This window comes from Bacteriovorax sp. PP10 (assembly GCF_035013165.1).
GTDB lineage: Bacteria > Bdellovibrionota > Bacteriovoracia > Bacteriovoracales > Bacteriovoracaceae > Bacteriovorax > Bacteriovorax antarcticus.
Map to the genome: position 1 here is coordinate 172,280 of NZ_JAYGJQ010000002.1, position 115,343 is coordinate 287,622.

Sequence of the window (115,343 nt, forward strand, 5' to 3'; positions counted from 1 at the left end):
CCTGCGAAATAAAGTTCATTTTCTTCAGAGGCCGCATGGGTTTCGGTATTCAATTCTTGTTCTGAGAGTGAAAAAAGAACAACTCCACCTTTAGGTGAATCGACACTTTGTTTTAAAGAATCCCAGTCGCGAGTTGAGCTTGAAATAAAAAGATCGTTACCTGTAAAAAGTGGTAGCAGGCCGAATTCCTGTAATGGCCACAGTGCAATAGTAGCTTGGTTGTGTAAGTGGAAAATAAGTCGCGCCGGAATTCCCATGTCTTTCTTTAAAACGCGCAGAGTGCTGGCAATCTGGAAATTAAAACAAGTAATGACAATATTTTGAGCTTGCCAGCATTGCTTAGCAATAGACTTTAGGGGAGTTGTGTCCACGTCGATCACTTCCACCTGGTGAGAACTGTCCTTAGTTTGCTCCCAACATCTTACAATATGGGGAATGATCTCCTGCATACTCGACCAGACATAATTCTGGGTAGATGTTAGTACAATGGTAAGGTTTTGGTTCATAGGGCAATATTAACGTGCTTTGGTGATGTTTGAAAATTTAATATTTCAACCAATGAATATTTAGATATAGTCTTATCCATGTTTAACGCTATAGAAATTGAAATTAATCACGGGTGCAACAAGGCATGTTCTTATTGTCCGGTTTCGACGTTAGAGCGTATTGAAAAAGGGCATATGAGTTTAGAGGTTTATGAAGAACTGATATCTCAATTAAAAGATTTAAATTACGAAGGAAGAATTTCCTACGATTTTTATAATGAACCAACTCTTTCGCCACATCTAGAAAACTATATCGTCTTAGCAAAGGCGGCACTTCCTAAAACAAGTGTTGAGCTTTATTCAAATGGAACACTTTTATCTTTGGAGCGTTTTAAGAAATTAAATGCAGCTGGTGTTGATAAATTCATTATTACAAAACACGAAGGTATCGGAACCTATATTTTTGAAGACACGATGACGAAGTTGTCGGCAGCTGAAATGAGCAAAATTCAATATAGGGATTTTACAGAACTACGCTTAACGAATAGAGGCGGAGTTCTTCCTCATATTCCTCATGAAACAGAGGCCATCAATCTTCCTTGTATGATTCCTTCAATGATGATGACTGTGACAGTAAATGGGAATGTTGTTCCATGCTTTGAAGATTTTTATCAAAAAAATCAGATGGGCAACATTATGGAAAAAAAAATAAAAGATATCTGGTTGTCAGAAAATTATGTTTATTTTCGAAAAAAACTTTTCTTCGGAAAGCGTGCTGAGTTTGAAGCTTGCAAAGATTGCAGCAGACTAGAGGTACTCCCATGGGCCAATTAGAATACATTTATTCATCTGAGAAAAATTTCTTTGCTGCAGAAGTAAAGCTTCCAGAAATCATTGCAGATAATGAAGTTCTAGTGAAAGTTTCAGCAGTGGGGATTTGTGGATCAGATCTCTATCACCATAAAACATACCAGGGCGATCAGTTAAGATTGGGGCATGAATGGATTGGTAGTGTCGTAAAAAAAGGGTCGCATGTAAGTCATCTGGAAGTTGGAGATATGGTGACAAGCTCATCAACTCTTGGCTGCGGTGAATGTTCTTATTGTTTACGAACAGAAGTTAATATGTGTGAAAATCCAGTTCACCTATGTTCTGAAAAATTAGGGGCATTAAGAAATTATCTGCAAATCAGTTCTTTCAATGCCATTAAATTAAATTCAAAAAAACCTTCTGATGTTTTATTGGAAGTCATGGCCGTAGCAGAAGAAGCGATGGCACTTTTAGAAGCTAATAAAATTCATGAACCAAAAAAGGCCCTTGTTTTAGGTGCTGGTACAGTGGGAATTCTTTGTGCTTACCTATTGCAGGAAAAAGGTATTGAAGTCACTATCACTGATGTTCAAACCGGCCGAGTGAAGCGCTCTCTAGATGTTGGCCTTAAAGGCTACCCGTTAAATTTTTTAATGATGGATAAATCAGCGCACAACCAATTTGATGTCATTATTGATGCAACTAGTGATCGCGAGTCTTCGGTAAGTGGCTGGAGCTTGTTGCCAGTTTTTGGAACCAAGAATCTGGTAGCTATTATGGTAGGCAAATATATAAACCCGATAGAGATAAAACCAGATCAGCTATCTAAACTTGCTTCAAGGTTAGTTTTCATGCGAGGGGTTCCCTTAAATACGCTTGAGGCCACAGTCAAAAAATGGTCAGGGCATCTGGATTTTCTTGCATCTAAACTTATCACTCACCATTTTGAGGCCGAAAAGCTCAATGAAGGTTTTGAGGTTGCAGCAAATGCGAAGGTCTCAGGAAAAGTAGTAATCACTCTATAAGATTGACTTAAATAACGCACATAAGTACACTTTCTCTATTGATTATATTTAAGCGCAGCAAGGAAAAATCATGTCTAACGATAACTCAAACAATGAATCGGCAAAAAAGAAATATGTGTTTGGTGAATTAACTGAGTACGACTTAGAAAAAATCGAAACAGAAGTTTTAAGAGAAAGTGTTTACCTTGATGTATTCGCTGGATCTGATATTGCTTTCAAAGAAGATTGCCAGAAACTTGATTCACAAGATGTGCTGGAAAAATTAAACACTCTTCAAGCTTACTCATTCAATTATAAGACAACTGAATTCCCTGAAAATAAATTCCCAACTGGCGAGCAGTTTGGATTTATGGCACAAGACCTGGAAAAAGTTTTTCCTCAGTTAGTGTCTCAAGATGCTTCTGGAAATAAATTTGTGAATTACACTCAGGTGATTCCACTAATGGCAGAAACGATTAAATTACTTTCTGATAAAGTAGACTCTCTAGAAAAGAAATTAGATCAATTAAAAAACTAACTTATAACCTGTATGTTGTTGCAGTCTCGGCATACAGGGTATTTCTCTCTCAAACCACTCTTTAAATCATTCCTGAAATTTACATAGTTCTCACTAAGCCAGATTTCTTTAATGTGTTGGTCGTTGATACTTCCCATCGTATGAGTTTGATCAAAGTCTTCATAACAAGTTAAGACATTACCTTTAACAGTGACTACCGGATTAAAAATAGGGATTAAACACGGACGCTTTTTAAGCGTGTCAGTGAGTGCTCTTCCATAATCAACTTTTCCACCGCGATTAGAATAGAGCAGGGTTGAGTGATCGGCATAATCAATAGTTTTTTTCTCATTGGCAGAGAGTTTTGAATAAACCTCATCAAAGACCAGATTCTTGATGCCTTGGTGTTTGGTGATCGTAAATTTATCTACTCCGGCCAAGCGCAGTCGCTTATATTTGTCTTCGTTGATATACATGCCATTTGAGTAAATTTCAGAGCGGGATTGTGGGAGTAATTTTTTACTTAGTGCAACGAACTCCTCTAATTGTGGATGAAGAAGCGGCTCATTGTAGAAATGGTAACAAATGCGCCCTTTAAATTGAATGTCTTGGAGCTGCAGCAGGATCTTTTCGAAAAGATCCATGCTCATAAAACCTTGTTCTTTACGAGTGGCGACAGAGTTAGGGCAATAGTCACAAGACAGGTTGCACCCGTGATTGATTTCAATATCAATATTGATAAACCAACTTTGGTCTTTCACTGCGAATCCTCAAGGTCTTCCAATAGATATTTCATTGACATAAATTACAACTGATTAGATACTTTTTCTAATGAATTAAGAGAGGCCTTCTGTGATTAATCAAAATTATGAAGTTTGTGAAGACGTTGTCTCAAGAGACAATCAAGATGGAACCGTCATCGTCATGAAAATGGATGAAGGGAATACATTTTTCAAGCTTACTAATATTTCGGCCGACATCTGGAGAGAGCTAACTCTGAAAAAAGATCTTAATCAAATTTTCAGCGATGTTATGGAAAACTATGACGTATCTGAAGAAGTGTTACGTCAAGATGTTGAACACTTGGTGAAGGGACTTATAGAGAGAAGACTCCTTAAAGAAATTTGAGACTCGCAGACATTATAGAATTCATTGATCCGTGGACCATCAGCCAGTCAATCCTGCGACCTAAAATCGATTCCTATTTAAAAGAAAACAATCATCGTACAGACAACGTTTGGTATCCTGACGTGGAAATCGTATTTCCTGAAAGGTTACTTAATGAAGCCAATATTCAAGTTGTGCTGTTTGGCAGTTTTTTCGAAAAGATATTTGAAACAGGCAGCTGGCCGGAAAAAAACTATACCTTTTGGTGCATGTCTAAAAGAGTGAAAAATATCCTGACAGAGATTTGCTCTTTTCCAGAAGCTTCAGTTAAATGCATTCCGAGATATGAACTCTTTTCTTTGGGGTCTTTTAGAACTTTAAGTTTTGATCAACCAATTAACCTGGTTTATTCAGGCAGATTGAGCTCTCAAAAGAATATTGAGTTCTTCCTGGCATTTGCCGCCTCAGTTGCTCACTTGAGTTCAGTTGAGGTTCATACGACTCTATTAGGGAAGTGGGACAATTGGATTCCTAAGCATCGTGGGCGCTATATAATTGAGTCTTATCAAAACAATATCAATAAGTTTTTAAGCAAACTAAAATTTAAAAATTCTCCGGTCTTTATTGAAGACTTAGGTCCAGAGGAGTGGTTGAATTATCTTGAAGGCAATTCACTACTCGTCAGCTTTTCAACTTCGATTGCTGAGGATTATGGAGTTTCTATTGCTCAGGCCCAGGAGCTCGGTGTTCCCTTGATTATTTCCGATTGGGGGGGCCATGGGGATGTGGAAGGCGACAATGTTTATCATGTGCCTTTAGGTCTGATAGGTGAGAGCTTTTCAGCTGATGAAAAAATTCTTCTATATGCTGAGAAGCTGGCCCAGAAATTTATTAAAGATCCAAAGTCTTTTAATAAGAATGTAGCAGGAAAGAAAGATGAAAGTGCAGCAGGAGCAATGCTAACTCTTCGCGACTTTGAAAAAATTCGTTTAGGGTTGATGGGAAAGCATGGTTATGAAATGGGACTCTTTGGACAAAACTTAATGAGTCTGTATGCCTCTTCTGAAAGAGGGAAAGTTTTTTTTAATGTCGTAAAAAATAGTATGACGGGCAATTAGATGGAATATCTTGAAAAAATTAAAGAAGATGTCCTTGGGACCCAAAAGGCCTTTAAAGATTTAGGTCTTCGCCAGGATACTTTTTGTGTCATGCCTTTTGTGAATATTATTCTTGAGCCCAATGGAAACGTTGGTCTTTGCCGCCATAAAGGAATTCATAATTCTAGCCTTGGAAATTTAAAGCAACAGACCATTAAAGAAATTTGGGAGTCTGATAAGGCCGTTCAATGGAGAGAGGATTTTAAATCAGGATCAGGCGAAGCTTGTGAAACAGAGCTGGTTGATCGTAGATGTAATCTCTGTCCTGAACTCAATAAACTTCTTCCTCACGCAGAAATAACGAATACAAAAAATCCTAAAATCTTAAGGCTCACAGCTAATCTTAATGGGAAGTGCAACCTTGAGTGCCAGATGTGTAACGTTTGGAAACTTCCGAATGGTTTCTATACAGAAGACAACTTCTGGATTCCTGCAAGAGAGTTATTCTTTAAAGATATTCTTGAAGTCGATATGCTCTCGGGTGAACCCTTTATTCAAAAAGACACTTATAGGCTTATGGATGAAGTTTCATCTGTTAATCCTGACTGTCAGTGGACGATTACGTCTAATATGCATTGGGTTCTAAGTGACTTCATTAAAGAAAAATTAAATAAGATCGTTGTTAAAAATCTTATTGTCTCAATTGATAGTCTTGAGAGTGTTGCTTACGCCAAAATTAGAAAGCTAGGTAATCTTGATTTTGTTTTATCAAACTTAGACAAGATGCTGGCCTATGAAAAAGAAAGAGTCGCAAGCGGAAGATCAAAATTAAATATCAGAATGCATTTTCTTATTCAGAAAGATAACTGGCGTGAAGTGAAAAACGTCATTAAGTATTGTCGTGAAAAAGAGATCATCCCTTTTATTTCTTATTTATATGAACCCTTTGAGTTTTCGTTGGGAACTTTAAGCTATGAAGAAAGAGTCGAGATTCTTGATTTTTATCTTAATACCTTAAATAGAGAAGAGTTGCTTCTGGCCCAAAGAATTATTAAACCTTTAATGCGCACTTTGAGTAAAATTGATTATACTTACTATATAACTAATTTTAGAGATCAAACGCTGCAATGAAATTAATTTATCTCCTGGCCTTATTTTCTTTTTCAATTCAAGCAAGTGACATTCAATGCGATTTTTTTGCTGTTAATACTGATCAGTCTTGTACTCCATTTGGAGGAATCAAACTCGATGTTCCTATGGCAAAACAAAAAAGGCCTTTAAGTTGTGAAGCGGCCGCGCTGACATCGGCACTGAATTATTTTGGTGCAGATACAACTGAAGAGAAAATTATTGAGCAAATGCCTTTTGATAAAACTTTAAAGACAAAAGACGTATGGGGAGACCCCAACCTTGGATTTGTAGGTGATATTGATGGACGCTCTATTATCTCAGGGTACGGTATCTACTGGAAGCCTATCGCGAGACTTTCTTCTCAATGGAAAAAAGCAGATTGGATTATAAACGGATCAATAAAAGATATAACTGATCAGATCAAACAAAAGAGACCTGTCTTGGTATGGATATCTGCTCTTAAAGATGCCGACATTATTTTTTGGAAAACGACTTCAGGGAAACGCGTTCGGGCCCTACAGGACCAGCATGTGATTGTAGTGAGTGGGTATGAAGGTTCGGCAGAACTGCCTCTTGGATTTCATGTTATGGACCCAGACGAAGGGATGAGATTTATGGATTACAATGACTTCATTGCCAGATGGGATCGATTCGAAAGACCGGCCGTGGTTTTTAAAGACTAAATTTTTGTCAGTTTAATCAAAGTGTATTCACGAGAGATCGCTGGATAGTCGTAATGTTTTACAATATCCATTTTTATTTTATTTTTTAGCAATGTCGCTTCTACGTCGGCTTCACTCACTTTTAAATAGGTCGCAAGATCTGTCGCAATTCCTAATTCTTTAGATGAAAGAATGTAAAACTCTTGGGCCGGGAAGTGTGAGAGAAATCCTATGAAGTTTTCTTTAGAGGGGATTTTACTATATTTCCAATTGACGTGAATGGGTTTGATTTTCTCCTGAGAGAAAAATTCAATTTGTCCGATATCAAGATAGTAAAGTGTGACTAATTGTTTCTCTTTGAGAATTCCGCTTTCATTCCAGTCTTTAACCATACAATCGTAGGCCCAAACACATTTATTAAAGCTATGAGAGTATTTATTAAACTCAGTATTCCAGTTATAGAAACCGATAATTCGTGTAATGAAAAAGAATCCAAAGAGAGTATAAAATAACATCTTTTTTGCGAGAATTTTTTCTTTATCCAGGAATATGAATAAAACCAACATGAGTAATGCAAGCCCTTGCCCCATATAACCGAGTAAGTCTTCATTTAGTCCACTTGCCACTACACATGTACCTAACACGAATAAGAAAATGAAGCCGATGAGACGGGCGATGTCTTGAGGTTTAGTAAAAGCAATAATAAATCCTACTGTCGCTATAGCTTGTAGGGCGCCTTGAATAAGAAGGGTCTTATTAATATTAGTGGGAAAAGTCGGATTTAAAGACATGATATGGGAAAAAGTAAAACCTGGGACAAATTGATTTAGAGCAAAGTATTTAAAAACATCTAAATTGAATTGAGACGGCTTGATAAGCGTTTTTTCATGTCCTAGAAGATAGAAAAAATCTTGAAAGTTAGTCACAAAGATAAAGAGGATTAAGAAAGGGATTGCCCCTTGGATGATGTACTTAATATTTGAGAATACTTTCTTAAAGGAAAGAATAAAAAATATTGGAAGAAGAATGACCGCGGCCAGCTTTATATAAAGAGTTAAACCAAATAAAAATCCTATTCGCCTAAAGTCCGTTTTACTCTCAGCCTTTTGAAAGATAAAGAGAGCAAGAATAATGACAGCAAAAGAAGCGTAATCATCGGGGAAAAAGGGATAAGTAAAATAAAGTAGCTGAGGAGTCGTCAATGCTACTAAGACAAAAGGGATTGTGAGCTCTGAGCTTTTTTTAACTATTACTAAAGCTAAGACGAAAGTCATTATAGATAAAATCCATGGAAGGATGATCAGACCTATCGCGGAAGGAAACAAACGAGAAAATTGGCCAGAAATATAATGTGGTATTCCCGAGGCGCGTGTATGCAATAGGATTGGATAGATTCTTTCACTGCTCTTATAATAGAGACTCGGTTTGCTTTTAACATTCTCTATGATTCCAAGCGCGGCCTTTGAGTCATAGTTCAAGAAAGTATCGTCAGGCACAAGATTTTCCAGCTTAAAGTCACTTCCTACAGGAAAATGCTCCCATTCAATAATAGAAGCTTTTTTTGTTAATTGCCCTGCAGCTTCATTACTACCTAGATTATTGGCCTTAGATAAATAATAAAATGAGACAATACTAAAGAGTACTGTGGCGATGATAAGGAATAGGGAATTTGGACGTGCTAATTTCATGGCCTATAAATCTTTGCGCTCGAGTGACTTAGTGTCAACTTGGATTGTAGCCCCTAAAGAGGGAAGGTAAGTAAGCTTCTTTTGATGCCATTCTTCATTGTTGTAAAAGTCGTTGAGGTCCTGATGGATATTATTATGATAATCAGTTTTTAAAATAAACTGATCTTTATAAAAACCATAAATATCCTCGGGGTTTTGATCAATACTCATTCCAATACAAGGAATTCCTTTCGCAATCAGATCAATATGAGCACTCGTATTACCCGCAATGGCTAAATCCCAATCTGTATGAAAATTTAACCAGTCGGTTGGAGCTAAGACTGAGATCTTACTATTTGCCCTTAAGTTCTGAGTCAAGTCACTCGAGAAAATAAGATTCGGGTGAGGACGTATTTCGATACGAACTTCTGGATGAATGCTTCCAATCTGTTTAATGAGATTGATAATTTTTGATTCAACTGGATTCAAGGAAAGGACAATGCCGACCACTTGAATTTTAGGAACTGGAATCTTAAGCGCCTGTACAGGATAATAAGCTCCAACATTACTTATAAGAGGATGAGAAGAAATAAATGGTTTGATTCTATCAATCAGCGCATCTCCCTGAGCAACGACTTGGTTATGAAAGAATAATCCTAAGTCAGAGTCGAGAAAACCATGGTTGATGTAAATAATTTTATGACCATGCTTTTGAGCGGCCAGTGCAATGCCAATCACATTAGGATTACTTTCGGTTGAAATAATCAGAGGGACTGAAGCTTGTTTTGTTATTTTACCTGTTAAACTATAAAAAAATAAAAACTGACTCTGTCTGGTTCCAATAAGAATCCCATTTTTTTGAATAAGTTTTGCAGCTAACCTGAAAAGCCTAAAAGAGAACCCAATGTGGCCCAAAAATTGTTTTAAGACCCAAAAGTTAATTGTTTTAGAAAATGTAATAAATCCAGAATAAGAAAATTGCTCGTTTGATAGTCGGGCCTTAATACAGCGGATTTCATTATTGTGTTCGTAGATTGTAATAAACTGATGATGACTTTTAAAATCCAATGAGACCTTAAGAGTGTTAAGAAGGGCATAAAAGGAAAATAAGTAAGAAATCAGTTTCTGATAGAGGCGTGTTCGGATAAAAGGATTTTTTAGAATCAATTGATACAGGAAAGAAGTATCAATATAGTTCTGAAAAAGGATAACTCTATGCTTAGAGCTATCTTTCATTTTTATGCTTTTTAATCCTAAAAATAAATGGCCCATCGACAGCGTTTCCCTTCCAGATTATTTAGTAATATAATAGATCAAAAAAATGGATAATTTCAATTTAGTTTCAAAGATGTTGTAGAAAATGAAAAAAGTCGTGAGTGACCTGTTCCACAGTAAAAAGAACGCCTACCTTTCAAAGGTTTTTGCGGCCGTCTTACTTGCTGTCTTCTACCTGCATTATAAACTGGCCTTTATCCTGGAGCCTTCTTCTTTCGACATGATCCTGGAGCTCACGACATTAAAACTAGCTCCATTTTTAAAATCTTCAATTGTATTAAGTAACTACCGGCCACAACTTGGAGATCTTACGTTTCTTATCACTGGAGGAGCGGCAAAGACCTTTGGGATCATTGGTGGGTATGTTATTCGTTATGTTCTTTTTGTTCTTAATATCGTGGTCTTTTTCCATGTTTTTAAAGAGTACTTAGAAGATAAAAAATTAAATTATAAAAACTCAATTTTCTTTCTTATGACATCAGGTCTGACATTTTTTGCCATGATTAAGTATTTTTATGTCGTCGATTTTTTAACGGCACTTCTCTTTTCTTTTATAAGCTTGCTCGTTATCTTGCAAAATAGATCTAAAATGACTGCTTTTGTTTGTGTTGTAATCGCGATTTATTTTAAATTCTCTATTCTCATCTTTTTATTTCCTTTATTGGTGATTGGGCAAAGAAACCATAAAGAATTGTTTAAATATGTCATGCCGATTTCTCTGGCCACCGCTCTAGGGTTGGGTATGTTCTTTATGAAGAGCGTAGATCATGTCTTAGGACAGCGTGGATTGTTTACAATTCTAAGTCACGAAGGGATTTTGAATTTCATTGCGGTAAATATTTTTGCACCATGGGAATTTTTTAAGTTCTTTGATCAGTCTGTCGCAAATTATTCATTACAATGGTCACCTTATATTATTATCAAACTAGTTTTAATTTTAGTTCTAGCTTCAATGATCTTCATTAAGAATAAACTAAACGCCATCGTCGATTTCTTATGTGTATTGGCCTCGCTCATTGGAATAATTGCCATTCAGCCACATGATCCATGGTTTCACGATATTAGTTTTTACGTTGGAATGATTGGATTACTTGCCATGGTGATGGCATGGAAATACAAAACAATTATCTTTGGCCGAAATCTATCAATCGTGGTCATTGCTCTTTTTCTGGGAGATTTTTACTACTGGAATCAATCTATTAAAAGTGTTGGACTAGTTACAACGAAACTTGAGCTACAAGACTCAATTAAGCGTGAAGTGGCGATGAACAATGTCACAGACCTTTATTTGTATTGCATGAATAATATAGGCGAGTTCGAATGGAATTTAAGAGGTAATCAAAATTTAAAGATTCATTACGTTTTAGACGCCCAAGACCTACAAGGAAATTTGAATCGTCCGGTGACTTCAAAATCCCTTTGGCTTTTTCCTAAAAAATGCCTTCATGAAAACCCGCCTCAAAGTATAGGGAATGACCCTTCTATGAGCGCTTCTTTTAAAAGAGAATTCTATTTAAATTCGATGGAGTATTACAGGCTTTATTCTAATTACTAACACTCTGACGGCTTTGTTTTAGCTTTTCTATATATGTGATGTAGTCGATATAAAAACTGCGAGAATCAGTACCTGAAATCTTATTCAAGATGCTTTTAAGATGGTTTATTTCATAGTGATATTGAGGATCGTTAACAACGAGATTATCAAGAGCAGTATTAATCAGGCCCAATCCATAATCGAAATCTTTTTTAGGAAGAACTGAGGGATGCAAGTAAGGCTGATTTTCGATTTCAATGAAAACGGGAAGTATATTTTTGTTCTTTAGCTTAAGAGTGCTATAAAACTTGATAAGTTTATCAATATGATTCCAATTGAAAGCACTAATGACAGAGTGAACTTTTATTGTGGTGTTAGGTAAGTTAAGCGCTGAAAGCTTCTGTAAATTACTAGTAATCAAACTCCATTTAGCTGGATGACGAATAAACTCATAATTTTCTTCAACAGAGTCAATACTTAAAAGCAGCTCAACCGATTCGAATTTACTAAGTAAGTCCTCTAAGTTTTTTGGGACTATGGTTAGGTTCGTAAAAAGGCGCAAGTGAATATTTTTAGCAAAGGCAGAAGCCGCTACAAAATGGATAATTTCCAGGGCCCTTTTACTAAGGAAGGGCTCACCACCAGTAATGGTTAACATTTTTAGATCAGGCAAGAGACTCTTAATGTTTTCATCTGAAAAATTAATTTCCCATTTACCAACTCGAGGAATATTTAATTTTCCTGAGTAAAAGTCATCAAGCTTATAAGAGTAATATGATGAGCACATAGCACATTCAAGGTTACAGTTATTGTCTACGGTTAGATCCAGGTACTCGACCTTAATAGGAGCTTCTTGATTAAATTTAAATTTTGCCAGGTATTCCTGTCTTGGAGAAAAACCACCTGCCTTTTCTGTGTCAAAACATGTCATACAGTCGTGAGGCACAATCCCTTTTTGCATCTTATCTCTAAGATCCTGGTTGTGCTTTAATTGGATAATTTCTTCTGAGCTAAGATTATCATGCAAATTATTTTCCATGCTTCCATTTTGGTGACAGCACGCTCTTAAGGTCGACTTTGGGCCAAAGCAAAGAGACATCCATGGAATAGGGCAGATGAACTTATTTTCCATTAGCTAAAATAATCCTCAAGTACTTCTTCGCGATTCAAATCAAGAGTTACACAGTGGTTTCCTCCACTGAATAATCTTGAATGACGTAAACGAACATGAATGACTTCAAAGTTATGTTTTTCTAATAATTTTTCAAGTGCAAAATTAGGATCTTTATTTTCACTGAAAATAAGAACCTTATTAGGCCCTAAGGGAAGAACATTAGTATAGATGCTAGTGCTCGCGAGGCTTAGACCTTCGGACGGTTTACATTTTTCAGGAACAATAATTCGATCCCATTTCTGAAGAGCAGGTGGAAGCATGTCGATTTTTGAAATCATTTTATCCGGGTCAATAAGTAATTTCCCTGGGGCAAGTGGCATTAACATACTGTCGATATGATGATCAGTAATGTTGATCTGATGCAGGCGAAACTCTGATCCAATAATTGACTTAAGCCAGTTAAAACCAAGTTGATGATTTTTATTGGCCACATTCATCAAAATATCTTTACCAAATTTTAAGCACTGAGCTCCATCAAACATAATCTCATAATCTTTTTCTAGAGAGTCGTAGTGATTCCAGTCGATATTAATGTTGTTTGTTTCTCTGGCATATTCCAGGTCGAAAGAAGTCTCTTTCATCATCGGACGAGGGGCTGAAATCCAAGCAGCACCTTCCATAAACTTCTTGTAGAAGATTGGCTTTAAGAGATCGTTTTCAAAATATCTCTTTCTCCAGATACATGGAGTCTCGATAATTTTATTTCCAATAACGAAAACCTGGTCTCTTGGATTGTCACAAGGTGAAGTATGATCCTTAAAATAAGGAGTTGAAAATTCTTCAACATTCATAAGTTTGTTAGGTCTATGAACAATGATTCCCATTGAACTTAATGTAGAGGCCAGATCATCTAAATCCTGCTGGCGCTCTTCGATGAGTTTTTGCTGAAGGACAATAGAGTTCTTAAGAAAAACGTCTTTAATATTATTATTAAAAAATAATTTAAAAGAGAGATCAATATTGTGAGGAGACATATTAAAAACAGAGCCAACAATGACTTCTTTTAAAGGTCCCCATTCAGTATAGATATTAACAGTCATTAGTAGAGATTCTTCCTTCTAATGGCGAATGGAAATAAAATAACGCCAATATATGTTTTTGTAAGGGCCACTTTTATATTTGGTATCTGCTTATAAGATTGAATCAAATGCTGAATCATTGTCTGAGTAAACAGAATTGGATTCTTTAATGTATATAATAACCAGTTGATCCCGCTGATTAAAATATAAAGAGATTGAAAGCGTTTATATTCTTTATTCAGGTGTTTTAAATCAAATTCCTCATTCTCAATCATCATCTCAAGTGTCACCAATGTTGGGATATTTGAAATTTTATGATTGTGATATTTTAACGTCTGAGTTTCCATCGCCTTATTATATAAAGCAGTCCCTTCATAAGGTCGGGCGATATTTAAATGAGGGCGAGTTTTGTATTTCCAAAATAGTGTTAAAGCGACATTAATAGTTTTTCTGATGTCTTGCTTGGTTTCCCCTGGAAATCCAATGATAAAAAACGCACCAGTATCAAGTTTAGCTTTGTAACATCTTTTTAAATTTTTAATAGACTCTTCAAGATTAAGATCTTTTTTTACAATCTCATCAATAACTTTTTGCACTCCACTTTCAATTCCAAAAAGTAAGTATGTACAGCCGGATTTAATGGCCAGAGCAAGGGATTCATCATCAAGGATATCTCCGCGAACACCATTAGGCGTATCCCAGGTAATCTTTAATTTATTTTCAATAATCAATCGGCAGATCTTTTTAAACCTTGAAAGATTAAGAGTGAGGTTGTCATCGTCAAAGTTAAAATGTTTAACATCATAATTGTCGACCAGATACTTAATCTCTCTGACAACATACTCAGGGGAGTTGTATCTAAAAGGACTTCCCATATGAATCTGAATAGAGCAGAAAACACATTTAAAAGGGCATCCACGACTAGTGATGAAATTGATGCTTTGATTAGACTTAGGATAGCTGTAGCTAATCCTTGGAGAGAAGTTAACCAAGTTTACATTGAAGTATTTTTTTAAATCAATGAACTCATAGTTAGGACGAACTTCATCAAGATGAAGAATTAAAGGCTCAGAGGCGTTTCTTTTAACTTTTCCTTCTGATCTATAAGCGACACCCGGGACACTCGTCATATCCTGATTAGCTTGAATAGAGGTTAAAAGATTTTTAAATATTTTTTCCCCTTCACCCAACGCAATTAAATCAATATGAGGTGAATTGTTTAAGTATCTTTCAAACTTAGCTGTAGGATCGGCCCCACCAACTAGAATTTTAGCATGCGGGTATTTTTTCTTTAAAATTTCAACTGATTCAAGTGTCGATGAATAAAGATGAGAGAACATTACACTTATGCCAATAACATCAGGAATGAAGTCTGCCGGGATGTTATGAATTTCTTCCGACATATGTCTACCCCAGGTAAAATCATTTACCGGGAATGCCAGAGTTTTCACATCGGGGAATACTCCATTGACTAATGGATCTAAGATCATGCATTCAGTATTTTCTATGTTCTTACAAATATCCGCGAGAAATAACAGTCCAATGGGTGCGCTCACTCTGCAAACGCGCATCAGGTCCTGATAATTAAGATTGTGATAGTTTTCGTGAGGACGAGTCAGAAGTACTTTAAGTTTAGAATTTACCATACGTATTGATCGTCTTTGTGGTTCAAGAACTTGGGAATTGATGACTTCAAATAGTGTATTTTTATTTTATGGAAGTTGCAAGGGCGCATTGGGAAAGATGAGAAGCTATGCCCAAGGAAACCTTTGAGCATAGCAAATGGTAATTAAAGTTTTGTTTGAAGCTCTTTTGCCATTTCCAGGTGTTTACTTACATGTTCTCTCGTTGCTTGAAGATGAGTTTTAAATTCAGGGTTTGCCGCTGAAGGGATAAATTTTGAATCCAGGTCATTTAGCAGTTGAGTGTGCATAGAAACTTGTTGTTCCATGTACATTTTGTCAAAAGCGACTCCTTTTTGTTCCTTTAGCATTTTCCTTTTAGCTTTAGCATCTGCTTCTAAAGCTTCTGACATTGCTGAATCTTTTGTATCAATGTCATTTTTCTTAGCGATTTTCTTTGTTTCTTTAAGATTTTTTTCATGTTCAGCGATCATGTGATTAGCGAAGTCTCTTACTTCTTTATTTTTAGTTTCTTTTTTTGCCAATTTTGCTGCATCAATTTCAGCGTCATTAGCTTCTTCCATGACTTCAGCAATTTGATGATCATTGATTGCTTGCGCGTGAGCTGCAAAAGATATGATTGATGTAAGGGTCAGCGTTAATAAAGTGAATCTGATTTTCATAAATACTCCATTGGTTTGAGGAAATATTCCCCGTTAAAAAACTTACTAAGTCTACTAAGCAAGTTACGTACCAGCGAAAGATCATTATTGGTGGGTATGAGAAATGCATATGAAATGAGGGGAGTTCTTACAGGAGAAGTACAATGGCCAGAGGCATTTGGAACGGAGCAATTAGTTTTGGACTACTTAACATTCCTGTCGCGGTGATGAGCTCGAAGGAAGAGGAGAGATTGAGTTTTAAAATGCTCGATAAAAGAAATAATTCTCCCATTGGTTACAAGCAATACAACAAGGCCACCGGGAAAGAAGTGGAACGAAAGAATATCGAAAAGGCCTACGAGTATAAAAAAAATCAATTCGTATTAGTGACTGAAGAAGATTTTTTGAAGGCCAATCCCAAGGCCACTAAAACAATTGATATTGAAGATTTTGTCTCACTTGAAGAAGTGGATATTTTATTATTTGAAAAACCATATTATTTAATCCCCGGTAAAAATGGAGAAAAAGGGTATGTGCTTCTTCGGAAAATTTTAGAAGACACAAAAAAAGTTGCAGTCGCTAAGTTTGTTTTAAGAAGTAAACAGCACTTAGTGGCCGTTATGGCACGTGGGGATTACCTCATTCTTGAAATGTTGAGATTCTCTCATGAAATTCAAGAGGTGCATGAAGCTGATTATTTAGATGATTTTCATTTGGATAAAATAAAAGTTTCTCCAAAAGAAATGAAGGCCGCTAAAACATTAGTTGATGAAATGACCGCCAAGTGGAAGCCTGACCAATACAAAGACACTTATCAAGATGAACTGTTAAAATACATTAAAAAGAAAATTAAAGCAGGTGATGTTGAAGATGTCGCTGAGCCGGAAGAGGATATTAAAGCGACTAACACAAATGTTCTTGACCTGATGCCTTTTTTAGAAAAAAGCTTAAGGGCAGGAAAATCAAAAAAAATAGCTCACAAAAAAATAATTAAGAGAGCAAGGAAGGCAAGAGCATGAGCTTAAAAGAATACAAAGAAAAAAGAGATTTTCATAAAACAAAAGAGCCAGCAGGAAAAGCTATAAAGCATAAAGGCGCTAAAATGTTTGTGGTCCAAAAGCATCATGCCAGTCATTTGCATTATGATTTTCGTTTGGAGCTAGATGGCGTTTTAAAAAGTTGGGCCGTACCTAAAGGGCCCTCCCTTAATCCTAAAGATAAAAGACTTGCTGTAGAAGTTGAAGATCATCCAATTGATTATGCAACTTTCGAAGGAGAAATACCTAAAGGAGAATATGGCGGAGGCCATGTTATTGTGTGGGATAAAGGTGAGTGGATTCCCCCTAAGAATGTCGATGAACAATTAAAAAAAGGTCATCTTGAATTTGAATTACATGGTGAAAAACTTGGAGGTGCATGGCTCTTACTTCGTACGCGTATTCCTGGTGCCAAAAAAAATAATTGGTTACTGATTAAGCGTGATGATGAAAATGCCTCTGCAAAAGATATAACCAAAGAAGATAAAAGTGTTTTATCAGGTGTGAGTATGGAAGAGCTTGAAGCGGAAATGGAAAATCCCAGGCCTGTTAAAAAGACCGCGAAAAAATCAGCATTAAAAATAAAACCACAAAAAAAAACTAAATTTTTAACTTTCAAAGATTTAAAAGGTCCGGAACTTGCGATGCTATCAGAGACACCTCCTGTCGGCGAAGAATGGATTCATGAAATTAAATATGATGGTTATCGCACCTTGTGTTTCAAAAATAAGAAAGAGACTAAACTCCTTACTAGGAGCGGTCTTGATTGGTCCAATAAATATCTCGAGATTCAAAAGGAGTGTGCTGAGATTGCAGCCGAATCCATCATCTTTGATGGTGAGATTGTATGGCTTGATGAAAAAGGCAGAAGTCGCTTTGAAGGATTGCAGAATTCATTGGAAGCACATGATAGCAGTGAGCTGGTTTATTATGTTTTTGACTTATTATATCTCAATGGATTCGATACCCGAAATCTTCCCTTGAAAGATAGAAAAAAACTTCTCAGAGAAGTACTTGAACAATCTGATTCCGAAAAAATTCTTTTTAGTGAGCATTGGGATGAATCGGGAAAAAGCGTTTTTGAAAGTGCTTGTGAAAGTCACCTGGAAGGAATTGTTTCAAAAAACGGAGAAAGTCATTATCACAGTGGTAGAAATAAAAATTGGATAAAAATTAAATGCACTAATATTCAAGAATTTATTATTGGTGGATATACCATGCAGGAAAACAATATTTCCCTGGGGGCGCTTCTTATGGGCGCTTATAATAAGAAAGGAAAATTGCAATATATTGGAAAAGTCGGAACGGGATTTGATGCTAAAACCAGCAAGAGTCTAGTGAGTAAACTTAAAAAAATAAAATCTAAAGAATCACCATTTGATGAAAAATCTCCTGCATCCAAAGCAAGTATTTGGGTAAATCCTATCCTTGTTGGAAATATTGAATTTGGAGCATGGACTGGAGATAAAATTTTGAGGCATGCGGCCTTCAAGGGACTACGAGAAGATAAAAAGGCCAAAGAGGTCTATCTTGAAGAAGTTAAAATTAAGAAGGAAAGCGTGAAAGAAATTACAAAAGAATCAAAAAGCGAAGAAGTGAAATTGTCTCATCCTGATAAAATTATTTATCCCGGTGATAAAATTACAAAACAGGATTTATCAAATTATTACACAAGTATTAATAAATGGATCCTTCCACTTGTTAAAGATAGACCTCTGGCCTTACTGAGATGCCCTAACGGTGAAGGAAAAGAGTGTTTCTTTCAAAAGCATATAGAAACAGATGATATGGGAATACTTGGTAAAAAAGTCGAATCCAAATTAAAGAATAAAAAAGAAGAGATTGTTTATATTGATTCTCAGATGGGACTACAGGAGCTTGTTCAGTTAGGCACACTAGAAATTCATAGTAGAGGTTGTCGTGTGGACGAAATAGATTATCCTAATCAAATTGTTTTTGACTTCGATCCTGACGAAGGTGTTAAATTTGAAAAAGTAAAAGAAGCGGCCTTTGCTCTCAAAGAGATTCTAGAGCGCTTGAAACTTAAATCCTTTATTAAAGTTAGTGGAGGAAAAGGTCTGCATGTCCATGTACCGATTGCTCCTAAGTATGATTGGGAGCAAATTAAAAGTTTTTCAAAAAGTATTTGTGACCAGATGGAAAGGGAGCATCCAGAAAAATTTACGACAAATATGTCCAAGTCCAAAAGAAAAGGGAAAATATTCTTGGATTATTTAAGAAATGGATACGGTGCTTCTGCAATTGTGCCTTACTCGGTTCGCGCGCGGGAGCATGCACCTGTGGCCCTGCCTATTACATGGGCAGAGGCCAAAAAATTAAAGAATGCGAACTCATACACCTTAAAGAGTGTTCCTAAGCTTCTTAACAATAGAAAAGACCCATGGGCCGGTTATAATAAATTATCCCAGAAGATAAAAATCCTGGATCAATATAAGTCCTTGAGCGCCTAATGGATTATTTTTGTGATGTTTTCTTTTTAAAGAAAAATGGGTAGCTGTTTACCAGGCAAAATGAAAGTGCCAAGAAAATTACTGCTGAGAAAATCGCGTGATGAATTCCAAAGGAATCCGTGAGCTTCCCTACCAGGATATGCATCACCGCCAACATCATTGAGTCAGTGGCAATCATATAGGAGACGGCAGTATCGAGGTCATCAGGAAACTCAGAAGAGATGAAAGAAATGGCCAGTGGATAAAAAGGTCCAACAGTAAAACCTGCGGCCACTAAAAAGAGTGGGTGAATAAAAAGTCCTAATAAAACCATCAAGGCCGTTATAACCAGACAACCTGAAAGTTGAAACAGTACAGTCTTGTTAAATTTAAATCCGGTAAAAAGCAAGCGCCCTAGCAACATACAGATAAAGAATCCTGTCACATATAAACTCGACATCTCCAGGTCGTAATGCCATTCACGTCTCATTAAAAGAGCAAGTCTCGACGAGATCATGATTTCAGCGGCCACGCAAAAACTGACCATCAATGCTAAAAAAACCTGCGGCCTAAAATTCTTTGATTTATTCAGGTTCTGTTTTACTTTATCAGCAATAGGTTTTGAATGGTGTGGGGTGTGACTTCCATGAAGTGAATAAATAAACAAAGTAAAAGGAGCAAGAGCAGTCACGGCAAAAGCATAACGCCAGTTTCCTGAGACATAAGAAACAAAAGCAACCACCATCGGAGCAAGAAGACTTGCGACCCCATACATTGCATGAAGTCCTGAAAGAAATTGCTGCTTTTTTTCTGCCGTTGCACCAAGCGGGACAAGTACATTCGGAATCAATCCAAGAATCCCGGAAAAAAGTCCAAATAAGATACTACAGAATAAAAAGATATAAAAATGAGGGGCCGTTGCAAGACCTAACATACTTATGGTCAATCCCAGACATGCCCATTGAAGAATGGATCTACGGTCAAATCTTCTTAAAAGATTGCGGGCAAAAAAACTTGAGACAAAACTCGACAGTGAACTCACTGCAAACATCAATGATCCCAGCGCATCGCTGATCTTAAATTCTTTTAGAATTTCTGGAAATAAAGGACCGCGGATATTATCACTAATACCGAACACAAATAAACTTGCGTATGAAATTAAAATAAGAGGCCAGATGATTTTCATAATTTAAACACTAGGTATGACTCTCAATATGCAGCTTAAAACAAACTTGCCCTTCGTAGACTTCATAACTCAAGTTTCCATGGTTACTATGAGCAAGAGTGGAAGAAATACTTAACCCTAAACCAGTTCCTTTGCCCAATGATTTGGTTGAGAAAAAAGGCTCGAAGATCTTAGCGGAAACGGCATTTTCTAAAATCGGCCCGCTATTGATGACTCTGATATCGACAGAATGAGTAATAGGGTCTTCTGTGATTTTAATTGTCAGATACTTTTCTTCATCAAGTTTTTGTAAAGCATCGATAGCATTGCTCACCAGATTAATCAGAATTTGTGAGATTTGCAATGGATTACACTTAATATCGGGATCATTCGCATTTTCTAGTTTAAAACGAATGGTTTCGTTTTTAAATTTCTCTTCATAGAGATCAATACTTATTTCTAGTACCTTACTTACTTTAACAATCTCGTGCTCGATTTGATCATTCTTGCTTGAGATGATTTTCATCCCTTTGACAATTTTAGCAATTCTCTCGCTGGCAGCATTGATTTTTGTCAGTTTCGTTTTTGTCTGTTCATCAAGCCCAAGTTCATCGTGACTTAGAATAGACTTTGTCATCCCTTGAATAATTGTCAGGGGATTATTAATTTCATGGGCCACACCACCGGCCATTTCTCCCAGTGAGGATAGTCTTGAGGCATGAAATGTCTTAATGCTTTCTTCTTCAAGATTCTTTTTACTTAAAGCAATTTCTTCCAATGATTTTTTTAGGTCATATTCAATAGCAAAGCGTGAGTGCAGCTCTTCCTGAATAACTTTTCCTTGTTTCAAGTTATAAACAAGATTGATAGCTGTATATCCTAATAACCATAATCTTCCGACATCACCAGACTGAATATATTGAAAAATTGAATAAAGGGCCGGGGGAAAAAGAATTAAAAAATTGAGAGCGGCAAAGATGAGAGTTTTGTGGGAAACTGTTACAATGGCCGCGGCACTAAAAGAAATTAAGATAATAAAAATAAGCAGAATCTGAAAATTATTTGCTTCATAAGACAAAATAGAAATAATACCCAGAGTGCACCAAATAGAGCTGTTAATAAGAATAGTCAGTGAATTTAATAAAACAGCATCTTTGATTAATTTTTGACCAGCAAAATATTTTTTATAATTAAAAAATCTCACTAGATTAAAAACAATCACACTTAAACTCAGACATATAATTGGAAATTTGAAGTTATCTTCAAGCTTATCTAAAAAAAGAAAAAGGATAACAACTAAGATAAATGCCATGGAAGAATTTTTCGCCTTCCTGACATAATCTATGTCGATTTGATCCTTTATATATTGTTCTTTTTCAAAATCCATTTATATTGCGGACCCTATATAATCGGTACTAAATTAAGTGTGTAAATAATTTTAGTTATAAAAACCTGCAAGATATTCATAATTTTATTTTTAGGATGTCTTCTTATTTCCTGCCATTCAGTACTTCCCCATAGAGTAGAATTATTTTTTAAATCCTCAATATATTTATTGAGCTTCTGTGCATTTTTAGAATTCTTTGGCAGGTTTTCAATCGTTGTTCCTACTTCAGAATTTAAGTGACGTGAAATAGGGTCGAGGTTAGATGTCGAAACAGTCAGTGTTTTGCCATCTACAACAACAATTTTTGCATGTAAAAAACCATAACGTTTATCTCCACCCAGGACTTCATCATCTAACTTTCCATAAGAGTAAATTTCAATTTGCTTTTCAATCGGAGTACCTTGAATGCGTTTCATGATTGTTTCTTTAAAAGTTGCATCAACCATGGACTGAGCGACAATGTTGTTTGTCGTAGTAAGGGAGTTTGAAAAAATTCGAACTTTTCTATGAGGATATTTTGATGCCCAATTGATAATGAACTCAATTTCTTCATCTGGAATCCAGAAATAAGGAGAAACGATATCAACTGTATCCTCTGCCTTGGCGATGTCAGCGTGGAGTTTAGAAATAAGCGAATTACCATTGGCCTTATAGTGCTCTTGCTTAGGCATCATGAACATTTTTGTTCTGCTCAGGTTTTGAATTTCATTTAAAATAGAAATCAATCCATCTTCAAAATCATTCTCTAAAAATTTTGAATCCACCATTTCTTGTAAGTGAGCATTAAGTTGTCCATTTTCATGCATAAGTCTTTTAGAGCTGTCACGCATTTGCTTAAATTCTTTTCGAACCTGATCGCGATTAGTTTTAAAAAGGAAATTTTCAAAATTTTTATTGGCAAGATAGTAGTAAATTTTATTGTAATGATCTTCAAGAGCATTATTGATACTTCCATCATCATTTTTTGTTACAAAGTTTTTAATGAGAATTTCTGCATCTAAGATTGGATTCTTGATACCTTCATTCACAGCATAGTATTTATCAGCGATATTCCGTCCACCAATGATCGCCATGGCATCTTTCGGAGAATTGGCATCGGCCATAAGGATTTTGTCATGGCTTCTGCGATTAATCGTAAAAGTGGCAAGTGGTAATCTTTCATTTTCGGGAACAAAAAGATTATGAACGGCCTTCATCCAGTTAGCAACGTGAGCACGCACATTGAAAAGTGGATTGAATAAAACAGCTTCAGCATGAGCGAATTCCCCTGTGGGATTTCCAAATTCATCTAAAATTTCCTGACCATTCAGCGAAGCAAGAGCTTTAATATCATCGTAAAAAGGTGCTTTGGAAAATGATCCAGTCGAATCAACCAGGAGGCGTACTTTTACTCCACGTTTAATTGCCAAACGAAGTTCGTGCAGAAGCGTTTTTCCCGTATCATCGCCGGTGAAAATAAAATAGCTCAAATCCAAAGTCTTCTTCGCATTTCTAATTAGAAGAATTTTTGCAAGATAGCCTTCGTGTGGATCAAGCAGCAGTTTAGACTGGCCATTAATTGGCCCATTATTATCTACTTTAAAATCTTTGATTGATTCAATGATGTTGGTGTATTTTGCGTTTAACTCTTTTCTCGAATTTAAAATTTTTGTGAGCGAGAGCTCAGGAATTGCTTCCGGTATTTCAATCGTCGATGCATCTTTGATTTGCGGAGTACTATTTTTTGCGATGATCGACTGAACTAAAGAGGCACAGTTTTCTTCCGCCGCGGGCCCGCGGATAACGATTTCATATTGAGGCGTACTGCACGATACGGCGAGCAGCCAAAATAGGAGGTACTGAATGTAGGCCTTAAACCTTAAACCCATGAGTATTTATCGGCATTTTTCCAGGAATTCTTGACAGGAAAGCTCTGACATTGTTTTATACCTCAAACTATTCCATCCTTTCGGGAAATATAAGCCTATGTCATCGAATTTAAACGATTATGAAGCACGCCCACGCCGCGATTTTATTAAAATGTCACTTATGGCAGGCCTTGCCTTGGCCATCCCTAAGAAGTCAGAAGCTGTGCTGAAGCGCTTTTTACCGAAGAGTTTGATGAGTATTTCTCCCATCCAGATTTTAAGTGACGACCAGTTCGCCAGCTTAGATTTCAATGGCGATAACATCGATCGCCCACACGATGTCCTTTGGAACCTTGATGGTTACCTTGTTAAAAAAGGTGGGATCCCAGCTCCAACTGAAAAAAGAAAAGTTGTTGTTGTCGGTGGTGGTATGGCAGGCCTTATTAGTGCTTATCAACTGCGCGATTTAAATCCAATCATCCTTGAGCAAGATAAACACTTCGGTGGAAATTCAAAAGGTGAGACATACAAAAACGCAACGTTCTCAATCGGTGCGGCCTATATTACGATTCCCGATGATGGCGATGATATCGACACATTCTTAAAAGAAATCGGAATCAAAGAAGAATTAAAATTAGAAGAACCAGACATTACAAAGTTCACATACAAAAAAAGTATGATGACGGAATTCTGGAAAGGGGCGAGTGATCCTGCTCGCGCTTCGGAATTCATTGCAGTTGATGCTGAATTAAGAAGAATTTATAACGACGCTTACCCTGATATCCCATGGACATCTGACAGCGCGATTTCTTACGAAGAGTATTTATATTTAGACACCATTACATTTGAAAAATGGCTTGAATTAAAATTCGGAAAAGTTCATCCACATATCGCAGAGTATTTCCAATTATACTGCTGGTCTTCATTCAACGGTTCAATTGAAGAATTATCTGCACTACAAGTTTTAAACTTTGTGGCGAGTGAAGTGGACGGTGTTCTTGCTCTTCCAGGTGGAAACGCAGCGATCACACAACGTCTTATGGAAAAAGTAGATGCAGCAACAACTCCAGGCTCGGTAAGAGCAGGAGCATTCGTTGTAAGAGTTCAAAGAAAACCAAACGGATTAATCTGGGTTACATACGAAGACGCTCAGGGTGTGATGAAGACGATTGAAACACAATCTTGTGTTGTTGCTTCTCCAAAATTCGTAGCCAAGCTTATCGTTCCAGGTCTTCCAGAAGATCAGGTTAAACTGATGGATGATTTAAGCTACAGAGGTTACATCGTAGGGAACGCCATTTTCAATCACCCGGTTAAATCACCAAGCTTTGATATTTTCTGTTTTGAAGGTGAAAAACCTGAAGTGCCAATGGCGATGTCACAATCAAAACGTCCATTTTCGGATGTATGTTTTGGAACTTGGGCCGCTGATGATCAAACTCAAAATGGTGTCTTAACTGTTTATAGAGCGCTTCCCTATGATGGTGGAAGACAATTCTTATTCAACCCACTTGCTCACGATAAACATAAAAATGTCATCCTTAGCGGAATGAAAGACTTTGCAGCTGCTGTTGGTGTGAACTTCGCTGACTTAAAAGGAATGCGTATGACTCGTTGGGGGCATTCACTTCCAGTTGCTAGTCGTGGTCTTATCCAAAGTGGATACCTAGATAGAATGAGCCGTCCATTTGGTGGAAATATTTTCTTTGCTAACCAGGATAACTGGGCAAACCCAGCTTTCGAGTGTTCATTTGCTGCCGCGAAAGTTGCAACAGATGCAGTTAAGAAACTTTTTTAACTCTAAAAGAATTCACGATTACTGAGAAGCTGGATAATCCCATCGCAAGACTCGCCCACATTGGTGTAAGGGAAACCTTATACCAAGGGTAGAAAACTCCCGCTGCCAGTGGAATACATAATAAATTGTATAAAGACGAAAGAAGTAGATTTTCTTTAATGATTCTCATTGTGCGTTTTGATCTGCCGAAAAAATCACTCACGAGTAAGATCTTCCCATCAAGTAATGACACTTCAGAAGCTTCTAGTGCCACATCTGAGCCGTTACTCATGGCAATTGATAGATCAGCTCTCGCCAATGCCGGAGCATCGTTAATACCGTCACCAATCATCGCAACTTTGAAATTCTTTGATTGAAGTTCTGTAATGAAATCTGCTTTACCAACAGGTTTAACTCCTGCTTTGATAAACTCTGGTGTGATTCCAATTTCAGATCCGATTTTATGAGCAATCCCAACATGATCACCTGTAAGCATCCATACATTGATATTCAAGTCGTGAAGTTTTTTAATTAACTCACGCGCTTCAGATTTAATCGGGTCAGTAATAATAAAAGCAGCAGTTAACTTTTTATCAATTGATAAGAAAACATAACTCCCAACATTCTCAGTATAAAAACTCTTAGGAATAACTTCTAAAACGCCTTCCTGTTTTAATAAATCAGCATTCCCTAAAGCAAGACTCTTACCATTCATTTCGGCCACAACACCAAGACCAGTTAAACTTTTAAATTTATCCGGATCTAAGAGTGAAATTTCCTGCTTTAAAGCATGATTTGCAATTGATTGCGAAAGTGGGTGAGTTGAATACTGAAGTGACGAAGCTGCTAGTTTTAAAACTATCGCTGCATCAGCTGTTTTATCAAACAAATGAATTTGTGTCAGTTCGGGACGTCCTTCAGTTAGTGTTCCTGTTTTATCAAAAACGATCGTATCAATATGAGACCCTTTTTCAATAATGTGCCCACCACTGATCAGAAGTCCATTTTTTGCAGCTTCACTAGTCGAAAGCATGATCGCCATGGGAACAGCGAGTCCTAAAGCACAAGGACAAGCGATAACTAAAACTGCAATCATATGAGTCAACGACATCGACATATCACCAGTGATTAAAAACCAAGTGACAAATGTTACGGCCGCAACCACTAAGATAATTGGTACGAAAAATTTAACGATACGATCAGCATACTTTTCAATCGGAGCTTTCTTTAGTTGAGCTTTCTCAACAAAAGAGACGATTTCAGAAATAAAAGTATCATGAATAGTAGAGTTAACTTTTATCGTAACAGAACCTTCAAGGTTCATACTTCCCGCAAAAACTTTTGAGCCAACAGATTTTGCAATCGCTTGAGACTCACCAGTTAACATTGCTTCATCAGCATGCGTTTCACCTTCAACGATTTCTCCATCGAGAGGAAACTTCTCACCTGGACGCAAACGAATGATATCACCAGCTTTCAAATCAATAACCGGAGTATTTACTTCTTTGCCATCAACAATCAGCGAAGCAAACTTGATTTGCATTTTATAAAGAGAGCTTAAATTACTTCTCGCTTTAGTTTTTGCAATCCCATCGAGGTAGTGCCCAATAAGTGAAAAAGCAATAATGAAAGCTCCACCTTCAAAATAAGGATGGGCGTGAGGGGACATGATAATTAAATATAAACTATAAAAATAAGAGCTGAGTACACCTAAACCAATCAGGGTATTCATGTTCGAGTGAAAACCAAAAACGGCTTTGATATAAGCTCGGCCATAACCAAAAACTAAAATAGTTGTTAGGATGGCCTGAATAAGATTGTTGGGAACAACCATAGCAAAAAACATAGTCACTGAAGCTAAAACTAAAGCGATCATCGCTTTATAAAAGTCAGCATTAAAAACAGTATCAATGGCCTTTGCATCTTTTGCATTAGGATCAATCGCACGGTATCCAAGTTTTTTTAACAGAGCATGAAAAGTCTCAAGATCAAATTCAGATCCTGTTTTAAACTCGGCCGTCTCTGTCGCGAAGTTAACTTGTGCCTCCTCAACTCCTTTTAAAAGTTTCGTCTCCTTCTCGATAATTCCCGAGCAGGCCACACAAGTCATTCCTTCAATTTTAAACTTTAGATTATTCAAGTTCTACTGACTCCACTTGAAATCCAGCTTTAGCGATAGTGTCTTTCAAAACCGCTATCGTACTTTGTTCAGAGTTGAACTTAATATTAACTTTTCCAGTTTCAACGTTAACGTCGACTGCACTTTCAATATTTAATCCTTCAACACCTTTTTTTATTTTGCCAGCGCATCCACCACAGTGCATGCCGTTTACTTTAAAATTTACTGATTTATTCGTTGTCACATTTTCTCCTTATCGTCGTATACTTAGTGAGATTAGACTTTGATCTTAACAAAAGGAATACGCTATGAAAGCCTCATTTGTGACATTATTACTGGCAACACTTCTCTCGCAATCTGCATTCGCCCATGGCATGAATAAAGCAGGCCCGAATGGTGGTTACGTCCGCATGCCTGGCAATTATCACGTAGAGTTAGTCTCAAAAGAGAAGGCCGTAATAGTCTACTTCTTAGATATGATGTTCAAACCTATAGCTATTGACCAAGCAAGCGTTAAGCTCTCTCTAAAAGGCGATAAGAGCTTTAAAACGGATTGTATAAAGGAAGCTGCAAGTTTTAAATGTGACTTAAAGAATGAGTCACTAAAAAATTACAAAGAAGTAACGTTAGAATCAACACGCGACGGTAAGGCCATCGCTACTTCAACGTACAAACTTCCATTAAGCTTTATGTAATTACTTATTGTAAGGATGATTCGCCACAATCGTTTGTGCGCGATAAATCTGTTCGACTAAAAGAAGGCGAGCGAGTTTATGAGGGTAAGTTAACTCCGAAAGAGACAACCTGAAATGAGCTCGCTTAATCACAGCTTCACCATGCCCGGAAGCTCCACCGATAATAAAAATCACCGACTGACGTTCATAAACATTAGAAAGCCACTTAGAAAAATTCACACTAGTGAACTGCTTTCCATTTTCTGCGAGTAAAACAATATAAGGATTTTCGTTTTTTGAGATTTCGTCGATTCTCGCGATCACTTCTTTAGCTTCTTTATTAAGATCTTCAGAGTGAGCGCGAGCTTCATAGATAGTAAGTTTTGGTACAGTTAAACGCTTGAAATAATCTTTTTCCAGTTCTTCAATATTCTTGTCACCAAGACGGCCTACAACAATGAGATGAAGATCTTTCAAAGGTAATCCTTTAACTAGAAGTAGTTTCTTCCAGAATCATCTCCGCCACCTTTTCTCTCAGACTCAGGAGTCGAGAAGTAGTATGACTCAGGGATATCAACGTTAAGTGCATTTTTGTATAGATGCTCAAGATCGTAAACTGTTCTTGATGGCTCATGGAATACGTGAACAATAATGTCGCCGTAGTCTAGAAGGATCCAGTCAGTGTTAGTCTTTAGACCTTCTTTCGAAAGTGCTTCAATGTTGTTAAGTCTCATCTGGTGAGAAATCTCTTCTGCCATTGCACTTGCTTGAGTAGGGTTGCTTGCTGAAGCGATAACGAAGTAGTCAGCGATCCCTGAAACTTGTCTTAGGTCCAAAACTTTAAGGTTTAATCCTTTGAAGTTTCCCATGATCCAGGCAGATGCCATCGCAAGGTTTAATGGAGCTTCAAGAGTCTTGTCATCGATAATTGCAGTTACTTCTTTATTTACATAATCACGATTCATTTTCTATTCCTCATCTTCTTCTACAGGGTAGATTCCTTCATACTTATTAGGATTCGCCTTTGCTTTTTCTTTCTTAGTTGCTTTTTCCATATCGATACATTTAATCATGAGTCCTTTTAGTTCCTGGATTGAGCGTCCTGAAACCGCAGAGATAGTCATAACTTTTTTGTCTAATTGCTCTTCAAAGAAGTTCTGGAATTTTGCAATTTCTTCTTCTGTCATAGCATCAATTTTTGTTAAACACACTAGTTCGCGTTTAGTCGCCAGATCTGCACTGTATTTTTCAAGTTCAGTGCGGATAACAACGTATTGCTCGAATGCTTCGTATTCATCAAGACACCAAGACACGTCCACCAAGTGAACTAATGCTGATGTTCTTTCAATGTGCTTTAAGAATTTAACTCCAAGGCCTTTACCTTCAGAAGCATCTTCAATCAGTCCCGGAATATCAGCTACAACAAAAGATCTCTCTCCTAATGTAACAACACCAAGGTTTGGCTCAAGAGTTGTGAAAGGGTAGTCTGCAATTTTCGGACGTGCTGCCGAGATCGCAGAAATTAAAGTTGATTTACCTGCATTCGGAAGACCGATTAAGGCAAGATCAGCAATAAGTTTTAGTTCAAGATCCAGGTACATCTCAACACCTGGAAGACCAGGTTGAGCGATACGAGGAGCTTGGTTAGTTGAAGATTTGAAATTGATGTTTCCACGACCACCGTTACCACCATCAGCGATAACAATTCTTTCGTCGTGAATTTTCAGGTCTGCAATGACTGCACCTGTTTCAGAATTTTTAATGATTGTTCCAACTGGAACTTCAAGAATATAATCTTGTCCGTCTTTACCGTTAAGCTGTCTTCCAGCTCCGGGTTCACCGTCTTCTGCTTTGAATACTTTCTTCCCGCGGAAGTTAATAAGTGTATTGATGTTTTCGTTTGCTACGAAAATAACCGATCCACCGTTACCACCATCACCACCATCGGGACCACCGAATGGAATTGATTTTTCTCTACGGAAAGTGATGGCACCAGGACCACCGTGACCAGAGATTGCTATAATTTTAACTTCATCTATAAAACGCATTTTTACCTTAGTTGATCCCTAAAAATAAAAAAGGGAATCCATTGGATTCCCTTATAACACATTTAGTAATTTTGAAAGTAAAAACTAAGCTGGAACTACTGAAACTAGTTTTTTAGACTTAGTGTAGTGAGTGAATTTTACTACTCCATCTACAGTTGCGTAGATAGTGAAGTCACGACCCATTCCTACTCCAGTACCTGGAAATAGTTTAGTTCCTTTTTGTCTTACGATGATGTTCCCAGAGATAACTTGTTCTCCACCGTATTTTTTTGTTCCACGCATTTTAGGATTTGAATCTCTACCGTTAGCTGTGGACCCGGCGGCTTTTTTGTGTGCCATTGTATAACTCCTGAATAAACTCTTTTAATTATTTTAAATATTTCTCAGCATTTTTTGATGCTTTATCGATCTTAACAGTATTTCCTGCACCGTCATTGATTTCTGTAATCAATAGAGCAGTAAAGTTTTGTCTGTGACCGTTTCTTCTCTTGTATCCACCTGGTTTTCTCTTGAAAACGATTAGTTTTCTTGAGCGATCGTGCATAATAACTTTTGCGCTGATCTTTGCTCCACCAACAACTGGTGCTCCAACAAGTGGCTTATCTCCACCGATGAATAGAACTTGGTCTAAAGTGATAGTTGCGCCAGCATCGTGTGCTAGTTTCTCAACATCAATTAGATCTCCTGCTTGAACTTTGTACTGGTGTCCACCAATCTCTACAATTCCGTACATTGAAAACTCCTAAGTAAATAGGTAAATCCAGGGGTTTATTTCAGAGCTTTTGACTCGGATATAAAACTTGTTGGCCCTAATTTTAACCACTATTTATGAACCTTGGATTTTTAAGCAAAGTCCCCCTTAATGTCAAGGGAATAGTCTTCCGATACGTTTAGTACCGCTGGGGAAAACCCCATGCTAAATGAGGTTTGTGCTATGAGTAAAAAAGTTTACTACCAATACCAAAAAGAACTCAACCTTCCAGTTTACATCAGTATGGACCCGCAAAGCTTTGAAAGTGGATTCGGAGACTTCCTTGTTGCGATGAAATTCGTGAAACTAAATGAAAAAGAAGAAGTCGAAGCGCTGGCCATTTTAAAGAAAAATAATGCATCTAGATGTTTAAATATTTCTGAGGCCAGTCCGTCAGTGTCGCGTCAAATTCAGTCAACGATGGAATCTGACCGCTACGGGCAAGAGTCGGTGATCCCGAAACCGGGTTATCAGGTCTACCGTTATAAAAATGTGGGATTCATGGTTTATTCTTTCGGAGTGAAGGCCTGGGAGTTTGGTTGTTACAGTGATTTCGGATCGAGCAAAGAAGCTGATAAAAAACTAGCAGCAAGAACAGTGATTCATCGTTACTTAAGCTGGGCCCTGGTTCACCATGGCATCCTGGGATTATGGGGTGTGACGGTTGATGATGGGATGGTCCTACAAAGGACCATTGAGTCCAGAGGTGAAGCTGTGTTTATCGATGTAGTGGGGAATCGCATTCTTTCATTAGATGGAATTAAAAAGCTTGGGCCGAAATTTAAAGTTCTAAGATTAGATCCAACTTTGCACGGAAGAAATATTCGCATGACTAATGAAGAACTTTTAAGCTTCATGTCTGCGCATTGCTCATATCTCGATTACACAGGATTATCTGTGCCTGTGAGACAGATGATTCAGACATTGGCGAGAATGACAGAAGGTCTGGTGCATCCAGAAGAAAGTTTTAGGCCGAGAACTGATTTGTCATTGTAGTCACTCTTCGTTATCCTTTTTAAAATTATTTTAAAAAGAGATACGAAATATGAATACGCATTACGTTCACAATTTAGATCCAGTCATTTTTGATTTAGGAAAATTCCAGATCCGTTGGTATGGATTGATGTATGTTGTCGGGTTTATCATCGCCGGATTCCTTTTAAAAATTCTTGTGAAGAAAAACTTCTTCAAAGTCCCGGAAGAAAAAATTGATTCATTAATCACGACGATGATCATCTGTATGTTTATCGGTGCGAGATTCTTTTATGTCTTCATTTATAACTGGGATTACTATTCAGTTAACATGATGGAGCTGCTTGCTGTCTGGAAGGGCGGATTAAGCTTCCACGGTGCTTTAGTTGGTCTGTGTGTTGGTGGATACATCTTTGCTAAGCAAAACAAGATTACATGGTTTGAGGTGATGGATTCTGTGGCCCTTGCCGGTTCACAGGGACTTTTCTGGGGACGTTTAGGAAACTTCATTAACGGTGAACTTTACGGTCGACCAACAAACTCATGGGTGGGAATTATTTTTCCAAACGGTGGGGGACTTTATCCTCGTCACGCTTCGCAATTATATGAAGCAGTTCTTGAAGGTCTTGCTCTCTCAGTGCTTCTTTGGATCATGAGAGGAAAAGTAAAAGTTTATGGAATGATCTCTGCGGTTTTCATTTCAGGTTACGGTATTTTTAGATTTATCGTTGAATTCTACCGCGAGCCGGATTCTCAACTTGGATACTACTTTGGATTTTTAACGATGGGACAAATTCTATGTTTCATCATGATCATCGTAGGAATTTTTGTCGGGATCTACGCTAAGAAGAAAAACGTTACCATTTAGGTAATGCTTCATTGAATTTTTGATAAAGCGGTACCACTGTTTTATCTGCACTCACCACTTCAATGAACATTGGAAAACAAGTGATGGAGCAACTTCCCTGATAGATGATGTTGTTGCCGTCACGGTTCATCCAGACATACAAAGCGTTCATATCTTTTTGAACGTACTTGTCTTGCTTCTTATATTTTTTTTGTAAATCGGCGAGAAAAATATCGTGGATAAAATGTTGTGGGAGTCTCACAAACATATCGGTGATTTTATCGTCTTTGGTTTGCACATACACATCGAGATGGTAGTTCGCGCGTTTTAATTTAAGTTTGATAATTTTGAGATTTCCATGATCTTCAAAAATATCTGACTGAATTGTTTTGTCTGTTTTGGCCTTTTCTAAAGTTCCACCGGGTAAAAAAGGCCCGAGAGAGTCAAAGGTAAAATCATAATTTGGTGGTTTTATATCTGCCAAAACAGGTGTAGAAAGACCTAGAAAGAGGCATATAAGCGGAAGTAATTTGATGAATAGAACATTCATTGGACTATTTTATGCGGCTCTTAATTTAATAACTAGATGGGAAAAAACTTTTTTTTTACCCGGATTGCGGTTACACTGAAGTCTGTATCTGTGCTTGGATTCAACAGGAGCGTTGGATCACCCTTGTGACTTCATCAGGATGATAATATTTATGAAAAAAAACGTACTGTTTCGATCAACAACATCTAAATTATCTGTCCTCGTAGTAGCTCTTGTACTTACCTCATGTGCTTCATCTTCAAAAACACCGGCCCCTAAAGTAGTTTCAACTCCGCACACAAAAGATGGTTTTGCCTCTGAAAGTGTTCGTGAAGCTTACCTGCGTTTGAAGAAGACGGACTACACTGAGCAAGATAAGAAAATCGACGAAGAACAGTCTTCTAGAATTGCGAAAGTTCAATCACGTTCGATGATCACAGGAGCTTCGACTCTTGATGGTTTAGGTAACTACAAAGGTAAAACTTATTACCTTGAAGGTGCTGAAGAACTAAACTTAGAAAACAATTATTTTGATATCCCTGTTACGTATAATGCCCAGGTAAAAAGATGGGTTCATTATTTCTTAAACAGAGGACGTCCATTCTTCGAGCGCTATACTGAAAGAGCGGGAAGATATGCACCAATTCTTGGAGCAATCTTGGAAGAGCACGGACTTCCAAGAGATTTAATTTTCTTAGCAATGGCGGAGAGTGGATTTAACAATTCAGCGAAGTCATGGGCAGCAGCTGTTGGACCTTGGCAGTTCATGCCATACACAGGAAGAATGTACGGACTGGAGCAAGACTGGTACCGCGATGAAAGACGCGATCCAATTAAAGCAACAGTTGCGGCAGCAAGATACCTGGCAAAACTTTATGATGATTTCGGACAATGGGAAGTAGCAGCTGCTGCTTACAATGCCGGAGAAGGAAAACTTGGTCGCGCGATCAAGAAATACAAGTCTGAAGATTTCTGGCACCTTACAAAAGGGAAGTATCTTAAAGACGAAACAAAAAATTACGTTCCAAAAATTATGGCCCTTGCGATTATCGGAAAAAACCTAAAGTCATTTGGTTTTGATGATGTTGAATTCCATGAGCCTTTAGACTTTGATGAAATCAGTGTTCCAGCAGGAACTGACTTAATTAAACTTTCAGAAAGTGTTGGAGTTGATTTCGAAGAAATTCAACGTCTAAACCCGGAAGTTCTAAGATGGTTTACTCCACCAAATATTGCAGACTACCGTTTAAGACTTCCACCGAATACAGCAGAGAAATATGCTAACTGCTGCGCTAAAACGGATTTCTTAGCTGTAAACTTCCAGCAATTCGTTGTTCCGAACAAAGGAATGAGTTTAGCTGCCATTTCTAAGAAATTTAAACTTAGAAAAGATTATGTCCTGGCGGGCCTAAACAATGTTTCTGAAAAAACTCATTTTTCTGCGGGTGATGTTGTAAAACTTCCTTTCAGAGAAGGTGAATTAGTAAGTGCAGACAACAATCTTTACGCTGACTTATTTGAAAAACCACGTCGCGAAATTCTGAAACGTAACTCACGTGCTATCAGAGCAAAGAGGTATGCATCTAGAAAAAAGCCAATGCGCTATTATACCGTAAAAAAAGGAGAAACACTGTTCACAGTGGCACAAAAGCACGGCATCTCCGTAAAACGGTTAATAGCGTCGAACACTGATTTAATTAAAAAATCTAAAAAAGTGAACGCAGGAATCAGATTAGTTATTAAATAGAATTTTCTACTTCTCAGTCTTAATTTCTTTGAAGTACACTTTGCTTTTCAAAACTCAAAGTGTGCTCTCAAGGAAATATCATGGCCTTCAAAGATATCCATAAACTCAAAAAAATTGCCGTTGTTGAAAGAGAAACCATCGTGGTTCCTTATTTAGTGATTGGGAAAGATATCTTCTCTCTTTCTCTTTATAGTGATTTAAAGGCCGCTCATGGCGCTGAAAACGTACGTTTATTGTCGCAAGATGCGCTTCTACGTTCAGATCTACTGCCAAAAGGTCCGAGCTCAATTCGCGGCGAAACAAATCAAAGACTATTCAAAGATTTATACCCTGACGTGACGATTACGAAATGTAGTGAAAACGCTCTTTTCTATAAAGATATGACATGGAAAAGTTTTGGCGGAAGAAGTAAGTCAGAGGCCCTGAAGTACGATGAAGGATTCTTCACTGGGGATCGTATCGATCCAGACTTCGAACAAATTTTTAAAAACGTTTCTCACTCTGATGAATTCATCAATCAGGTGAGCGAAGAAGCTTATCACGTAAAAGTGAAGTCACTAAGACGCTCTGAAAATGGATTTATCGTTGAATGTATCAATGGAACTGAGTTTCATTGTGAGCAATTATATTTTGGTCTTTCTCCTTATCATTATCTGGAATTCTACTCTGAGAAGAGTGAGCTTTCAGATGCTTTTATTCAGTTCTGTGAGAGTACAAAAACGTCTTCAGCGTTATTCGTGAAATATGTTTTTGATGAAAAACCTTTATCAGATATGAAAGAAACTTTGTTCATTCCTTTAAGTTACACGCATGAATGGGGTCACTTTATCGGTGAATTTAAAGACAATAAAGGGGTCCAGGAAATCGAATTTATGCATTTTTTGGAAGATCATTTGATGTCTGAAGAGGATGTTTCTCGCGTAATTCGTCTTTTAAAGAAGAATATGGAGAAGATTTTTGAAAATTATTTAAAAATTAAAAGCGGCGAATATATTTCTTTAGAGCAAGAAATTGGGTGTCTTAAAATTGACGACATGATTTTTGACAAAAGTTTAGAAGAGCATCCGGCCGAGCATAAGAATCTATTTTTCATTGGTATTAACGCTCCAGTTTCAAAACAGCAGCGCGAAATAGTCAACTTCGAGTATTCTCCAGAGACATTAAATGGCGTGATGCGTGGTTTAGTTGCGCATACAAATCACACAAAAAAACTTGAGTAGAGTGTGTTGACAAAAGTCCGGACTCCTCCGACCATAAAATCAATGACGTGATTTTATAAGGACTATTTCAATAGTTTAACTTCAAGGAGAAGATTGATGAAAAGAAACGTAAACGTATTAGTAATTGCAGGACTTGCAGTTCTATCAACAAACGCTTTTGCTTCGAAAGCAAGAGTTCAGGCACTAGGACAAGACGGAAATCGTGGATCAGAATACATTGCTGATTCAAGAAACGTTTTCAGAAACCCAGCTGCTCTTAACGAAACAAAAAATTATTTAGTTACTGAGTGGGGAACAGCTGTTAACTCTGACGCTAACAACGCTCCAAGAGCTGAAGGTGGATTCTTCCGTGAAATGGGAGCTTTCAACTATGGTCTATACCTTGGTAACGATGGATCTATGAACACTACAAGAGTAGCTAACGGATTCCTAGCTCAAGACAACGCTCTTGATCTATTTATCGCTGGTGACATGGGTGTTAAGTGGGGAGCAAGACTTCACTATGCTGGTGGAAAAGATGAAGCTACAACTGCTGGTGTAAACAAGAAAAACACAGCATACGGAATTGGTCTTGGTGTAGTTGCTGGTGCTATCGAAGGTTACGCTAACGTAGATATCTCTGATAAATCAGAAGGTGCTGCTGCTTCAGGTGACGAGTGGAAACTTAAGCCATCATACCTTGTTGGTGGATCGTTTACTTGGACTGACTATACTTTCTTCGCTTCATACGAAAACACAAAAGCTGAGCAAAAACTTGCTGCAGCAAATACAACTGCTAAAACTTCTGCAATCGTAGTTGGTGCTGGTCGTACAATGGAAATCAACCCAACTGCTAGAGTTTTCGGAGACGTAAAAGTTTCTATCGCAAGCTCAGAAGATACAACTGGTGGAGCTGCTGCTGGTAAGACAAAAACAAATACACTTCCTGTAACTTTCGGAATGGAAGCAGACGCTACTTCTTGGTTAACTCTTCGTGGAGCCGTTTCTCAAAACGTATTCCTTAACGAAACTAAAGATGTTAACGGGAAAAAGAAAACAAACGCTAACCAAACTTTCGTAAATGCTGGTGCAACTCTTAACTTCGGTAAACTTAAAGTTGATGGTCTAATCGGAACTTCTGATGCTGCTAGAAACGGAACAGTTTCAGCTAACAACGGAACAAACCAAGGTACATTAACAACTGACAACCTTTTAACTAAAGTTGCAGTTTCTTACTGGTTCTAATTTCTTAAATGAATAAATAGAAGGCCCTCCTTTATGGAGGGCTTTTTTTTAAGAGTTTTTAAAGTCGACAAATTTGCTTAAAGGGGAATCCTGCAATGAAAAAATTATTAACAGTTGGAACAGCATTATTGCTTCTTTCAACATCTGCATTTGCTACAGAATCAAGACTATTAGCTCTTGGTATGAACGAAACAGACAACGAAGGTATGTACTATATTCAAGATGGAAGAAATATCTTCTTGAACTCTGCATACGTAAATCTTTACGCTGATCAATTAGTTACTGAATACGGATCAAATGGATTAACTGTTGGCGCAGGACAGTCACTTGATACAAACCACAGACCAAAAGCTCAAGGTGGGGTATTTAAGAAAATCGGTGGACTTACTTACGGTGTATACTACGGTAACGAATCGAACACATCATCTCTTCTAAGAGTAGCAGCTACAAGATCAGGAACGGCTCCTGCTGTTGCACTTCCTACAGCTGATAACCAAATCGACGTATTCGTTGGTGGGGATGCAGGAATAAAGTGGGGAGCTAACGCTACTTATGCTCACTCAAATAACGACGCTACTTTAGTAAAAGAAACTGGTATCGCAACTCGTTTTGGTGTTATCGGATCTAACTGGGATGCACATGCTAACATTTCATTAAAAAGTTCTTCAGAGTCTCCATTTACAACTGGAACACAAGAATTCAAAGGAAAGTTAGGATTTCAACTTGGTGGATCTTACTTATTCGATTTCGCTCGCGCGTTCGGATATGTTAAGCATTACGGTTGGGAGCAAAAAGCTACTGGAACAACAGACGTAAAAGGTGATTTCACTAGTTACTACGTTGGTATCGGTAAAGAATATGCTGTTAACGAAGGTGGAAAAATTTTCGCAGCTATTTCAGCTAAGAAAACAGACATCAACTTAAAATATGCTACTAAAGGTGAAGTTCGCCACTTAATCGTTCCAGTTAACATTGGATACGAAGCAGTAGCAACTGAATGGTTAACTCTTCGTGGATCTATTGTTCAAAACCTTTGGGGAACAAGAGACAACAAGAGACTTACGATTGGTGCAACTGATTTAAGTAACACAGCTGCAACTTTAATCGGAAACATTTACGGAACAACTGGGAAGGCAACACTTGCTAACTCTACTGAAGTAAATGCTGGTGCAACTTTGACTTTTGGCCAAGTAGCTGTTGATGGTATGTTAGGTTTAACTAGCAACAACAGAACTTCTGGATCTAACGGTGCAGGTACTACGGCTAACAAGAACCAAGGTATGCTAGCTTTCGACAACCTTGCTACTAGAGTAGGGTTAACTTACAAATTCTAATCGTTAATCAGACGGATTTAATTAATGTAAAAAAAGCCAGGTCTAACCACCTGGCTTTTTTTTTGTGCTCAGATGACATACTTTATTGGATTACAAACACTTCATAAGAATCTTATGATTATCTAGAGTATCTAATTAGATTGATCCAAGGATGGTTATATGAAGTTCATGCTAGCTCTAGCAATACTATCTCTCGCAAATATTGCTCACGCTTTTCCAACTGCACCGTTTGATGCATTAAAAACTACAATTGATCATAGTGAAAAATCTATGGCAGACGATTATGATTTCGAAGGAATCATTAAGTTGAACAACTGTTCAGGATCTTTAATTAGATTTGCTGGCCAGCCAATGACTTCAAAGGCGATCGTTCTAACTAACGGTCACTGTTATTCAAAAGGTATGTTTGGTGGAATGCTTCAACCAAATGAAGTTGTTTATAACAAAGCTCAAGCTCGTGACATGAAAATCTTCGACAAAGCTATGAAGCTATTTCCTGTTAAAGCAACAAAGGTTCTATACGCTACGATGACTAATACAGACATCGCTCTTTATGAATTATCAGAATCGTATGAATCAATTTTATCAAAATACAAAATCGAATCTTTCACACTTGATTCAGTAAGACCGTTCGAAGGAACTAGTATTGATATCGTTTCTGGTTTTTGGGATCGCGGATACAGCTGTGAAATCGATGCATTCATCTTCAACTTAAAAGAAGGGGATTGGATGTTTACGGATTCAATTCGTTACACTAATGGATGCGCTACTGTTGGCGGGACTTCAGGTTCACCAATTATCGCTCGTGGAACTCGTTCGGTGATCGCGATTAACAATACTGCAAATGAGAATGGTAAATCGTGTGCTGTGAATAATCCATGTGAGATTACTCAAGATGGAAAGGTTACTGTGTTAAAAGATAAGAAGTATGGTCAACAGACTTACAATATCTATTCATGTCTACGTCCTGACTTCAATATTGATTTATCAATGGCTGGATGTGTTCTTCCGAAACCAAGATCTTAAGTTAATAAGTTACCCTGCAGATATATAGGCCAGAGCGAATGCTCTGGCTTTTTTTTGCCCAAAATTTCAATTAAGTGAAATCAATCTGTCTTAATGCTTCGTAAGCTGCAGCGGTCGCTGCATTGGCAAGATTTAGTGATCTGATATGTTCAGAGTTCATAGGGAGAGTCACTAGCTGTGAATTGAACTGATCTTTGATCTCAGTTGGAAGGCCTTTAGTCTCAGAACCAAAAACCAAATAAGAGTCTTTAGTAATCTTCACATCAAACAACGGTTTCGTAGCAAATCTAGAAAACAAAAACATCTTATCAGTGGCTGGATTCTCTTTCTCGATAAACTCTTCCCAGTTCTCATAAACTTTTAAACTAACGTACTTCCAATAATCGAGACCAGCACGACGTACAGCTTTTTCATCAATGTCGAAAGCGAGTGGTTTAATAAGGATGAGTTCAAGGTCGAGAGCAACCGCAGTTCGGCCGATACTTCCAGTGTTACCAGGAATTTCAGGGGCGACTAAAACGATTTTGAATTTGCTCATAAAAAGATCTTTTATTGAAGACGAGAAAGGAATGCAGCCGAAGCTGCATTCCAAAGCTCAATCTATTGTTGTTTTAAGTAATCAACAAGAGTTCTGATAACTAGACCAGAAGCTCCCTTTGGAGAACAGTATGGAAGGTGTCCTTGAGAGTCACCAATACCAGCGATGTCTAAGTGTGCCCATGAGATACCTGGTTCAACGAAGTATTCAATGAACGCAGCACCTTTAGCAGATCCACCGTTTCCAGATCCACCGATGTTTTTAAGATCAGCAACGATCGCTTTCATATCATTTTTGTGTTCTTCGATGATTGGAAGTTGCCACATGTATTCGTCAGCATTTTTTGCAGACTTGATTAGAGAGTCAGCAAGCTTTTGATCGTTTGAGAACAATCCACAAACTTCAGATCCTAATGCTACTAGAACAGCTCCTGTAAGAGTTGCAGCGTCGATTAGAGCGTCTGGTTTGCTATCGCAAGCGTAGTTAACAACGTCACCAAGAACTAAGCGTCCTTCAGCATCAGTATTTAGGATTTCAACAGTCTTTCCGTTACGAGCTGTAACGATTGAATCTGGCATAGTTGCTTTTTCGTTAACAGCGTTGTCAGTCATACCAAGGTAACAAGAAATTTTAACTGGAAGTTGAAGAAGAACTGCAGCTCTGAAAGCAGCGTATACAGTTGCTGATCCTGCCATGTCGAATTTCATGTTCATCATTGAAGCACCTGGCTTTAATGAATATCCACCTGTATCGAAAGTTAATCCTTTTCCTACAAGAGCGATGTGACGAGTCTTAGAAGTAGCTTTTGCTGGAGTGTAAGTTAAGTGAACAAGACGAGCTCCGTATTCAGATGCTCTGTTTACTGAAAGGAACATTCCCATGTTTTCTTTCTTAAGTTCTGGAACACCAAGAACTTTAATTTTTACACCTTTAAGGTTTTTAGCGTCTTTTTCAATTTCTTTTGCGTAAGCTTCAGAGTGAAGAAGGTTAGGTGCTTCGTTAACAAAGTCTTTTGCTACACGAATTGATTCGCCAACTTTATGAGCTTCATCGATTGCTGCTTCAAATTTCTTTGCAGAAGTTTTCTTTTCGTTTGTTAAAAGAACGATCGTTTGTAGCTTTGGAGTTTTCTTAACGCTTAGGTGGCGATCGAAAACATATGAAGTCATATGTAGTGACTCAACGATAGCAGCTAGAGATTCTTCAGCTTTTCCTTTAACCATGAATCCATCAACGTGGATTGTAGCGTCTTCATATCTTCCAGAGATTGCTTTATAGATATGAGCGATTTGGCGTCTTACGATTTCTTTAGTTAGTTTATTTTTGTCACCAAGGCCAAGGATGATAGCGCTTTGGCCATTAACCAGAGTTAGTGCGAAAGTCTCTCCAACGTCACCTTTGTAGTGTCTTGAAGCTACTGCATGAGTAAAAGCTTCGGTTACTTCTTCTGACCAGTGGTTGTTTACTAGAACTTTCTCAGTTTTAGCAGCAGTAGCTGGAGCAGCTTTAGTCGTTGCCTTTTTTGTTGTCGTTGCAGTCTTTGCTGCCTTAACTTCTTGTGTCTTATTGAAACATGCGTAGATGTTTAGTTCAGTGCTTGTTTGACTTGGTGCAAAGCTCAAGTTGATTTTCATCATGACTTCCTATGTTTTTGATGTTTAAAAAATTGTATTCGAGCTAAAATAGCACAGTCTATGATAAAAGTAACTACCAGGTATTTAGCGTCCAATTTTATTCCACCCTTTATGATAGGGTTCGTTTTCTTCGTGGCCTTCCTCATTACATTTTATATGTTCAGGATCATCTCCCTGATAGTTACTAAAAGTATAGAAGTGGGAATCGTTCTGGAAATGGTATTAAATTTAAGTGTTTCGTTCTTCCCATTGGCCGCTCCTCTGGCCGTCTTTTTTGCAACGATCTACACGCTCAATAAATTAAGCGATGACTCAGAAATCATTGCGATGCGCTCTTTTGGGATTACTAAGTTTAAAATTTATCAGCCTTTCTTAATCGTCAGCTTGCTTATTGGCCTAACAATTTTTGCCTTAAGCAGTGTTTATATCCCCAAGGCCAATGGTAACTTCAAAAATACAATTGTGAAGCTGACTTCAACGGGAATGTTAACCAGTATTAAATCAGGACAGTTTTTTACTGATATTCCCAATGCTACTTTGTTTGCTGAGAATGTTTCTGAAGATGGAGATAACTTTGAAGAAGTTTTTCTTCATGTAAAAGATAAAGACAGTAGTGACCTGGCAAAGAAAACTGGTGAACAACGAATTATCTTCGCGAACAAAGGTTCACTAATTAAGCTTTATGCGAATGCCACTCAAGCACCTAGCTTGAGACTACATTTGACTGATGGAAATATTATTAAAATAAATTCGGAAGGAGATCAGATCGAAAAGATTCTTTTTCAGGAGTATGACTTTCCTGTTTTTAGCGCCGAGATGTCTTCAAGTATGCTGGATAAAGACAGCATGAAAACGAATTCTGAATTAGCAAAAATAATTGAAACGCGCCAGAAAGACTATACTTACAATGATCGTTTTCCTCCTAAAAATGACATAGAAAAAAGAGATAGAGCAGAGGCCCGCAAAACAATTGTTAAATCGCAAATTGAATACTTCGGGCGATTCATTATTGTGCCTCAGATTGTCTTTTTTGTTCTGCTTGGATTCTCATTGGGAATTAAGAAGGGAAGAGGATCGACGAGCAATAATTCAATCCGCGCGATCGTCATTTTGTTAAGCTATTATGGAATTTACTTTTTTGGATTAAGTCTTGCCCAAAGAGGAGTACTAAGTGCGCCTCTTGCGAGTTTCACACCTAGTGTCCTTTTAGGATTAATTTCAATTTATTATTTTAGAAAGTTAGATTGGGTCGGTTAAGACTATAAGTTCTTAGTCTTAACCGGAGTTTTTGTTGCTTCAGCAGCTGGTGCTGGAGTTACAGGAGTCTTTGTTTTGGCCTGATTCTCTTTTAAGAAGTCATCACTTGTCACAACTGTTCCATCATCCTGGAAAACAAATAGTGGGGCCAGGTATTTAGTTTTTAACTCTTCAGGAATAACTAGATTCTTCACACCTGATTTATTAGTCGCATTTAGATTGATTAACTTATTGTTGTAGAAAACTTTAAGCGAGTGTGTGTTTCCAAGAAACAGACGAATCACTTTTCCACTTAGAAAAAGAGTTCTGCCCTGGCGTAAAACAAATTTCTTAATGTCTTTGTCGTCAACTTTGTAAGTTAACCATGATTCACCTTCACTTGCATTGATGAAAATATTTTCAGTTCCTTTCACCGGCTGAATTCTGTATTTCGCTGGAAGTAATTCTTTTTGATCAGCTTCAGACATTGAAGTGTCTTCAACGTATTGTTTTTCACCGATAGAAATAGTCTTCAGGTTGATGTCGTTAACTGTGACATCTGTATTTTTTTGGTTCTTATCCTGAATTAAATTAACCTGAATGGGCTCTTCAATTTTAGGTTCAACTACAACTGGTTTTTGAGCAGGTTTTGGTGCTGGGTCTCTTTTCTTATGAAGAGTCGTTAGAACTTCAGGGAGTTTGGTTTCAGACTCTTCTGAAGACTTCTGAATAAAGTTCTTAATGTTAAAACCTACAACTCCGACGATTAAAACTACAACAGCAGCTTTTGCCAGGAAAAGAGTTGAAGAAGCTGTGACTGATTTGACTGTTTCAAGTGGAGTCGAAGCAATTGCCGATAAAGTATTTCTAGCAGTCTCTGTTCTCATTTCTTTGTTAGGAATAACAGTCGCTGTTTTATTTTCTTTTTTAGCGTAGGCCATATCAAGAAGGTGAAGTGCCAATTCCTGATCCATGTTTAAGATCTTACTAGTCGACTTGATAAAGCCTCTTACGTAAGTCTTGCTTGGAAGTTTATCGAACTGATCTGCCTCAAGGCATTCAAGTAAGCCGATGTGGATCTTGGTTTGTTGCGAAATCACTTTTAAGCTTAGACCTTTTTCTTCTCTCTTAGTTTTCACTAAGCGACCGATAGTCATGCTCTCGTCAACAACAGAAGCAGCAACGGGAGTTGTATGCTCTGTAGGGTTAGTTTCTTCTGTTTTTGTTTCGTCTGTATTGTTTTCTGTCATAATTTTTAAAAGTTTGGAGTCTCTACTGATTGATTCTGTCTGATCACTTCAGTCTGAGTTGCCCTTGTTGTTGGAGTATCGTCGTTATTATTAAGTTTTTTTAGTTGAATTCCGGCCATTGTACCGTAACGGCCTGATGAGAATTTTTCCATGATTTCCTGAAACTTTCTTTTCGCTTCAGTCGTTCTGTTTAAGTTTACGAGAGTCATTGCTTGTTGGTACTGAGGAGCAGGATCACTTACACAAGTTCCTTTTCCTGATTCTTTGAAAGCATCAAGAGCTTGTTTGTAACGGAACTCTTCAGAATACATTTCACCAAGTTTGAAGTGAGCAGGGCAGTAGTCTAATTTTTCTTTAATTGATTTTGCCAGAAACTCGAAAGCTTCACGACGGTCACCTTCTTTAAGTGAAAGAAGCCCAAGGTTGTAATAGTTTCTGTATTGATTAGGAAAAGTTAAATCTTTAAGCGCATATTCAAATTGAATGCGAGCTTCTTTCAATCTATTTTTTTCCATGTAGATTGAACCAAGATTTAAATGGGCGTCGCTATTTTTCTCATCCAGAGAGATCGCAGCTTTTAGTTCCTGCTCAGCAAGTTCTGGTTGATCTCTAAAATAATAGGCCATGCCTAAATTATTTCTAGCTTTACTGTCTTTTGGATTAAGCTCTTTTGATTTCATCAAGTACGCCAGCGCTTGGGCGTAGTTTTTCTTCACTAACTCGTTAGTGCCTTGACCGTAATAAACCTCGGCCTTCTTTTCTTCCGGTGTCTGGTCTTTAAGTTGATTGCTTGAACAAGAAGAAATAGTTAACACTAAAAGTGTTACCAAAAACGCTTTGATTTCCATAAAAAGATCCTCACATCCCAATCCATTAGAATATGATTATATTTTAAGCGTTATTAGGTCTTCTTGTAAATATACCAATAGTTTCAAAATGCTGAGTTGATGGGAAAAGATCGAATATTTCAACGCTTTTTAGCTCGTAATTGTTCAAAATCCCCAATGTATCGCGAGTAAAACTAGTAGCTTCACAGGCAATGAAAATAAATCCATCTGGCTTAAATTCATTTAGAAATTCATTGAGATTTTTTAATCCCGAGCGTGGTGGGTCGATAATAAGCCAATTTGGACGAGGATATCCTTCTGCTTTAAGAGCAATTAACTTTTTAATCGCATTTGGATCGTATAAATCCAGCGAATAGAACTTCTGATGCCCTGAAGGTTGAGGAGTCGTACGGTATTTATCTACTACTAAAGTAGGATTTCTAAATTTTACAGACAGGTTTCCGTTTCCACCGAATAGATCGTAAACAACGGCCTTGTGTGGAATAAGCTCAGCAGCTTTTTTCTCTACCCAGTGGCGAAGTTTTTCGTTCATTTCAGAGTTTACTTGAGTGAATCCACCATTGGCATATGGACGGTTAACTGACACTTTTACGTTGTGTCCACCAAGGTTGTTGTCTTTTGAATATAATTCTAAATGTCCTTTTGCTGGTTCTTTTTCAACCAGTCTTAGCCATGCATTGTTTGTGTAAATTGCACGCAATTCATAAGCAACACTTGGGTCGATGATCTTACAATCAGGTACAGGAACGATTTCGTTCTTGTAGTTCATAAGTCCCAGAACTCTTTTCTTTTTATCGTAGTGAAGTTGAATGCGGTTTCTGTAACCCAGACGTCTTTTTGCCTTATGGAAAGTCACATCGATTTCAGGGAATTTAAACATATGGCGTTTAAGCGCGTTCTTTTTAAACTCAACTTCTTTTTCGTAAGTTGTATGTTGGTAATCGCACCCATTACATTGAGCGTAGTGAGGGCAATCTGGAGTTTTTCTGTCAGCTGATGGAGCTGTCACTTCAGTTAAAACTGCGAACTGAACACCTTTTTTCTTTGAAAAAACGTCAGCTACTCCAACTTCACCAGGAAGAGTTTTCTTAATAAATGTAACAGCGGCTTCTTCTTTAAATACGCCTTGTCCAATTGGGTCAATATGTTCTATTTTAAAGTCTATTTTCATGAAAGTTACCTTTGGTCTTGTATATAAAAATTCAATTTTTAAGTTTCTAGTGATATCGTGATTTCTATCTTTTATTTTAGGGTTATATGGATCAAAAATTTATTCGCAATTTTTCAATCATCGCTCACATCGATCACGGTAAGTCGACACTTGCTGACCGTATTATGGAAGCAACGAACGCCGTAAGTAACCGCGAGAAAAAAGACCGCCTGCTCGACAATATGGATTTAGAGCGCGAACGCGGTATTACAATTAAAGCTCAGGCTGTTCGTATCCCTTATAAGGCGCAGGATGGCAATACCTATTATTTTAATTTGATAGATACTCCGGGACACGTAGATTTCTCCTATGAAGTTTCGCGTTCTTTGGCCTCATGTGATGGTGCTTTACTGGTTGTAGATGCCTCTCAAGGGGTGGAAGCTCAGACACTGGCCAACGTTTACATGGCCCTGGAGCACGACCTGGAAATTATCCCGGTTATTAACAAAATTGATTTACCCCACGCCGACGTTGAACGCGTGAAAAAAGAAGTTGAAGATATTATTGGAATCGACACGAGTGAAGCTTGTGAAGTTTCGGCAAAGAGTGGAATTGGAATTGAGAATCTTTTAGAGCAAATTGTAAAAAGAATCCCACCTCCAGTTGGAACTCCTCAAAACGATCTTCAATGTTTAATTTTCGATTCTTGGTTTGATACATACCAAGGTGTAGTGATTTTAGTTCGTGTTGTTGAAGGGACTTTAAAAAGACGTGAAAAAGTCTGGCTGAAAAATGCTGGAATGGAATATGAAGTTTTAAAACTTGCAGTGAACTCGCCATTCTTTACAGAAGTGGATGAACTAACTGCTGGTGAAGTAGGGATGGTTATCTGTGGTATTAAAACTATTCGTGACGTTAATGTTGGTGATACTATTGTTCATGCCAACAAAAAAGAGACTCCAAATGTTCCGGGATATGTGGAAGTAAAACCCATGGTATTCTGCGGGATTTTCCCAGTCGAAGCTACTGACTATGAAAACCTTCGCGACGCTCTTGAAAAACTCGCTCTTAACGATGCTTCATTTACATACGAACCAGAAAGTTCGGCAGCTCTTGGATTTGGATTCCGTTGTGGATTCTTAGGTCTTCTTCACATGAACATTGTTCAGGAAAGACTAGAGCGTGAGTTCGGATTACTTTTAATTTCAACAGCGCCATCGGTAAGTTTTAAAATTCTAAAAACTGATGGAACTGAACTGACGATTTCTAATCCAAGTGAAATGCCTGAACCAGGTGAGATTGAATCTGTAAGTGAGCCAATGGTTGAACTTTCAATTCACGTTCCCAACGAATACGTTGGAAGAATGATCACTTTATGTGAAGAACGTCGTGGATTCCAGAAGGAGATTAAGTACATCACCGCTGATAGAGTTCAGGTTATTTACAATCTTCCTTTGAGTGAAATGGTTTTTGATTTCTATGACAAATTAAAGGGTCTAACTAAAGGTTACGCGTCGATGGATTATGAATTCAAAGACTACGCCATCGCTGACCTGGTAAAAGTTGATATTCTCTTGAACGGGGATAAAGTTGATGCCCTTTCAATTATTTGTCACCGCGACAATTCTTTCTGGAAAGGTCGCGACTTGGTGCAAAAACTTCAAAAATTAATTGATCGTCAGCAATTTGATGTTGCGGTTCAAGCCGCAATTGGTGCTAAAATAGTTGCAAGAGAAACGATCAAGGCCTTACGCAAGAACGTACTTGCGAAATGTTATGGGGGAGATATCTCTCGTAAGCGTAAACTTCTTGAAAAACAGAAGGAAGGTAAAAAACGCATGAAGATGGTAGGATCGGTTGAAGTTCCTCAAGAAGCGTTCCTTGCAGTTTTGAAAACGGATGAATAGTTAAAGGTCACATAAAGGATTATATGCACCCTCTCTTAAAAGAACATTTTCTAAAAGCACTTGATATCTACACGCAAGGAGTTCATTACGAAACCCTGCTTGAGGCTAAGAAAGAGTATTTCACAATTACTGGTCAAGCCAACGACGACGATGATGATTTTGAAGCACGCATGAACTCATTTAACGAGTGGTACGTACTACAGTTCATTTCAATGCGTGGGACTCGTACTGTTATCAGTGACTACCTAATCAATAATCCAGTTGATGATTTCCTGGCGAAGTCTCTTTCTGGTGTTAACTATTCTCTATTTGAGTATGTCGGTAAAAACTTCAGAGGATTCGATACTCTGTACGATATGCTTCACGATAAAAAAATTACTCTTCCGAAAGGAGAGTCGCTTCCATCAATCATTAAAGATGATATTTTCGTTGGGCGCGTTCTGACTTATGAAAATCAAAACTACCTGATGCAAGGTCTTTGTGTAATTCCAAAAGACGTTCGCGGGATTTTGAAGAAAGAATGTAAAAAAGTCAGAAAGCTTAAAAACCCAGGTGAAGAATTGAAATTTCTTCTGAAGATTGAGTCTTTCAAGACAAAGTGGATTCGTTACGGACACGTCGATGCCACAAAAATTTTCAAATTCAGTTAGTCTCTACGGATTCGGTGTTTTAAAAAACGGCGTAAAGTATGACTTTCCTTATAAGGAGAGTGTGCTGTCGTTGGAACCCATCACAGAGAACGTCTATTTTGCTTTAGGTGATAGTGAAGACGACACCAACGCAGAATTCGCCAAGATGCCATTTTGTAAAACGATTAACACTACTTGGGATAAGTCTCTCAAGGATGGGAAAGTTATTTCCGTTGAAACAAATAAGGCCCTGGATTTTTTAAAGCAGAGTTTGACTCCTGCTGAGCTTAAACACGCATGGGGATTGTATCTTCAGGCCGATGAAGTTTTGCATGAAGATGATTATAAAGTTTTGAAGAAGGACTTAGAGTATTGTGAGGCCAATGGATATGATGCGATTTCATTTCGCTATCTACATTTCTGGCACACACATCACGATGTCGCGATTTCAAAAAACTGGTACCCGCATGAAATCCGTCTGATCAAACTTGATTCACCGATTGAGTCATGGGGTGATGGTCAGAGTTTTAAAAATCAAAAGAAAGTCTTTTTTACTGAAGCACGCATTTTTCATTACGGTCACGTAAGAGAGCAAAAAGCATATGCGGAGAAGATGAGATTTCAAAGCTCGTTTCACCATGCAGATCATTTAGTGGAAGAGAAATTAAAAAAAGACGCTAAGAATTCTAAGAAACATAAATCTCTTTATTTCTTTGGGACGCATCCTTTAGTTATGAAGGATCGCATTTTAAGAATGAACGACATTTGGGAATTGCCAGTAGTGGACGAAGTTGCCATTGTTGGTAACTCTGAAAAATATTCTCCTGAATTAGTAAAAACTATCGCAGCTAAAAAAGTTTCATGGTTTAAATCGACTTCAGAAGTTCCAAAATCCCTGCAAAAAAATATGGTTATTACTAATCCAAGTATTCTGGATTATTTTCTAAAAAGAGCTCAGCCAAATTTAAAAATGAAATCTAAACACGCACAAGCGTGGAGTGACGATTTTAGATTTATTATGCAGGTATCGAGTAGAAAAATTGGTTTTAGACATGATTAAACTCTCTGCTGTTATCATTACATTAAACGAAGAAAAGAAAATCGCTCGTTGTATTGAATCACTTCTTTCAGTCGCTGATGAAATCCTTGTTGTTGATTCTCTTTCAACTGATAAGACACGTGCTATTTGCGAAAGCTATGGAGTGCGTTTTGTTGAGCAGAAGTTCCTGGGTTATGTAGAACAAAAAAACTTTGCTTTGAAGCTTGCGAGCTTCGATCATGTTTTATCTCTGGATGCTGATGAAGAATTGGACTCAACTCTTCAAGCTGAAATTTTAAAACTTAAAAGCAATTTCACAATGGACGGTTACGAGTTTAACCGCCTGACTCAATATAATGGATTCTGGGTTCGTCATTGTGGATGGTACCCGGATACAAAACTTCGTATCGTGAAAAAAGAGCTGGCCCATTGGGTAGGGAATAACCCACACGACGCTTTAGTAGTGAAAGGGACAGTTGGATTTGTGCGTGGAGACTTGCTGCATTATTCATACGATTCAATTTCTGCACATGTCTTACAGACAAATAAATTTTCGACGATTGAGGCCCATTCGCTATTTTCTAAAGGTAAGCGCGCGACACTATTAAAGATTGTCACTCGTCCACCGTATCAATTCTTCAAAGACTATATATTGCGTAAAGGCTTCCTTGATGGCCACTATGGGTTTATTATCTGTTTTATAAATTCACTTTATGTCCTCTTGAAATATGCCAAGATGATGGACATGCAGTTGAATAAAAAAACTTAAATAGACACCTGTCGGGAGATTTATGGAACCATTTGCGATATTCATTCTGATTGTCATCGGATTTCTTTTATTTGATTCAGTTTACATTGTTAAGTCGCAGACTGCGGCACTGATTGAGCGCTTGGGGAGATACCATGCAACAGCTCATGAAGGTTTAAATTTTAAGCTTCCTTTCATTGACCGTATCGTCGTGAGAAGAAATTTAAAAATCATGCAACAAGATATTGAAGTTGAAACTAAAACGAAAGATAACGTTTTTGTGAGAACGAAAGTTTCGGTTCAGTATCAGATTATCAGAGATAAAGTTCATGATTCTTACTACCGTTTATCAGATCCTATCGCTCAGATTGAAAGTTACATCTTTGACGTTGTAAGATCTGAAATTCCAAAACTAACTCTTGATGAAGTATTCGTTAACAAAGATACAGTTGCTCTTGCAGTTAAAGAATCTCTTGAAGAGTCGATGGATGATTTTGGTTTTACGATTATTAAAACGCTTATCACGGATATTGATCCTGATGAAAAAGTTAAAGCTTCAATGAACGAGATCAATGCTGCTGAGAGATTAAGAGATGCAGCGATGTCAAAAGCTGAGGCCGAGAAAATCGGAATTGTTATGCAAGCTGAAGCTCATGCTGAAAGTAAGCGTTTACAAGGTATGGGGATGGCCAACCAGAGAAGAGAAATTGCAGCTGGTCTAAAGGCTTCTATTGAAGATTTAAAGCAATCAGGGATTAATAATGAAGAGGTTTTAACGATCCTTCTTATTACTCAACACTATGACGCTCTTGAGGCCATGAGTAAAAATGCTCACTCAAATACGATTATGGTTCCTTATAGCTCAAGCGCTGTAACGGGAATGAGAGATCAGATCCAGGAAGCGATTTTGACAACTGTTCAGGCCGCTAAACAACAAAGCTAAAAATATTTTCTACTTATCGTGCGACTCTGCTCGCACGATAAGATAGGGAATTAATCCTAACAAACACACAAAAATATTCACCACGAAAAAAATATTAAAAAGCGAAGCACCGTTATCAATTTGGATTAACCTGAAAAGGTTATCAAATAAAACGTGGCCAACACCAAGACCTGCTGGAGCAATGGGAAGGGATGAACCGATAAATCCTATTGGCAAGATCGTAAAGACTTTTAAAAAAGATGTTGATTCCGGGATGAAAGGTGAAATGAGAAGCCAGAATCCAGCGACCACAAAAGTTTGGTTTAAGACACTTAAGATAAAGCACTTTATGAAATTACTGAAGCCTAATTCGATATTTAAAATATCAGTTAAGATAACAAGGGCCTTCGGCCATCTGTGAAGACACTTCGCGAGGATGGATTCGATTTTCTTTTTTGGAAACCATTTTGAGAAAATAAAAAACATAAAGATACACAGAAAAATAAAAACAGCAGCGTTTATTATGAAGAGTGAAACAAGCTGTGGGCTTAACTGAATGAAGCTGGTGTAGTTGAATGCTGTTACGGCAATCGCAAGTCCCATAAGACCCATTAATCCAATCAGGCGGTCGATCGTGAGAAAGGCCGCAATCATGCCTGAAGTCACTTCTGAACTCACATTTTTATAATAGAAAAACCTGACAACATCGCCTGCGGCCGCACCTGGAAGGATCACTGAAAAAAGGTTGCCGATTGCATCAAAAGCAAAAACTTTTAGATAGGGAACGGGCGTTTTTGATTTAGTATCGAGAAGTATTTTGAAGCGTAGCGGGCAGAAGAGTAACCGACTGACCAAGAGTATTACTCCCCAGATCCATAAATACCCTAAATGAAATGCTTGAGACAGGAGACTGAAATCGAGTTTGCCGTTCTTAAAAAGCCAGTAGCATAAGACTAGAGCAAAGCTGAATTTTAAGAAGGTTTTAAGCATGCAAAAAATTTAGCATAATGACGCTCCTAATGCTATTGTAGTGGGGAAAAAGCACTAATTTTAATAGAGGAATTATATGAAAGTTTCAGTTATTGGTACAGGGTATGTTGGATTAGTAAGCGGGACATGTTTCGCTGAAATCGGACACGATGTTACATGTATTGATATCGATCCTAAAAAGATCGACATGCTTAAAGCACATAAGTCACCAATCTATGAACCAGGATTAACTGAGTTATTAGAAAGAAATATTAAAGCAGAAAGACTTCACTTCTCAACAGGGTATGAATCAGTTGCTGGTGCAAAATCTATTTTCTTAGCAGTTGGAACTCCTTCGGCTGACGATGGAAGAGCAGATCTTAAGTATCTTCGTGCAGCAGCTATCCAAGTTGCACAAAATATCAGTGACGATGCCATCATCGTTATCAAGTCAACTGTTCCAGTGGGAACGTCTGTTGAAATCAGAAAACTGATTTCTGAAAACACGACTAAGAAATTTCACCTTGTGAATAACCCTGAATTCTTAAAAGAAGGATCGGCGGTAGAGGACTTCATGAGACCAGATAGAGTTATTATCGGTCACCAGGATGATATGGCGATGAAAGTTATGGAAGAGCTTTACGCTCCTCTTGTACGTCAAGGAAACCCAATCTACGGAATGAGTAACCTTTCAGCTGAAATGAGTAAGTATGCAGCGAACTGCTTCTTAGCTACAAAAATTTCTTTCATCAACGAGATCGCGCGTCTTTGTGATTTAACAAACGCTGATATCGAAGAAGTGAGAAAAGGAATTTCATCTGACAAGAGAATCGGTGGACACTTTTTATACCCAGGTCCGGGTTATGGTGGATCATGTTTCCCGAAAGATGTTAAAGCTCTTATCGCTACAGCAGAAGACCACGGAATGGATTTAAAAATTGTTAACGCTGTTGAAGAAGTTAACGATGAACAAAAATCATATGTATTTTCTAAAGTTGAAAAACACTATGGAAAAGATCTTAAAGGTAAAGTGTTTGCATTCTGGGGTGTAGCTTTCAAAGCTAACACGGATGACGTTCGTGAAACGCCAGCAATCGCAATGGCAAGAAAGTTAATTGGTGCAGGAGCAACGATTAATATCTTCGATCCAGTAGCGACTGAAAACTACCTGCAAATGATGGGCGAGTTTAAAGAATGCGAAGGCAAAATTAAAGCTTTCGAAACGAAATACGACGCTCTTAATGGAGCTGACGCTTTAATTACTGTAACTGAGTGGAGAGAGTTCACAACTCCAGATTTTGCAGAAATTAAAAAACGTCTTAAAGCACCAGTTCTTTTCGATGGAAGAAACCTGTACGACACTAAAAAAGTTCAAGCGGAAGGATTCAAATACTACGCAATCGGGAAATTCATTAAATGAAAATAGCAGTACTACAACTAACATCTGTTCTTGATTATAAAGCAAACCTTGAAGTGATCCGCTCGCAGTTAACTGAAGCGAAATCTCTTGGGGCAGAAGCTTTTTTCATGCCGGAAGTTTTCTATTCAATGAGTAACGGTGTGACGCCAACTCCTTATCTTGTAGAAGAGGGGAATGAGCATTACAAAGAAATTCAAAAGCTATCAACGGATTTTGGCATGGCCCAGATTGGTGGATCAGCTGCGACTCTATTGAATGGTAAAGTTGTAAACCGCGCTTATAACTTTGATAAAAATGGTAAAGACTTAGGTCACTACGATAAAATCAATTTGTTTGCTTGTGACTTACCAGATAAGAAAATTTCAGAAGCGGCCAACTACACAGCTGGATCAGAATACAAAATGGTTGAAGTCAATTCAGTGAAAATTGGATTGGGTATTTGTTTTGATATGAGATTTTCTGAATTAGGTCTTCATTACAGAATGAATGGCGCTAACATTTTAACTTATCCTGCGGCCTTTACAGTGCCTACAGGGAAAGCTCACTGGCATACATTACTTCGTGCGCGTGCGATTGAAAATCAGTGTTACGTGATTGCAGCGGCCCAATGGGGACACCATAATGAGAAGATCCAGACTTATGGGCACTCTCTTGTGATTGATCCTTGGGGAGATATCATAATGGACCTTGAAGAAGGTGTGAAAGTCGGAGTGGTTGAACTGGACTTCCCGAAAATCGAATTGATTCGTAAATCTGTTTCAATGAATCGCTAATTTTTGCATTCAAGTATATTTAAAGAATACGCGGCCACTTTTAAAGTGGCCGTTTTATTTTCTGCGATAGATTTTTGCAGGCACGGAGCAAATTTTTCATCTGCATAATAAGCGGCCGCTGATTCACGAAGCTCCAGGCGGTATTGTTTGTTACCTTGAAGGGTCATCTTATTTACATGGTTTTTAAGTTCTATAACTCTTTCTTCTTTTTGCTCTGCCATTGCTGTAAATGAAGTAAACAACGACATTATTAAAATTATATTTTTCATCTTATTATTTCCCGGGAGTAGGTTTGTTATCGCCTCTATAGTTTTTCATTGTCTCATCTGCCATTTTCATTTTATCTTCTTCGCTCATGTTGATACTGTTACCTGGAAGGTAAGGATCAGAACTTGAAAAAGCGAGAGCAGCTCTTTCTACTAAAGCAGCATTTTCAGGAAAAGGAAATGCTGTCACGACAGAACCCTTGACCGTTCTTTTAGTCATCTTGTGATCCCATTCTTCGACTGTGACTGGTTTATCGAATAACGAAGGATCAATAACCATTTTTTGAGGAACACCATTTTTATCTTTAACGTAGACGATAGGAGCAACGTGAAAGTTCCATGAGATATTTGTTTCTGGAACGAAGAGATCTCCTTTGATCCATACTTTATCAACACGAACACCTTCGGCCTCAAAACGTCTTGCCATAAGATGAGCACGGGCATAACAGCCATCTTGCTTATAATCCCATGCAATGTCTTTCATCGTGCGGGCCTTGTTGAAGAGCTCTGTAGCGCGCTCTAGTGAGATTGTTGTATCGACATGTTTGTCTGGATAAAGATTTTTTTTAACAGCAGCGAGATGCTCGGCTGCACCAGGATTTAAATACACATCACTGTACATGCATCCTTTTTTTACTGCTTCGTTGAGATCAACATAGTGACCAATGAGGCTTCCATCACTCAGAACAGTAATAAATTGTACGAGCTCAGTGTTGGCGATTTCATTTAAAACATTCTCTTTATCTTTTTCGATCTTTTGAACGGCAAGATTATTTTTGCCGCACATATTTTTACTATATTGAAGAGAAGCATCAAAGTTGGGATCTTTATATCTAGAATAATTTTTATTTGAAAGCGATTCTGGAAATGGGGCAGGTATTGATTGCATTCCTGGGTAAGGCATCCCATATGAAGGCATAGGGTTATCCAATAAATGAGAGTAATCCACTAATGGCTTTTTTGAATTCGGTGAACGTATAGATCTAACGTTAACTTTAGGACCGAGGCCATTAGCATCAGTAATATGAACTGAAGGATAAGCAAATGCTCCAGGTATTGATTCATAAAGCAGTGAGGCATCATAATCTTTTCCATCAATGTGCATTTTTTCACATGTAAATGCGCTACATTGAAGTTCCTGATCATTGGATTTTTGCCATTCATCTTCTTCTTTTGTTAAATCTCGTCTTGTTCCTCTTTTACAATTAATCGTTTTTCCATTCTCAAGTTTTACTTGGAAATTATTTTCTCTAAAGATAGTTTTTCTGATCTTTTCGAGTGATGCTTTTTTATCAAGGTAGGATTTAACAATCGTTTCATATTCTTTTGAGCCAATTTTCCTTGGCACAGATTTAACTAAAGGATTTTTCATTATTTCTAAAAAACCATCTATCGCAAAAAGTTGTTTTGTAACATCAGTACTTAGGTCATTAGGCTTATTGAAAGAACCAAAATCTATCTGATAAGCGGAGTTATCAAAGAGTGTGATTTCTCCTGCCTTAGCTGAGGTTACATTGACTAGTTCTGCTTGTTGGTTTTTATCATTTTTTAGCGCCGTGAATCCACCATAACTATTATATTTTAATAACAAAGGCGATTTACCATTGGGGCAGATATAGATTTTTGATAAAGAATCAAGATGACAGTCGTAAGATTTTTTTTCAATCACAACACTAATTAAAGGTACAGTTTCAACATCTAGTGTGGGAGGTGGTGCGATATACAAACTGTCAGCTGATGTTTGGTATTTTTCTAATTCTTTTGGAGTTTGGGATTGATTAAATAAGTTTGTCGCTTGATCACTTTCGCTCGCCGAAAAAGCCGGGCACGAAAGTAAGTAAAGTATTGTTATTAATTTAAATTTCACGACTTCTCCAAGATAAAAACTTATCGACTATAAAAGGTAAAGTTTTAATAAAAATGCCCGATCGTTTTATTCGGATATTTCGAATTATCCAGAGCTTATGAAGATAAAGAAGAATTTATCTTCAATTGTATATAAGTAGTTTATAAAAAATCTAAAACTCCGAAATGATCTCGTGAACTGACTAAGTGAATGAGGGGAAAAATGAAAAAGTATCTACTTCTGTGTTGTAGCTTATTTCTGATAACTAGCTCTGTGTATGCGGCAGGTGCGGTTAAACTGGTTGATTACATGATTAGTAGCTCTGGATTAACCGAGCTTCTGACAAAAAATGGAATCAAAGGTGTGGATGCCAAGCAGGTTGAAAGCTATGTGGCGACTTCGATTAGTTCTTTTGGTGCAGGGAAGACTCTGACTCAAAAAGAATTCGCTGAAGTATTAACTAAAATTCCAGCAACTGGTGAAGATGCAACACTTAGAAAGAGGCTTCAGATTTTATTAGATAAGTCTGATGCTGATATTAAGAAAGAAGATGTTGTAGAGGCCGTGAATAATATTATTTATCTGGCCAACAGATATGGAAAATCAGTGATCATTACATGTGCTGATTGCGTAAGTGACAGTCTAACAAAAAATGGTTTTAAATTTACAGTTGAAAATATTAAGAATGCTGGAAGTGCAAAGCTACTTGCAGAGGTTATTCCAAATAATCCCAAAGATTTAAATACATTTATTAAATCGAGAGCAAAAAGATTAGGATTTGGGGATTATTCAAAAGTTTCGGCATCGTTTATTACTAGAGATGAAGAAAAGTCATTGGCCTTATTTTTAGGCCTAGCAGAAAATGGAAGTGCGACACATAAAGAATTTGCAATGGCCATTAAGGAGCTTTCTACAGACTCTAGGGGAACGAACCTTTTTAACAATGGGAATTCTCATAAGCTTTGGAAGTTTGTTACTACAGATACTTCTGATGAAGAAGTAAAAAGAATGACGGCACTTTTAAAAGAAACGAAAAAAGTTTTAGATGATCAAATCGATACATCAACAAGCTTTGGGGTTAAACGTGAGAAAAAAACTATAGAAGATGCGTTTAATGATGTTTTGAAAAAAAGATCAGAAAATAGTGAAGATCTATTTCAAAAATTTAAGAGTATCAAAGCAAAAAGATGTTTTTTTAAATAAGTATAAAAGGATTTAAATATGTCAAAAATAACAACTTCATTATTGTCACTAGTTTTAGTTTCTGTGATGGCATGTCAGACATCACCTCATAGAAACGTTGCGGCCGATTACCAAATTTCAAAAAATGCTAAGCAGTTGGTAACGTGGGAAACCAAGGCCAATGCCGTTGCGAATAGATCAAACGAAGTGATTGCTCTTAGCCACTTTGAAATTCCTATGCGTTTACTGGAAAAAGATATTGATCAAACTCTTGAATCCTCAATTGTAGACTCTCTGGTTTTTGAAAAAAATGGAGAGAAATATGTAAGATGGATGATCAATCCGGAAGATACACAATGGTATCTTGAAGTTAAAGCTTTCCTGGAAAAAAATGGTGTCGATGCAACTCCTCATAAATTTTTTGATGCTTATTTAACAGCATCAAGATCAATGATTTTAGTAAACCCTGAAAACGGAGCTTCTTTTTCATTAAAAGTTTCAACGAATAAAACGGGTGGTAACTGGACTGATAAAAAACAAACTTGGGATGATGCTAAACAAATCAGAACACTGGATAAGTGGATGACTGAAGCAACGTCAAGTATGGAAACTAAGAATTTAGTAATTATGAATGAGCCACTTGCTTTTGGTATTAAAGAGCTAGATCACGGTATGATTATGAGATCATTAAATGATGTACCAAAAGACGGGCATTATTATCTTCCAGGATTTTCAGCTCTTCATGAATATGAAGGGGCACGTATTGCTAAACTTAACGGGGCAACTAACGTAGCTGACTTCTGGGATAAACATTATAACCAACCATTGGCAGGAGCTCTTGCTGAGTTCTTCGCTTTTACAGGTACGTGGTATGATTCTCCTCACTCACAAAACTTTTTAATTGAGCTTGATAAGAACATGAAGCCAACAGGAAAAATTGTTCTAAGAGACTTGGGGGATTCATATATCCTTACCGATTTCGCTAATCAGACAAAATTTAGCAACATCGCTAAAATTTGGGATCAGGATAACGTATTAACAGGTCATACGAATTCAAAAGTTGGTCTATTGCACGGGAATACTCCGCCTACGTGGTTGAGTGCTGCTAGATATGAACAATACGGAAAAAACTTTTTCAATGCTTTTGAAGCAAGATTTTCTGAGCTAAGTGGAATTCCTGTTTCAGAATTAAGTCCAGAAAAGATGACTGTGTACCAATATTCTTATATTGGTAAGAGTTACAAAACTACATCTCCGGCGTGGAAACAATTCTTCATGAATGCTAATTGTATGAATGGTGAGAGGAAGACTATCGGGGGAGTTGATTGCCCGGAATTTTTCTTAAAGAAACAAAAGAAAGTAGACTGTGTAGGAAATCTAAACTCTATTTTAATGGCAAACTAATTTAAATTGATTCAAAGACCGTAGTGAGTTTTTACTACGGTCTTTTTCTTAAAGGCCTAATCACATCTCTAATAAGTTCTGGCCTAATCCAAAGAGCGGCAATCACTCCTAGTAATGACCCAATTCCAATATCCACAATTCTCCAGAAGCCTAAGTGTTCTGCCACTGTCGAATTGGGAATACCAAATTCTAAAAAAAGCATAATTAAGGCCGCAATATACACATTTCCAACCCAGTAGTTTTTTGCAATCCCGTCTGGCATAAAAAATGAGAAGAAGAAGATAAGGGCCATAATAATTCGAGGGTCATGAATGTAAGTGAGAATGATAGACGCCAGTACAACGCCGATGATTGTTCCACATAAGCGTTGACCGCTTTTATAAATACTTTGGTAGCTGTCAGGTAAGATCACAATCAAGTAAGTCCCAATAATCCAGTAAGGATGAGAGACATCGTAAAATGTGGCCGCAAAATACCCCAGGCATGCAAAAATGGCACACACTAAAGGAAATTTAAGCGTCTTGTTTTGTGACATAATTTTTTTAATCGTTTCACGTTTGCTAATCATTGGAGAAACCGGATGTTTAACAATGACGAAAATAAATGTGACCCAGAAAAGATAGTTTAAAAAAGCTATTGAGACATAACCCAATAAAGGAAGAAGCTCCGTCTTGTAAATTTGAGACGAAGAACCTGTTAGAAATTGCAATGCTACAAAGAGCATTATTTTTTCCAACTCAACTCCATAGTCTTTAGATTTTCCAACTAAAAAACTAAGAATAAAAAGGACGATGATAATAACGACATTGTTTCCGGCGCAATAAGCTCCAACGGCAAAGGCAAGAGTTAAGAATAGGAAAGCGGCAATCAGGTGTTTTATTCTGACAGCAAAACTTCCAAAATGATCATTGAGATAAATAAGAAGACCTACTAAGGCGCCGATCATGGAAATGAATAAATGATTATTAAAATATCCAATAATTAAAGGAACAGTCATCGAAAGTGATGAGAGCGCCATTTTAAAAATGGGAGTTGGTCCGGGGTCAATTCTAAAGGTATTATCAATGTGTTCTTTGAGTGCCATGGCCTATTGTAATAGAGGTTGAAGAATGTAGTTAAGGTTTTTTCTCACTTATTTTATAAGCGACTCAATACGTAGGAATTAGCACCAAGGGTCTTAAAAAGGTAGTAAGTCTTCTGCTCTTTGAGGAAGTTTATAAGTAGGATTAGTTGAGTTTAAGCTTTCACCATTAATCACTTTTTTATAAAGCTCTAAATACTTTTCAGCGTGTTTTCGAACATTGAAATTATCTTCGACATACTTACGAATAACATCAGGGTTAAAAGTGTTTGAATGGTCAGCAGCAACGAGAGACTCTAACTCGTCATGATTTTTTGCAATGAAGCCTACGTCTTTAGTAATTAATTCAGGAAGACTTCCATAGGGAGAGCCAATCACTGGCAGACCTTGAGACATGGCCTCAATCACTGCGATCCCAAATGGCTCTTCCCAGCGAACAGGAAAGACCATGAAGTCACATGAACGAATAATACTCATCTTATCATCACCACCAACAATACCGTGATTATGAACATAACGAGACAATCCCCACCAGCGGCCACCGGCCACATGAAGATGCTTTTTATTTTTTCTGGCAGCTCTAACTGAATCTTTTAAATTTTTTACACGCCATGAAGCTTTCGCTAAGAAAAGAAAGTTTTTCCATTCGCGTTTTGTTTTTGGATGATAAGGGTATTCAGATAAATCAATGGCATTGTGAATAAACTGATCAGAGCCATGAATTTCAGCATGACGTTTAGAAACGAACACTGAATTTTTATCGAAGACTTCACCGATTTGCCCATTTCCATGAATGGTCACAATCGTTGGAATTTTTCCCGGGAATCTATAGTTGTAACTTAAATGAATAATGTCAGCGTCTGCAGGGACTTGTTCTGTCCATTCCAGGTTAGTTCCTTTCATTGGGATAAGTTCGATTCCATAGTCTTTAACTTTTGAATCCGGGTGGCCGATTAAAACCACTTGATGGCCCATGCGAGCAAGCTCCACCATATGCCAGAATAAAATGCGCTCAATTCCACCATAACCTAAAACCGGAAGAACACCATTATGAGAGAAAACTATTTTCATATTTCTTTACCAGTTTGAAGTGCGTGAAGTTTTGCGTATTTTAAAAGAGCGTAGAGTGAATTGATACAGCAAATGACGAAGCCATTGCGTCCATCCAGAAAACCTCTTTTAAAAAAGTAGTCACGTAGAAATTTAAACATCGGACGAGTGACAATTTTAAAGACGCTTGAGCGCTTGCCTTGCTTAAAAGCAGCGCGAGCTGCAATCGTTGTAAACTTATCGGTCTGTTCAACGTGAGCAGAAATAGAAGCATAACTATAGTGCAGGAGATCGCCTTTTAAAAATCCAACTTTTTCAGAATTAATCATCTGTAAAATATCGTGAGGGTTTTCACCACCCCATAGGGCCTTATCTTTTTTTACTAAACGGAGTTTTGTATCAGGGTACCATCCAGAGTGACGAACCCAGTGGCCATTATAGTTAGTCAGGCGGTTGAATCTGTAACCGTTATACTGAATGTTATTTTTTACTAACTTGATTTGTTCTAATAACTCAGGTGAAAGGGCCTCGTCTGCATCCAGAGAAAGAACATAATCATGAGTCGACAATTTTAAAGCGTAGTTTTTTTGCTCGATATGACCCGCAAATGGGTTTTTGACAAAACGAGCACCCATCGAAGTCGCGATGGCCTCAGTTTTATCAGTAGAAAAAGAGTCGACCACGAGAATCTCATCAGCAATCGGAAGAACAGAGCTAATGCAACGACCAATGTTGTTTTCTTCGTTGTACGTTATGATGGCCACTGTTAATTTTATCAAATTTTACTCACAATAAGAATGGATTCTACCTTGAAAGTATATTTAGACTGCTCCCCTTTGACAAATACTCAGGTCTCAGGAATTGGGGTTTATAATAAAAATTTATTTTTAAATGTAAAAAATGAACTCGGGTCTGATGTTTCTCCTGTTTTAAAGTGGAGTCGTTTGTCAAAAGCGAGCATTGTCGAAGGGCATATTCATGAAAAAGTGAAATCTCTTCCACCTTTTTTATTTGGTAAAGACACTGTTTATCACGGGACGGATCACAAACTAAATACTATATCGAGAGGAGCGAGAGTTGTCACAATTCACGATATGCAGCCTTTTGTTGGTAAATGGATAGATCCTAAATTTGCTCAAGGGCGAATTGAAATTATGACGAAAGCACTCAATAGTGATGTTCAGAGAATCATTGCTATTTCTGAGTTTACTAAAGCAGAAATTATTAAATACTTTCCTAAGACTGAATCGAAGATTGATGTTGTTTATCACGGCAATGATTTTTATCAGTCAGTGATTGATGAATCAAAACCTAATTTGATTAAAACGATTACGAAGGGGAGACCATTTTTATTTTTCATCGGTAATATTGAAGAAAGAAAAAATCTCATTAATCAAATTAAAGCATTTGAAATTTTAAAAGAAAAAAATCCTAACCTGTTATTTATTCTTTCTGGAAGAGCTGGATTTAATGCTCAGGAAATTATGGATTATATTTCAACATCAAAATATAAAACTGATATTCATGTCACAGGTTACTTAAGTGATGATGAAAAAGAATACGCCATGAAAGAGACAAGCTGCCTGATGTTTGTCAGCTGGTACGAGGGCTTCGGGATTCCCGTTTTAGAGGCCTTGGCAAAAAATACGAATATCATCACCAGCAACACCAGTTCACTTAATGAAATAGGCCGTGGATACTGCTATCAAAGCAATCCTGCGGATCCCGCAGAAATTGCTTTTAACGTAAGTATGATTATGGAAAAAGGGAATTTGAAAAAAGTTGATCTAGCTGAATTTCAAAATGAATGGAGCTGGAAAAAGTGCGCGCTTAAAACGATTGGCGTTTACCAAAAGGCCCACGACTACATGTAAGGGTTTTCTCCCGTTTCATGATCTGTTAAATCAATCACGTCAGTAATCTCTGGAAAGTTTTGTTTAATCAGAGTTTGAATCCCTTCTTTAAGTGTAGCGTTCGAGCTTGAACAACCCTGACATCCACCTTGAAGGCGAAGAAAAACCTGGTTGTTATCAATATCGACGATCTCAACATTTCCACCGTGAGCAGCTAGTGCCGGGCGAACTTGTTCATCAAATAAAGCTTCTAATTTTCTTAGCATATTAATATCTTCCTCTAATCAATTCTAACTGAGATACCGCCGAATATATAGCATGTTCCACTCGAAGAATGCTAGACGAAATCTTGACACTCTTGAAGCCTGCCGCATGGAAACGAGCTATATCCTCAGAAATAAAGCCGCGCTCAGGGCCGATAGCTAAAGTCACAGGGGTATCAAAGTTGATACTAGAACTTAGGTCCAGAAAATTCTCGGTAGCATTTAGGTCTAGAATGAACTTCTGAGGGATATCAGCATAGCTATCTGCTGGGTTATATTTGTCAGTTTTAACGATGGGAAGTGACCCATAAATGGCCGCTTGTGAAAGACCTGCAAGCAAATGCTCTTCACACTCAGCACTCTCAAAAACTTTCGAATCTAAATAACTTTTTTCAGAAAGTGCCGCTTTAAAAAAATGAATTTTCTTAGCACCAAAAGTGGTTGCGTGCTCCAAAACTTTTTTTGTTGTTTGTGGGCGAGAGATCCCAACGACTAAATTAAACCATTGAGGTTGAGCTGGTGATATTTCAGAAAGCTTTAATTTGCATTCAGATTTTGTCAGCGACTCAATTGTACCAAGGCACAGGCCTTGATCTAAAATAGTGCATTTAAAAACATCACCTGGGTTTGCTTTTAGGGTCTCAAACATATGGGCAATGATTTTGGAATCAGTGATGATTCCATCTGAATTTTTAAGGATAAGTGAGTTCATGAGGACTAGATCTCATCGTAAGAAGAGCTAGTCAAGTCAACAGTTCCGTCGCCGGTAATATCGTCAGTCATAGTTGACTGAATTTCCAATGCCGACTCCACATATTCTTTGTGGTTGAAGGTAGGAGCAGGAACACGGTAGCTATTAATGGCAATGAAGAGCACAGAAGCCGTGGCACAACCACTAATCGCCCATGTCAGCCAGCTGGCAAAAACACGCGGGCGCTTCTTTTCTTTTTCAAGCTTTTCAAAAAAACGTGAATCAAAATCAGAAGATGGTGTTACATCTAATTTTTCTACTAACGATTTTTTTAATCCACTCATAGTGAGTCTCCTAATTTTGCTTTTAATCCAATTTTCGCTCTATGTACCAGGTTCTTTACGGCCTGAGGAGATTTTTGCAGGATGCTTCCCATCTCTTCAAAGTTTAAATCATCATTCATCCATAACAGCAGCGCTTCTCTTTGAGACAGCGGCAATTTCTTAATCACTTCAGCAATATGCTCTTTGGTTGATTCTTTAACTAACTTATCTAAAACATTTTCATCAACCGCTTCAATTTCCGTTTCTAAATCATCAAAGTTCTCATCTCGTCTGTTGGGATTTTTATCCAAAGCATCGAGGTTAGTATTTTTACAAATTGTCCAAAGCCAGGTTCTAAAAGTTTTTTGTGGATCGTATTTATTTTTATAACGATGAACTTTTAAAAACGTGTCGTGAACAATTTCTTCGGCCTTAAATTGGTTAAATGTATAACCATAACTGAAGCGAATTAGGGCCTCTTTGTACTTAAAATATAGGCGCTCGAAAGCGGCCTGATCATCTTGATCGGCAAACATTTGCATTAGTTCATTGTCAGTAGGTGCCGTCTTCATGACTCGCGCGTTTTCCATACACTCATAATACGCGCGTCTGGGGGAAAAGTTTCGTGAAACTTTTGGTAAATCGTTGCGTATAACTAGCAACAGGACAAAAAATGGAGGTTCTAATATGGGCAATTTACTAAGTTTAACGAGAAATGCAGTACTTACACTGTCTTTTATATTCGGGACACAGGCCTTTGCTGAGACGCCAAAAAACGACGCACAGACGATTGAGGAAATGAACAAGTTCGCTGATGAGAGCGCAAAAATGAGAGAAACCCACATCCAGCAGATGCGTGAAGTCCATGTAAAACATATTAATGAAATGTATGACCGAAAACTTGCTCACAATAAAGAGATGACTCTTTTATGGAAGCAGATGAAGCCTGGAGATAAGAAGGCCAATAAGGAGCTGAAGTCACAAATTAAAGACAAACATAAAGCTTTTGATAAAGAAGACGAAGCTTTTAGAGATGATTTCAAAGAAAATGTCTTAAAGAAAAAGAATAAAGAATTTCGCGAGATTATGCATAATCGCATGAAAGAAATGAAAGAGAAGTATAAAGATTAATTTTTGAAGAGAAGAGTCACGTCGTAATCTTCCATATTTGGGGATAAGAGACATGGGATTGTATTGAATAATACTTTTTCATGAAACTTATCCCTGATTTATTTTACCCCTCATGTTTTACCTTACTCACAGCTCCCGTTGCTTCTGGAAAAACCAGAATGGTGGTGGAGTTCTATCGTGAGTCCGATTTCAAAATCATTTACCTTTCTCCGCTTCGGGCCCTCGCTAATGAGGTTTTTGCAAATTTGCAAAAAAATGAAGAGAAGAATGTTTTTCTAGCTGGTGGTGAACTTGCTCTGGATCAGTGTCTGGAGAAGTTTATGGCTGCCAGGAAGAGCTTTCTCGTCACGACAGCAGAGCTGTTAAGTGAAGAGTTTATTGAAGAATTGTGTAATCAAGAGCAGAAAGTTCTTTTTGTAATTGATGAGTTCCATCTCTTTTATCATTGGGGCGAAGAATTTCGCCCCGTCTTACACGAACGTTTTTTAGCTATATTAAATTTCTATTTTCCTATTCTTGCGATCACCGCGACGATGGCCGAAGACGTAATGACGAAGATGAAAAAAGACTTAAGTTATTATCAGGATTTTTGGATTCATCTGGATTATGGCAATCATCAGTTGCATCGCACTCCTGAGCGCATGCTTAGTTTTAAAGGACTCAAACCTCATTACATTCAAAAAGCATTCTGGAGAGAGATTCGTCAGAAAAAGGATTCTGAAATCTTTTTATATTTTTGTGCTTATCGAAGTCAGGTGGATGAGTTTGTTGATCGGGCACGCAGGCTTGGGTTTAAAGCTGTTGGGTGTGTTGGTGGAGAAGTTGAAAACTTTTTAGAAGCAGTGAAAGTGAGTGAAGGGAAGATTGATTGTATTTTTTCGACGACGACACTTAGTCATGGAGTGAATCTTCCGGAGATCAGGAAAGTTTTTATTGATTATGAAGTGAAGAATTATGACTTTTGGTTGCAGATGATTGGGCGTGGTGGGAGGCAAGGAAGTGAGTATCAGGTTTATACGACTGATTCGTTTCATACGACTTCGAAGGATAGAATTAAGCATAAGGCAAAGATATTGTTAGGAGATTTTTTAGGGATCGAAATGTAAATACATGTTGTATTTACATTTTTATTCATTAAGGGTAAGTTGAATATGAAGATTTCAAGTTTTGAATGGGATCCGAAAAATATCGACTGCGATGATTGAAGATTTTTTTATAAATTACTATTTTAAAATTCTAAATGATCATAAGCATAGTTTTATAGAATCTCGTTTTATTGCTTTTGGTAAATACAGAGATCGTGACTTATTTATTGCATTTACCTTCAGGGCCAATTCAGGAATATTGAAAATTAGAATTATTTCTGCCCGATATGTGCATGCGAAAGAAGTGAGGAGACTTTATGAAGAAAACAACAACTAAGAAAAAAGCTACGAAAGTAGCAAAAAAAGTTGTGGCAAAAAAAAAATTAAGGCCCCTTGATTTGAGTGGAGATGATCCTCTTGATCAAGATTTTTCAGATGTTGATTTTGGTGGAAAGTGGATGACGTTTAGTGATCTATTTGAGTTTGAACCTAAAAATAAGACTATTACACTTAGGGTTCCTGAATCAATGTTGGAAAGTCTAAAAACGATTGCAAACAAAGAAAAAACTGACTATCAAAAATTAATAAGAGAAGCTTTAGCAGAGTTAATATCGAAAAGGTTAAAAGCAGCATAAATGCAAACCAAAGTAGAAGGCATCGTCCTATCCAAAATTCCCTACGATGAACGGCACATCATCGCTCATCTGCTTCTTCGCACTGGAAGAAAGATTTCTGTCGTCTTCTACGGTGGACGTGGCGGTGGGAAAAAACAAAAGTCCTCAATCATTGAATTAGGATTCATGCTTTCGGTTGAACTTTCTCAAGCTAAAACCAACACTGAAATTTACCACGCTAAAGAATGGAATATGGTCTGGCATCACGACATGATCAGAAACAATCACAGCGCTTTTTATTTAATGTGCTTCTTTCTTGAAGTGATTAACAAAATTGCGCCAACTGAAAATCTTCACGACGTTCACGAAGAAAATACTGAGATGGTAGGACTATTCACCTCGCTTAGTAATGCTCTTGTGCATCTGGAGCGCTCACTTAAAGAAAAATCATTTTACAGTCACTCGCATTCTGTCGTTTTCCTGACAAAGACTCTGCTTCATTTGGGAGTTTTCCCTGAAAGAGAGCATTGCACGCTTTGCGGAATAGAGCTTCAGGGGTTCAATGATATGTATTTGATTCCGGAGGAAGGAGGATTTGCCTGCCCACCATGCGTAAACCAAAACAAATCCTACTCGGTTCAGTCGGGACGCGAGTTATGGGAGCTTGTTGGCCACATAGCGCACACAAAGTATTCGGAACTTGGATCCCTCAAGCTGGAATACAAATCACTTCCTAGAATGCTCTTTCATTATTTTTGCTTTCAGTTTCACTTCGAAGAAAAAGATTTTAAGACCGCTTCTATGGTATTTTAACGCCCGTCCTGCTAATGTAGGGCATGATTAAAAAACTTGTTAAACAGCTTTGGCCGTATCTTAAACCTTATAAGAAAATGGCGATTGCTTCATTCTTATTATCATTCGTACTTGCTGCTCTTGCCGGAGCTCAGGTTAAATTAGTTAAACCTATTTTTGATAAAGGTCTAAGCGGTGACTCTTCGTTAAACGAAGTACTGACACTTGCAGGACTACTTTTATTTGTAGGGATTTTAAATTTTCCGACAAGATATTATCATTTCTACTGGATGAGATTTGTTGGCGAAAAAATGAACTCGGATATGCGAGCGAGACTTTTTGCTAAACTTCAAAGACTGCCAACTTCTTTTTACAATCAAAATAAACAAGGGCGCATGCTCTCGACAATTTTGAACGACGCTGAGATTTTTGCTCAATCGTTTAGAGCTATCGTTGATATTATCAGAGAGCCGGTAAAGGCCCTGGTGTACCTTGGACTTGCAATCTACAGTGACTGGCAACTGACTCTAGTTATCTTAGTTGTTGGGCCGTTGTTTGTTATTATCTTCCAGGTAAGTGGGAAAAAAGTTAAAGCAAACCAATCTGAAGTTCAGGAAGGCCGTGCTGAATTAACTCACAATCTAAGTGAAGGTTTATCTGCTCACAAAGTAACGAAGGCGTTTAACCTTCAAGAATTTGTTATGAGTCGTTTTATCAGATCACAAAATTATTATTTCGATTATACGATGAGAACATCGAAAGTTGAAGAGATTGCCCATCCATTCGTTGAACTTGTGGGAGCGATTGCTTTTTCTTGTGTGATTGTTTTTGCTTACTTCAGAATTAAATCAGGAGCGATGACGATCGGGGATTTCATTCAGTTCGTAGCAGCTCTTGCTCTACTTATGGATCCAATCAGAAAGTATTCTCAGGCCAATGTAAAACTTGGACAAGGACTAGCTGCTGCTGATCGTATCAATCAAATTTTAGATCTTGATGAAGAAGTTGATCGTGGAACTTATGAAGTGAAACACTTTGAATCTGAAATCGTAGTTAAAGATGTAACGTTTAGTTATGGTGAAGGCGAAGTTCTAAAAAACCTAAGTCTCTCAGTGAAAAAAGGACAGAAGATCGCGCTTGTTGGTTTATCTGGGTCTGGAAAATCGACGCTGATAAATCTTCTTTTAGGGTTATACCCAATTGATAATGGTTCAATCACAATCGACGGAAGAAAGCTTTCTGAAATTGAATTGAAGCCGCTTAGAAAGCTCTTTGGACTTGTGTCTCAAGATGTTTTTTTATTCCACGATACTATTAGATCCAACCTGACTATCGGTGGATTGTTTACAGATGAACAAATTAGAAAAGCGCTGGAAGTTTCTTATGCTTCTGAGTTCGTTGATAAACTTCCAAATGGGCTTGAAACGGTGATTGGCGACAGGGGAGCGAAGCTTTCTGGTGGTCAGCAGCAACGCCTGACGATTGCCCGCGCATTCTTACAGAATACGGATATCCTGCTTTTTGATGAAGCGACGAGTGCTCTTGATAATGAATCTGAAAAAGTTGTTCAGCGCGCCCTTGAGGCCATTGCTGGGAATAAAACTGTTATCGCTGTAGCGCACAGACTTTCGACTGTTCAGGATTACGATAGAATCTTCGTTTTAAAAGACGGCCGTTTAGTCGAAGAAGGGCCGCACGCTGAGCTAATCGCGAAAAATGGCGAGTATAAAAAACTTTATGAGCTTTCTTTAAAGGCCTAGGCCTTCCATTGGATACCGCTCGGTGTTATCTGGGGCGGTATTCCAGTCATTTAAATCAAAAATTTTAATTACAAATACCCAGCTAAAAAGTAATCTTTTAGAGACAAATTTTCATATATATAGCCTGGAGAATTAGCGTGTCTAATGAAAGCAATTTAAAATCAATGAGTGACTTAGTGGCCCTGTGTAAGCAGCGTGGATTTGTTTTTCAATCATCAGAAATTTATGGTGGATTGAATTCATGTTGGGATATGGGACCGTATGGAGTTGAGTTAAAAAATAACTTAAAAGCTCGCTGGTGGAAATCGATGACTCTACGTCAAGACGTAGTAGGTATCGATGCTTCAATTCTTATGCACCCAACAGTTTGGAAAGCTTCTGGTCACGTTGACGGATTTTCTGATCCAATGGTCGACTGTAAAGTTTGTAAAGAAAGATTCAGAGCAGACAATATCGATATGACGAAACCATGCCCTAAGTGTGGATCAAAAGAATCATACACAGATGTACGCCAATTCAATTTGATGTTTAAAACTCAAATGGGAGCAATGGAAGATACTTCTTCAATGGTTTATTTAAGACCAGAAACAGCTCAAGGGATTTTCGTAAACTTCTTAAACGTTCAAACAACGATGAGAAAAAAATTACCATTTGGTATCGCTCAAATCGGTAAAGCATTCAGAAATGAAATCACTCCAGGTAACTTCATTTTCAGAACTCGCGAGTTCGAACAAATGGAAATGCAATATTTCGTAAAACCAGGAACTCAAAAAGAGTCGATGGAGCAATGGAAAGAAACACGTTGGAAATGGCACGTTGAAAATGGTCTGCGCGCTGAAAAAATTAAGTGGGCACCACATGGACCAGATTCATTAGCTCACTACGCTGACGCTGCTACAGATATCGAATATGAATTCCCAATGGGATGGGGAGAGATGGAAGGGATTCACTCTCGTACAGACTTCGACTTAAAACAACACCAGGAATTCTCTGGTAAAAATATGAACTATGTTGACCAGGTTAATAACGAAAAATATCTTCCATACGTAATTGAAACTTCAGTTGGTGCAGACAGATGTTTACTAGCTATTCTTTGTGATGCTTACAGATTAGAAAATGCAGGGGATCCAGATAAAGAAAGATCGGTAATGAAGTTCCACCCGGCACTTGCTCCGATCAAAACTGCGATCATGCCGCTTTCTAAAAAATCTGAACTTGAAGAAGTTTCAAATAAATTATTTGAAGATGTAAGTGCTAACTACAAATCAGAATACGATGTAGCTGGATCAATCGGAAAACGTTACAGACGTCAGGATGAGATCGGAACTCCTTATTGTATTACTGTAGACTTCGATACATTAAACGATCATGCAGTCACAATCAGAAGCCGCGATACAATGACTCAAGAGAGAATTGGTATTGCTAACGTACAAAATTATTTAAAAGATAAATTTAAATTTTAATTTGGCCTTAATTAACCGAGGTGTATAAATGACAAAGCAATGGGTGTATCTCTTCAGCGCAGAAAAGACAGAAGGGAACAAAGACATGAAGGATCTTCTTGGTGGAAAAGGTGCAAACCTTGCCGAGATGTGTTCGCTAAAACTATCAGTGCCGCCAGGATTTACTGTAACGACTGAAGCTTGTTTGGACTATGAGAAGAACAAGAAAAGCATCAACCAGGACGTAAGAGCGCAAGTTCTTAAATCAATCACTGAAGTTGAAGCGATGACTGGAAAGAAGTTTGGTGACAATGCCAATCCACTTCTATTTTCTGTTAGATCAGGTGCTCGTGCTTCAATGCCGGGGATGATGGATACAGTTTTAAACCTTGGTCTTAACGATCAATCAGTTTTAGGTTTAGCAAAATTAACAAACAACGACCGCTTTGCATGGGACTCATATAGAAGATTCATTCAAATGTACGCAAACGTTGTTATGGATTTCAACGTTTCTCTTCTTGAAGCAACTCTTGAAGATTTAAAAGAAGCACGTGGAGTTCATGAAGATACTCAATTATCAGCAGCTGATTTAAGAGAACTGGTAACAGTATTCAAGAGAATTATTCTCGAAGAATCAGGTGAGTCTTTCCCAACTGATCCAATGGAGCAATTGTGGTTAGCAGTGTCTGCAGTATTTAATTCTTGGGGAAATCCAAGAGCTGTTAAGTACCGTGAGATTTACGATATCCCTCATAGCTGGGGAACAGCAGTAAACGTTCAATCAATGGTTTTTGGTAACATGGGTGAGGACTGCGCGACTGGTGTATGTTTTACTCGTGACCCATCAACTGGAGAGAGAAAATTCTTCGGTGAGTATTTAATCAATGCTCAAGGTGAAGACGTTGTTGCGGGAATCAGAACTCCTCAACCAATTAACGATTTCTCAAAGAACGATTCAAACAAACACTTCAAGACTCTTGAAGAAGCAATGCCAGCAGCGTTCGCGGACCTGACGACAGTTTATAAAAAACTGGAAGCTCACTACAAAGACATGCAGGATATTGAGTTCACAATTGAAAATAAAAAACTTTATATTCTTCAAACAAGAAACGGAAAGAGAACTGCAGCAGCTGGAATCAAGATTGCCGTTGACCTGGTTTCAGAAGGGATTCTTTCAAAACAAGAAGCACTTCTAAGAGTTGGTCCTGAAGATTTAAACCAACTTCTTCACCCTAGATTAGATCCAAAAGCAGTTAAGAAAATTATCGCTAAAGGTCTTCCAGCATCTCCAGGTGCTGGCGGTGGTATGATTGCTTTTACAAGTGAGCATGCTCATGCAATGAACGAAGAAGGAAAGAAAGTTATTCTGGTTCGCCAGGAAACTTCTCCAGAAGACATTGCCGGAATGGTCGCTTCTCAAGGTATTTTAACAGCTCGAGGAGGGATGACTTCTCACGCAGCGGTTGTTGCTCGCGGAATGGGGAAACCTTGTGTTGCTGGTTGTTCTGCTCTTATGGTGGATGCAAAAGCTGGTACATTAACTGTTGGTGGAAAAGTTTATAAAGAAGGTGACTTCCTTACAATCGACGGTGGAACAGGTGAAGTTATTGAAGGACTAGTTCCAACAATCGATGCTGCTATCACTGACGACTTTGCAACTTTCATGAAGTGGTCTGATGAATTCAGAAAGCTTGGTGTAAGAACAAATGCTGATTCTCCTGAAGATGCTAAAGTGGCCATTAAGTTTGGCGCTGAAGGTATTGGTCTGACTCGTACAGAACATATGTTCTTTGAAAAAGATAGAATCCTTGCTGTTCGTGAAATGATTTTTGCTAACACTGTCACTGATAGAGAAAAAGCACTGGCGAAAATTCTTCCTTTCCAGAGAGAAGATTTCGTTGGAATTTTTACGGTATTAAATAATCTTCCAGTAAATATTCGTCTTTTAGATCCACCTCTTCACGAGTTTCTTCCTCATTCTGAAGAAGATAAAAAAGAACTTGCTACAAGTCTTGGATTAGATCTTAAAGCAATTGAAAATCGTGGAGAGCAACTTCATGAGTTCAACCCAATGCTTGGACACAGAGGATGCCGTCTTGGTGTAACGTTCCCTGAGATTTATCGCATGCAAGTTCAAGCGATCATCGAAGCTGCACTGATCTGTGCTGATAAAGGAATCAATGTTTACCCTGAGATCATGATCCCTCTTGTGGCAGTTGAAGGTGAATTAAGTCTTCTTAAATCAGAAGCAATCGCTGAGATTGAAAGAGTGTTTAAAGAAAAAGGTAAAAAAGTAAAATACAAAATCGGAACAATGATCGAGCTTCCAAGAGCTGCCATCATGGGTGGATCAATTGCAAAACATGCAGAGTTCTTCTCTTTTGGTACAAACGATCTAACTCAAACAACGTTTGGTTTATCTCGTGATGATGCTGGAAAGTTCTTACCTGAATACGTTAGTAAAGGTCTGGTTCCAAATGATCCATTCGTTTCTATCGATCAGGAAGGTGTAGGTTTCTTAATGAGACATGCAGTAACTGAAGGGCGCAAAGCTAATCCTGATATGCACTTTGGGATTTGCGGAGAGCATGGTGGAGAGCCGAAATCGATTGAGTTCTGTCATAAGATTGGACTTGATTACGTTTCTTGCTCGCCTTATCGTGTGCCTATCGCAAGATTGGCAGCAGCTCAGGCAGCGATTAGAAATACAAAATAATTAGTAAGCACTAAGGGCCAGTGATGGCCCTTTGCTTTTTAGGGAGGATTTTATGAAGTTACTATCTATCTTTACACTTCTATGTTTATTCTCAGTTAACTCTTATGCTGAAAGATGCGAAGGGGTTAATGCTTGTGTTGATCTTTATTCAAGATTAACTAATAAAAAATTGTCAATTGATCCAGCTATCACAGATGAAGTGACACTTGCTGTTCCGGATGTAGACCTGACAAAAGAAAATGCTAACGTTGAATTCGAAAAATTCCTTAATAAGAATGGTGGGATGACGATTTTGGCAAATACAGTTATCAGTAAAAGAGCAGGTGATTTCCTGACTGCTCCTATTTATGTTGTTAGCGAAAATAACATTCCAATGATGATCAATAAAGATGGCCTGGTGACTTTTGTTTATCACACAAAAGGAGCTACAAAGAAATTAGCTGATAAAACAAGAATTATGCTAAGTAAGAAAAAACTTGCGGATAAAACGTTTGCTAAGACTGTTGAGTTTTCAACGAATAAAATTATCGTTGTTTGCGATACGTATGAGCGTGCTGACAAAATCGTAAGAACAATGATCAAATTAGATAAGTAATTTTTCAATAATGTTTTTAACTTCAGGTGTAACTTCAACACCTGAAGTTTTAAAACTCCACTCAGTGCTCACTCTCGCCGACATCGTCTTTAACACTTCCAATAATTGCGCCTGAACAAACATCGCTTCTGAACTTGAAGAGAAGATCAAACCAACTTTTTTATCCATCAGTTCACCACTGCCAACGATCCAATCAAGAGCGTTCTTAAGGCTTCCAGGGATTCCATGAGCGTATTCGGGAGTAGAGATAAGGATAGCGTCTGCTTGAATCAGCGCCTTTCTCCATTTGAAGAGAGCATCATTGGGAGCAAATTCAATATCAGGATTGAAATGCGGAAGACCATCAATCGCGTCAAAGATCTCAACTTGAGTGACTCCAGCGTATTCTTCTTTTATATGACGAAGGATCTGAGAGTTTTTTGAGCTTGAACGATTAGAACCAGAGACTGCTAATAGAGTTTTCATCTTTTTATGTTAAACTTATTGCATGAAAAATCAATTATTAGATTCGGCCCTTAGTTTATTAGAAGATCAACATTTCGACTCGCTTGCAGTCGGTGTCATTGATTTTAAAAATCAAAAGTTTGAAAATTTTGAAATTAGCGCAACCAATGTTGTGTCTGAAAAACCTTATCTCTATTTTGATTTGGCGAGTTTAACAAAGGCCTTAACCAATTCGGCCGTGAGATTAAAGTCTCCGGAAGTATTTGATGAAAAAAGTAACTTACTACTCAATCACACCGCAGGTCTTCCAAGCGGGGGATTATTATCAAAAAAAACGTGGAGAGAAGAAATTCTTTCTTACGATGTGAAATTGTCACCTACATTGTACTCAGATTACTCATCGCTGAGATGTATGCTGGAAATTGAAAAGAAATCCGGTAAGAAGTTAAAAGAATTATGTTCTTATTATTTCGATCCCGAATTGGTTCACTGGATGGAGCTGCCTGAGAATGCTTTTTCGCCTGAGTACGGGATTAGAAATAAGCAGATTATAAGCGGGCAGGTCCATGACAATAATTGCTTTAACATTGCTGAGTTTGTCTCTCATGCTGGATTGTTTGCAACGATTGACGGACTTTGTAGATCATTGATTAATTTAAATCAGAAAGCTTCAATGAATGAACAGATGTTGAATGCTTTTAAGACTCACAAAAACGAAGACCGTTTTGTGATGGGATTTGATCATGTGATGGACCCGGAAAACACACTTGCAGGAAAGGGAGCGACGACAAAGACGTTTGGCCATTTAGGTTTCACTGGAACATCTTTCTGGATAAATCCGGAAACAAATATCGGTGCTGTGATTTTAACGAATGCTACTCAAACATATTGGTACGAAAGATCGGGACTTACTAAATTAAGAAAAGCACTTGGTGCTGCTATCTGGAGGATGTAATGAATTCAATTTCTAGTGCGATAGTGGCCTTTGGTGTGGCCTTAGGTGGATTTTTTATCGGCAACGGTATTATTCAGTTCAAGAAGCTCGACAGAGTGGTTGAAGTGAAAGGTTTGTCAGAGAGAATTGTTGATTCTAATGAAGCCCGCTGGTCGTTAACGGTGAATGCAGCTTCAGACAATATGATGGACTTGAATAAAAAGACTATTGAAATTCAGGCAGCAACACTGGCCTTTTTAGAAGCACAGGGATTTTCAAAAGAAGAAATTCAAAAAGATGCCGGGAACATTACGGATAAAGAAGCTCAAGAGTATGGGGAAAGAAAAGGGGCACGCTTTGTTTATCGTGGTGGGTTTGTTGTAACTAGTAAAAAAATTGATAAGCTGGTGCTGGCAAGTCAAAAGACGGACGAGCTTTTGAGTAAAGGTGTGGCACTTTCAAGTAGCAGGATCAGTTACTTTTTTACTGATTTAAATTCGATTAAACCTAAGATGCTTGAAGAGTCTACGAAAAATGCTAAAGCGGCAGCGCAGAGTTTTGCGGTGAATGCTGGGGCGAAAGTAGGGGATATTAAGAATGCCTCTCAAGGGTTGTTTTCGATTGGCTCACCGATTAATGACTACGATTCGGAGACGTCATTGAAGAAGAAGGTGAGAGTTGTGAGTCAGGTTGTGTTTTATTTAGAATAGAAAACTGGAAATAAAAAAAGGCCCTTTGCAGGGCCTTTTTTATAAGAAGATTTTTTATTTTAATTCTTCAGGTAGTTTTGTTACTTTATCAAGAGAGTAAACTTTTAAAAGCGTTCCATTGTATTCACCATTAACATCAGTTTGAGCTTCTACGCTTTCTGAAACTTTAATCATGTAACTAGAATCAAACATATTTCCTGTTCCATCAAATCTAAATCCAACAAAGTAAATAGAAGATTGACCAGCTGAGGCCCATCCACCTCTACCGTAAGATACTTGAACTGAATTCGTGATTTCAACAGATCCACATCCTTCGATATACTCTAATGGTGACGTGCTTACTTCTCCACAGCTTTCCATTTCAATTTCTGCAATAGCTTTGGCCAAAGGAGAGTTTTTATCTGCTGCCAGGTCAGATAAAAAGCGATCGCTTTCGATTCCATCAATGTAGATTGCTGCCTGAGTACCTTCGTTGCTTTCTTCAGTGATTGTTACTACTGCTTCAACCGAACTGATTTTTTTGTACGAACGAGTTGTTGTTGATTCATCTGCATGAGCAGCGAATGATAGAACTAGTAAACTTAGAATAAGTGCTTTCATAATATAACCTCTTTATATAAAAAATTTGTAAGGAGAATATATAGGATTTTTAATTACCCCAGAAGATTTCTGTAAAAATTACACAATGAAATCAATAGGATGGCAGCCGAACGACTATAGGGTTTCTTATGAATGTAGCAAGTTTAATTAATTAGCGGGGCTAACGAAAGAAATTTTTAATCATTCCAAAGCAGCCGACACGAGGCCTATACTGAAAATCTTTTAAAAATCCATCTTGCATACCCTCGTTGGTCTTATAAGTTTCAATCTCAATTTGATTAAACAGGGCGAGACCTACAATCTTATTGTCGATGAGTTCATAGACGGCATGGTCAGTTAAGAAATAAGTCGTCTTACCATTGGTCTGACTAGATAAATTAATCCACTCCTGGTTGGCCTTTTTTCTTTCAAAAAAAGCACGCAACTCAGAACTATCTTTGAGAGGTTTCTTTTTAATTTTATTATCGAGAGTGGTTTGATCTAAAACAATCTGTTCAATTTTTTGATAAGTCGACATATCTGGAGCGTATTTTAAATTCAGCTTTAAGTATGAATTGATTTGCCTCAAGTACATCTTGTCAATTTTTCCTTTGAGCTCATCTACTTTAGCGACAGTGAGTGACGTATCGTATTTTGCAACTTCAGCAAGTAGGAGATCGAAGACCTGGCGTTTATAGAAAAAGGCGTAACTACTAATATAGTTTCCTCTACCACCACGTAGGTTGTATTTAGCAGCACTACCAGCATTCATGTAAACTTCAAGTGGTCCACCATTTCCGGCCATGGCCACTGGATCTGTCCAGACTCCACCAAAATCACGTAGGACCCATTTGCCTGTTGGTTTTAAATCAGGAGTCGTTTCAAAAACTAAATTTTGTGAATGTGGCTCAAAATTAATGCCATTTTTAAGAGAGAGATTTTCAAACATCGTAAGGTAGCTTGTGATCATATACTCTTCAAAAAAGGCGTAAGAGTTCAAACCACTTTTTTTAATGACATCTATAATAAGCGGGTGAGGCTGACGATTCGGACTCATTAAGGCAGAAAATGAAAACCATTTATTTTTTCCACTAATAATTTCTTCAGGGATTTCTTTAATGAGCTGGCCACCTAATTTTTCGGAAGAGCTTCCCGTTTGTCGATTGAAGATGAGCCCACCTGATTCTGGAAAGATTTTGACATTCATCTGGGCCAATTTATCAGATCCAATGTGTTCAAAGACTCTTTGATTGGCAATTGAGCGTTCAACCTCATTTTCACTAATACTATCTGCTGTTTTATTCAGACTGACTTTTACGATAAAAGGTTTTCTTTTACTACTTTGATTCCATACAATCAGTGAGCTATAGCTTGAAGTTGGAGAGGCCATGAACTCTGTTTCAATCGGCCCAATATAACGGTAAGCATTTTTTAAAAAAGAGAATTGGTCTTCTGATTCAGGGTGAATAAATAATTTATAATATTTTACACCGCTGACTAATAAATAGAGTTGATCGGCAATTTTGGCATCCAGGCCTTTTGAATAAAGAAATTTTGCATCCGATTCTGGAATTAAATAGTAAGGCAGTGGAAATTTAGGATTTTTTTCAGGAACATACTTAGGATCCGTCCCTGAAGCAAAGGCATGTTTTCCCCAGAGATCTTTGTTGTGAAGATTTTGCTCTTCACTTAAAAATTCACTGACTCCTTTAGAGATGCTCTCTTTGCCGTTAATTTTTTCTACGAAATCACTGGCAATATGGCGCGAGGGCGCAGTTGCAATAGTGATATTGTTATCACAATTCTGCAGCAGCAGTGACATGAATAAAAAAATGGCGTAACCACAAAACTTCATCTATTCCCCGAGCAGTGAGTTTACATAAGTTGTAAAAATCTCTGCATAGCTTGCAAACAAGTTCCACCAAGGTCTTTCGTACTAGCGGGGACTAGTCCTACACCTTGATAAAATGCCTCTAGAGCGTTGGCAGCTTTAGACGTAGGCAAGAAGTCTAAAGTGATATTTCCATTGTAAGTAACGTTCTTATAAAGACCGGCGTTTTTAAATCCAGTCACAGCGTAAATTTTTACTAAGAAGTCTGGATCCGTTTTTTCCGGAACCTTCATCCAAATCATATTCGGATCATCGATGCCCATTTTGACATCAAGATTTGCATAAGATTTCATATCATCAATAAATTTCTTATTACCTGATAGGGCCTGCTTTAAAACTAATTCACTCTGAGGGTTTTTAGCTTTAAAAATAATATTTAGTTTTTCTTCTTTGGGATTCCATGTTCCTTCAACCAGACTTTTTGAGAAGGCCACTTCGAATTCACCGGCATTCGGATATGATTTTTTTATTTCGTGAACGACTTCACCAATTTTTACTAAGCGATCCAGAAGGAAAGAGTCTGTAAAAGATTGTTTTGAAGCAGCAAAGTCCAGGATTTCTTTTTCAGTGACCACGCCTTTATTTTTCAAGCTCGAATAAACATAGTAACGGAAAGCAGCCGTCTTTTTTTCCAGCACTTTAAAAACTAAATTTTTTAATTTGATAGCAGGGTCAAGAGCTTCAAAAGCGATCGGAGCAGGAAGTCCTCTTGAATCTCTTTCAAATAATTTTGCCAGAAGTTTGTTCTGAGCATTTTTTCTTTTCGAACTGCTAGCGTGGGCAAGTGTTTCTGTATCACTTCCTAAAATATCAGAAATCAGTAAAAAGATTTCCAAATTATCCTGAGGGCCATTAAAAATACGACGTAAATAAGATGTTTCAACTTCAACAAACTCAGAACGTGCCTGAGCTTTCGCTAACCATGCATTACTTTCTTCAAAAGGAGATCCCACGTGTTCAACTGAACCACCGTATTTTGCTCCTTCGATTTTCATTGGTGTTGATTGCATTGGAAGAGCATTCTCTCCATCGCGTACAGTGGAAGGAGAGACCAGGTCTCCAACCTTATATCCTTTCGTGGCAAAGGCCCCAGCTGTACCCATGTAAGTCACATTAGTATGGCCAGTTTGCTTTAAAGCTTCAGCGATAGGAATAACTTCATCTCCCCAAACGTTAGAGACAACCCTCCAGCGAACGGTTTTATTATCAGAATTTGTAAAAACGTAATCACACATTTCAATTGTGAAGTTATCGTAGTTGTAAATTTTAAATTTCCCTGGAACCATATTTGGTTTAGCTGCGAATTCTTTTTCAAAAAGAGCATAAGTGTCTTCTACGATTTTTTTATCTTTAAAAAGGGTTTCATATCCGCTCGTATTGTTCATCATAGCAAAAAACTTAGCTTTATCTTTGTCACCAAGAGAAGAAATCTTTGCTTGAAAGGCGGCTTCATCTTCATCGTAGAGATTTTTTAAGGCCTTTACTTTCCAGAAGAGGTTGAACTTTCCATCAATAGACTCTTTTTGACCGATGATAACTCTGTCGGCCTGTGGAAGAAGTCTAAGTTGAAGCGCGTGTTCTTCAGCTTTTGAGGCATGAAATTTTTTGATATCACCTTTAACTAAAACTTTTCCTTTTAGTTGTTCACCTTTCAAATTAGAAAGAGAAATTTGGTGTGATAAGTGATCAAGACGATCCTGTCCACCAATGTTAGTAATGGCGTAACGGTAAGTCGCTTCACCTGGGTATTGAATAATATAAATTTTGTTATAGTTTTTCGCGAAAGGCTTAACTTCATAGAGAAGTTTTCCATTTTTATCTTTTAGCTCTTTTAAGAATTCGCGGCTGTCACCTAAATGGAATTCAATCGGACGATTGTTTTGGTTAGCTTCCCAAAAAATAGCACGTGTCGTACGGTTTGAAATATAGTGACCAGAGTCCAGAGTCATATCTTCTGGAGCTAGAACTTCAGGAACAACAACTAAACCTTTATCGATGTCTGAGCTCGTACTTGGAAGGCTTAAAGCGATATCTAATTTACTTGGAGCAAGAGCGAAAGCTTCATTTAATTTATTTTTGAAGAAATTGTATCCCCATTTCAGCTGAGCTTCGGTGACTCCAGTAGTAAGTTTTTCTTCCTGAAGCATGTTCCAGATAATCTTGTCATAGTTGATAGCATCTTTTAGAGCTTCTGGATCAATAGTTGAATTCATGATTTCTTCAATCGTTACTCCGCGTAGGTGAGCAATAATTGAATCAGGAATTTTTCCTTCCTGAGCAACTGAGTATTCATTTAAATAATATTTAAATTTATCTACAGACAGGTAGTAAGTAATTTCATCAACCGCAGAAGCGGGAAGTCTGCTTACACTTGAAAACGGAGTCGAAACACCACGTTCCCAATTGGCACAACTGGAAATAAAGAGTGAGAGAATAATAAGTAGAGATGTTAGTTTCATTAGTTAGCCACCCAGAAAAATTTAATGAGATTCTTGCAGTCTAGTTCTCCAGTAGGAGAAAGAGCTGGTTGAGGATCATTTTTAGTTAAAAAATTCTTATAAAAAGTTAAATTAGATTTTCCAATATCTTGAATTTCAGGATTTTTCATAAAAGCGTAATTGCCTTTAAAAAAGTCATAAGTGTTTTGTTTTATTTTACCAACAACTTCAGATTTTTTATTTTCACCATAGACGCTTGCAATAAGTTTTTCGAGTCTCTTATTCATAAACTCTTCATTGTGATAGATCTTGTATTCACCAGGAGTTAAATCTTGATCGAGGATCCCGACTAGTTCATCAGGAAATGTCGTGAGAGGGACGAGGTATTCAATCTCTTCTTCGAAGGCCGATGTATAATTGAAGGAAAGAATTCTTGGATCAAAAAGATATCCGGACACTCTTTCTTTTCCACCAACAAAACCTTCAGCAACACTCATGGCCGGGCTAAAAGATAAAAATGGGCTGCCTTGTGGATTGGCAGAGTGATTTAAAAACATAGATGTAATGCGTGCCGATTGTGAAAATTCACTGGTTCCATTAATTTCAACAATGTATTTTTCATTCATTGCTTCCAATGAGCGTAGTCTACGGTTCCATGACCCTTGATTTTTAATCATCACAGATGACATAAAAAAGGCCTTATTCTGAAGAATGGCTTCTTTTTCTGAAAGCTCTTTTCCTCCAACGTAGGCACGGTTGACGAAGTCATCACCCAGGCCTCGATAAATTAAAACTCGCTCTGCAAGTGGAACTGGATTCACCATGACTGCAAGGTAATTTTCCCAGAATTGTTTTTCAAATGGCGCCATCGCTTCCCATGGAAGATATTTTTTTATGATAGCAGCTGCACCAGCGCGATCGCCCTTAGCAACAAGCATTCTAAATTGTTTGCCTTCAGGTGCTTTATCTAAAGCATCCAGACCTATCTTTCTTTCTGTGCGCTTAGTTGCACGTTCGGCCTTAAACTTTTTAATTTGTGAGTTAAGTTCTACTTTTAACTTTTGTAAATTATGCTTATTTTTTTTGTAACCTTCACTTTCAAAAAAAGGACTGGCCTCTTGGTTAATGAAGTGATTCTTTTGATCGTGAAGTTTATAGAATGCTTCAAGTGCTATGGGGTCACCATTTTTGGCATTATAATAAAGTTCGAAAGTCGAATAGGGAGATAAAAATTGTTCAGAAGTAATAATATGACTTAGGAAATCGAGCAGATGGTATGAGGCAATGGGGTCATTGAATGCCGATGGTATATGAAATACTTTATAAGTTAATAATCCTGTTTTGGGATCGACTAATAATTCAATTTTATAAGCTGCATCTCCAGCAAGACTTTTTGTTTCGATCAGTTCAATTTTAAGCTTAAAAGCTTCTATTCTTTCTTGTTGAAAAGTGAGTTCATTTGTAAAATTTTCTTTATAACTTTTTTCACTTGGAATATTTCCTTTCGGAATTGAAAAGACGGCATCGAAGAGAGTGTTCTCAGCTTCCGCAGGAAATCGATTTGGAACAGTTGTACAACTGCTTAAAACAATCACTGCACAAATGAATAAATGTTGAACCAAAAATTTCACTCTTTCTCCTCTCCAATCTCCCTATATCATCGGCAACATTTGGCTTATGTTTTAGCTATATATATGTTAAGATTGTGAAACTAAAAAACTAATACCCGATAGGAAAACTCATGAATTTAGCAAACAAACTTGACTATAGTGCTTTGAAAAAACTTCAAAAAGATATTAAGCGAGTGTTTTTTTACAGAGTTTGTGGAACTGGAATGGGTGCAGCTGCATGTTTACTAAAAGAAAAAGGTTTTGAAGTTGAAGGCGGGGATACAAATTTTTATCCGCCAATGAGTACATATTTAGAATCAACTGGAATCCCACTTCATAAACTCGACAATATTGATCAGGCATTTTTAAAGTCATTCGATTTAATTGTTGTTGGTAACGTTATTCCAAATGGCGGGCCGGACGCTAAGATGATTGAAGAGTCGGGAGTGAAGTTCGCTTCTTTTCCAACATCAATCGGGGCCTTGGTTTTAAGTGAAGTGAATGTGATTGGTATCGCTGGAACTCACGGGAAAACAACGACGACATATTTAGCAACTCAGATGTTTGAAAACATGAATGCTAATCCTGGTTATTTAATCGGTGGAGTTATGGAAGGTCGTCCATCTTCAAGACTTGGAAGTGGTAAATACTTTTTCATTGAATCAGACGAATACGATTCAGCTTACTTCGAAAAAATTTCAAAGTTCCGTTCATACTCTCTTGATAACATGATCCTTACTTCACTTGAGTATGATCATGCAGATATTTTTGAATCTGTTGAGGCCATTAAAGATCAGTTTAGAGCAGCGATCCCTCATATCGAAAAGAAATTCATTTTCTCTTCAGACTATGTAGCGGCAAATGAACTATACAGCGAATTCAGCACTGAAGATAAATCTCGTTGGATGAGATACGGAGAGAACTCTGATATCGGTCCGAAGTTTTTATCAGCAGGTCCAGAAGGAACAAAGTTTCAATTAAGATACAACAAAGAAGATTATGTTTTTCAAACAAACTTAATCGGAAAACATAACGTATTAAATTTATCAGCAGTCATCCTTTATGCTCTAACTGAAGGATTCACTAAAGATCAAATCTCAAATGCGATCACTGATCTTCAGATGGTAAAGCGCCGTCAGGAAGTTCGCGGTATTTATAAAGGTGCTCTGGTTATCGATGACTTCGCTCACCACCCAAGAGCTGTTGAATTAACTTTGGACGGGATCATTACAAAATACCCGGGGAAAAATATTCACGTTATTATGGAGCCGAACTCGGCGACAGCAAGAAGTGCAATTTTTCAAAAAGAATTTGAAACATCTTTATCAAGAGCAGCTTCTGTTATTTTCACCAAACCTACCAGACCAACAAGTGTAAAAAATGTTGGTGACCTGGATATCTATAAAATTGTCGAAGCAGTTAAGGCATCAGGACGCGCGGGAAGTGTTGTCGGAAATCTTTCGGAGCTTATGACTGAAATTGAGAAAGTGACAGGCGAGAGCAATGTCATCTTGATTTTAAGCAACGGAACATGTCTGGGACTTTGGGAATCTGACTTCGTAAAAAATCTTAAAAAGTAAGAATGCATAAAACAATTTTTGTCTTATTATTCATTCTCGCAAATCCTGCGTGGGCGGCCAAGAGTAAACTTGATCAGGCCGTGCTGAATGAATATTTAAAAGCTCAAAAAGAGTACTCGGATATTTCCTGCACTCCTGGTGTGGAAAGTAGTTATAAAGAACTCGATACAAAATATAGAGGGGATGGAAATTTCATTCCGGTATTATTGGATCAGAAGGTCGATCAAAAAACCATCAAGGCCACTCTGCCTTTAATTAAAGAAAAAATTATTTGGATCAAATCTCAAGAGAGTAACGTTAGCAAAGTTGAAAGCTTTGAAGAAGTTTCTCAAACTCTAAAAAGAATTGAGAACGAAGTTGCGGTTCTTCAGGAAGCTAAGAAAGATATGTTCCTGGCCAAAACCAAAGAGCAAAAAAAAGATATTGAAGAGCGGGCCCAAAAACAATTCATCCAGCTCATGAAAGAAGTGGAGAATTTAAAAAATCAAGCACCTTATCTTTTAAGTTTTAAATTCCCTTTGAATCATCTGGTCCTTCGAGCTGATTATGAAAAATTCAAAGGTGTCGCGACTAAAGAAGCGCGCTCTAAAGCGAATGCTATTTATTTAAGCAGAAGAGTTTTGCAAGATGGATCGTACGATGAAAACTTAGTTCGCAACGACTCTGTTATCAGAGCTGGTTTTGATACACTTTATCTTTCATTAACTAAAGACAAAGACCGCTCATTGTTAACAGATAATGAAAGATCAGATTTTAAATTTGTCTTAACTAATTTTCAAAATCTGCTTGATCTCGGGAAAGAAACTTTGAGTAAGCGTTATGTTGAATGGGCCGATAGAGCAGAGAGAAGTTTGGCGTTTTACCAAGACCTGGCAGATGGTAAAAAAATAAAAGTAAATGATACGGCAACAGCGACAGACATTGCTGCTGTTTTAGAAGAACGTGCCAGATCACTTTATAATTTGAAAGCATTTGTCCTAAAAAAAGAAGCAGCTTCGTACGAATACTGGTCTAAAAAATCAGAACTGTTTCAGTACTTATTTGCACTGGAAACAATTCTTTATGCAGAAGTCGGACGCATAGATGCTCCGGATGCTCTTGAAAGACGCGATGTCGCTCAGGTTGTTATCAATCGTTTCTCAAATGATTTCTACAGTAATATGGGAGCAGAGGATTCTCTTAATGAGTACCTTGCTAAAGATTTAAAAACCAAAGACTACAAGTGGCTCAACGTTCTTTTTAAAGAAGGTGAGTTCTCTTTTACTTATTTTTACATTCCTGGAAACCTGCATATCTACTGTCCGGATATGAGCAAAGTTGGACAGTTTTTAAGAAGAGAAAACGTTCGTATCGCACTGGCCCTTTTAAATAAGCCACGCAAAGATTTTCCCGCGATGAGATATTTTTCGCGCGTAAGTATGTTTGGAAGAATCGAAATGGACTCGCTTTGGGATAACTATAAGGCGGTCGGCGAGGTGCCTGGCAGGCCGGTAAAAAATAAAAAAATGTTAGGCGACCTCTATAAACAAGACCGTTACAAATTCCTTTATGACTTCGAAACTGACGATAAGAAAAAGACTTATATCGTGGTCGAAATGAAGGGAAAACCCTATGTGGTAGATTTCAATAAACCAACTCAGGTTTATTACTACCGTAACCCAAACCAATTTAGATACTTTGCACCGCTAAAATAATTTGCACTTCGTATTAGATGAGTATATATTCGGCGCATACACTAGAGTATTATTTGTTTAGGTAAATTTTATTTACCACCTATTTTGGAGAATATTTATATGTTGAAAGACTACATTTTTACTTCTGAATCTGTGACTGAAGGTCACCCAGATAAAATGGCCGATCAGATTTCTGATGCGGTTTTAGATGCAATGCTTGCTCAAGACCCTAAGTCTCGCGTAGCTTGCGAAACTATGATTACAACTGGTCTAGTTGTTCTTGCTGGAGAGATTACTTCTGCTGCAAACGTAGACTTCCAGGCAATCGTAAGAAAGACAATTAAGGATATCGGATACGATCATTCAGATAAGGGCTTCGACGCTACAACTTGTGGTGTAACTGTTGCTCTTGGAAAACAATCTCCAGATATCGCTCAAGGTGTTGACGAAGGAAAGGGAACTTTCACTGAACAAGGTGCAGGGGATCAAGGTTTAATGTTTGGTTACGCTTGTAACGAATCAGCTAACTTCATGCCACTTACTATCGATCTATCTCACCAACTTGCTAAAAAACTTTCAGAAGTTAGAAAGAATGGTCCTCTTCCATTACTTCGCGCTGATGGTAAGACTCAAGTTTCTGCTCAATATGTTAACGGAAAAATCACTCGTCTAGACGCTATCGTTCTTTCTACTCAACACGCAGAAGAAATGACTTTAAAGCAAATCGAAGAAGGGATCCGTGCTGAAGTAATTAACAAAGTTGTTCCAGCTCACCTTATCGATAACAAAACTAAAATCTACATCAACCCAACTGGAAGATTCGTAATCGGTGGACCAATGGGAGACTGTGGTCTTACAGGAAGAAAAATCATCGTAGATACTTACGGTGGACATGGAGCACACGGTGGTGGAGCTTTCTCTGGTAAAGATCCTTCGAAAGTTGATAGATCTGCTGCATACGCTGCTCGTCACGTTGCTAAGCACATCGTTGCTGCTGGTCTTGCTGAAAAAGCACTAGTGCAAGTTGCTTACGCAATCGGTGTAGCTCAACCAGTTTCTTTCCTTGTTGAAACATACGGAACAGAAAAAGTTGATATCAATAAACTAACAACTGTAATCAATGCAATGTTTGATATGAAGCCAAGAGCGATCATCGAAAGACTTGATCTTCTTAAGCCAATCTATTCAGCAACTGCTGCTTACGGACACTTTGGACGTGACATTTTCCCATGGGAAAAATTAGATCGTTTAGAAGAACTTAAGTCTCACTTCTAGTTTTAATAAGGCCTTCTTCGGAAGGCCTTTTTTTTGTCCAAAATCCTGCCGCTCCGGGGTCTCGGAGCGAAAAAGGCGCTAGGAGCATTGTGCTCCGACACCTTCTCGGTCATACTTTTTAACATGACTGAACTTCTAAATGATTATCAAAACAAGAAACTGCTCTATGAGTTGATGGAAAGCTATTCTGCCAAGAAGAGTTTGAATGCTGCTTTTAGTTTAAGGGCCTTTAGTAAGAAGTTGGGTGTGAGCTCTGGAGCTCTGACTGAGATCTTGCAGAAGAAGAGAAGAGTGACTCATGCGACGGCAAAGAAGATTCTTCTTAATTTGAGTTATTCTCCAATGCAGGCCGAGTCTTTTTTAGAAGAGAAGAAATCAAGCAATATTGGTCTGGATCGTGTGTATCAGGATTTAACTTTTGATCAGTATGAAGTTTTATCTGGCTGGCACTATCTGGCACTACTCAATTTGATTGAATTGCCAGGCGAGAAGCATAATGTGAAAGCGCTTGCTGATAGATTGGACTTATCAGTTAAGAAAGTTGAAGAGTCATTAGAGAGATTGCTTCGTCTAGAGATGCTTGAAAAAGTGAATGGCCGATTTGTCAGGACATTTATTCGTTATCAGACGAGTGAAGATATTGCGAACTCTGCAATTAAGAAATATCACCGAGACACTTTAGAGTTAAGTGAAGCTGCTCTAAGAGACACGGAAGTCGAGTTGAGAGACTTTTCTTCGATACTGTTAAAGATCAATCCAAAGAATATTAAGAAAGTAAAAGAACTAATAAGGGCATTTCAAGATGAAGTGTGTGAGCTGGTAGAGCAGGATGATCCTGAAGAGATTTATCATATGAATGTGCATCTCTATCCAGTGAGCAAACCCACAAACGTAAGAGGAAAAAATGTTTAAAAAAATGATGATGTTATTTCTAATGGGATTTTCGATTAGCGTTCTTGCGGATGAGAACTTAATGGGAGGTGATCGTGTTGGGAATGGCGGTGACGTTGTTGTTTGTGGGAAAAAAATTGAGCTGCTGGATATTTACGAAGCTCGAACCAGTGGTTATGAGATTAAAAGACCAGTAGGAAAGACTTATCAAGAGATGATTAAGAGTTTACTACAAACTAATCTTTTACCGATTCAGCCAAAGAGAACTGCAAAATATTTAAAATTTCTTGAGAGTTTTGAAAGTGAAGCACAGTTTTTGCCTGGAATTAAATTAAGTGATGTTGATGATGCAGGAATGGTCGCTATTCCTACGGGATGTGAATTAAAACAAATTGCAATTCAGCTTTCTGATGATGAAAGACCGGCCGGTAAAAAGAGATATACAGTCAGTTTAGATCTTTGGAACAAGCTGGATGAATTTAATAAAATGTCTTTGATTCTTCATGAAATTATTTATCGTGAAGCGATAGAGCATAAAAGTAGTAACTCAATGGTTGTACGAGCGACTGTTGGTGAGATCTTAAAAACTAAATTAGATCTGAATGTTTTTCTTTCTCTTGTTGCTGATTTGTCCGATGCGATTGAATATAAAAACTATAGATGGAAGGTTTGCGAATTATGTAAACCAGTCATAACGATTTTTACCAATGAATATAATGAGCAGGTGGTAAAAATTGAAGATACTAGTTTAGAGTTAGAAATTGATGGCCGCATGACAAGTACGCCTTATGTTGAGTTGAGAATTTTCGATGGTAAAATTTTAATGTCCAATATTGCGAGATTCTTAAGAGCAGGAAAGCCAAGTATATTTTTATGGGAGTCTGGTAAACTTATAATTACTGCGAGTCAAGATCTCGATTATTTCTCATCTAGTTTCGTAAATCCTAAAAATGCTTCTGTTCGGTTCGAATACCTGAACGAAAAAAGTTATATATTAGATTTTAAACAAGTGAATGAGTTATCATGGCAGAATGGGTTTAGGGGACAGTTTAATTTAGAATATAATGAGATAACTCTTAATGACCCTGAATATAGTTATATCAAAGTTTCAGATTCAGGTGTGATTATTGGATACGCGCAAAAAAACAATCTTATAAAACATAATTTTAAAGGAAGTGTTTTTAATTGTCGTGCTTATGAAGAAAATATAAATTGGTATGTTTTTAGTTACTGCAAAGCTGGAACGCAGTTGGAAGTGACTTTCCCAAAAGAAAAAGTGAGAGTAAGTCTTTTACAAGATGTTAATAAATTCTTTTATTCAAAATATACTGATTATGGAATTGTGAGTATTAATGATCTCACAACGGTTTATACAGATAAACCCATTTACCTAGGTAAGGATTTTTCAAACAAAGATGTTTTCTTGGGAATAGGGGAATTTAAAATTATAAACAGCAGATCATATTATGATTTTTATGATGATAAATTTCATTATAGTCTAGAAGATGGTTACGTTAGTCTCACTCCAATTAATTAAGTCAAGGCCCTCTTTCGAGGGCCTTGTTTTTAATCTATAAAAGTAATATCTTCTAATTCCCTAAATCTCACTCCATCATAATCTAAACCTAGAGTATAGCGAATCACCTGACTACACATGCTATCAAAAGTTTGTCTGTAAATCTTCACTTCTAAGTTTCCAAGTGAAGTTATGTTCATTTGTTTTTGAGTCACATCCATGCTTTTTAGAGTGTGTTGCTCAGTTCCTACAGAAATCTCTTGAGATGTCCAGATACTGCATTTACCAGAGTTGCATTCTAGATGAGCATTAGCGGAACCAAGATTTGTTACTGCTAATTCTTCTGTTAATGAAACAGAATGGTAGTTATCTACACAGCCGGCAGCGTATGTTTTTGTCGTTACTAGTAATAGTGCTAAGACTAAAAATTTCATTGTTTTCTCCTGTGAATGATTAACTAAATTGAGTTAAGGTCAGCAGCTTCTCTGTATCTTTTCCCTTCATACTCAGCACCTACTACATAACGAGTTAGTTCAGTGCAAGAGTTGGTATAATATTGGCGATACATTTTTACTTCTACTTTTATTTCAGTCATAGGCACTTCAAAACCGGTTTTTGTCGCGTATAAAGAATGGCGTTCTACAGCTTCGCCTTCTGATTTAGAAGTATAGATGTAGCAAGAATCAGTATGACATCCAGTATAGGCGTAATGTGTTCCTAAGCTCATTACTGGCGCTTCTTCAAAGTGCATAGGATTTCCATCATCACATCCTGAGGCATAAGTTTTGGTAGTCAAAATCAATAATCCTAAAATCAAAGCTTTCATTTAGTTCTCCTGTGGTTTTTGGAAAGTGGAGTATAAATATGACAGAGTGGGGATAAATAAAAATATATAGTTTTAATGTTTGTGATATATTTAATATATGAATACAAATCTGCTTCATCTCTACTATTTCTACCAAGTTGCCAAAAGTGGAAGTGTCACTGCCGCTAGTTTGGTACTGCAAATCCAACAGCCTGCTCTGAGTATCATGCTCAAAAAATTTGAAGAGAAGATTGGCTTTCCTCCTTTTGAGAAAAAGGGACGCAATATCCAATTAACTGATAAGGGTAGGGAACTTTTTTTATATGCAGAAGAAGTCTTTGCGAAAGTTCAAAAATTGGAAGAATTCATCGGTCATGAATCGAATGAGATTTCCGGCAAATTAAGAATCGCAACTAATGACCTTGTAGGGCATTATATTCTGACACCCGTTCTTACAAAGTGGATGACAGATTATCCCAACGTTGAAATCTCGATTTTATATTTAACGGCGCAGGAAGCTTGCGAAAAAATGGTTAAAGAAGAAATTGATTTTGGATTGTTTTTTCATGGGCCGGAAGAGATGAGTGGAATTGAATTTGAAAAAATTAAAAAGTTTTCTTTTCTCTGCGTTGGAACAAAAAAGCAGCATGATATATTCATAGGCTCAAGAGAGATTGATTTTTCTCTTACTAAAAAATTTCCAACTTATGAAAAATTAAAAAAGCGTTATCCAAACTTAAAAATACAATTAAATACCAATGGCCTTATGTTGCATAAGAATCTTGCCATGCATGGTGTAGGTGCAGCTGTGTTGCCAGCATTTAGTGTGAGTGCTGAAGTTAAAAATAAAAAATTATTTAACCTGTTACTTCAAGAGAACCTTGAGTTTACACTCAAACTATACCAACGAAAGAATAAAATTTTGAATAACACTCAAGAGCTTTTCCTTGAAAAAATAATTGATCAACTTGCTATGATGAACTGAGTTCATTCTCCTCTGTAAAAAGGGCTTTTATTCTTGCCCATCGCTTCTTGCATAAGTACCATTTTAATCATCTATCCAAAGGAGGATTCAATGAAATCACTATTATCAATTGTCGCACTTTTTTCTATGGCATCAGTTGCTCATGCAGCTCCAGATGTTGTTCGTGTCGGAAATTTAAAATTCGCTCACTACGGTGCTGTTAGTTACATGTCTACAATGTGCGGAAAGTATAATTTAAAAGTTGAAGAACGTGTTTTCCCAAAAGGGATCGACATCATGCCGGCAATCGTTGCTGGAGAAATTGATGTAGCAGCTTCTGCTGCCGATGCTGCGATTGCAGGTCGTTCAGGTGGAACTCCTATTTTTGCTGTCGCTGGATTTGCTCAAGGTGGGGCTCGTATTGTTGTACGTGCTGATGCTGGAATTAAATCAATCGCAGATATGAAAGGAAAGAAAATTGGTGTTGCTCGCGGTGGAGCTCAGGAACTTCTTTTATTAGCTGAACTTTCAAAAGCAAAACTTACTTGGTCTGATAAGCCAGGAAAAGACGTACAAATCGTTTATCTTCCATTCGCTGATTTAAACCAAGCGATCGCTGCAAAACAAATTGATGGTATGTCTCAATCAGAACCTCAATCATCACAAGCTATCAACAAAGGTTTCGGAGTTGAGCTAATGAAGCCTTACGACACTCCAATGGGAGAGCCGGTTAGAGCACTTGTTATGACTGAGAAAATGTACAAGAACAAAGACGTTGCAGTAAGATTCATGAAGTGTTTTGTTGAAACAACAAAGTACTTTATTGATAACCCGGCAATCGCGCAAAAATACGTAGTAGAGAAAATGTTCAAAGGACAAATTACTCTTCAAGATTACAAAGATGCTATGGACAACGCTGAGTTCACATACGACATCACTGTTGCTCACGTTCAAATCACAACTGATTTCATGCAACAGTATGGTGTAGGTCGTATGGCCAATCCACCAAAAGCTGCTGATTGGGTTAAGTTAGATATTCTTGCTGAAGCAAAAAAAGCATTAAACGTTAAATAGTAATTTTAGGATTTTGAATAGACAGGGGAAAATCGTGGCTAAGAAAAAAGATTTTATTTCTAGTATAAAAGGAATTTGGGTTCCGTTAATAGCAGTTTGTATTTGGGAACTTCTAGTTCGTGTTGGATTTATTAATCCTCAAATTTTACCCGCGCCCTCTGCTGTTCTTATTCGTTGGTGGCAATATATTATCCCAATGGAAGCTCATGACCCGGCAACGTCAAGCTACATAGCTTGGTTGTTCTCAGGAGAATTCTTCGGTGATATGTGGGCCAGCTTCCACCGCGTTTTAATTGGTTGTTTAATTGGTACAGGTTTAGCTCTACCGCTTGGATTATTAATGGGTGCCAGCACGAAAGTGTATGACTACTTCAATCCAATCGTTCAGGTGTTAAGACCCATTCCTCCAATTGCTTACATTCCACTTTCAATTTTATGGTTTGGTTTAGGAAATCCTCCTGCCGTTTTTTTAATTGCATTAGGAGCGTTCTTCCCAGTTTTAATGAACACAATTGTTGGAGTGAGATCTGTAGATAATATCTACGTTCGTGCTGCAAGAAATATGGGGGCCAGTCCATTTGTTATGTTCACACAAATTATTCTTCCTGCTGCAACTCCATTTATTTTAAGTGGTATTAGAATCGGCATCGGGACTGGCTTTATCTGTATGATCGTTGCTGAGATGATCGCGGTGAACTCAGGTCTTGGTTACAGAATTCTTGAGGCCCGTGAGTATTTCTGGTCAGATAAAATTATCGCCGGAATGTTTTCAATCGGGATCTTAGGTCTGGCGATTGATATGGTTGTGGATCGCTTAAATAACTATCTATTAAGATGGCACAGAGGTTTAGAGTAATGAGTAATGTAGATATTCAAATTAAAAATGTTCATAAAGTTTTTCAAAGTGATAGCGGAGACGTTATCGCTCTTAAAGACATCAATTTAGAAATTAAAGATGGTGAGTTCGTATGCCTTCTTGGGCCTTCTGGTTGTGGTAAAAGTACGCTGTTAAATGCGATTGCTGGTTTTTCTCTTCCTTCAAGCGGAGAGATTACTGTTAATGGCAAATTAATAACTGAGCCAGGCCCGGACCGCGGAATGGTTTTTCAGGAGTACGCACTTTTTCCATGGATGAGTGTTGCCGATAACATCACGTTTGGTTTAAGAATCAAAAAAGAAGATCCAAAGAAAATTCAAACGAAGCTTGATGAGCTTTTAAAAATGTTAAAGCTTACTGAGTTTGCCAATCGTTATCCAAAAGATTTATCTGGTGGTATGAGACAGCGTGTGGCGATCGCTCGCGTACTTGCTCTTGATTCACCGATTATGTTGATGGATGAACCGTTTGGAGCTCTGGACGCTCTTACAAGAAGAAGTTTGCAAGACGAACTTTTAAAAGTTTGGTCTGAGTATAAGAAAACTATTATTTTCGTTACTCACTCGATTGAAGAGGCCATTTACCTAGCTGATAGAATCGTGGTCATGAGTTACCGCCCGGGAACAGTAAAAAGAGACATCAAAGTTGATATGCCTCGCTTACGTAACCCAACTAGCCCAGAATTCAATGCACTTAAAAAAGAGCTGTCTGGCCTGGTAATGGCAGAGCAAATGCGTTTTGAGGACGCTCATATGGGTGTGACGACGGGAGATTAAGGGCTTAATTAGGCCTTAAAGAACTAAAAAGAAGGCAGGAAAGTGACTAATGCTTTCCTGCTTGATCCTATGTCGATCTAATGGCACCATTTTAAAATGATTAAAAATTTATTAATTTTTACATTCATGTTCTCTTTTAACTCTTTCGCGGAAAATTCGCGTTCGCCTGCCGTATTGGATGGATCTTGTAATCTTGATATTGCGACGACGTACAAAGTGGTTGAAGGCGGCAAAGAAGTTATAAAAGAAAAAACCATCGAAGAAGTCCAGAAAGAGCAGTGCAAAGAAGTTAAAAAATGCATGTTCTCTGCAATGGAAGAAGAGATGGATGAACTAAAAAGTCTTGAAGCGGTTGCTTGTAGCAATACGCTGACAGCGGTTACGACAAAAACTCCTGGTGCTGTCATTGATAAAAACTTTGATGGTAAAAGAAAAGCAAAACCAAACCCATTAACAGATACTGTTCCACCGATGGCCGCTGAAAAACCAGCTGCGACTACGACGAGATAAGGAAGCGCGTTTGAATTTTTTTGATGTGTCTCTTTTTCTCGCTAAATACATTCCATTTTGGGCAGTTCCGATGGGACTGACTAGTATCCACTTCGCTTATCTATTTTGGCTTAAGGACTATCGTGACATCGCCTATATCTGGGGCGCAATAACCTTATTTTGTCTTACAGCTACCATCGTTTATTTCCTAATGGGCGGACCAGACGGAATAACGAAACATTTAACTCAAGCTTTTAGCTAGTTAGCATACCCAAATCAATTAATCGGAAACTTCTGCCCCTACGGGACCCTCGTGTTGAAAAATTGACACTGGGATCACTTCATTGTTAGCATTTTTATGAAGGTTAAATGGATTGACCTTTTTGATCAATTTTAGAGTTTCATCAATTTCTTTTTCAAGGACGCGAAGAGTGAATGATTTTCAATTTCTACATACTTCATATGAGCAGGACTCATCGAAGAGTGGACTGACCAGCACAATGAAACTCCCGGATATTTATCTGGTTGAGGATGATCGTGTACTGGGTACGACGATCAAAAAATATCTCGAAAAGAAACTCAATCTCAACGTACATTTTTTCTTAAGTCCTTCAGAATGCCTTCTGGAACTCGATAAAAAAATTAAATCAGAAACGGTAGTGAACCAAACTCCTTTCTGCCTTATCACAGACATCAGCTTTGAAGCTGGTGGATCGGATGGGTTACTTCTTATCGACCTTTTAAAAGAGCGTGGACACCATTTCGTATCAATCGTTATGACAGGCTTCGCTTCTATTGAAACGGCCATCAATGCGACTAAAAAAGGGGTATTCCATTACCTGACAAAACCTTTTGAGCTGGAAATTTTAAGTGACCTGGTTATGAAGGCCTTCACGAAAAAGTTAAATGTACCAGTAACAGCTTTCATAAATACTGAATCGCTGATTTCAAAAGTAACACCTAATCAAAACTCAAACGCTCCTCACTTGTTCCAAAGCAAATTCAAAATTGAAGCTCCTACTGCAGATGATATTTTCTGTGGAATGGTTGGTCGCTCAAAACAAATGAAGCAGGTTTTCGAGAGAATTAAAAAAGTTGCAGCATCAGATTCAACAGTATTCATTTCAGGGCCGTCAGGAACTGGGAAAGAGTTAGTGGCGAATGCTCTTCATAATCTTTCACCAAGAAAAGCTCACAACATGGTTTCAGTAAACTGTGGTGCGATTCCTTCTGAACTTTTAGAGAGTGAACTTTTTGGACATGAGAAAGGTGCCTTCACTGGAGCAATCTCTAGTCGTAAAGGTCGCTTTGAAATGGCCCACAGAGGAACGATCTTCCTTGATGAAATTGGGGATATGCCACTTTTACTTCAAGTTAAACTTTTACGTGTGCTTCAAAGCCGCGTGATCGAGAGAGTAGGAAGTAATGAAGTTACGGATATTGATGTTCGTATCATTACTGCGACTCACAGAAATTTAGAAGAGTCTGTTTCAGAAGGGAACTTCCGCGAAGACTTATACTACCGCTTAAATGTTATTCCTATAAAGATCCCGGCGCTTTGTGAGCGTCGTGAAGATATCCCTCTGATGATTTCATACTTCTTATCGAAGTTTGTTTCAGCTGATGGAAGAAACAATATTGAGTTTGATGATGAAACACTTGAACTGCTTATTACTTATGAGTGGCCAGGAAACGTTAGAGAGCTTGAAAACTTAATTGAAAGATTAGTTATCTTAAAAGGTGGAAACCAGATTAAGGTTTCAGATCTTCCAGCTAAGTTTGTAAAAACTGCTCCACACAATCTTGATTCATATAAAAACATTATCTCTCTTCCGGATGACGGAGTGGATTTAAAACAGCTTTTATCTGATATTGAAGACTCGCTTATCAACCAGGCATTAGAAGTGACTGGTGGGAATAAGAATCAGGCCTCGAAGCTTTTATCGATGAACAGAACGACGTTGATTGAGAAGATGAAGAAGAAAGGGTTTGTTCAGCAATTAAATTAAAATAAAAGGCCCCTTCATGGGGCCTTTTTTATTTCTAATCTACACCACAAACTTCATCTGGAGTCGTTCCACCTGAACATACACTAACGTTTAATGTTTCCATGTAACCAGCATTTATTTGATCAGTTAATTCTGTAATGATCGTTACCTCACGAATACATCCGAAAAAATGGTTGCTGTAAGCAACGGCAAGTCCTGGTGCTGTGGTTAATCCATTTACGACTGATAGATTTTTGAAAATGCGAGGAGCACTCAAAGATCCTCCTGTAACAATAACTTCCTTCTTTGTGATCTCTACAGCAAAAGGTTGTCCAGTTGCCGGACTTGTACCACGACAAACAACACTAGCAGCTTGAGCAGAAAACATAGTAACGAACATTAGTAAACAAAGTGCCTTTTTCATATAATCTCCAATTATGGTTTAACTCGTTCTGAGTGAAGACAGTTGTAGTATGGGATTCATGATTTAAAAATACTGACTAAATAATATTTAATATAGGTAAAAGGCTATGGTGCTAATGTATTGATAACTACATTGAGAAAAGAGTTCAATTGCTTAATATTACGAAGATCTTTAGAGATTAAAAAATATTAACGCCGTTTAAATAAGGTTTTAATGTCCCTTTGTTAGACTGGTTTTAGGAATTAAGAAACATTCCAAAACACACAAAGGAGAACTCGCATGAAAACAAAATTATTTTTAGCTATGGTCCTAGCAAGTGTAATGTCTTTAGGTGTTTTTGCTCAGACAGGTGCTGAAGTAAAAGAAACTAAAAAAGAAGAGAAGATTGTAAAAGTAAAAGCTAAGAAAAATAAGAAACTAGAACATAAGTTAGAAAAGAAAGAAGAGAAAAAAGAAGAAATTAAAAAATAAAAAAACATCCCCCAAGATGTTGCCCCTCGAAAGAGGGGCTTTTTTTAGTTACTGTCATTTTTCTTAATTGATTCGCGGATAAAGAATTTAAGAACCTTACTTCGGTTAGCTCCACCTACGAGTGAGCGAAGATCTTCATGCAGACCTTGATCATAAATAAGTGCGTGGAGAGTCCCTGGTCCTTCTTCAATACGTTTTGTCACTCGAGACATAGAATCACTTGCAGTCTTCATATTCCCAATAGCTGTGCCAAGATTTTTATCGTTTAACGTGCTCATTACTTTATTAGTATTGGCCGTTAAGTTTTCCATGTTTTGTAGAATGCGCTCAAAGCGCTTCTCTTCAACATTTCCTAGAAGTTTATCAACCTTTGTTAAGATGCTTCCTGCGGCCACAACTAAGTCTTCACCTTTTGTAATGATGTGATCGATTTGTGAGCCTTCATTTGTCACTAAGATGTCACCGTCAGCAATAGTCGCTGCTTCTGGTGTTCCTCCGCTGATTTCCATAAATTTGTCACCAAGAACCCCTTGAGTCTTAAAAGTGATAACAGAGTCTTTTTTAATCCATTCGCGGTATTTTTCAGTAACACCAAGAGTGATAATTAGAGTTTCAAGGTTTTTGAATTCAATCGATTTAACACTTCCGACTTTTATTCCTCTTAATTGAACGCCTGCACCATCTTTTAGGCTTTGAGCGCTTTTTACTTCAGTTTTAATGAGTACTTTACTGCTGAAAATGGGATTTTCTTTATTGAGCATAAAAATTGTAACCATTACTACTAAAAGTAATAACGAGATAAAAAATCCCGAAACTAAATAATTCTTTTTATCAGTAGGCTTAAACATACAAATCCTTAATGAGCATTAAACTTTTTGACGATTGGATCGTCTGAGTTTTGGAAGTTAGTAGGAGTGTCGTTGAAAATAATTTTTCCTTCATTTAATACGACGATACGGTCGCATAAGCTGAGAGCAGAAGGGATATCGTGAGTTACAAAAATAGAAGCAAGTCCTTTTTCTTTTAATCTTTGCATAAGGCCCACCACGTTTAACGTATTGGCCGGATCTAGCCCCGCAGTTGGTTCATCATAGAGAATAACTTCAGGGTTTAGAATCATTGCTCGTGCCATACCGACACGTTTTTGCATACCACCTGATAGATCAGAAGGCATGATATGTTCTCTACCTGGAAGATCGATGAGCTTTAGCATTTCTGCTACTTTGTCTTTAATTTGTTGGTAACTAAAACGAGTGTGCTCAAAAAGTGGGTAACCAATATTTTCGAATACGTTGATCGAATCGAAAAGAGCGCCACTTTGAAAAGAATATGAAATTTTAATCCGATAAGGAGTTAGCTCTTCTTCAGACAATTGATCGATGCGCTCTCCATGAAATAAAATTTCTCCCTGATCAATTCTTTCTAGTCCAATGATTGAGCGTAGTAAAACTGATTTACCTGTTCCTGACCCACCTAAAAGACCCAGGCTTTCTCCTTTCTTGAGAGAAAGATTAATGCCTCGGTGAATTTTATTTGTCCCGAAACTTTTATGAATATTTTTTAATTCTAAAATGACTTCGCCCATCTTTAGTTCCAGATAACCAGGAAGATTTTACTAATAAAAAAATCCGTAATTAATATCAATATAGAAGCGGTTACTACAACCCAGGTTGTAGAAATCCCAACTCCCTTGGTCCCATCTTTTGTATTAAGACCTTTATAACAAGCACAAATTGTAATAATTCCGGCAAATATACCGGACTTCACGATTCCAGACAGGTAGTCATAAATTTTAACTGTTGAGAAAACCTTAGATAGATAAAATCCAGGGACAATATCAAACTCAAGTCTACAAACGACAAGTCCGCCAAGAATCCCAACGGCGAAGGCCAGTGACGACAACAGTGGAAGCGTGATAACCAGCGCCCAAAAGCGCGGGACAACTAATACTCTTATAGGTGATGTTCCCAGTGCTCTGATGGCGTCTACCTGTTGGGTAACGTTCATAGCACCGATTTCAGCAGCGATTCCGGAACCCACACGACCTGCAACCAGAAGGGAGGTAAACAGTGGGGCCATCTCACGCGCCAGAGATAAAGAGACAACGGCAGGAACATAAAGTGTCCCACCAAATTTAGCTAAACCGTAACCGAAGTTTAAAGTCATAACTAAACCCATCGTAAGTCCAATAACGATGGTAAGAGAAGTCGATCCATAGCCAAGCTGGGTGATTTGTTCCATTAATCTTGAAACATAAAATTTCCCAGTGAAAGTGCATCTGATCGTTTGAAAAAATAATTCAAATATTTCGCCAACGAAAACAAAAAAGTTTCTCGCCTTGGCAATTCTGTCATCAATGGTTTGTTGAATAAATACTTTCATCTTAGTTTAGCTTTAATAGTTGAATGAATTTATTAAAATCAGCAGTGTCTTTTTTAAGATTTGCTTCTGACGTTGCAATAAGAGCGTGATCATAGATGCAGTTGTTTTTTTGAGTCGTAAGAATTCTGAAGTATCTTGCAATACCATCAACTGTTCCCTTAGCAACAACAAGAACAGCTTCGCGATCCTGATGAGTCAACATCGTTTTTTCCATTATCTCAACATTATCAATTCCAGTAAGGATTGAATTCGTGAGAGTTGGAAGATTACTTGGATCAAATTTTCGACAAGCACTATTAAAGATAAAAATACTGTTGGTTGTTTTATTTCTGAAAGCTAAGTCAGATCCTTCGCTATCAATTTCAGACCATGGCTTCTTGATTGTCTTGCTTAAATTGTTTTCGACCGTCTTACTTTTTGAGTAAGCTCCATTATTCTCACTTGATGAGCAAGCGCCTAAAACGGTTATAAGGAGTAGAAGCAAAATTTTTTTCATAAGGCCGTCTAAAATAGTAAGGTTAATTCAATGTATTTACCCCTCTATTAGAAGATTCTTGTAAATGATTGTAAACAGATTATTTCTTGCAGCTGTCAATTGCTTGACCGGCATATTTTGCATGTGAGAAAAATTTTCCTTTAAAAAAACTCAAAAACAGGTAAGATTTAAAAACAGAAGTCACTTCAGGATGAAGAGGACAAGTTTAACCGCTAGGACAATTTGATGCGAACAGGATGTTTCGTGAAAATCTGCCCAATAAAAAAATTCTTCAAATTTTTGACGATTTGTTTCGTCTTATCTTTTGTATTGGCAAATTCTGCCATCGCTCAGGTTTTATTAGACCAGGAAAAAGCTACAACTTACCTTCGTTGGAACCTATTTACGGGAAGAGATCAGCTTCAATTTTCTAAAGTTGGAAATAAAGTCGTTATAAAGACATTAAACACTGAGCTGTTTAACAACCTTAAAAATGAACTAACAGATGTTAAATTAGACCCGCAATACCTTAATAAGATTGATTTTAAAGACAATGCGAACAGTTCTGGTGCCATGAACGCGATGGCGATTGAAATCGAACTTAAAGATACAAATGTTGAAATGTTCAGTTTCTACCGTGAAAGAGATAAGAAATACGTATTAGATTTCTGGACTGACGGTGGTGACTCGGTAAGTGTAAATAGAGCAGCGGTTTTAAAGCCTGCTGAGAACGCAACGACAGGAAATGATGTCGAAAAAGTGATTCCTGCTCCAAAAAAAGCTGCACCCATTGCAGCTTCAAGCATTGAGCTTGCTGCAAAATCGACTGAGCCAAAAATTATCGCAGCTAAGTCGGTGACGACAAAAGCGGTAACTAAAGAACAACCGATGCCAAAAGCAGACGTTTCATTAGAAAAGAAAATTGAAGCTGATAAGGTTTTATCTTCTTTCGTGGTTGATCCTAATAGAATCAGCAAGAAATCAATGGCCGAACTGGACGCTGAAGAAGCAGATTCAAAGAAGCCTTATAGAGATTTCAGATACGGGGCGACTTTTATCTGGGATTACGATCCGATAGCTCCAGCTTATAAGCAATTAGTTAACTTAAAAACAAAGATCCCAGAGATCTTTTATCCAATTGCTAACCGTAACTTTAAAAAGAGCGAGCAAGAGTCTCATCTTCAACTTACGATCAATCTATATCGTAAGAAGAAGTGGGGATTGATGTACAAATCAATGAAACTCTTCGAGCAAAAATACGGTGCTAAGACTGAATGGGAACTGACAGAGTTCATTAAAGCGAACGCTATTTTAAGAGAGAACGTAGATGTTCCAAACCAGGAACTCTTTAAGAATGCTCTTACTATGCTTACGAACCTTTCAGAAAAAACTGAAAACTATGAATTGAAAAAAGGTATTTATAAATACCTTTTAAGCTATTACATCGAAAGAAACGAATCGCTTAAAATTCTTCAATTAGCTAAGACTTACTACGCTGGAACAAGAGATAACTTTGACTTTGAAGAGTCAATTATCCCTGCAGAAGCGATGTTAAACTCTCTGGCAAAACTTGGACAGATCGATAAAATCAGAGAGCTTTCGCAAGAAAAGACAATGAAGAAGATCCTTCCAGCTCAACTTTTATTAGCTTACCAGTCTTACGCTTATTTAAGAGGCGGGGATTTAACTGCGCTTGTGAACTTTTATGAGGCCAATAAAGCAGGTTTAGCTAAGCCGATTGACCCAGTTATCATGTACAACACAGCAGAAGCTTATTTCAGACTTGGAAGATTCCAAGAGGCGATGAATCTTTATACTGAGTTCACGAAAAACTATTCATACGAATTCGTAGCTTCAAATGCTCACTTAAGAACAGCTCTTTGCTCGGACTTAATGGACAAGAACTACAACGAAACGCTGGATCTTTACAAAAAGGCCATCGACTCTTCAGTAGATGGGCAAGTAAGTTACGAAGCAAGAGTGAGATATGTAGCTTTCAGATCAGTCAGAAAAAGAGTGCTTGATGACCGCGATATCGAAATGAGAATCTTCTTAGAGCAAGATAAATCAGCGGTAACTCCAGATAAGAACTTAACGAAGCTTCTTCAACAAGTTCGTTTAAGAACGTTGATTGTTGATGGGAAATTCAAAGAAGCTCTAGCTTATTTAAGCTTAATTCCAACTATTGGAATGGCGAAAATCGACGGAAGAATCTTTGAAGGTGACGGAGCAGAAATCGTTTACGGGATCATCTCAGACTTCTACAAAAAATCTGAATACTCGCAAGTGATCAAAGCATGGCAGACGTACAAAGATAAATACGTTGATAAAGTGGCAATGGACCCATACATGAACTTTGTAGTGGGAAGCTCATATGTGAAGCTTGGTTTATATAAAGGCTTTGACGACGTTTATGCAGCGTTTGAGAAGCTAAAAGACACTCCTAACAGGACTTTCCCTATCTGGATTGAGAGAAACCAAGAGTTGAAGGCAAGTGACTTATTGGCCGAGCTAGTGATTGTAAAAGATATCAAGCTAAAGAATTGGGATTTAGTTTCAAAGAACATCGCTGCTTTCGAGAAGCGAGTTCCTAACTATAACAAAGCAAACTACTATAAAGGTTTGGTATCGTTTAATCAGAAGGATTATACTGGGGCAATCTCTCATTTAGAGAACTTTTTCTCAGGACAAAATCAGAGAATTATTTACGATCCTTCAGACGTAGCGGATATGATCCGGGCCTATACTGACTCCATCTATGAATTAGGGCAGACTGATAAATTCTTGAAAGTCAGTGAAGCCATCTTAAGTGACACCAGTTCTTTTGGCACGGACAATGCTTATATACAGAATGTCAGGGAAAGAATTGCCTACCTTGGTATCGAAATAACCGCTGGAAAAGGAACGACAAACAATTATATGTTATTTGAAAAAAAGATTAACGATTTTAAGAAAGCTTATCCAAAATCTGTTTACACAGGAAGGGTAAATTATATTTTAGGTCAGGCAATGGTTGCTAACCAGAAAGTAAAAGAAGGAAGAGAAGTCTTCTCAGCTTTAGTAAACGATAAAACAACATCGGATTACTTAAAAGAGTTAGCGAAAAGTGAATTAGGTTTATTGAATTTAAAAGAAAGAACTTTATAAATAGCTTTCAGGATGGGAGCGACATTCGTATGACAGGAGGTCAGATGGAAACGATTAGGGTAGAACTTTTTGGAACAGATACTAGAGTAGAGAAAGCTGTTCAACAGGCGAGAAACTTATCTGTTAGCAAAGCTGCCGTATTGATTGTTGGCGAAAACGGAGTTGGTAAAAGAACTCTTGGTAGATACATCCACGAAAATTCAGGAAGAGCTAATCAGCCATTCGAATTGGTTGACTGTTCACTTCCAGCTCAGGAAGTAGAAAACAGAATCCTGGGACACAGAGACAATACAACTGGAAGATTCAATAAAGGGATCCTTGAAGCCGCTAACAGAGGAACTGTTGTGTTCGGTAACATTGACTGCCTTGATGAAGAGTTCCAAAAAAGACTTCACAAGATCATTAACGAACTCGAAGACTATGACATCGACGTTCGTTTAGTAGCTACAACAACTAAAAACCTTTCTAAGCTTGTTGGTGCTGGTAGATTTTACCGTGGTCTATACACAATCTTCTCAAACAACGCTGTAACAATTCCAGCTCTACGTGAAAGACAAGAAGATCTTCAAAGATTAGCTCGTCACTTCATGTCTGAGATCTCTGGAACAGAATCTGAAGCAGTTGAAATTGATTCAGTAGCAATGGATAGAATTAATTCACACTACTGGGCAAACAACATTCATGAGTTAAAGCAAGTAATCTCAAGCTCAATTTCTAACAACTCTTCTCTTCTTGATGAGTCTGCTTACGAAGTATCTGATAAAAAATCAGTTAACTTCATGAGCGAAGATGATTCTGATGGAGTTCGTTTAATGTCTCTTAAAGATGCTGAAAAGCTTCTTATCAAGAAGGCACTAATCCATACTTCTGAAAACAGAACTCAAGCGGCAAAAATTCTTGGAGTTTCTATTAGAACTCTTAGAAACAAGATCAATGAGTACAGAACTGATAACTCATCTTACTTTGTTAACTTACGTTAATTCTGAAGGATAGGAGAAAGGTATGAAGTTAGAAGATAAAACATTGCAGGCCTTAACAGCTTCATTGAAGTTCAGACAACTACGTCAGGAGCTTCATGCATCGAATATCGCTAACGCTGAAACTCCTGGTTACAAAGCAAAGAAACTTGATTTTGAAGAAGCTCTAGCTAGAGCACTAGACGTTGATGATCAATTAGCAATGAAATCTTCCGACTCCAGACATTTCGATGTCGGAGGCGGAAGCTTTAATAATCTTCAGCCAGAAGTTTACGAAGACTCAAATGGAATCGTAAGCCCTGACGGAAACAATGTTGATCGCGACTCTGAAATGGCCGAGATGGCAGAAAACAAAGTTATGTACGATGCCACGGTTCAGTTGATCAACAAGAAACTGGGATTATTAAAGTACGCTATTGGCTCTGGTCAATAGTTCGAGGGGGAATAAATGGATTTGTTAACAAGTTTAAAAATTAGCTCTTCAGGACTTACAGCTAACAAAAAAAGAATGGCCGCAATCACGTCGAACATCGCTAACGCGCAAACGACAAGAACGGCAGAAGGTGGACCTTACCAACCGAAAGAAGTGGTATTTGGTTCAGAACCAGCAAGAGAGAGTTTCTCAGAAATTCTTGAAGGTGAATTAGAAGAAAAAGCACAGACGGTTCATGCTACAGAAATCCAAAATAGCAGAAAGCCACCTATCTTAAAATATGAACCAAATCATCCTGATGCTAACTCAGACGGGATGGTGGCCTATCCAAACATCAACACGATGGAAGAAATGGCCAATATGATCGAAGCATCTCGTGCATACGAAGCTAACATCAACGCAATGGGGACAGCTAAGGCCATGGCGATTAAAGATCTTGAAATCGGAAGAAACTAATTTTTTAAATAATAGAGGATAATGTATGGCAATTGAAAATCTAGGTAACATGAATAAGATGCTGAGTAACTATAGCACTCAGGATTGGACAAAAAGTGCTTCAATTGATCAGGCAAGCATGCCGAAGTTCAATGAGCTTAATCCAAACCAGGCAACTGGAGCGGCAGCACCTCAAAGCTTTTCTGACATCATGGCGTCTTCGCTTGCTGAAGTGAACAATATGCAAGTTGAAGCGAACAAAGCTATTCAGAAACTTGCTTCAGGGCAAACAAAAAATATCTCTGAAACAATGTTAGCTGTAGAGAACGCGGAAATCGCTTTCAAGACGATGAACCAAGTGCGTATGAAAGTTATTGAAGCTTACAAAGAAATCATGAGAATGCAGATGTGATCACGGATGAAATGCTCCAGTGGAGCATTTCAACTACTTTTGAAGATCGAAAAAGTAGTTGATGTTTTTCAGAGTTCCGTGATCTTATCGGTCTAGTTTTGGTAGCGATCTTGATTTCATAGGATGTGAAATTAGAGTATCAGGAGGATTCCTTTGCAAGATATTTTTGAGAAAATTTTTAGAAACTTCAAAGAATTTTTTAATGGCCTTGATGCCACTAAAAAAATGGGTTTCATCATCGTTGCCTGCTTAATTGCAGCTGCTATGACTGGAATCGTTGTTTGGGCATCTAAAACTAGATATGACGTTCTCTATACTGATCTTAACAAAGAAGATGCACGTAAAATTGCTATCATCCTTGAAGAAAAGAAAATCCCATACCAAACATCAAATGAAGGTAAGACTCTATCTATTCCAGAAGATTTAGTTGGAGTATGGCGCCTTGAAATCGCTAAACTTGGAACAAGTTTTTCAGGAACAGTAGGATACGAAGTCTTTGATAAACAATCATTTGGGACAACAAGTTTCGTTCAAAAAGTTAATAAGCAAAGAGCTCTTGAAGGAGAGTTAGTTAAGTCGATCATGTACATCCAGGGTGTAAAGAGAGCTCGCGTTCACATTACAATCCCGGAATCTTCTCCATTCGTTTCAGAAAAGAAAGCTCCAACAGCTTCTGTTGTTTTAGAACTTAACAACGGTGTGTCTTTAACTCCAGGTGAGATTAAAGGGGTTGCTTCACTGGTTTCTTCATCAGTTGAAGAAATGAGAGCAGAAAACGTTGTTATCTTAGATGACCGCGGAAAGAAATTATCTGAAAACATCGGTGACCCGATGACAGCGACAACTGCAAACAGAATGGCGCTTGAAGGGCAAATCAATCAGAAATACGAAAGACAAATTGAAGAAATCTTAGGGAAAGTAGTAGGAGACGGAAAAGTTGTAGCGAAAGTTACAGTTGATTTAGATTTTACTGAATCAGTTTCTACAGCAACTTCATATGATAACGAAAACGCAGCAGTTCTCTCAGAAGTTAAAAACTCTCAGAACTTAAACGGCTCTCGTCCATCTCCGCAAGGAATGGTTGGTGCTCGTGCTAATATGCCAGGTGAAGAACCTCAACCGGGTGTAGCTGAAACTAAAAACAACGTAACGAAAGAACTTACGACAAGAAACTTCAACGTTCCAACGACTGTCACTCAATCGAAGAAGCCTTCTGCAAACGTGAAAGCGATTTCAGCAGCAGTAATGATCGATGGGAAGAGAGTAGCAGTTCTTGATGAAAATGGAGCTCCTCAACTTGATAAGGCCGGAAATCCTATCATGAAGTATGAGAAATGGGCCCAGGCCGATCTTGATAACTTCCAACAAATCGTAGCTAGTACGCTTGGAACTTCTGAAAAACGCGGTGACAAACTAGTTATTAAGAACATGGAATTTGCTAGAGAAGACATGACGGTAGCAGACGCACTTTTAAAAGAGCAAGCTAACCGTGAACTTATCAGAAATATCGTAAAGTACCTGGCAGTAGGATTAACGATTTCACTTTTCTTCTTCATGGTTGTTCGTCCATTCATTCAATGGATCACAGACAACACGATCGAGACAGTGGAAGACTTTTTACCTCGTACACTTGAAGAGCTTGAAAAAGTACAAGCTAATCAACGTCTACCAGGTTTAGAAGATGCGTTACCGCAAATTGAAGAGAAGTTGAACCCTGAGAAGATTGAAGGGAACATGCTTCGTGAAAAAATTATTGCTCTGGTTGAAAACAACCCAAGTAAAGCAGCACAGATTATTCACGAGATGATTCACTCTTCTGAATCAGATAAACAAATTGCTTAATTAGACTAAAGATAAAGGAATAGACTATGGCAGCACAAGATCAATTAGACCCCGACACAGAGTATGGTTTACTCAATGGTCAAGACAGAGCGGGTTTACTGTTAAGTTCACTTGGTATGAACATTACACAACTTATTTTTCAAAATATGAAAGATAACGATGTTAAGAGAATGATCAATGCTATGTCGAACGTAAAACGTGCTCCAATCTGGATGGTTAAGCGTGTTCTTGAAGATTTCTATTCTCAACTAAACGAAGATAGCGATTTATTATTCGCGGAAAACCGTGGTCGTGATTTCATTATTAACACTCTTGGTGAAGACAGAGCTAAACAACTTCTTGGACAAATTGTTGAAGTTGGACAATCAAATACACTTGAATCTCTTGAACTTGTAGATACACGTACACTTTCTAACTTCCTAATCAATGAACACCCTCAGACTATTGCTCTGATCGTTGCTCACTTAGCACCAGAAAGAAAAGTAGATGTACTTCGCCGTCTTCCTGAAGGATTACAGGCCGAAGTTGTTCTTCGTGTAGCGAACCTTGACTATGTTTCTCCTGAGCTTATCTCTCAGCTTGATGACGTTCTTAAAACTGAGCTTAGTACTCTTGGATCTATCGATACTAACCAACTTGGTGGTGTTGAGCCGATCGCTGATATGCTTAACCTTATGGATAAAAACACTGAGAAGAACATCATGTCTCGTGTTGAAGAAAAAGATCCTGAGTTGGCTGAAGAGATCAGAAAACTTATGTTTACATTCGAAGACCTTATGTACGTTGATGACAAAGGTATCCAGAATTTACTTCGCGAAGTGGACAACGGAAAGCTTGTTATTGCAATGAAAACTGCACCGGATGAAATCAAGCAAAAGCTTTTCAAAAACATGTCGAACAGAGCGGCTACGTTATTACGAGAAGATTTGGAGACCCTTGGGCCTACAAAACTTTCAGATGTTGAAAAAGCTCAAGCTGAAATGGTTTCTAAAGTTAAAGAACTTGAAGGTCAAGGTAAAGCGTTTATTGCTCGCGGATCTGACGGCGATTCACTGGTATAATAATTTAGTAGAGAGAATAGAAAAATGGTTAAATCGACAGCAGAAGTTCAAGAGTACACATTTCACAACTTCAATGAAGTTGAAGAGGGAAGTGAGACTGTTAAGCTTTTCGAATTTAAGCCTCTGTTAACTAATTCTCAAACTATTGAGAAAAATGAATTCCAAAAAGTTATTAAAACTGAAAGAGAGTTCGCAAAGTCTACTCAGTTTAAAGTTAACCCGATTGTAGAAGAGTACCGTGGGTTCAAAGAACAAGAAAATCGTGAATACGAAGACCGTGTTGAAGCAGAAGTGCAAAGACGTGTGGCCGAAATTCAAGACGAAGCTTTTAAAGCTGGTTTTGATGAAGGTGTAAATCAAGGTCGCGAAGAAATTTTCGTTGAAATGAGAAGTGTTGTTGATCAAAAGTTAGAAAACTTCTCTCATATGGTCACTTCAGTTCTTAAAACTCAGGAAAATATCCTGGCGAAACAAAAAACTGAAATGTACCAGTTACTAAGAAACTTATCTAAGTGGATTGTTCTTCGTGAACTTCAAGAAGATGGAAAATATATCGAAAGATTATTAGAAAGACTTCTTTTAGAGATGCAAGTAAGAAACAATCTTTTAATTCAAGTGAACTCTGATGATTTCGCCAGCATGCCGGAAGTTCTTGAGCACGTTCAAGGCCGCCTTGGTGAAATGAAGAATGTCCGCGTTGAAATCGACTCAGGTGTAAAAAGCCGCGGTATCGTTATTGAGTCAGAAAACGGAATCATTAATGCGACAATGGAAGAGCAGTTTAAGTCATTAGACAAGCTATTCGAAGACGTGCTTAATAAAGTCTAGAAGAGGGGATCACAATGAGCGACGATCAAGATCTTGACCTTTCTTCAATCCATAAAAATTATGAATACTCATCTCCATTCCAAAAGATTGGAAAAGTTTATGCTAATAAAGGGATGGTTTTTGAAATCAACCTTCCACGTGCTCCTATTGGATCAAACGTTGAGTTCGTAACAGAATTCGGTGACAGATCTCTTGGGGAAGTTGTAGGGATCAACGGAAACCGTTGTATGGCAATGCCGTACGATGAACTTTCAGGAATCAATTCAGAAACTCGCGTTTATTTAAAAGACTTAACGACAACAATTAAAATTTCTAATGGATTCCTTGGTCGCGTAATCGACTTTCAAGGAAACCCAATTGATAACAAAGGTCCGATCGATCAGGTTGGAGTTGAAGCAAGAAGTATTTATGGAGTGGCCTTAAACCCACTACAAAGACCGCCTATCAGTGAGCCACTTGATACGGGAATTCATGCGATCAATTGTTTTATGACAGCAGGTAAAGGACAACGTTTTGCCATCATGGCCGGATCTGGGGTTGGTAAGTCGGTAACACTTGGTATGATCGCTCAGAATTCGAGTGCTGATATTAACGTGATCGCGCTAATCGGAGAACGTGGTCGTGAGGTTTTAGAATTCATTGAGCACGATCTTGGCCCGGAAGGGATGAAGAAGTCTGTGGTTATCGTTGCAACGTCTGATTCATCAGCTCTAACGAGAATGAAAGCAGCATACGTGGCGACAACAGTAGCTGAATATTTCCGTGACCAGAATCAAGATGTCCTTTTGATGATGGACTCAATTACACGTTTTGCCATGGCCAACAGAGAGATCTCGCTCTCAGCTGGTGAGCCACCAGGACAAAAAGGATATACACCTTCGGTATTTGCTAAACTTCCAAAGTTAATGGAGAGAGCAGGAACGAAAGCAGGTTCAGGATCGATCACTGGAGTTTATACAGTTCTAGTTGAAGGGGGTGACATGGACGAGCCTATCGCGGATGCGGTAAGAGCGATCGCCGATGGTCACATTATCTTATCGAGAGAATTAGCTTCACGAAACCAATTCCCGGCAATCGACGTTCTGGCATCGTTATCCAGAGTAATGTCGAAAGTAGCATCAAAAGAACATAGAATTGTGGCCTCTCACTTACGTGACTTAATGGCATCTTATAAGGCCAATGAGGATCTAATTAACGTTGGTGCTTATGCGAAAGGATCAAACCCTAAGGTAGATAAAGCAATGCTTATCTACGAAGACCTGATGGGTCTTCTACGTCAGACTCAAGGAATGAGTGAGTATTTGACGATTGATGTGCTTTTTGACCGTATGGTTGAGATTGCAAGAAAAGCTGAAACAATTAATAAATAAGAAGTAACAATAGATGCAAAAATTTAAATTCAAACTTGACGGTCTTCTAAAGGTTCGCGAGTTTAAAGAAAAACAACTAAAGATTGAATTGGGAGAAATTCTAAAAGAAATCAATCTGGTTGAAGAAAAAATTGCTGACGCCAATCGTGCGATCTCTGAGACGTATGATGCTCAGGAAGCATGTATGAGAGACCCTTCTAACGGGCAGATGTTACAGTTTTTCCCGCTTTTTATTCAGGGGAAAAAAGAAGATATTAAAAACAAAGATAACTTACTTTGGTCGTTAAGAAAGAAATACGATAAAAAAGTTGCGGAGCTTGCCACGGCCCGCGGTGAAGTAAAAGTTATGGAAAACTTCAAAGATAAAAAGAAAACGGAGTGGTCAAAAGAAAAGAACAAGAAAGAACAGGAAGCGATCGAAGAAATTTTAATGATGAGATCGAACGGTTCGAAGGGATTATTATGAAAACGAAAAAAATATTATATACAACAACGATCGTGATCACGCTTACTATTGCAAGCTTGGTTGTGGCCGCTGTTAAAGATACAAAAAAACCAGCTGCACCAGTGGCAAACGGAAAACGTGAATACACTGAAGAAGAATTCAAAGCTGCAGTCATGGAAGAAGCAACTAAACTTATGAAGAAAGCGGGGAGTGCTAACCTTGTCGATTTCTCAAAAGAGCTTTTAGAAAAAGAAGAAGCAATCAAGAACAAGGAACTTACTGTTAAAAAAGAACAGGAAGAACTTGATATGAATAAGGCAGACTTTAAGAAGAAGCTGGTTGAGTTCCAGGACTCACAAAAGAAGTTCTTAGGGTGTGTAGACGAGAAGAGTGCTAAAGCTGATAAGCGCGTCTCTCAGATGGTAGATGTGATCTCGGGAATGAAGCCACAAAACGCGGCCGACGTTCTGACAGTTCAAGATCCCGACCTTTCTGTTAGGATATTAAGTGAGCTGGATTCAGCGAAGGCCTCAAAGATTTTCAATTTAATGGATAAGGAAGTTTCTGCCCGACTTCAGAAGCAGTTCCTTCAAATGAAAAAATAGTTTACTATAACAAGAAGCGTTGAACTTTTTAATTAGGATGATTAAAAGTATGCAAGGATTGCCAACAAATTTATTAACAAAAACTGCAGCAGTGGCCGCAGGTAAAGTTGAATCTAATTCAGCTGTAAATGTTAATGGAAAAGTAGGAGCAATCACTGGTAAGGAATCAAAAGAATCATCAACTGAAACAAAAAGTGGTTTCGCAGAAATTTTCTCAGGTCTTCTAGGTAATGCTGAAACGAAAGTCGAAGGCAAAACAGAAGGAAAGGCCGAAGGCGAAGAAGGGAAGACTCCGGCAAACGCTGCTGAAGTTAAACTAGACGCTCTTCTAAAAACTAAAGAACAAGAAAAAAATCAAAAAGCTGAAGTGGGAGCTCTTTCAACAGAAAAGGCACTTTCTCCAGAAGTTCTAAAAAATATTAATAATCTTATTAATAGAGCTCCGATTGACGACACGAAAGTGGAAGGTCAGATTGGAGAAAAAATTGCAGCGACATCTTCTAACCTTGATCAGTTGTTAAAAACTCTAAAAGGTGACAATGCAGAAGTGCAAATCGAAGGTGAAGTAGTCTCTCCAGAAGCATTAAAAGAAAATCAAAAAGCAAAAGCGGGAAGCCCATTAGACTTCTTATTAAAAGAATCTAAATCAAGTGATGTTGGAATGGTTGATTCAAAAGAATCAAAACTTCTTCAAACAAATCCTGAAATGGTTTCTAAGCTTGGTCTTTCTAGTGAAGACTTTTTGTCTCACAAAGCTGATGCAAAAGATGCGAAGCTTGCAACTTCTGATAAAACAATGAATCTTGACGGTGAGTTCGACTTAAAAGCATTTGGTCAAAAACAAATGAACCAGTCGATGAAAGCTTACGGTCAAAAACAAAATCTTTTAAATGACGGTGTTATTAGAAATACAAAAGATCTTGCTTTCGGTGAGAAAAAAGTAAAAGCAGGCGAGAGTGAATTAATAACTCCTGATATGAAAATTGGAGCAGACCTTTCTCACATGAAAGATCAGTTCATTCCTCTAGTTCAAAAACAAGAGATGGCAGCACAAGGTGCGACGACTCAAGGATCAGAAAAAGTTTTAGATCTTTCAAAAATCAATACATCAAATACAACTGAGATTATCAAGAAGATCAGTGACTATATCGAGCAAAGTCAGGTAGCGAATTCAAACACTATGGACTTAACGGTAAAGCACGAGGCCCTTGGACAATTTAAGATCCAGGTAAACAGACCAATTGGTCCTGGTAACCAGATGGATATGCAAATTACAACAACGACTGCTGAAGGACATGACTTTTTCATGAAAAATGAAATTGGTCTGATGAAAAATTTATCTCAGGCAGGAATTCAGTTATCTGATTTAAGAATCGTGTCTGGTGGTGAAGGTGCTTCACTTGCTGGAGATTCAAGACAACAAAATAATAATTCACAATCAAATTCTCAGGCCGGTAGAGAATTTATGAGTTTCGATTCTGCAGGGGATTCTTCTCACGGAGCTGATAGAAGAAAAGAACTGTGGCAAGAAGCTAGAAATAACCAAATGAGATACGGAGCTTAAGACATGCCAGAAATTGGACGTCCAGTAGACCCTAACCAAAATCAATATTCAGATATTAAGATTCAACGTGCACCTGTGAACAATGCTTCTAATAAAGCTCGCGCAATAGGTGAGACTCTTAATCAAATCGCTGGTAACAAACCTGAAGCGAGATTCGTTGATAGAAGAAAAAAAGAAGAACTAGGTCAAGATGGTTTCATGAAACTTCTTGCTCACCAGTTAAAGAATCAAGATCCAATGAAGCCAATGGATCAAAAAGATTTTTCGGCCAACCTTGCTCAGTTTTCTCAATTAGAGCAATTAACAGCAATGAATAAAAAAATGGATAACGTTAACCAAAACGCTATCGATGATAAAAGAGTGCAGGGCGCTTCTTTTCTTGGCAGAAAAGTTGTAACGTCTGGGACAACAATTGATTACAAAGGTGATGGGAAAGATATTAAAGTTCCTTTCTATCTTGACCAGCCAGCTAAAACTGCAGTTATTAATATTCTAGATAACAAAAATCAACTTGTAGCACGTATTGAACAAGAAGATTTAAATCGTGGAATGCAAGATGTAACGTGGAATGGAATTGGATTTGACGGACAAATTGCAGCGAAAGAATCGTATCACTTTGAAGTGATCGGCTTCGATGCTAACAATCAAAAGTTCGCTGGATCAACACGTTCAGAAGGTTTAGTTCAAGGTGTTCACTTCGAAGACGGAGAAACAATTCTTGATCTTGCCAATGGAAAAAAAGTATTTTTAAAAGACGTACAAAGTTTTGCAGTTGCGGAAAATCTTGACCAGGGAAAAAATATTCCTGCATTGCAAAAACAAGCGGCCTCAGCATATAATCAAGTAGAGAAACAATAAGCGTTTTTCTAAAAAAGTTTTTA

General features: G+C 37.8%; 112 protein-coding genes (1 of these 112 cut by a window edge). 66 read left to right on the plus strand and 46 right to left on the minus strand.

Annotated elements, in window-relative coordinates:
* Positions 1-506: the 5' portion of a glycosyltransferase gene (locus SHI21_RS10835; RefSeq protein ID WP_323576558.1), read on the minus strand. Its footprint begins 724 nt before the window's first position; 506 of the gene's 1,230 nt are visible here — the first part of the coding sequence; its start codon is at positions 504-506; its stop codon lies beyond the left edge, outside the window.
* A 78-nt stretch (positions 507-584) separates the two neighbouring features.
* On the opposite strand from SHI21_RS10835, the gene SHI21_RS10840 reads away from it, so the two are divergent.
* The 3 genes from SHI21_RS10840 to SHI21_RS10850 all read left to right on the plus strand — a co-directional run bounded on the left by SHI21_RS10840 (position 585) and on the right by SHI21_RS10850 (position 2,837).
* A complete protein-coding gene (locus SHI21_RS10840; protein WP_323576559.1) occupies positions 585-1,319 on the plus strand; it encodes a radical SAM/SPASM domain-containing protein in 735 nt (244 codons plus the stop codon).
* Entirely contained in the window at positions 1,307-2,320 is a 1,014-nt protein-coding gene (locus tag SHI21_RS10845) for an alcohol dehydrogenase catalytic domain-containing protein (protein WP_323576560.1), read from the plus strand. Before SHI21_RS10840 ends, SHI21_RS10845 begins: the two co-directional genes overlap by 13 nt.
* A 70-nt stretch (positions 2,321-2,390) precedes the next feature.
* Positions 2,391-2,837, plus strand: a complete 447-nt coding sequence (locus SHI21_RS10850) for a tail fiber domain-containing protein (protein WP_323576562.1) — start codon at positions 2,391-2,393, stop codon at positions 2,835-2,837.
* On the opposite strand, the gene SHI21_RS10855 is transcribed toward SHI21_RS10850, so the two are convergent.
* On the minus strand, positions 2,834-3,577 hold the full coding sequence (locus SHI21_RS10855) for a radical SAM/SPASM domain-containing protein (RefSeq protein ID WP_323576564.1): 744 nt from the start codon (positions 3,575-3,577) through the stop codon (positions 2,834-2,836). The genes SHI21_RS10850 and SHI21_RS10855 overlap by 4 nt on opposite strands.
* 91 nt (positions 3,578-3,668) lie before the next feature.
* On the opposite strand from SHI21_RS10855, the gene SHI21_RS10860 reads away from it, so the two are divergent.
* From SHI21_RS10860 to SHI21_RS10875, 4 genes are read left to right on the plus strand one after another with little or no spacing between them, the layout of a single operon-like run.
* On the plus strand, positions 3,669-3,944 hold the full coding sequence (locus SHI21_RS10860) for a PqqD family protein (RefSeq protein ID WP_323576566.1): 276 nt from the start codon (positions 3,669-3,671) through the stop codon (positions 3,942-3,944).
* Positions 3,941-5,041: a glycosyltransferase gene (locus tag SHI21_RS10865; RefSeq protein ID WP_323576568.1), complete on the plus strand. Its 1,101-nt coding sequence runs from the start codon at positions 3,941-3,943 to the stop codon at positions 5,039-5,041. Before SHI21_RS10860 ends, SHI21_RS10865 begins: the two co-directional genes overlap by 4 nt.
* The gene (locus SHI21_RS10870; RefSeq protein ID WP_323576570.1) at positions 5,042-6,151 is read left to right on the plus strand and encodes an SPASM domain-containing protein; all 1,110 of its coding nucleotides are present in this window, start codon (positions 5,042-5,044) and stop codon (positions 6,149-6,151) included. It begins immediately after the preceding gene.
* A complete protein-coding gene (locus SHI21_RS10875) occupies positions 6,148-6,834 on the plus strand; it encodes a C39 family peptidase (protein ID WP_323576572.1) in 687 nt (228 codons plus the stop codon). Before SHI21_RS10870 ends, SHI21_RS10875 begins: the two co-directional genes overlap by 4 nt.
* On the opposite strand, the gene SHI21_RS10880 is transcribed toward SHI21_RS10875, so the two are convergent.
* Positions 6,831-8,501: a hypothetical protein gene (locus SHI21_RS10880; RefSeq protein ID WP_323576574.1), complete on the minus strand. Its 1,671-nt coding sequence runs from the start codon at positions 8,499-8,501 to the stop codon at positions 6,831-6,833. The two genes, SHI21_RS10875 and SHI21_RS10880, sit on opposite strands and share 4 nt — an antisense overlap.
* A gap of 3 nt (positions 8,502-8,504) precedes the next feature.
* Complete coding sequence (locus SHI21_RS10885; RefSeq protein ID WP_323576576.1) at positions 8,505-9,548, minus strand: hypothetical protein; 1,044 nt, start codon at positions 9,546-9,548, stop codon at positions 8,505-8,507.
* A gap of 292 nt (positions 9,549-9,840) precedes the next feature.
* Between SHI21_RS10885 and SHI21_RS10890 the strand changes: the two genes are divergently transcribed.
* Positions 9,841-11,310, plus strand: a complete 1,470-nt coding sequence (locus SHI21_RS10890; protein ID WP_323576578.1) for a hypothetical protein — start codon at positions 9,841-9,843, stop codon at positions 11,308-11,310.
* Here the strand turns inward: SHI21_RS10890 and SHI21_RS10895 are convergent.
* The 4 genes from SHI21_RS10895 to SHI21_RS10910 all read right to left on the minus strand — a co-directional run bounded on the left by SHI21_RS10895 (position 11,300) and on the right by SHI21_RS10910 (position 15,787).
* On the minus strand, positions 11,300-12,421 hold the full coding sequence (locus SHI21_RS10895; protein WP_323576580.1) for a twitch domain-containing radical SAM protein: 1,122 nt from the start codon (positions 12,419-12,421) through the stop codon (positions 11,300-11,302). The two genes, SHI21_RS10890 and SHI21_RS10895, sit on opposite strands and share 11 nt — an antisense overlap.
* On the minus strand, positions 12,421-13,503 hold the full coding sequence (locus tag SHI21_RS10900; protein WP_323576581.1) for a hypothetical protein: 1,083 nt from the start codon (positions 13,501-13,503) through the stop codon (positions 12,421-12,423). The genes SHI21_RS10895 and SHI21_RS10900 overlap by 1 nt, the downstream gene beginning before the upstream one ends.
* On the minus strand, positions 13,503-15,128 hold the full coding sequence (locus SHI21_RS10905) for a B12-binding domain-containing radical SAM protein (RefSeq protein ID WP_323576583.1): 1,626 nt from the start codon (positions 15,126-15,128) through the stop codon (positions 13,503-13,505). Before SHI21_RS10905 ends, SHI21_RS10900 begins: the two co-directional genes overlap by 1 nt.
* A gap of 143 nt (positions 15,129-15,271) precedes the next feature.
* The gene (locus SHI21_RS10910) at positions 15,272-15,787 is read right to left on the minus strand and encodes a DUF4142 domain-containing protein (RefSeq protein ID WP_323576585.1); all 516 of its coding nucleotides are present in this window, start codon (positions 15,785-15,787) and stop codon (positions 15,272-15,274) included.
* 143 nt (positions 15,788-15,930) lie between these two features.
* On the opposite strand from SHI21_RS10910, the gene ku reads away from it, so the two are divergent.
* Both ku and ligD read left to right on the plus strand, forming a co-directional pair.
* Positions 15,931-16,785, plus strand: coding sequence for a non-homologous end joining protein Ku (ku, locus tag SHI21_RS10915; protein WP_323576586.1), 855 nt, complete (start codon positions 15,931-15,933; stop codon positions 16,783-16,785).
* On the plus strand, positions 16,782-19,274 hold the full coding sequence (gene ligD / locus SHI21_RS10920) for a DNA ligase D (RefSeq protein ID WP_323576588.1): 2,493 nt from the start codon (positions 16,782-16,784) through the stop codon (positions 19,272-19,274). Before ku ends, ligD begins: the two co-directional genes overlap by 4 nt.
* A 4-nt stretch (positions 19,275-19,278) precedes the next feature.
* On the opposite strand, the gene SHI21_RS10925 is transcribed toward ligD, so the two are convergent.
* From SHI21_RS10925 to SHI21_RS10935, 3 genes are all read right to left on the minus strand, one after another.
* Positions 19,279-20,439, minus strand: coding sequence for an MFS transporter (locus SHI21_RS10925; RefSeq protein ID WP_323576592.1), 1,161 nt, complete (start codon positions 20,437-20,439; stop codon positions 19,279-19,281).
* A 10-nt stretch (positions 20,440-20,449) separates the two neighbouring features.
* The gene (locus SHI21_RS10930) at positions 20,450-21,730 is read right to left on the minus strand and encodes a sensor histidine kinase (protein ID WP_323576593.1); all 1,281 of its coding nucleotides are present in this window, start codon (positions 21,728-21,730) and stop codon (positions 20,450-20,452) included.
* Between the two features lie 89 nt (positions 21,731-21,819).
* Positions 21,820-23,673, minus strand: a complete 1,854-nt coding sequence (locus tag SHI21_RS10935) for a phospholipase D-like domain-containing protein (protein WP_323576595.1) — start codon at positions 23,671-23,673, stop codon at positions 21,820-21,822.
* Positions 23,674-23,770: 97 nt separating this feature from the next.
* On the opposite strand from SHI21_RS10935, the gene SHI21_RS10940 reads away from it, so the two are divergent.
* Complete coding sequence (locus tag SHI21_RS10940; RefSeq protein WP_323576597.1) at positions 23,771-25,450, plus strand: FAD-dependent oxidoreductase; 1,680 nt, start codon at positions 23,771-23,773, stop codon at positions 25,448-25,450.
* Here SHI21_RS10940 and SHI21_RS10945 read toward each other — a convergent pair.
* Together SHI21_RS10945 and SHI21_RS10950 are read right to left on the minus strand one after the other, a co-directional pair.
* Positions 25,434-27,569 carry a heavy metal translocating P-type ATPase gene (locus tag SHI21_RS10945; RefSeq protein ID WP_323576599.1) on the minus strand — a complete coding sequence of 712 codons (2,136 nt, stop codon included), beginning with the start codon at positions 27,567-27,569 and terminating at the stop codon, positions 25,434-25,436. The two genes, SHI21_RS10940 and SHI21_RS10945, sit on opposite strands and share 17 nt — an antisense overlap.
* Positions 27,562-27,792, minus strand: coding sequence for a heavy-metal-associated domain-containing protein (locus SHI21_RS10950; RefSeq protein ID WP_323576601.1), 231 nt, complete (start codon positions 27,790-27,792; stop codon positions 27,562-27,564). Before SHI21_RS10950 ends, SHI21_RS10945 begins: the two co-directional genes overlap by 8 nt.
* Before the next feature lie 64 nt (positions 27,793-27,856).
* On the opposite strand from SHI21_RS10950, the gene SHI21_RS10955 reads away from it, so the two are divergent.
* Complete coding sequence (locus SHI21_RS10955) at positions 27,857-28,243, plus strand: hypothetical protein (RefSeq protein ID WP_323576603.1); 387 nt, start codon at positions 27,857-27,859, stop codon at positions 28,241-28,243.
* On the opposite strand, the gene SHI21_RS10960 is transcribed toward SHI21_RS10955, so the two are convergent.
* The 5 genes from SHI21_RS10960 to rplU form a co-directional block, all read right to left on the minus strand.
* Entirely contained in the window at positions 28,244-28,699 is a 456-nt protein-coding gene (locus SHI21_RS10960) for a 23S rRNA (pseudouridine(1915)-N(3))-methyltransferase RlmH (RefSeq protein ID WP_323576605.1), read from the minus strand.
* A gap of 14 nt (positions 28,700-28,713) precedes the next feature.
* Positions 28,714-29,187 (minus strand): ribosome silencing factor, encoded by a 474-nt coding sequence (rsfS, locus tag SHI21_RS10965; RefSeq protein ID WP_323576606.1) that lies wholly within the window; start codon positions 29,185-29,187, stop codon positions 28,714-28,716.
* Between the two features lie 3 nt (positions 29,188-29,190).
* Entirely contained in the window at positions 29,191-30,270 is a 1,080-nt protein-coding gene (gene obgE, locus SHI21_RS10970; RefSeq protein ID WP_323576608.1) for a GTPase ObgE, read from the minus strand.
* Positions 30,271-30,354: 84 nt separating this feature from the next.
* A complete protein-coding gene (gene rpmA, locus SHI21_RS10975; RefSeq protein ID WP_323576610.1) occupies positions 30,355-30,609 on the minus strand; it encodes a 50S ribosomal protein L27 in 255 nt (84 codons plus the stop codon).
* 28 nt (positions 30,610-30,637) lie between these two features.
* On the minus strand, positions 30,638-31,003 hold the full coding sequence (gene rplU / locus SHI21_RS10980) for a 50S ribosomal protein L21 (RefSeq protein ID WP_323576611.1): 366 nt from the start codon (positions 31,001-31,003) through the stop codon (positions 30,638-30,640).
* 201 nt (positions 31,004-31,204) lie between these two features.
* Between rplU and SHI21_RS10985 the strand changes: the two genes are divergently transcribed.
* Positions 31,205-32,017, plus strand: a complete 813-nt coding sequence (locus SHI21_RS10985) for a hypothetical protein (protein WP_323576613.1) — start codon at positions 31,205-31,207, stop codon at positions 32,015-32,017.
* A 49-nt stretch (positions 32,018-32,066) separates the two neighbouring features.
* Entirely contained in the window at positions 32,067-32,861 is a 795-nt protein-coding gene (gene lgt / locus SHI21_RS10990) for a prolipoprotein diacylglyceryl transferase (protein ID WP_323576615.1), read from the plus strand.
* Here lgt and SHI21_RS10995 read toward each other — a convergent pair.
* Positions 32,851-33,390, minus strand: coding sequence for a hypothetical protein (locus tag SHI21_RS10995; RefSeq protein WP_323576617.1), 540 nt, complete (start codon positions 33,388-33,390; stop codon positions 32,851-32,853). The two genes, lgt and SHI21_RS10995, sit on opposite strands and share 11 nt — an antisense overlap.
* Before the next feature lie 151 nt (positions 33,391-33,541).
* On the opposite strand from SHI21_RS10995, the gene SHI21_RS11000 reads away from it, so the two are divergent.
* The 5 genes from SHI21_RS11000 to SHI21_RS11020 all read left to right on the plus strand — a co-directional run bounded on the left by SHI21_RS11000 (position 33,542) and on the right by SHI21_RS11020 (position 39,920).
* On the plus strand, positions 33,542-35,116 hold the full coding sequence (locus SHI21_RS11000) for a lytic transglycosylase domain-containing protein (RefSeq protein ID WP_323576619.1): 1,575 nt from the start codon (positions 33,542-33,544) through the stop codon (positions 35,114-35,116).
* Between the two features lie 80 nt (positions 35,117-35,196).
* Complete coding sequence (locus SHI21_RS11005) at positions 35,197-36,336, plus strand: hypothetical protein (RefSeq protein ID WP_323576621.1); 1,140 nt, start codon at positions 35,197-35,199, stop codon at positions 36,334-36,336.
* A gap of 96 nt (positions 36,337-36,432) precedes the next feature.
* Positions 36,433-37,560, plus strand: a complete 1,128-nt coding sequence (locus SHI21_RS11010) for a hypothetical protein (RefSeq protein ID WP_323576622.1) — start codon at positions 36,433-36,435, stop codon at positions 37,558-37,560.
* A 95-nt stretch (positions 37,561-37,655) separates the two neighbouring features.
* Positions 37,656-38,894 (plus strand): hypothetical protein, encoded by a 1,239-nt coding sequence (locus SHI21_RS11015; RefSeq protein WP_323576624.1) that lies wholly within the window; start codon positions 37,656-37,658, stop codon positions 38,892-38,894.
* A gap of 159 nt (positions 38,895-39,053) precedes the next feature.
* The gene (locus SHI21_RS11020) at positions 39,054-39,920 is read left to right on the plus strand and encodes a serine protease family protein (protein WP_323576627.1); all 867 of its coding nucleotides are present in this window, start codon (positions 39,054-39,056) and stop codon (positions 39,918-39,920) included.
* A gap of 70 nt (positions 39,921-39,990) precedes the next feature.
* Here SHI21_RS11020 and SHI21_RS11025 read toward each other — a convergent pair whose 3' ends face one another.
* Complete coding sequence (locus SHI21_RS11025; RefSeq protein ID WP_323576628.1) at positions 39,991-40,458, minus strand: tRNA (cytidine(34)-2'-O)-methyltransferase; 468 nt, start codon at positions 40,456-40,458, stop codon at positions 39,991-39,993.
* A 62-nt stretch (positions 40,459-40,520) separates the two neighbouring features.
* Positions 40,521-42,092 carry a leucyl aminopeptidase family protein gene (locus tag SHI21_RS11030; RefSeq protein WP_323576630.1) on the minus strand — a complete coding sequence of 524 codons (1,572 nt, stop codon included), beginning with the start codon at positions 42,090-42,092 and terminating at the stop codon, positions 40,521-40,523.
* A gap of 60 nt (positions 42,093-42,152) precedes the next feature.
* Here SHI21_RS11030 and SHI21_RS11035 point away from each other — a divergent pair, with 60 nt between their 5' ends.
* Positions 42,153-43,349 carry an LptF/LptG family permease gene (locus SHI21_RS11035; RefSeq protein ID WP_323576631.1) on the plus strand — a complete coding sequence of 399 codons (1,197 nt, stop codon included), beginning with the start codon at positions 42,153-42,155 and terminating at the stop codon, positions 43,347-43,349.
* A 2-nt stretch (positions 43,350-43,351) separates the two neighbouring features.
* Here the strand turns inward: SHI21_RS11035 and SHI21_RS11040 are convergent, their stop codons facing one another.
* From SHI21_RS11040 to SHI21_RS11050, 3 genes are read right to left on the minus strand one after another with little or no spacing between them, the layout of a single operon-like run.
* Positions 43,352-44,578, minus strand: a complete 1,227-nt coding sequence (locus SHI21_RS11040; RefSeq protein WP_323576632.1) for a helix-turn-helix domain-containing protein — start codon at positions 44,576-44,578, stop codon at positions 43,352-43,354.
* 5 nt (positions 44,579-44,583) lie between these two features.
* Positions 44,584-45,426, minus strand: coding sequence for a tetratricopeptide repeat protein (locus SHI21_RS11045; protein WP_323576634.1), 843 nt, complete (start codon positions 45,424-45,426; stop codon positions 44,584-44,586).
* Positions 45,427-45,469: 43 nt separating this feature from the next.
* Positions 45,470-46,597, minus strand: a complete 1,128-nt coding sequence (locus SHI21_RS11050; RefSeq protein ID WP_323576636.1) for a class I SAM-dependent RNA methyltransferase — start codon at positions 46,595-46,597, stop codon at positions 45,470-45,472.
* An 86-nt stretch (positions 46,598-46,683) separates the two neighbouring features.
* Here SHI21_RS11050 and lepA point away from each other — a divergent pair, with 86 nt between their 5' ends.
* From lepA to SHI21_RS11075, 5 genes are read left to right on the plus strand one after another with little or no spacing between them, the layout of a single operon-like run.
* A complete protein-coding gene (gene lepA / locus SHI21_RS11055; RefSeq protein ID WP_323576638.1) occupies positions 46,684-48,483 on the plus strand; it encodes a translation elongation factor 4 in 1,800 nt (599 codons plus the stop codon).
* Positions 48,484-48,506: 23 nt separating this feature from the next.
* Positions 48,507-49,133: a hypothetical protein gene (locus SHI21_RS11060; RefSeq protein WP_323576640.1), complete on the plus strand. Its 627-nt coding sequence runs from the start codon at positions 48,507-48,509 to the stop codon at positions 49,131-49,133.
* A complete protein-coding gene (locus tag SHI21_RS11065; protein WP_323576642.1) occupies positions 49,105-50,172 on the plus strand; it encodes a hypothetical protein in 1,068 nt (355 codons plus the stop codon). The genes SHI21_RS11060 and SHI21_RS11065 overlap by 29 nt, the downstream gene beginning before the upstream one ends.
* On the plus strand, positions 50,165-50,920 hold the full coding sequence (locus SHI21_RS11070; RefSeq protein WP_323576644.1) for a glycosyltransferase family 2 protein: 756 nt from the start codon (positions 50,165-50,167) through the stop codon (positions 50,918-50,920). The genes SHI21_RS11065 and SHI21_RS11070 overlap by 8 nt, the downstream gene beginning before the upstream one ends.
* A 22-nt stretch (positions 50,921-50,942) precedes the next feature.
* A complete protein-coding gene (locus tag SHI21_RS11075) occupies positions 50,943-51,842 on the plus strand; it encodes an SPFH domain-containing protein (protein ID WP_323576646.1) in 900 nt (299 codons plus the stop codon).
* 9 nt (positions 51,843-51,851) lie between these two features.
* On the opposite strand, the gene SHI21_RS11080 is transcribed toward SHI21_RS11075, so the two are convergent.
* The gene (locus SHI21_RS11080; protein WP_323576647.1) at positions 51,852-52,811 is read right to left on the minus strand and encodes a lysylphosphatidylglycerol synthase transmembrane domain-containing protein; all 960 of its coding nucleotides are present in this window, start codon (positions 52,809-52,811) and stop codon (positions 51,852-51,854) included.
* A gap of 76 nt (positions 52,812-52,887) precedes the next feature.
* Here SHI21_RS11080 and SHI21_RS11085 point away from each other — a divergent pair, with 76 nt between their 5' ends.
* Positions 52,888-54,210, plus strand: coding sequence for a UDP-glucose dehydrogenase family protein (locus SHI21_RS11085; RefSeq protein WP_323576649.1), 1,323 nt, complete (start codon positions 52,888-52,890; stop codon positions 54,208-54,210).
* Positions 54,207-54,983 carry a nitrilase-related carbon-nitrogen hydrolase gene (locus tag SHI21_RS11090; protein WP_323576650.1) on the plus strand — a complete coding sequence of 259 codons (777 nt, stop codon included), beginning with the start codon at positions 54,207-54,209 and terminating at the stop codon, positions 54,981-54,983. Before SHI21_RS11085 ends, SHI21_RS11090 begins: the two co-directional genes overlap by 4 nt.
* Here SHI21_RS11090 and SHI21_RS11095 read toward each other — a convergent pair.
* Together SHI21_RS11095 and SHI21_RS11100 are read right to left on the minus strand one after the other, a co-directional pair.
* A complete protein-coding gene (locus SHI21_RS11095) occupies positions 54,980-55,252 on the minus strand; it encodes a hypothetical protein (protein ID WP_323576651.1) in 273 nt (90 codons plus the stop codon). The two genes, SHI21_RS11090 and SHI21_RS11095, sit on opposite strands and share 4 nt — an antisense overlap.
* 4 nt (positions 55,253-55,256) lie before the next feature.
* Positions 55,257-57,116 carry a protein-glutamine glutaminase family protein gene (locus SHI21_RS11100; protein WP_323576652.1) on the minus strand — a complete coding sequence of 620 codons (1,860 nt, stop codon included), beginning with the start codon at positions 57,114-57,116 and terminating at the stop codon, positions 55,257-55,259.
* Positions 57,117-57,317: 201 nt separating this feature from the next.
* Here SHI21_RS11100 and SHI21_RS11105 point away from each other — a divergent pair, with 201 nt between their 5' ends.
* Positions 57,318-58,298 (plus strand): hypothetical protein, encoded by a 981-nt coding sequence (locus SHI21_RS11105; protein ID WP_323576653.1) that lies wholly within the window; start codon positions 57,318-57,320, stop codon positions 58,296-58,298.
* A gap of 18 nt (positions 58,299-58,316) precedes the next feature.
* A complete protein-coding gene (locus SHI21_RS11110; RefSeq protein ID WP_323576654.1) occupies positions 58,317-59,681 on the plus strand; it encodes a hypothetical protein in 1,365 nt (454 codons plus the stop codon).
* Positions 59,682-59,715: 34 nt separating this feature from the next.
* Here the strand turns inward: SHI21_RS11110 and SHI21_RS11115 are convergent, their stop codons facing one another.
* The 3 genes from SHI21_RS11115 to SHI21_RS11125 form a co-directional block, all read right to left on the minus strand.
* Positions 59,716-60,765 carry an FUSC family protein gene (locus SHI21_RS11115; protein ID WP_323576655.1) on the minus strand — a complete coding sequence of 350 codons (1,050 nt, stop codon included), beginning with the start codon at positions 60,763-60,765 and terminating at the stop codon, positions 59,716-59,718.
* Positions 60,766-60,858: 93 nt separating this feature from the next.
* Complete coding sequence (locus SHI21_RS11120; protein ID WP_323576656.1) at positions 60,859-61,833, minus strand: glycosyltransferase; 975 nt, start codon at positions 61,831-61,833, stop codon at positions 60,859-60,861.
* Positions 61,830-62,591 carry a glycosyltransferase family 2 protein gene (locus tag SHI21_RS11125; protein ID WP_323576657.1) on the minus strand — a complete coding sequence of 254 codons (762 nt, stop codon included), beginning with the start codon at positions 62,589-62,591 and terminating at the stop codon, positions 61,830-61,832. Before SHI21_RS11125 ends, SHI21_RS11120 begins: the two co-directional genes overlap by 4 nt.
* A 57-nt stretch (positions 62,592-62,648) precedes the next feature.
* On the opposite strand from SHI21_RS11125, the gene SHI21_RS11130 reads away from it, so the two are divergent.
* Positions 62,649-63,686 carry a glycosyltransferase family 4 protein gene (locus SHI21_RS11130; protein WP_323576658.1) on the plus strand — a complete coding sequence of 346 codons (1,038 nt, stop codon included), beginning with the start codon at positions 62,649-62,651 and terminating at the stop codon, positions 63,684-63,686.
* On the opposite strand, the gene SHI21_RS11135 is transcribed toward SHI21_RS11130, so the two are convergent.
* The 4 genes from SHI21_RS11135 to SHI21_RS11150 are packed head-to-tail and all read right to left on the minus strand — an operon-like array spanning position 63,677 to position 65,532.
* A complete protein-coding gene (locus SHI21_RS11135) occupies positions 63,677-63,931 on the minus strand; it encodes a NifU family protein (RefSeq protein WP_323576659.1) in 255 nt (84 codons plus the stop codon). The two genes, SHI21_RS11130 and SHI21_RS11135, sit on opposite strands and share 10 nt — an antisense overlap.
* Position 63,932: 1 nt before the next feature.
* Positions 63,933-64,640 (minus strand): RsmE family RNA methyltransferase, encoded by a 708-nt coding sequence (locus SHI21_RS11140; RefSeq protein WP_323576660.1) that lies wholly within the window; start codon positions 64,638-64,640, stop codon positions 63,933-63,935.
* A gap of 5 nt (positions 64,641-64,645) precedes the next feature.
* Positions 64,646-64,963: a hypothetical protein gene (locus SHI21_RS11145; RefSeq protein WP_323576661.1), complete on the minus strand. Its 318-nt coding sequence runs from the start codon at positions 64,961-64,963 to the stop codon at positions 64,646-64,648.
* On the minus strand, positions 64,960-65,532 hold the full coding sequence (locus SHI21_RS11150; RefSeq protein WP_323576662.1) for an RNA polymerase sigma factor: 573 nt from the start codon (positions 65,530-65,532) through the stop codon (positions 64,960-64,962). Before SHI21_RS11150 ends, SHI21_RS11145 begins: the two co-directional genes overlap by 4 nt.
* A gap of 97 nt (positions 65,533-65,629) precedes the next feature.
* On the opposite strand from SHI21_RS11150, the gene SHI21_RS11155 reads away from it, so the two are divergent.
* The 9 genes from SHI21_RS11155 (at position 65,630) to SHI21_RS11190 (ending at position 75,077) form a co-directional block, all read left to right on the plus strand.
* On the plus strand, positions 65,630-66,073 hold the full coding sequence (locus SHI21_RS11155) for a hypothetical protein (RefSeq protein ID WP_323576663.1): 444 nt from the start codon (positions 65,630-65,632) through the stop codon (positions 66,071-66,073).
* Between the two features lie 80 nt (positions 66,074-66,153).
* Entirely contained in the window at positions 66,154-67,179 is a 1,026-nt protein-coding gene (locus SHI21_RS11160) for a DEAD/DEAH box helicase (RefSeq protein WP_323576664.1), read from the plus strand.
* 61 nt (positions 67,180-67,240) lie between these two features.
* The gene (locus SHI21_RS20685) at positions 67,241-67,495 is read left to right on the plus strand and encodes a BrnT family toxin (protein WP_410198819.1); all 255 of its coding nucleotides are present in this window, start codon (positions 67,241-67,243) and stop codon (positions 67,493-67,495) included.
* Positions 67,476-67,793 carry a CopG family antitoxin gene (locus tag SHI21_RS11165; RefSeq protein WP_323576665.1) on the plus strand — a complete coding sequence of 106 codons (318 nt, stop codon included), beginning with the start codon at positions 67,476-67,478 and terminating at the stop codon, positions 67,791-67,793. Before SHI21_RS20685 ends, SHI21_RS11165 begins: the two co-directional genes overlap by 20 nt.
* Complete coding sequence (gene recO / locus SHI21_RS11170) at positions 67,794-68,585, plus strand: DNA repair protein RecO (RefSeq protein WP_323576666.1); 792 nt, start codon at positions 67,794-67,796, stop codon at positions 68,583-68,585.
* A 23-nt stretch (positions 68,586-68,608) separates the two neighbouring features.
* On the plus strand, positions 68,609-70,324 hold the full coding sequence (locus tag SHI21_RS11175) for an ABC transporter ATP-binding protein (protein WP_323576667.1): 1,716 nt from the start codon (positions 68,609-68,611) through the stop codon (positions 70,322-70,324).
* A 164-nt stretch (positions 70,325-70,488) separates the two neighbouring features.
* A complete protein-coding gene (locus SHI21_RS11180; RefSeq protein WP_410198826.1) occupies positions 70,489-71,787 on the plus strand; it encodes a glycine--tRNA ligase in 1,299 nt (432 codons plus the stop codon).
* A gap of 28 nt (positions 71,788-71,815) precedes the next feature.
* Positions 71,816-74,482 (plus strand): pyruvate, phosphate dikinase, encoded by a 2,667-nt coding sequence (ppdK, locus tag SHI21_RS11185; protein ID WP_323576669.1) that lies wholly within the window; start codon positions 71,816-71,818, stop codon positions 74,480-74,482.
* 52 nt (positions 74,483-74,534) lie between these two features.
* On the plus strand, positions 74,535-75,077 hold the full coding sequence (locus tag SHI21_RS11190) for a hypothetical protein (protein ID WP_323576670.1): 543 nt from the start codon (positions 74,535-74,537) through the stop codon (positions 75,075-75,077).
* Here the strand turns inward: SHI21_RS11190 and SHI21_RS11195 are convergent.
* Positions 75,066-75,542, minus strand: coding sequence for an NADPH-dependent FMN reductase (locus SHI21_RS11195; protein WP_323576671.1), 477 nt, complete (start codon positions 75,540-75,542; stop codon positions 75,066-75,068). The two genes, SHI21_RS11190 and SHI21_RS11195, sit on opposite strands and share 12 nt — an antisense overlap.
* Before the next feature lie 22 nt (positions 75,543-75,564).
* Here SHI21_RS11195 and SHI21_RS11200 point away from each other — a divergent pair, with 22 nt between their 5' ends.
* Together SHI21_RS11200 and SHI21_RS11205 are read left to right on the plus strand one after the other, a co-directional pair.
* Entirely contained in the window at positions 75,565-76,476 is a 912-nt protein-coding gene (locus tag SHI21_RS11200) for a serine hydrolase domain-containing protein (protein WP_323576672.1), read from the plus strand.
* Complete coding sequence (locus SHI21_RS11205) at positions 76,476-77,165, plus strand: SIMPL domain-containing protein (protein ID WP_323576673.1); 690 nt, start codon at positions 76,476-76,478, stop codon at positions 77,163-77,165. The genes SHI21_RS11200 and SHI21_RS11205 overlap by 1 nt, the downstream gene beginning before the upstream one ends.
* A gap of 54 nt (positions 77,166-77,219) precedes the next feature.
* Here SHI21_RS11205 and SHI21_RS11210 read toward each other — a convergent pair whose 3' ends face one another.
* From SHI21_RS11210 to SHI21_RS11225, 4 genes are all read right to left on the minus strand, one after another.
* The gene (locus SHI21_RS11210; RefSeq protein WP_323576674.1) at positions 77,220-77,765 is read right to left on the minus strand and encodes a hypothetical protein; all 546 of its coding nucleotides are present in this window, start codon (positions 77,763-77,765) and stop codon (positions 77,220-77,222) included.
* A gap of 160 nt (positions 77,766-77,925) precedes the next feature.
* A complete protein-coding gene (locus tag SHI21_RS11215; protein ID WP_323576675.1) occupies positions 77,926-79,599 on the minus strand; it encodes an IucA/IucC family siderophore biosynthesis protein in 1,674 nt (557 codons plus the stop codon).
* A gap of 20 nt (positions 79,600-79,619) precedes the next feature.
* A complete protein-coding gene (locus SHI21_RS11220; RefSeq protein WP_323576676.1) occupies positions 79,620-82,094 on the minus strand; it encodes a hypothetical protein in 2,475 nt (824 codons plus the stop codon).
* Positions 82,094-83,704 carry a hypothetical protein gene (locus tag SHI21_RS11225; protein ID WP_323576677.1) on the minus strand — a complete coding sequence of 537 codons (1,611 nt, stop codon included), beginning with the start codon at positions 83,702-83,704 and terminating at the stop codon, positions 82,094-82,096. The genes SHI21_RS11220 and SHI21_RS11225 overlap by 1 nt, the downstream gene beginning before the upstream one ends.
* 110 nt (positions 83,705-83,814) lie before the next feature.
* Here SHI21_RS11225 and SHI21_RS11230 point away from each other — a divergent pair, with 110 nt between their 5' ends.
* The 5 genes from SHI21_RS11230 (at position 83,815) to SHI21_RS11250 (ending at position 90,639) form a co-directional block, all read left to right on the plus strand.
* Positions 83,815-85,263 carry a UDP-N-acetylmuramate--L-alanine ligase gene (locus SHI21_RS11230; protein WP_323576678.1) on the plus strand — a complete coding sequence of 483 codons (1,449 nt, stop codon included), beginning with the start codon at positions 83,815-83,817 and terminating at the stop codon, positions 85,261-85,263.
* A gap of 2 nt (positions 85,264-85,265) precedes the next feature.
* Complete coding sequence (locus SHI21_RS11235; protein WP_323576679.1) at positions 85,266-86,957, plus strand: hypothetical protein; 1,692 nt, start codon at positions 85,266-85,268, stop codon at positions 86,955-86,957.
* A gap of 99 nt (positions 86,958-87,056) precedes the next feature.
* On the plus strand, positions 87,057-88,211 hold the full coding sequence (gene metK, locus SHI21_RS11240; protein ID WP_410198820.1) for a methionine adenosyltransferase: 1,155 nt from the start codon (positions 87,057-87,059) through the stop codon (positions 88,209-88,211).
* A gap of 123 nt (positions 88,212-88,334) precedes the next feature.
* Positions 88,335-89,123, plus strand: coding sequence for a DUF4423 domain-containing protein (locus tag SHI21_RS11245; protein ID WP_323576680.1), 789 nt, complete (start codon positions 88,335-88,337; stop codon positions 89,121-89,123).
* Complete coding sequence (locus tag SHI21_RS11250; protein WP_323576681.1) at positions 89,116-90,639, plus strand: hypothetical protein; 1,524 nt, start codon at positions 89,116-89,118, stop codon at positions 90,637-90,639. The genes SHI21_RS11245 and SHI21_RS11250 overlap by 8 nt, the downstream gene beginning before the upstream one ends.
* 29 nt (positions 90,640-90,668) lie before the next feature.
* Here the strand turns inward: SHI21_RS11250 and SHI21_RS11255 are convergent, their stop codons facing one another.
* Together SHI21_RS11255 and SHI21_RS11260 are read right to left on the minus strand one after the other, a co-directional pair.
* Complete coding sequence (locus tag SHI21_RS11255) at positions 90,669-91,052, minus strand: hypothetical protein (RefSeq protein WP_323576682.1); 384 nt, start codon at positions 91,050-91,052, stop codon at positions 90,669-90,671.
* 23 nt (positions 91,053-91,075) lie between these two features.
* A complete protein-coding gene (locus SHI21_RS11260) occupies positions 91,076-91,444 on the minus strand; it encodes a hypothetical protein (RefSeq protein WP_323576683.1) in 369 nt (122 codons plus the stop codon).
* A gap of 97 nt (positions 91,445-91,541) precedes the next feature.
* Between SHI21_RS11260 and SHI21_RS11265 the strand changes: the two genes are divergently transcribed.
* The 6 genes from SHI21_RS11265 (at position 91,542) to SHI21_RS11290 (ending at position 97,612) form a co-directional block, all read left to right on the plus strand.
* Positions 91,542-92,408, plus strand: a complete 867-nt coding sequence (locus SHI21_RS11265) for a LysR family transcriptional regulator (protein ID WP_323576684.1) — start codon at positions 91,542-91,544, stop codon at positions 92,406-92,408.
* 90 nt (positions 92,409-92,498) lie between these two features.
* On the plus strand, positions 92,499-93,461 hold the full coding sequence (locus tag SHI21_RS11270) for an ABC transporter substrate-binding protein (RefSeq protein ID WP_323576685.1): 963 nt from the start codon (positions 92,499-92,501) through the stop codon (positions 93,459-93,461).
* A 34-nt stretch (positions 93,462-93,495) separates the two neighbouring features.
* The gene (locus SHI21_RS11275; RefSeq protein ID WP_323576686.1) at positions 93,496-94,317 is read left to right on the plus strand and encodes an ABC transporter permease; all 822 of its coding nucleotides are present in this window, start codon (positions 93,496-93,498) and stop codon (positions 94,315-94,317) included.
* Positions 94,317-95,114, plus strand: a complete 798-nt coding sequence (locus SHI21_RS11280; protein ID WP_323576687.1) for an ABC transporter ATP-binding protein — start codon at positions 94,317-94,319, stop codon at positions 95,112-95,114. Before SHI21_RS11275 ends, SHI21_RS11280 begins: the two co-directional genes overlap by 1 nt.
* Positions 95,115-95,210: 96 nt before the next feature.
* Positions 95,211-95,624, plus strand: coding sequence for a hypothetical protein (locus SHI21_RS11285; protein ID WP_323576688.1), 414 nt, complete (start codon positions 95,211-95,213; stop codon positions 95,622-95,624).
* Between the two features lie 410 nt (positions 95,625-96,034).
* Positions 96,035-97,612: a sigma-54-dependent transcriptional regulator gene (locus SHI21_RS11290; protein ID WP_323576689.1), complete on the plus strand. Its 1,578-nt coding sequence runs from the start codon at positions 96,035-96,037 to the stop codon at positions 97,610-97,612.
* A gap of 34 nt (positions 97,613-97,646) precedes the next feature.
* On the opposite strand, the gene SHI21_RS11295 is transcribed toward SHI21_RS11290, so the two are convergent.
* Positions 97,647-98,015: a hypothetical protein gene (locus SHI21_RS11295; protein ID WP_323576690.1), complete on the minus strand. Its 369-nt coding sequence runs from the start codon at positions 98,013-98,015 to the stop codon at positions 97,647-97,649.
* Positions 98,016-98,294: 279 nt separating this feature from the next.
* On the opposite strand from SHI21_RS11295, the gene SHI21_RS11300 reads away from it, so the two are divergent.
* Complete coding sequence (locus SHI21_RS11300) at positions 98,295-98,486, plus strand: hypothetical protein (protein WP_323576691.1); 192 nt, start codon at positions 98,295-98,297, stop codon at positions 98,484-98,486.
* A gap of 44 nt (positions 98,487-98,530) precedes the next feature.
* On the opposite strand, the gene SHI21_RS11305 is transcribed toward SHI21_RS11300, so the two are convergent.
* From SHI21_RS11305 to SHI21_RS11320, 4 genes are read right to left on the minus strand one after another with little or no spacing between them, the layout of a single operon-like run.
* Positions 98,531-99,334: an MlaD family protein gene (locus tag SHI21_RS11305; protein ID WP_323576692.1), complete on the minus strand. Its 804-nt coding sequence runs from the start codon at positions 99,332-99,334 to the stop codon at positions 98,531-98,533.
* 8 nt (positions 99,335-99,342) lie between these two features.
* Entirely contained in the window at positions 99,343-100,071 is a 729-nt protein-coding gene (locus tag SHI21_RS11310; RefSeq protein WP_323576693.1) for an ABC transporter ATP-binding protein, read from the minus strand.
* A 2-nt stretch (positions 100,072-100,073) separates the two neighbouring features.
* On the minus strand, positions 100,074-100,868 hold the full coding sequence (locus SHI21_RS11315; RefSeq protein ID WP_323576694.1) for an MlaE family ABC transporter permease: 795 nt from the start codon (positions 100,866-100,868) through the stop codon (positions 100,074-100,076).
* A gap of 1 nt (position 100,869) precedes the next feature.
* Positions 100,870-101,364 (minus strand): hypothetical protein, encoded by a 495-nt coding sequence (locus SHI21_RS11320; protein WP_323576695.1) that lies wholly within the window; start codon positions 101,362-101,364, stop codon positions 100,870-100,872.
* A 243-nt stretch (positions 101,365-101,607) separates the two neighbouring features.
* On the opposite strand from SHI21_RS11320, the gene SHI21_RS11325 reads away from it, so the two are divergent.
* From SHI21_RS11325 to SHI21_RS11385, 13 genes are all read left to right on the plus strand, one after another.
* Complete coding sequence (locus SHI21_RS11325) at positions 101,608-104,490, plus strand: tetratricopeptide repeat protein (protein WP_323576696.1); 2,883 nt, start codon at positions 101,608-101,610, stop codon at positions 104,488-104,490.
* A 44-nt stretch (positions 104,491-104,534) separates the two neighbouring features.
* Entirely contained in the window at positions 104,535-105,470 is a 936-nt protein-coding gene (locus tag SHI21_RS11330) for a sigma-54-dependent transcriptional regulator (RefSeq protein WP_323576697.1), read from the plus strand.
* Positions 105,471-105,492: 22 nt separating this feature from the next.
* Complete coding sequence (gene flgB / locus SHI21_RS11335) at positions 105,493-105,900, plus strand: flagellar basal body rod protein FlgB (RefSeq protein ID WP_323576698.1); 408 nt, start codon at positions 105,493-105,495, stop codon at positions 105,898-105,900.
* Between the two features lie 15 nt (positions 105,901-105,915).
* A complete protein-coding gene (gene flgC, locus SHI21_RS11340) occupies positions 105,916-106,356 on the plus strand; it encodes a flagellar basal body rod protein FlgC (protein ID WP_323576699.1) in 441 nt (146 codons plus the stop codon).
* A 25-nt stretch (positions 106,357-106,381) separates the two neighbouring features.
* Positions 106,382-106,747: a flagellar hook-basal body complex protein FliE gene (gene fliE / locus SHI21_RS11345; RefSeq protein WP_323576700.1), complete on the plus strand. Its 366-nt coding sequence runs from the start codon at positions 106,382-106,384 to the stop codon at positions 106,745-106,747.
* A 153-nt stretch (positions 106,748-106,900) separates the two neighbouring features.
* Positions 106,901-108,589: a flagellar basal-body MS-ring/collar protein FliF gene (gene fliF, locus SHI21_RS11350; protein ID WP_323576701.1), complete on the plus strand. Its 1,689-nt coding sequence runs from the start codon at positions 106,901-106,903 to the stop codon at positions 108,587-108,589.
* A 26-nt stretch (positions 108,590-108,615) separates the two neighbouring features.
* Entirely contained in the window at positions 108,616-109,650 is a 1,035-nt protein-coding gene (gene fliG / locus SHI21_RS11355) for a flagellar motor switch protein FliG (protein ID WP_323576702.1), read from the plus strand.
* A gap of 24 nt (positions 109,651-109,674) precedes the next feature.
* Positions 109,675-110,478, plus strand: coding sequence for a FliH/SctL family protein (locus SHI21_RS11360; RefSeq protein ID WP_323576703.1), 804 nt, complete (start codon positions 109,675-109,677; stop codon positions 110,476-110,478).
* A 14-nt stretch (positions 110,479-110,492) separates the two neighbouring features.
* Entirely contained in the window at positions 110,493-111,848 is a 1,356-nt protein-coding gene (locus tag SHI21_RS11365) for a FliI/YscN family ATPase (protein ID WP_323576704.1), read from the plus strand.
* A gap of 13 nt (positions 111,849-111,861) precedes the next feature.
* A complete protein-coding gene (gene fliJ, locus SHI21_RS11370; protein ID WP_323576705.1) occupies positions 111,862-112,314 on the plus strand; it encodes a flagellar export protein FliJ in 453 nt (150 codons plus the stop codon).
* Entirely contained in the window at positions 112,311-112,898 is a 588-nt protein-coding gene (locus SHI21_RS11375) for a MotE family protein (protein ID WP_323576706.1), read from the plus strand. Before fliJ ends, SHI21_RS11375 begins: the two co-directional genes overlap by 4 nt.
* Positions 112,899-112,947: 49 nt before the next feature.
* Positions 112,948-114,462 carry a hypothetical protein gene (locus tag SHI21_RS11380; RefSeq protein ID WP_323576707.1) on the plus strand — a complete coding sequence of 505 codons (1,515 nt, stop codon included), beginning with the start codon at positions 112,948-112,950 and terminating at the stop codon, positions 114,460-114,462.
* A 3-nt stretch (positions 114,463-114,465) separates the two neighbouring features.
* A complete protein-coding gene (locus SHI21_RS11385; RefSeq protein ID WP_323576708.1) occupies positions 114,466-115,320 on the plus strand; it encodes a flagellar hook assembly protein FlgD in 855 nt (284 codons plus the stop codon).
* The last annotated feature ends 23 nt before the right edge of the window (positions 115,321-115,343 follow it).

Coding starts and splice junctions, on each gene's coding strand:
- SHI21_RS11385 (WP_323576708.1), top strand. CDS start 114,466: ATGCCAGAAATTGGACGTCCAGTAGACCCTAACCAAAATCAATATTCA.
- SHI21_RS11025 (WP_323576628.1), bottom strand. CDS start 40,458: ATGAGCAAATTCAAAATCGTTTTAGTCGCCCCTGAAATTCCTGGTAAC.
- SHI21_RS11005 (WP_323576621.1), top strand. CDS start 35,197: ATGGCCTTCAAAGATATCCATAAACTCAAAAAAATTGCCGTTGTTGAA.
- SHI21_RS11375 (WP_323576706.1), top strand. CDS start 112,311: ATGAAAACGAAAAAAATATTATATACAACAACGATCGTGATCACGCTT.
- metK (WP_410198820.1), top strand. CDS start 87,057: ATGTTGAAAGACTACATTTTTACTTCTGAATCTGTGACTGAAGGTCAC.
- SHI21_RS10900 (WP_323576581.1), bottom strand. CDS start 13,503: ATGACTGTTAATATCTATACTGAATGGGGACCTTTAAAAGAAGTCATT.
- SHI21_RS10880 (WP_323576574.1), bottom strand. CDS start 8,501: ATGAAATTAGCACGTCCAAATTCCCTATTCCTTATCATCGCCACAGTA.
- SHI21_RS11040 (WP_323576632.1), bottom strand. CDS start 44,578: ATGACAGAAAACAATACAGACGAAACAAAAACAGAAGAAACTAACCCT.
- SHI21_RS11285 (WP_323576688.1), top strand. CDS start 95,211: ATGATTAAAAATTTATTAATTTTTACATTCATGTTCTCTTTTAACTCT.
- SHI21_RS11045 (WP_323576634.1), bottom strand. CDS start 45,426: ATGGAAATCAAAGCGTTTTTGGTAACACTTTTAGTGTTAACTATTTCT.
- SHI21_RS11215 (WP_323576675.1), bottom strand. CDS start 79,599: ATGAAGTTTTGTGGTTACGCCATTTTTTTATTCATGTCACTGCTGCTG.
- ppdK (WP_323576669.1), top strand. CDS start 71,816: ATGACAAAGCAATGGGTGTATCTCTTCAGCGCAGAAAAGACAGAAGGG.
- SHI21_RS11085 (WP_323576649.1), top strand. CDS start 52,888: ATGAAAGTTTCAGTTATTGGTACAGGGTATGTTGGATTAGTAAGCGGG.
- SHI21_RS10840 (WP_323576559.1), top strand. CDS start 585: ATGTTTAACGCTATAGAAATTGAAATTAATCACGGGTGCAACAAGGCA.
- SHI21_RS11095 (WP_323576651.1), bottom strand. CDS start 55,252: ATGAAAAATATAATTTTAATAATGTCGTTGTTTACTTCATTTACAGCA.
- SHI21_RS11310 (WP_323576693.1), bottom strand. CDS start 100,071: ATGGGCGAAGTCATTTTAGAATTAAAAAATATTCATAAAAGTTTCGGG.
- SHI21_RS11120 (WP_323576656.1), bottom strand. CDS start 61,833: ATGAAAATAGTTTTCTCTCATAATGGTGTTCTTCCGGTTTTAGGTTAT.
- SHI21_RS11300 (WP_323576691.1), top strand. CDS start 98,295: ATGAAAACAAAATTATTTTTAGCTATGGTCCTAGCAAGTGTAATGTCT.
- SHI21_RS11080 (WP_323576647.1), bottom strand. CDS start 52,811: ATGCTTAAAACCTTCTTAAAATTCAGCTTTGCTCTAGTCTTATGCTAC.
- SHI21_RS10940 (WP_323576597.1), top strand. CDS start 23,771: ATGTCATCGAATTTAAACGATTATGAAGCACGCCCACGCCGCGATTTT.
- ku (WP_323576586.1), top strand. CDS start 15,931: ATGGCCAGAGGCATTTGGAACGGAGCAATTAGTTTTGGACTACTTAAC.
- SHI21_RS11205 (WP_323576673.1), top strand. CDS start 76,476: ATGAATTCAATTTCTAGTGCGATAGTGGCCTTTGGTGTGGCCTTAGGT.
- SHI21_RS11270 (WP_323576685.1), top strand. CDS start 92,499: ATGAAATCACTATTATCAATTGTCGCACTTTTTTCTATGGCATCAGTT.
- SHI21_RS11360 (WP_323576703.1), top strand. CDS start 109,675: ATGGTTAAATCGACAGCAGAAGTTCAAGAGTACACATTTCACAACTTC.
- SHI21_RS10985 (WP_323576613.1), top strand. CDS start 31,205: ATGAGTAAAAAAGTTTACTACCAATACCAAAAAGAACTCAACCTTCCA.
- SHI21_RS11190 (WP_323576670.1), top strand. CDS start 74,535: ATGAAGTTACTATCTATCTTTACACTTCTATGTTTATTCTCAGTTAAC.
- SHI21_RS11020 (WP_323576627.1), top strand. CDS start 39,054: ATGAAGTTCATGCTAGCTCTAGCAATACTATCTCTCGCAAATATTGCT.
- rplU (WP_323576611.1), bottom strand. CDS start 31,003: ATGTACGGAATTGTAGAGATTGGTGGACACCAGTACAAAGTTCAAGCA.
- SHI21_RS10870 (WP_323576570.1), top strand. CDS start 5,042: ATGGAATATCTTGAAAAAATTAAAGAAGATGTCCTTGGGACCCAAAAG.
- SHI21_RS11210 (WP_323576674.1), bottom strand. CDS start 77,765: ATGAAAGCACTTATTCTAAGTTTACTAGTTCTATCATTCGCTGCTCAT.
- fliE (WP_323576700.1), top strand. CDS start 106,382: ATGGCAATTGAAAATCTAGGTAACATGAATAAGATGCTGAGTAACTAT.
- SHI21_RS11175 (WP_323576667.1), top strand. CDS start 68,609: ATGATTAAAAAACTTGTTAAACAGCTTTGGCCGTATCTTAAACCTTAT.
- SHI21_RS11380 (WP_323576707.1), top strand. CDS start 112,948: ATGCAAGGATTGCCAACAAATTTATTAACAAAAACTGCAGCAGTGGCC.
- obgE (WP_323576608.1), bottom strand. CDS start 30,270: ATGCGTTTTATAGATGAAGTTAAAATTATAGCAATCTCTGGTCACGGT.
- SHI21_RS11245 (WP_323576680.1), top strand. CDS start 88,335: ATGACTGAACTTCTAAATGATTATCAAAACAAGAAACTGCTCTATGAG.
- SHI21_RS11200 (WP_323576672.1), top strand. CDS start 75,565: ATGAAAAATCAATTATTAGATTCGGCCCTTAGTTTATTAGAAGATCAA.
- SHI21_RS11305 (WP_323576692.1), bottom strand. CDS start 99,334: ATGTTTAAGCCTACTGATAAAAAGAATTATTTAGTTTCGGGATTTTTT.
- SHI21_RS11155 (WP_323576663.1), top strand. CDS start 65,630: ATGGGCAATTTACTAAGTTTAACGAGAAATGCAGTACTTACACTGTCT.
- rpmA (WP_323576610.1), bottom strand. CDS start 30,609: ATGGCACACAAAAAAGCCGCCGGGTCCACAGCTAACGGTAGAGATTCA.
- SHI21_RS11105 (WP_323576653.1), top strand. CDS start 57,318: ATGAAAAAGTATCTACTTCTGTGTTGTAGCTTATTTCTGATAACTAGC.
- SHI21_RS11140 (WP_323576660.1), bottom strand. CDS start 64,640: ATGAACTCACTTATCCTTAAAAATTCAGATGGAATCATCACTGATTCC.
- SHI21_RS11075 (WP_323576646.1), top strand. CDS start 50,943: ATGGAACCATTTGCGATATTCATTCTGATTGTCATCGGATTTCTTTTA.
- SHI21_RS11180 (WP_410198826.1), top strand. CDS start 70,489: ATGAGTGACTTAGTGGCCCTGTGTAAGCAGCGTGGATTTGTTTTTCAA.
- rsfS (WP_323576606.1), bottom strand. CDS start 29,187: ATGAATCGTGATTATGTAAATAAAGAAGTAACTGCAATTATCGATGAC.
- SHI21_RS11235 (WP_323576679.1), top strand. CDS start 85,266: ATGCATAAAACAATTTTTGTCTTATTATTCATTCTCGCAAATCCTGCG.
- SHI21_RS11010 (WP_323576622.1), top strand. CDS start 36,433: ATGAAAAGAAACGTAAACGTATTAGTAATTGCAGGACTTGCAGTTCTA.
- SHI21_RS11115 (WP_323576655.1), bottom strand. CDS start 60,765: ATGGCACTCAAAGAACACATTGATAATACCTTTAGAATTGACCCCGGA.
- SHI21_RS10930 (WP_323576593.1), bottom strand. CDS start 21,730: ATGGCATTTATCTTAGTTGTTATCCTTTTTCTTTTTTTAGATAAGCTT.
- SHI21_RS10910 (WP_323576585.1), bottom strand. CDS start 15,787: ATGAAAATCAGATTCACTTTATTAACGCTGACCCTTACATCAATCATA.
- fliJ (WP_323576705.1), top strand. CDS start 111,862: ATGCAAAAATTTAAATTCAAACTTGACGGTCTTCTAAAGGTTCGCGAG.
- SHI21_RS10955 (WP_323576603.1), top strand. CDS start 27,857: ATGAAAGCCTCATTTGTGACATTATTACTGGCAACACTTCTCTCGCAA.
- SHI21_RS11320 (WP_323576695.1), bottom strand. CDS start 101,364: ATGAAAAAAATTTTGCTTCTACTCCTTATAACCGTTTTAGGCGCTTGC.
- SHI21_RS11065 (WP_323576642.1), top strand. CDS start 49,105: ATGCCACAAAAATTTTCAAATTCAGTTAGTCTCTACGGATTCGGTGTT.
- SHI21_RS11035 (WP_323576631.1), top strand. CDS start 42,153: ATGATAAAAGTAACTACCAGGTATTTAGCGTCCAATTTTATTCCACCC.
- SHI21_RS11260 (WP_323576683.1), bottom strand. CDS start 91,444: ATGAAAGCTTTGATTTTAGGATTATTGATTTTGACTACCAAAACTTAT.
- SHI21_RS10935 (WP_323576595.1), bottom strand. CDS start 23,673: ATGGGTTTAAGGTTTAAGGCCTACATTCAGTACCTCCTATTTTGGCTG.
- flgB (WP_323576698.1), top strand. CDS start 105,493: ATGAAGTTAGAAGATAAAACATTGCAGGCCTTAACAGCTTCATTGAAG.
- SHI21_RS10905 (WP_323576583.1), bottom strand. CDS start 15,128: ATGGTAAATTCTAAACTTAAAGTACTTCTGACTCGTCCTCACGAAAAC.
- lepA (WP_323576638.1), top strand. CDS start 46,684: ATGGATCAAAAATTTATTCGCAATTTTTCAATCATCGCTCACATCGAT.
- SHI21_RS11050 (WP_323576636.1), bottom strand. CDS start 46,597: ATGAAAATAGACTTTAAAATAGAACATATTGACCCAATTGGACAAGGC.
- SHI21_RS10890 (WP_323576578.1), top strand. CDS start 9,841: ATGAAAAAAGTCGTGAGTGACCTGTTCCACAGTAAAAAGAACGCCTAC.
- SHI21_RS11060 (WP_323576640.1), top strand. CDS start 48,507: ATGCACCCTCTCTTAAAAGAACATTTTCTAAAAGCACTTGATATCTAC.
- SHI21_RS10875 (WP_323576572.1), top strand. CDS start 6,148: ATGAAATTAATTTATCTCCTGGCCTTATTTTCTTTTTCAATTCAAGCA.
- SHI21_RS11330 (WP_323576697.1), top strand. CDS start 104,535: ATGGAAACGATTAGGGTAGAACTTTTTGGAACAGATACTAGAGTAGAG.
- SHI21_RS11110 (WP_323576654.1), top strand. CDS start 58,317: ATGTCAAAAATAACAACTTCATTATTGTCACTAGTTTTAGTTTCTGTG.
- SHI21_RS11195 (WP_323576671.1), bottom strand. CDS start 75,542: ATGAAAACTCTATTAGCAGTCTCTGGTTCTAATCGTTCAAGCTCAAAA.
- SHI21_RS11030 (WP_323576630.1), bottom strand. CDS start 42,092: ATGAAAATCAACTTGAGCTTTGCACCAAGTCAAACAAGCACTGAACTA.
- SHI21_RS11090 (WP_323576650.1), top strand. CDS start 54,207: ATGAAAATAGCAGTACTACAACTAACATCTGTTCTTGATTATAAAGCA.
- SHI21_RS11250 (WP_323576681.1), top strand. CDS start 89,116: ATGTTTAAAAAAATGATGATGTTATTTCTAATGGGATTTTCGATTAGC.
- fliG (WP_323576702.1), top strand. CDS start 108,616: ATGGCAGCACAAGATCAATTAGACCCCGACACAGAGTATGGTTTACTC.
- SHI21_RS11165 (WP_323576665.1), top strand. CDS start 67,476: ATGAAGAAAACAACAACTAAGAAAAAAGCTACGAAAGTAGCAAAAAAA.
- SHI21_RS11135 (WP_323576659.1), bottom strand. CDS start 63,931: ATGCTAAGAAAATTAGAAGCTTTATTTGATGAACAAGTTCGCCCGGCA.
- SHI21_RS10895 (WP_323576580.1), bottom strand. CDS start 12,421: ATGGAAAATAAGTTCATCTGCCCTATTCCATGGATGTCTCTTTGCTTT.
- SHI21_RS11315 (WP_323576694.1), bottom strand. CDS start 100,868: ATGAAAGTATTTATTCAACAAACCATTGATGACAGAATTGCCAAGGCG.
- SHI21_RS11265 (WP_323576684.1), top strand. CDS start 91,542: ATGAATACAAATCTGCTTCATCTCTACTATTTCTACCAAGTTGCCAAA.
- SHI21_RS11220 (WP_323576676.1), bottom strand. CDS start 82,094: ATGAAACTAACATCTCTACTTATTATTCTCTCACTCTTTATTTCCAGT.
- SHI21_RS11365 (WP_323576704.1), top strand. CDS start 110,493: ATGAGCGACGATCAAGATCTTGACCTTTCTTCAATCCATAAAAATTAT.
- SHI21_RS11230 (WP_323576678.1), top strand. CDS start 83,815: ATGAATTTAGCAAACAAACTTGACTATAGTGCTTTGAAAAAACTTCAA.
- SHI21_RS11150 (WP_323576662.1), bottom strand. CDS start 65,532: ATGGAAAACGCGCGAGTCATGAAGACGGCACCTACTGACAATGAACTA.
- recO (WP_323576666.1), top strand. CDS start 67,794: ATGCAAACCAAAGTAGAAGGCATCGTCCTATCCAAAATTCCCTACGAT.
- SHI21_RS10995 (WP_323576617.1), bottom strand. CDS start 33,390: ATGAATGTTCTATTCATCAAATTACTTCCGCTTATATGCCTCTTTCTA.
- SHI21_RS11160 (WP_323576664.1), top strand. CDS start 66,154: ATGAAACTTATCCCTGATTTATTTTACCCCTCATGTTTTACCTTACTC.
- SHI21_RS10925 (WP_323576592.1), bottom strand. CDS start 20,439: ATGAAAATCATCTGGCCTCTTATTTTAATTTCATACGCAAGTTTATTT.
- SHI21_RS11280 (WP_323576687.1), top strand. CDS start 94,317: ATGAGTAATGTAGATATTCAAATTAAAAATGTTCATAAAGTTTTTCAA.
- SHI21_RS11000 (WP_323576619.1), top strand. CDS start 33,542: ATGAAAAAAAACGTACTGTTTCGATCAACAACATCTAAATTATCTGTC.
- flgC (WP_323576699.1), top strand. CDS start 105,916: ATGGATTTGTTAACAAGTTTAAAAATTAGCTCTTCAGGACTTACAGCT.
- ligD (WP_323576588.1), top strand. CDS start 16,782: ATGAGCTTAAAAGAATACAAAGAAAAAAGAGATTTTCATAAAACAAAA.
- SHI21_RS10845 (WP_323576560.1), top strand. CDS start 1,307: ATGGGCCAATTAGAATACATTTATTCATCTGAGAAAAATTTCTTTGCT.
- SHI21_RS11295 (WP_323576690.1), bottom strand. CDS start 98,015: ATGAAAAAGGCACTTTGTTTACTAATGTTCGTTACTATGTTTTCTGCT.
- SHI21_RS10850 (WP_323576562.1), top strand. CDS start 2,391: ATGTCTAACGATAACTCAAACAATGAATCGGCAAAAAAGAAATATGTG.
- SHI21_RS11070 (WP_323576644.1), top strand. CDS start 50,165: ATGATTAAACTCTCTGCTGTTATCATTACATTAAACGAAGAAAAGAAA.
- SHI21_RS11145 (WP_323576661.1), bottom strand. CDS start 64,963: ATGAGTGGATTAAAAAAATCGTTAGTAGAAAAATTAGATGTAACACCA.
- SHI21_RS11015 (WP_323576624.1), top strand. CDS start 37,656: ATGAAAAAATTATTAACAGTTGGAACAGCATTATTGCTTCTTTCAACA.
- lgt (WP_323576615.1), top strand. CDS start 32,067: ATGAATACGCATTACGTTCACAATTTAGATCCAGTCATTTTTGATTTA.
- SHI21_RS11255 (WP_323576682.1), bottom strand. CDS start 91,052: ATGAAATTTTTAGTCTTAGCACTATTACTAGTAACGACAAAAACATAC.